We start from the raw sequence: 114,624 nt of genomic DNA on the forward strand, positions 1-114,624 counted from the left end.
GCGCGTGGAGTTGTAGGTCTGGTTCTGCCGGTAGTCGAGGAAGATGTAGCCCCGGCCGTGACCGTCGGTGGAGGCGTACGAGCCGCGCGAGTCGTTGCCCTCGTAGTACGCGAAGTCGGCGCCCGAGGTGCCCGCCTGGAGTCTCACGTTGGACACCGAGCCGTTCCAGATCTGGGTGCTGCGGGCTATCTGCGTGGCGAACGTGGGCGCCCGGGAGGCGTCGTAGACGACGGTGACGGCGGCCGCGCCCGTGGGGTTCGCGGCCCGCTTCTCGGCCGCCGACTTCAGCACCGCCTCGAAGAACGCGCGGTTGGCCGCGGCGTCCTCCGACGAACCGTCGTACGCGGCGAACGAGGCGGCGCCGGCCGGGGCGGGGGCGGCCGTGGCCGGGGCGGGGCCGAGGGCGAGGGCCGTCAGGCCCAGACCGGCGGCGGTGAACACGGACAGGGGCATGCGCATGCGCATCGGTGACTCCTGGTGGTGGGGGTGAGTCAGGTCACCGGTGAGTGTCCGCGCCCGCACGGCGGCTGTGATGATGGCAACCGGTGATAGGTCCGTGCTATCGCCCCGCTCCGGCCACCCGGCGCCCACCGTCCGACTCCGCCTGAACGGACGGCATTTGTGTCTCTGGTGAAAGCTGAACTTCCGCCTTACCCTCCCAGGGCATGGAACTCGAGGTCAGGCACCTCAGGGCGCTGTGCGCGATCGCCGACACCGGCAGTCTGCATCGCGCCGCGCGTCAACTCGGCGTGGCGCAGCCCTCGTTGAGCACGCAACTGCGGCGCATCGAACAGGAGCTGGGCGGGGCGCTGTTCGTCCGCGCGCGCAGCGGCTGCCGCCCCACCCCGCTGGGCCGGCTGGTGCTCAGCCGTGCCCGCCCGCTCGTGGCCGAACTGCGCTCCCTGGTCACCGAGGCCCGCGCCGCCGCCGACGCCCGGCAGCTGCGCATCGGCTCCACCGCCAGCCGGGCGCTGCCGGGCTGGCTGCGCCGGCTGCGCGGGCACTGCCAGGAGCCCGTCCTGCACATGGACGTCTCCGCCGACGCGCTGCTCCGCATGGTCGCCGTCGGCCAGCTCGACGTCGCCTTCGTGCACGAGGTCGAGGGCTGCCCCCTGCGCGTCCCCGAGGGCCTGCGCACCCGGGTGCTCGTCGAGCGCGAGCCGCAGTTCGTCTCCCTGCCGGCCGACCATCCGGCCGCCGCGCGCCCGGTCGTCCGCCTGTCCGACCTGGCCGGTGACCGCTGGATGATCGACCCGACGGTCGACGGCGAGTGGGACGCCGTACGCCGTGTCCTGCACGCCGCCGGCATCAACCCCCGCGTGCTGCACGGCGATTACCACACCGCCGCGTCCCTGGTGGCCACCGGCGAGGTCGTCACCGTCTGCCAGCCGACCTCGCCCTCCCGCCCCGAGACGGCGGTCCGCCGGCTGCACGGCGACCCGCTCGGCGTGCGGCTGCTGCTGGCGGCCCGTACGGACACGGAGCTGGAGGGCGTCTATCCCGCTCTGGCCGACGCGTACCAGGAAGTGGCACGTCAGGCGCCGGCCTACCGGGAGTGGCTGGAACGCGGCGGGTCGGGATCACCCGTTCCGGCCCTCCCGTGACACGGCTGCCGCGGACGCGTCAGACGCCGATGTCCCGGCCGTCCGCGCGCCACACCGCGACCACGGCCGGACGGACGTAGGTGCCCGGCCCGTCGGGCCAGGTGCTGGCCGGCTGGTCCACGGACGCCCCGTCCTCCTCGCCCGGGTGCTGCACGGCGACCACGACGCGCCGGTCCTGGATGATCGGGCCGCAGGTCTCGGCACCGATCGGCACGGTCAGGAACTGCTTCAGCTCGCCGCGCCGGTCGCCGCGCGTGGCGACGCCGAAGAGGCCGTCGTGGGAGCCGAGGGCGCTGCCGTCGGTGGAGATCCACAGGTTGCCGTGGTCGTCGAAGGCGACGTTGTCCGGGCAGGAGATCGGGCTGACGGCGTCCTTCGGGAACCCGGCGAAGTAGGTCGCCGGGTCCTCCGGGTCACCGGCGACCAGGAACAGCGACCAGGCGAACGTCTCGCTCTCCGGCCGGTTCCAGCGCTCGGTCAGCTCCAGCACGTGGCCGTGCTTGTTGGCGTTGCGCGGGTTGGCCTCGTCGGCGGCGGCGTAACCGGCCTTGCCACGGTTGGAGTTGTTGGTGAGGGCGAGGTACACCTTGCCGGTGACCGGGTTGGGCTCGATGTCCTCGGGCCGGTCCATCTTGGTGGCGCCGACCTTGTCGCCGGCGAGGCGCGTGAAGACGAAGACCTCCTCGGCGGTCATGCCCTCGACGTGCGAGACGGCGCCGTCGGCGGTGGCGGTGGCCAGCGGGATCCACCGGCCGCTGCCGTCGAACTCGCCGTCCTCCGGGAGCTTGCCGGTACCGTCGATCTCGATGGCCGGGGAGTCGCCGGTGAGCTTGGCGACGTACAGCGTGCCCTCGTCGAGCAGCGACAGGTTGTGCTCGCGCGCCCAGCGGCTGTTGCCGTGCCGCATCCGCTTGCTGCCGACGAACTTGTAGAAGTAGTCGAAGCGCTCGTCGTCGCCCGAGTACACCACCGGGCGTCCGTCGTGCGTCAGCCGCACCGTCGCGCCCTCGTGCTTGAACCGGCCGAGCGCGGTGTGCTTGCGCGGAACGGAGTCCGGGTCGTACGGGTCGAGTTCGACGACGTAGCCGAACCGGTGCGCCTCGTTGGGCTCCTGGGCGAGGTCGAACCGCTTGTCGAACCGCTCCCACTTGCGCTCGGTGGCGCCGGTGCCGATCCCGTACCGCTTGTCGGTGGCGCCGGAGCCGTTGGCGAAGTACTGGTTGAAGTTCTCCTCGCCGTGCAGGGTGGTGCCCCACGGGGTGGTGCCGCCGGCGCAGTTGTTGAGGGTGCCGAGCACCTTGGTGCCGCTCGGGTCGGCGGAGGTCTTCACCAGGTCGGACCCGGCGGCGGGCCCGGTGAGCCGGAACTCGGAGGTGGCGGTCAGCCGCCGGTTGAGCTGGTGCCGCGTGACCGGCGTCAGCTTCCCGGTCCGCTTCTCCTCCTCCACCGCGACCACCGAGAGGCCGTGCGCGGCCCAGGCGGTCTCCACCTGCTCGCGGGTGGGGTTCGCCGGGTCGTAGTCGCGGAACATGAGGATCTCGTCGGTGTACTCGTGGTTGGCGACGAGCAGCTGCCGGTCGCGCTCGCCGCGCAGCGGCAGCAGCGCGAGGAAGTCGCAGTTGTAGCCGAACTGCCCGGCCTGCGCCTTGGCGCTCTGCTTCTCCGGGTCGAAGGCGGGCGCGCCGCGCAGGATGGGCTCGCCCCAGCGGATGACGACGTTCTGCCCGTAGCCCTCCGGCACGGTGACCGCATCGGCGGTGTTGGGCGCGACGGGCGTGAACCGCAGGCCGCGGGCGCCCTTCGGCTTGTCCTGGTGACCGCCCCTGGCGGCCGGGGCGGCCTGCGCCCCGGGCGCGGCCGCGACACCGGCCGCACCGGCGCCGGCCGCGGCGACGGTCACGACCGCGGCGGCGCGCATCATGGACCGGCGGCTGAGGGCACCGGCGATGACGTCACCGACGTACTCGTTGGAGCTGGTGTTGGGCACCTCGTGGAAGCAGGCGTCACCACACCGGAAACGGCAGGTCATGGCGGACCGGCCGCCGGGGTGGGAACCGGACGGTGTTCCGATCAGCGGCAGCAGCTTTCGCACGTTTTTTCTCCTTGGGTGCCCGTGGTGTCAGCGTGACCGTAGGGGCACATATGTGCGGTAGCCGGGCGTCCGGATGAACGGCGGGTGAACCTGCGGCAGCGTTCGGGAAGGTGCGCCGGGCCGTCGGGACCGGCGCCCGTGGGCCGGATCACCCTCTTGACAGATACGATCCGGCAGACCCAACCCTGCCCAAGATCGTCCTTGAGGGCCGATAACCTTACGTGTCCGTCCTGGCCAGGGATTGACGGGCACCAACTCACGCGAAGGGTTGCGCACATGGGCATTCTCACTCTCCTGCGGAACGCGTTCGGACGGTCACGCAAAGCGAGGTCCGCCGAAGCGGAGGGTGCGGCGGGGGCGCCCGGGACGACCGCGTCCCCGGCGTCACCGGTCCCGGCCGACACGCCGTCGCCCGAGCCGGCCCCGGAGCCCGCCGCGGAGACGCCGGCGGCTCCGAAGGTTCCGTCCCCGTCCCCCGAGCCCACCCCGCCGTCCCGCACGGCCTCCGTCCCGGAACCCCGCGAGGAACACGACCTCGTCTCCGCCGCCTTCGACAAGGTGACGGTCCCGACCCCCACCCGCCCGGAACCCCCGTCGACTCCGGCGGACCCGGCCGACTCGACGGACCCGGTGACCTCGACGGACCCGGTGTCTTCGACGGCTCCGGCGGCTCCGGCCGAGGAGCCTCCGACGGCCACGGAGCCGGCCCCTGAGCCTTCCGCCGAAAAGCCCTCGTCCACCCCGGAGCCGACGCCCGCCCCGGAGGCCGACGTGACGCCGAAGGCGAAGCCCACGCCGGAAGCGGCACCTACCCCGGAAGCCGACGTGACGCCGGAGACCGAGGAGCCCACGCCCGAGGCGAAGCCCACGCCGGAAACCGACGCGACGCCGAAGGCGAAGCCCACGCCGGAAGCGGCACCCACCCCGGAAGCGGGGACCAAGCAGGAGGCGGCACCCGCCCCGGAGGCCGAGGCAACGCCGGAGACCGGCGCCGGCTCCGAGAACGAGGTGTCCCCGCAGGCCGGGACCGCCCCGGAGGCCGAGACCGGCCCCGAGCCCGAGACGGCCCCCGAAACTCAGGCCGCCCCGGAGCCGACGCCCGCCCCGGAGACCGAGGTGGCGTCGCAGGTCGAGGCGGCCCAGGAGACCGGGACGGCCCCGGAACCGGCCTCCGCCCCGGAGACCGAGGCCGCCCCGGCAGCCGAAACGGAGCCCGAGGCGGAGACCGAGACCCCGCATGAGGCAGAGGCCGGGACCGAAGCCGCACCCAAGACCGAGCCGGAACCGGAACCCGAGATCACGGCCGAGGCCGAGCCCGAGGCCGACGTCAAGGCCGAGCCCGACGTCAAGGCCGAGCCCCAGCCCGAGGAGCTGCCCGAGGCAGCCGCCGAAACCCCCGCCGAGGACGCCGACGGCGAGGAAGCCCCGCAGGGGCCACCCGCACCCGACGACGAGACCCGCACGGGTGGTGCGGGTGGGAACGACAACGCGGCCGAAGGCGAAGCCGAGGCCGAGGCCGAACCCACGGCCGCCGCCACGGCCGCCGCACACGTCCCCCCCACCCTCACCACCGCCTACACCGCCGCCGCCACCACCCTCCGGCAGCGCGACCTCACCGGCACCCGCGCCAAGGTCTACCTGGTACTCGACCGCTCCGCGTCCATGCGTCCGTACTACAAGGACGGCTCCGCCCAGGCCCTCGCCGAGCAGACCCTCGCCCTCGCCGCCCACCTCGACACCGAGGCGAGCGTCCACGTCGTCTTCTTCTCCACCGAACTGGACGGCACCGGCGAGCTGACCCTCACCGACCACGAGAACAAGATCGACGAGCTGCACGCCGGCCTCGGCCGCATGGGCCGTACCAGCTACCACGCCGCCGTCGAGGCCGTCCTCGCCCGCCACGGCGAGGAAGCCGCGGGCACCCCCGCCCTGGTCGTCTTCCAGACGGACGGCGCCCCCGACGCGAAGACCCCCGCCACCCAGTCCCTCACCGACGCGGCGAAGAACCACCCCACCGTGTTCTTCTCCTTCGTCGCCTTCGGCGAGCACGACAACAAGGCCTTCGACTACCTCCGCAAGCTGAAGACCGGCAACGCGTCCTTCTTCCACGCGGGCCCCGCCCCCCGCGAGCTCACGGACACGGAGCTGTACGAGGGCGTGCTCGCCACCTGGCGCCCCTAGCCCGGCCCCGGCCGACCGGGGGTGGCGGGCGGGGCCGTACGGACGATCCGTACGGCCCCGCCCGCCCCGAAACGCGGGTGAGTCGATCTCCGCGGGGCCAGTAGGATTTCGCCCATGGCGGCCACTGGAACCGAGAAGCAGGGGGCGAAGGCGTACTACGTCTCGACCCCCATCTACTACGTCAACGACGCTCCTCACCTGGGCCACGCCTACACGACCGTCGCAGGCGACGTGCTCACCCGCTGGCACCGCCAGCGCGGCGAGAAGGTGTGGTACCTCACCGGCACGGACGAGCACGGTCAGAAGATCATGCGCACGGCCGAGGCGAACGGGGTCACCCCGCAGGCCTGGGCCGACAAGCTCGTCACGGAGGCCTGGAAGCCCCTGTGGGAGCACCTCGACATCGCGAACGACGACTTCATCCGCACCACGCAGAAGCGGCACACCGACCGCGTCCAGGAGTTCGTGCAGGACCTGTACGACAAGGGCGAGATCTACAAGGGCGGTTACGAGGGCCCGTACTGCGTGGGCTGCGAGGAGTACAAGCTCCCCGGCGAGCTGCTCGACGGCGAGGGCGAGTGGGCGGGCCAGAAGCTGTGCCCGATCCACAAGAAGCCGGTGGAGATCCTCAGCGAGGAGAACTACTTCTTCAAGCTGAGCGAGTACGGCGAGAAACTGCTCGCCCACTACGAGGCCAACCCGGGCTTCATCCAGCCGGAGTCCGCGCGCAACGAGGTCGTGAACTTCGTCCGCCAGGGCCTGCAGGACCTGTCCATCTCCCGCTCGACGTTCGACTGGGGCGTCCCGGTCCCCTGGGACGACAAGCACGTCATCTACGTGTGGGTGGACGCGCTCCTGAACTACGCCACCGCGGTCGGCTACAACGAGAACCCGGAGAAGTTCGGGTCGACGTTCCCCGCCGACGTCCACCTGGTCGGCAAGGACATCCTCCGCTTCCACGCGATCATCTGGCCGGCCATGCTGATGGCACAGGGTCTCCCCCTCCCCGGGAAGATCGCCGCCAACGGCTGGCTGATGGTCGGCGGCGAGAAGATGAGCAAGTCCAACCTGACCGGCATCAAGCCGCAGGACCTGACCACGCACTTCGGCGTGGACGCGTACCGCTGGTACTTCCTGCGGGCGATCGCCTTCGGCCAGGACGGCTCCTTCTCCTGGGAGGACTTCTCCGCCCGCTACACCAGCGAGCTGGCCAACGACTACGGCAACCTCGCCTCCCGCGTGGCGGCGATGGTCGGCAAGTACTTCGGCGGCGAGCTGCCGGCGGCGACGGCCGACGGCGACGCCGAGCGGGCGGTCCACGACGGCATGGCGAAGGCGGTCGCGGAGGCCGACCGCCGTATCGGCGAGGAACTGGACTTCCAGGGCGGCATCCTGGCCGTCTTCGACTTCGTGAAGCAGGTCAACGGCTACATCACGGAGCAGGAGCCCTGGAAGGTCGCCAAGGACGACTCGCCGGAGGGCAAGGCCCGCCTGGCGACGATCCTCTACACCGCGGCGGAGTCCCTCCGCGCGGTCGCGGTGCTGCTCAACCCGGTCATGCCGGAGACCTCCCGGAAGCTCTGGGACTCCCTCGGCGCGGAGGCCTCCCTCGGCGCCCTCGCCGAGCAGCGGGTCCAGGAGGCCGGCACCTGGGGCCTGCTGCCCGTCGGTTCCACGGTCACCAAGGGCGCGGTCCTCTTCCCGCGTCTCGAGGAGAAGCCGAGCGCGTAACGCCCTGGCTACAGCAGGGGCCCGGGAGAGGACGAGACCTTCTCCCGGGCCCCGCGCTTTGCGAAGATCACGTGAAGGCGGCCGTCCGGCCGCCGCCCGTCACGTGGGGGGGGGGACCACCATGGCACTCTTCGGCAACGCGCACACCGTCGACCCGGCGCAGGCACAGCAGGACTACTCCCGTCTGCTGGGCCACGGCGAGCAGGTGCACGCCGCGTTCCTGCTGATCCGCGACACCATCCTGTTCACCGACCGCCGCCTGATCATGGTCGACAAGCAGGGCATCACCGGCAAGAAGGTGGAGTACCACTCCGTCCCGTACCGCAGCATCACGCACTTCGCGGTGGAGACCGCCGGCACCTTCGACCTCGACGCCGAACTCAAGATCTGGATCTCCGGCACCCCAACCCCCATCCAGAAGACCTTCACCAAGGGCGTCGACATCTACGAGGTCCAGGCCATCCTCACCCAGTTCGTGGCCCGCTGACCCGAAAGGGTGAATGCGCCGCATATGCCAGACGCAGGGGCCATGAGCGCGCCAGTCTTGCGCTCATGGTCACCGCAACACACGAGGCCTCCCACCGGCTCTTCCAGGAGCACCCGGAAGCCCTCGCACCCGTCTTCGAAGCACTGGGTCTGCCGCCGCCGCTGAAGACGGACTTCCACGGGCTGTCCCCCGATGTCACCGAGATCCGCCCGATGGAACGCCGCGCGGACACGGTGCTGAAGTTCGAGCCCGACGTGGGCGAGCACTTCGTCCTGGCCGTGGAGGCCCAGACGAAGAAGGACCCGGACAAGGCGAAGAGCTGGTCGTACTACGTCGCATACCTGCACGCGAAGTACGACCTGCCCGTGCTGCTGGTCGTGGTCTGCCGCGACCGGTCCACCGCGTCCTGGGCGACGGGCCCCTTCGAGTGCACCGTGGATCCCTGGACGACCCAGGTCACCCGCCCGTTCGTGCTCGGCCCGCAGACCGTCCCGGAGGTCACCGACGAGACGGTGGTGGCCCGGCAGCCGGCGCTGGCGGCCCTCTCGGCCATCGTTCACAGCGAAAGCCGGAGGGCAGCCGCCATACTGGAAACGGTCGCCCGCGGGCTCATGTCCTTCGAGCCGGACATCACGAAGTACTGGTTCGAGGTGGTGGAAGTCGGTCTGGAGTCCACGCCGACCAGGAAGAACTGGAGGAAGCTGATGCAGGACGTCGTCACCCACTTCCCGGGACACAGGACGCTCTTCGAGGAGAAGTACCTGAAGGGCGTAGCCGAAGGCAGGGCCGAGAGCAAGGCCGAGGACATCCTGCGCGTCCTGAAGGTACGCGGGCTCACCGTCTCCGACGACGACCGCGAACGCATCACCACCTGCACCGACCTCGACACGCTCACCGCCTGGTTCGACCGCTCGCTGACGACCACCACGGCCGAGGACCTCTTCGCCGAGGAGAAGCCGGCCTCCTGACCGCAACCGAGCCGCCCACGCCGACGCGCCCCGCTCCCGATAACAACCAGAAGCGGGGCGCGTGTTGTTGCCGAGTCAGCGTTCCGAGGCGTAAGCCACGAACTCCGCCCACGCGCCGGGCGCGAGCGTCAGACGGGGGCCGTCGACGTTCTTGGAGTCACGGACGTGCACGGCGCCGGGGGTGAGAGCAAGCTCAACGCAGGAGTTGCCGTCGTTTCCGCCGCTGTAACTGCTCTTGAACCACGCCAGCTCGGAGGCATCCCCGGCAGTGGTCTTGCGGATCATGTCTCTCCCAGCAGTTGTTCGATGAAGGCCAGCGACTCCCGCGGTGAGAGCGCCTGGGCCCGGATGGTGCCATACCGCAGCTCAAGGATGCGCAAGTGTTTGAGTTCGGTGATCGTCCGGCCGTTGAACACGCCGTCCGAGCGCCCCACAGCCGTGCCGTCCGGAAACTTCAGCAGCTCGATCCGACCGTCTAGGCCAGAGTGGGTGTCGCAGTCCATCGGCATCACCTGAAGCACGACATTGTGCAACCGACTTACCTCCAGCAGACGTTCAAGCTGCTGACGCCACACCATTGTGCCCCCGATAGGGCGCCGCAGGACCCCCTCTTCCAGGACGAAGCTGAGCGCCGGCGCGGGCGAGCGTTCGAAGACCGATTGCCGGGCCAGGCGAGCGGCCACCATGCGTTCCACATCGTCTGGCGAGTACGGGGGCTGCGCTGCCCCGATCACCGCTCGCGCGTGCTCCGTCGTCTGCAACAACCCAGGAATGATGTGGCACTCGTACAGAGCGATCTCAACCGCCTTGCCCTCCAACTTCCCCAGTTCCCGAACCTTTTTCGGATACCGGACCTTCTTCACGTCCTCCCAGGCCGCCGCGATGAGCCCGCCCGCGTCCAACACCTCGTCGGCCCTGTCCAGGTACTCCTGCCGGGGAATCCGCTTGCCGCCCTCGACCTTGTAGACGAGGTCGTCCCCGTACCTGACCGCCGCTGCGAAGTCGGCGACCCGCATCCCCACAGCCTCCCGCCGCAGCCTCAGCTGACGCCCCACCGTGGCGAGAACGGCCACACCCCACTCGTCGTCCGGGTCCACCTCCCACCCCGGCTCGTCCTCCCCGGTCCGGAGCCGTACCGCCTCGCCGTCCACCGACATACCGCACTCCTCTTTCGTACCGCCGTGCCGTAACACCCGTACTCATAGGCCCGTTTCCGACGGTTCGGACAGCGGCCGACAAGCTCCGACAGTCACTCTACGTATCGAGTCAGTCACTGTTCACGGTAAGCTCATCCGGCCACGCTCGGTCACGTGAACAGCGAAAAGTCCACCCAGCTTCTGTCGCCCGCCGACCACTTCAGCGTGCTCCTGTCACCCACACCCCGCGGCGCCCGCCTCGCCCGGCTGCTCGCCACGGACTGGATGCGCGACCGGGACCTGCCCCACCGCGCCGCCGAGGCCGCCGAACACCTCGTCGCCGAACTCGCCGCGAACGCCGCCACCCACGGCCGGCTCGCCGGACGCGACTTCCGCCTCGCCCTCCTGGACCGCGACGCGACCCTCCGCATCGAGGTCACGGACACCCGCGGTGACGACCTCCCGAACCGCCGCGTGCCCGCCCCCGACGCCGAGTCCGGACGCGGCCTGCTCCTCGTCGAGGCCCTCGCCGACCGCTGGGGCGTGCGGCTCGGACCGGTCCCCCGCAAGACCGTATGGGCGGAAATCGATCTAACGCCCTCCTGACCAGTGGAAACAGATCCGGCACCGGAACCCGACCGCGTGTGTTCCGGTGCCGTCGGCCGTCTTTCCCAAGGACCGCGGGAGAGAAAGAAACTTCACCAAGCCCCACCCCTCCCGCCCACGGCGCACGCTCACTCGCGCGAGTGGACATCACCGACTGGACTGGATATGTCACGGGTTGTCAGCCCTACGCTCAGCACAGCACACGGCCTCAGACATGCAAACGGCCCCCGCCGGGAGTCTGGAGCCCTTGGTCCGGCCCGCCGCCTTCCTGGCCCACCGCCTGACGGCCAAACTGCCGCTCCTCCCGCCCACCTCGGTCACCGTCCTGCCCAACGACCTCACCGAGACCAGCCCCGTCGAACGCCGCGTGGACACCCTCCTGCGACTGGACACGGAGGACGGTGATCCGCTGCTCCTCGCGGTCGAGGCCCAGGGCCGGAAGGATCCGGACAAGCCCGCCAGCTGGGCGTACTACGCCTCGTACCTCCTCACGAAGTACCGGCTGCAGCCGCTCCTGCTGGTCGTCTGCCAGGACCGCGCCACCGCGGAATGGGCCGCGCGCGAGGTCAGCTTCGGTCCCCGTCAGTGGCCCCTGCTGACCCTGCGGCCTCTGGTCGCGGGACCGCACAACATGCCGGTGATCACCGATCCGGCCGAAGTCCGCAAGGATCTCGCCCTCGCCACGCTGTCCGCGATCACCCACGCCACGCATCCGGACGCCGGGGCCATACTCAAGTCAATGACGAACGTTCTGCGGGACACACCGCAGAACATCGCCGACCCGATCATCGAACTCGTCGCACAAGGCCTGGGCAAGCACCCGGCCGCACAACTGTGGAGGAAACTGGTGGCCGTGGACCTCTCCTTTTACAAGTCCCCCCTCTCCGAGGAAATCCGAGACGAAGGCCGGGCCGAAGGCCGGGCCGAAGGCCGGGCCGAAGGCGAGGCGCGACGCGCCGCCGAGGATGTCCTGGACATCCTGGAAGTGCGCGGCCTCGACGTCCCCGACGCGGTCCGGGAACGCATCACCGGCTGTGGCGACCCGGAGATCCTGCGGCACTGGCACCGGCGTGCCGTCACGGCCCCGACGGCCGTGGAGATCTTCGAAGACGAGTAGTCACGGCTGCCGGAGGGAACTCCCGCGCTGACTGCCGGGGATGCGCGTCATCGGACTGGCCGACGGGAAGGACCGCTCGCCGTCCGAAGAAAGTGCGTCCCCGGCACGCGGATAACCGGAGGTACGACTCCGACCCGCGACAGCCGGCGCGAGCGCAGGCGCGCGCTTTTTCGAGACGACCCCCGCGAGGCCGAGCGCGGGCTACGCGGACCGGCCGCTTCACGGCGAGGGTCATCACAGTGGTGGTCGCTGTCCTGCTTGCGTGCGACAAGGGTCCGGCGACTGGCGATGCCGCAAGACGGACGCCCAGCTCGCCCGGCAGCGTCCGCTGCTGGACAGCCTGGACAGCATCGAGGCCCTGCGCGAGTGGTGCGACCGGGCAGGGGACCGGCAGGACGCCAGGGGATGCGAAGGCGGCTGCGAGATCGGCTCGCTCGCCAGCGAGCTCGCCGACAGCGATCAGTCTGCGCGGGCCGGCCTCGTCGCCGCCTTCGACCGGTGGGAAGGACCCATCAGGTCGGGACTCGCGCGCATGCAGGCACGCGGCGAGCTGCACGAGAGTGCCGATACCGCCGCGCTCGCCACCGCACTGCTGGCCGCCATCCAGGGCGGCATGCTGCTGTCCCAGGTCCGCCGGTCGAGCACCGCCTACCGCCAGGCCGTGTCAGTGGTGATCGACCACATCGAGAGCCATCTCGTCCGGTAGCGGCTCGAGTGCCTCAACTCGCCACTGCTGATCAAGTGCCTCTGTGACGGAGCACAGGATCGGACGGAGGCCGTGTTGCCGTCCCCGGAACACTCGTACGAGGGAGCACGTTCGCGGGTGCCATGCGAGCTCACACCATGAAGAACAAGCTCAGGAAAGCGCGAACGTGGCTTGATGCGGCGCCAGGGCTACTGATCGCCGTCGCTGCGGCCGGGGCCGACGCCGACGAACGCGAAACGCTACTGAACCTGCTTGCCGCCGAACCGGAACTGGTGGCGCCAGGCTCGGACAGACGCTGATCGGCGCCAAGAACCACTCCGGCCGCACCACGAACATGGTCACCCACCGCATCCGGACGCCCGTACCACGCGGCTCCAGACCGCCCGCCACCGCTACTTCCCGCCCTGCCCGCCAGGCGTCGACGGCCCTGTCGATCTCGCCGACGCCTCGGTCTCGTTCGCCGGTTACCTCGCCGGCCAGCCAGCCGGGCATCACGGAGCAAAGCCGCGCCGGCCCCCGTCGAACGGCGCGACCGGCCGGACAGCATCCACCTGGACGACGAGGCCCTCGGCCCCGTCTCCGGCTGCCTTCTCCGCCGGCCGCCGAGCACCTGACGGAGAGCCGATGGAGAAGGCCCGGCGCTACGAAGGGGCCCGGAAGCACAGTGCGCTTCCGGGCCCCTCCCTGCTGCCGGGCCTACTTCGGCTGCGGCTTCCGCACCGTCAGGTGGAGTTCCTTCAGGCGGGACTCGTCCAGCTCGGTCGGGGCGCCCATCATCAGGTCCTGGGCGTTGCCGTTGAGGGGGAAGGCGATGGTCTCGCGGATGTTGGGCTCATCGGCCAGCAGCATGACGATGCGGTCGACGCCGGGCGCGATGCCACCGTGCGGCGGGGCACCGAAGCGGAACGCGCGGAGCATGCCGGCGAACTTCTCCTCCACCGTCTCGCGGTCGTAGCCCGCGATCTCGAACGCCTTGAGCATGATCTCCGGCTCGTGGTTCCGGATCGCTCCGGAGGACAGCTCGACACCGTTGCAGACGATGTCGTACTGCCAGCCCAGGATGTCCAGCGGGTCCTGGGTCTCCAGGGCCTCCAGGCCGCCCTGCGGCATCGAGAAGGGGTTGTGCGAGAAGTCGATCGTGCCGGTCTCCTCGTCCTTCTCGTACATCGGGAAGTCGACGATCCAGCAGAAGCGGAAGACGTTCTCCTCGAAGTGTCCGGCCCGCTTGGCGGCCTCCACCCGCACCGCGCCCATGATCTTCGAGACCTCGTCGAACTCACCCGCACCGAAGAACACCGCGTGGCCGGGGGCCAGCGAGAGGCGCTTGGTCAGCTCCGCGACGTTCTCCTCCGTCAGGAACTTGGCGATCGGGCCGCTCAGCGAGCCGTCCTCGCCGACCCGCACCCACGCCAGACCCTTCGCACCCTGCGCGACCGCGAAGTCACCGAGCTGGTCGAAGAACTTGCGGGGCTGGCCGGAGACGTCCGGCACCGGCAGCGCGCGCACGTGCTTGCCGGCGAACGCCTTGAACTCCGAGCCCTCGAAGACGTCGGTGATGTCGACGAGCTCCAGCCGGGCACGCAGGTCCGGCTTGTCGGAGCCGTACTTCAGCATGGCCTCGCGGAACGGGATCCGCGGGAACGGCGACGTCACATGACGGCCGTTGCCGAACTCCTCGAACAGCTCGGTCATCAGCTTCTCGATCGGCTGGAAGACGTCCTCCTGCTCGACGAAGCTCATCTCCACGTCGAGCTGGTAGAACTCGCCCGGCGAGCGGTCCGCGCGGGCGTCCTCGTCACGGAAGCAGGGCGCGATCTGGAAGTAGCGGTCGAAGCCGGAGATCATCAGCAGCTGCTTGAACTGCTGCGGCGCCTGCGGCAGCGCGTAGAACCTGCCCGGGTTGAGGCGCGAGGGGACCACGAAGTCACGGGCGCCCTCGGGAGAGGTCGCGCTCAGGATCGGCGTCGCCATCTCGTTGAAGCCCAGCGCCGTCATCTTCTGGCGAATCGCCGAGATGACCGACGTGCGCAGCAGGATGTTGCGGTGCATGCGCTCGCGGCGCAGGTCCAGGAAGCGGTACTCCAGACGCCGCTCCTCGTTGACCCCGTCCTCGGTGTTGATCGTGAAGGGGAGCGGGGCGGCGGCGCCCAGCACCTCGACCGCGGAGACCTCGACCTCGACCTCACCGGTCGGCAGCTCGGGGTTGATGTTCTCCGTGCCACGGGAGACGACCTCGCCGTCGACGCGGACCACCGTCTCCTTGGAGAGCTTGTCCAGCGCCTCGTAGGCCTCCGTGCCCGGGCGGGCCACGAGCTGCGTGATGCCGTAGTGATCGCGCAGATCGATGAAGAGGATGCCGCCCAGGTCGCGCCGATTGTGCAGCCAGCCACTCAGCCGGACGCCGGTGCCGACGTCAGAGGCGCGGAGCTCGCCGCAGGTGTGGGACCTGTACCGATGCATCGTCGTTCATCCAGCCTTCGCGGATCGGGGTCTTTGTTTCACGTGAAACTCCCCCCAGCCTACCGGCCACCCCACGATCGCTTCTCCGTCATGACCCATCGAGCGCGCGTCCGACTTGGGTGGCAGTTTTCGGCACCCTCTTCCTAAAGTGGTGCAATGCGTACTGGTGAGCCCCTGCCCGCCCTGGGGGACGTCCTCGCCGGCCTCGACACCGGCCTGTGGCACTGGGACACCGCGGCCGGGCTGGTGACGGTCGACGCCGTGGCGGCACGGCTGATCGGACTGCCCCCCGAGCAGGTCTCCCTCACCGAGGCCCAGGTCCGGGCCCGGCTGCACCCCGTGGACTGGAACGGGATCACCGGTTCGGTCCAGCTCGCCGTCATCGAGGGCACCCTCGCCGAGGTACGCATCCGGATCATGGACGGCCAGGACCGGGTCGTCCGGGTGGTGCGCAGCCGCCTCAAACCGGCCTACGACCGCGTACGCAAGGCGTACGTCCTCACCGGCACCCTCCACGAGGTGACCGAGCCGGCGCCGGGCACGCCCGCCGGGAGCGGCGCGGTCACCGGCGACCGGCGGCGCTCCCGGGAGGCGTTCCTGCTCGACGCGGGCCGGGCGCTGGCGGAGGCGCGGTCGACGCAGGAGGTGCTGCGGGTCGCGGCCAACCTGTCGATGCCCGGCTTCTCCCCGGACGGGCTGGCCGTGTTCGGGGTCGAGGGCGACCGGCTCACGGTCGTCGGCCACCACGGACACGAGCACGGCGCCGACAACCCCTTCTCCATGCCGCTGGACACGGACTACCCGGCCGCCGAGGTGGTGCGCACCGGACGCGCGGTCTACCTCTCCTCCCCGGAGGAGTACGAGGCCCGTTACCCCCTCACCTGGCCGCTCGCCCAGCGCTTCGGGCGTCGGTCCTGGGCGTTCCTGCCGCTGACCGCGTCCGGTCGCACCATGGGCGCCTGGCTGGCGGCCTTCACCCATCCGGTCGCGTTCACCCCCGACGAGCGTTCCGTGCTGACCACGGTGGCGCGGATGCTGGCCCAGGCGCTGTCCCGCGCGGGCACGGCCGAGAACGAGCGGGCGCTGACCGACGGTCTGCAGCGCTCGATGCTGCCGAGACTCGGCCCGCAGCGCATCCCGGGCATGAGCGTCGCCGGCCGTTACGTCCCCACCGGCGGGGGCCTCCAGGTCGGCGGCGACTGGTACGACGTGATCCCGCTGCCGAGCGGGCGGTTCGCGCTGGTCATCGGGGACGTCCAGGGCCATGACGTGCGGGCCGCCGGGCTGATGGGCCAGCTGCGGATAGCGCTGCGGGCGTACGCCTCGGAAGGCCACCGACCCGACGCCGTCCTGTCCCGCGCCTCCCGCTTCCTGCACGGGATCAGTGAGGCGGACCCCGCCGAGACACGCTTCGCCACCTGCCTCTACGTCGAGGTCGATCCCGGCAGCGGGGTGCTGGAGATCGCCCGCGCCGGGCACCCGGATCCGATGATCCGGCTGGCCGACGCCACGGTGCTGACCCGCCCGACGGCCGGCGGACTGCCGCTGGGCATAGACCCGGACGCCGACTACCCCACCACCCGGCTGCCGCTGGAGCCCGGTGAGACCCTGCTGATCTGCACGGACGGGCTGATCGAGACCGGCGGTCACGATCTGGAGACCGGCTGGCAGCGCCTGCGCGGCATCCTCGAGGAACACAAGGGCGACCAGGAGGAACTGGCCGACGCCCTGGTGCAGGGGGTGCACGGCCCCTCCTCGCACCACACCACCGGTCCGCTGGCCGACCGCCGAGAGGACGACATCGCCGTACTGCTGCTGTGCCGGAAGGGCGAGGGATGCGGCTGCGGCGCGGAGTCGGACACGGCACTGCCACCGGTGCGCCGCACGATGCTGACGGTGGCGCAGGCCGAGCCCGAGCGGATCGCGGTGGCCCGGCAGCAACTGCGCGAGCTGCTGCACGACTGGTCCTCGGCGGACCAGGTGGACTCGGCGGTGCTGCTGCTGTCGGAGGTGCTCACCAACGTCCTCGTGCACACCGACACCGATGCCCTGCTGCTCGCCGAGGTGACCGGCGGCGGGAACGGCCGCCGGATACGCGTCGAGGTGACCGACGCCTGCGACGACCTGCCGCACGTCCGCAGCCCTGGCGAGCTGGCGTCCTCCGGACGCGGCCTGCTCATGGTCGAGCTCCTCGCGCACGCCTGGGGCGTCGCCCCGCGCGGCGAGGGCAAGAGCCTCTGGTTCGAGCTGTACGAGACGGAGCGGACCGGGTCCGGCTGAGCCGCCGGGGCGTACACCGGTCCTGACCCCCGGCCGGCCCGTCCCGCGAGTGGATCCCCTGTCCGGGAGCCGCCCGCCCGGCGGCACGTACCGCAGGCCGCTCGCTCACCGGCGCCCTTCCCCCTCACCCACGACCCGGCCGGAACGCCCCGGCCGCGGACGGACGTCGTCGTGTCCGTCCGCGGCCGGGACCACTGCCGGTCCCGGGGCAGTCCTCAGGCGCCGTCGTTGCCGGCGGACGGTCCGCCCTCCGACATCCCGTGCACGGCGGGGACCGTTCCGAGGCGGCCCTTCTGGAAGTCCTCGAAGGCCTGCTGGAGCTCTTCCCTGGTGTTCATCACGAACGGGCCGTAGTGGGCCATCGGCTCGCGGATGGGGCGGCCGCCGAGAAGGACGATCTCCAGGTCCGGCGTGTGCGCGTCCTGCTTCTCGTCCGCGCGGACGGTCAGCGAGGAGCCCGCGCCGAACACGGCGGTCTGGCCCAGGTGGACCGGGCGCCGCTCGGCGCCGACGCTGCCGCGGCCCGCGAGGACGTACGCGAGGGCGTTGAAGTCCTCCCGCCAGGGCAGGGTGATCTCGGCGCCCGGCGCGAGCGTCGCGTGGATCATCGTGATCGGCGTGTGCGTGATGCCCGGGCCCTCGTGCCCGTCCAGCTCACCGGCGATGACGCGCAGCAGGGCGCCACCGTCGGGGGAGGTGAGCAGCTGGACGCTGCCGCTGCGGATGTCCTGGTAGCGCGGGGCCATCATCTTGTCCCGGGCCGGGAGGTTCACCCACAGCTGGAGTCCGTGGAACAGCCCGCCGGACACCACCAGGTGCTCCGGCGGCGCCTCGATGTGCAGCAGGCCCGCGCCGGCCGTCATCCACTGGGTGTCGCCGTTGGTGATGGTGCCGCCACCGCCGTTGGAGTCCTGGTGGTCGAAGATGCCGTCGATGATGTAGGTGACGGTCTCGAAGCCGCGGTGCGGGTGCCAGGGGGTGCCCTTCGGCTCCCCGGGCTGGTACTCCACCTCGCCCATCTGGTCCATCATGATGAACGGGTCGAGATGGCGGTAGTTGATCCCGGCGAACGCCCGTCGCACCGGGAAGCCCTCGCCCTCGAAACCGCTCGGAGCGGTGGTGACGGTGAGCACGGGACGTGCCACGGCATCGGCGGACGCGGTCACACGGGGCAGCGTCAACGGGTTCTCGACGGTCACTGCAGGCATGTCGGTACCTCCTCGGTTACGCCCACTTTAGTTGAGCGTTGAACTTCCTGCCACCCCGAACGCCGAGAGCCCGGAGGGAATTCCCTCCGGGCTCTCGGCGGCAGGCGAGGCGGCCGGGCCCCGCCGTTCGGATCGCGCCGCGGACGCGGGGCCACCGGCGTCGACGAGGCGCCACCGCTCCTCCGCGACCCGGCTCGATCGATCCGGCCCGATCCGGTCCGATCAGATCTGGCCCGATCCGATCAATCCGATCCGATCAATCCGAGCCGAGCCGATCCGATCGACACGCCTAGCCGTACATGCGGCGCATCGCGAACTCGACCATCTGTTCCACGGCCTTCGCGTCGAACACCATCCGGTGCTCGCCCTCCATGTCGAGGACGAAGCCGTAGCCGGTCGGCAGCAGATCGATCACCTCGGCGCCGGTGATCACGAAGTACTTGGACTCCTTGCCCGCGTACCGCCGCAGCTCCTTGAGCGAGGTGAACATCGGGATCACCGGCTGCTGGGTGTTGTGCAGGGCGAGGAATCCGGGGTTGTCGCCGCGCGGGCAGTACACCTTGGACGTGGCGAAGACCTGCTGGAAGTCCTCGGCCGCCATCTGCCCCGTGGTGAACGCGCGCACGGCGTCGGCGAGCGAGGGCGCGGACGGCTCGGGATACAGCGGCGCCTGCTGTCCGTACCCGCCCGGCATCTGCTGCTGCTGCGGCGGGACGTACCCCTGCTGTGCCCCTGTGCTCTGGTCGTAGCCGTACATGCCGCACAGACTACTGACCCCGCGGGAGGGGTGGGTCACAGATGTCCCGTTCGGGGTTGCTTCTTATTACCGACGGGTAGCATCATCGTAGCTACCTGTCGGTACGCGAATCACGTGAATCAGTTGCGAGGAGCCAGTGCCTCGCCGATCCCTCTCTAACGGAGCCGTCGCCATGGGGCACTACAAGTCGAATCTCCGCGACATCGAGTTCAACCTCTTCGAAGTACTCGGGCGCGACAAGCTGTACGGCACGGGCCCCTTCGAGGAGATGGACGTCGACACCGCGAAGAGCGTCCTCGACGAACTGACCCGGCTCGCGGAGAACGAGCTGGCCGCGTCCTTCACCGACGCCGACCGCAACCCGCCGGTCTTCGACCCGGAGACCAACACCGCGCCGGTCCCGGCGTCCTTCAAGAAGAGCTACCAGGCCTTCATGGACTCCGAGTACTGGCGCCTGGGCCTGCCCGAGGAGATCGGCGGAACCACCGCGCCCCGCTCCCTGATCTGGGCCTACGCGGAGCTGATCCTCGGCGCCAACCCGGCCGTGTGGATGTACTCCTCCGGCCCGGCCTTCGCGGGCATCCTCTTCGACGAGGGCAACGAGGTCCAGAAGCACATCGCGCGGATCGCCGTCGAGAAGCAGTGGGGCTCCACCATGGTGCTCACCGAGCCGGACGCCGGCTCGGACGTCGGCGCCGGCCGCACCAAGGCGGTCCGGCAGGAGGACGGCTCCTGGCACATCGAGGGCGTGAAGCGCTTCATCACCTCCGGTGAGCACGACATGTCGGAGAACATCCTCCACTACGTGCTGGCCCGTCCCGAGGGCGCCGGACCCGGCACCAAGGGCCTGTCCCTCTTCCTCGTCCCGAAGTACCTCTTCGACTTCGAGACCGGCGAGCTGGGTGAGCGCAACGGCGTCTACGCCACGAACGTCGAGCACAAGATGGGCCTGAAGGCCTCCAACACCTGCGAGATGACCTTCGGTGACAGGCACCCCGCCAAGGGCTGGCTGATCGGCGACAAGCACGACGGCATCCGCCAGATGTTCCGCATCATCGAGTTCGCCCGCATGATGGTCGGCACGAAGGCGATCTCCACCCTCTCCACGGGCTACCTCAACGCCCTGGAGTACGCCAAGGAGCGCGTCCAGGGCCCCGATCTGGCCGACTTCATGGACAAGACGGCCCCCAAGGTCACCATCACCCACCACCCGGACGTGCGCCGCTCGCTGATGACGCAGAAGGCGTACGCGGAGGGCATGCGCGCGCTGGTGATGTACACCGCGTCGATCCAGGACGAGATCCAGGTCAAGGAGGCGAACGGCGAGGACGCCTCCGCCGAGCACGCCCTCAACGACCTGCTCCTGCCGATCGTCAAGGGCTACGGCTCCGAGAAGGCCTACGAGCTGCTCGCCCAGTCGCTCCAGACCTTCGGCGGCTCCGGCTTCCTCCAGGAGTACCCGATCGAGCAGTACATCCGGGACTCCAAGATCGACACCCTCTACGAGGGCACCACCGCGATCCAGGGCCAGGACTTCTTCTTCCGGAAGATCGTCCGCAACCAGGGCGCCGCGCTGAACTCCCTCGCCGAGGACATCAAGAAGTTCCTCGCGCTCGGCACCGGCGGCGAGGAGCTGGCCGGCGCCCGCGAGCACCTGGCCAAGGCGGCCGTCGAGCTGGAGGCCGTCGTCGGCCTGATGCTCACCGACCTCGCGGCCACCGAGCAGGACGTCAAGAACATCTACAAGGTGGGTCTGAACACCACCCGCCTGCTGATGGCCTCCGGTGACGTGGTCGTCGGCTACCTGCTCCTGAAGGGCGCCGCGATCGCCGCCGAGAAGCTGGAGACGGCCTCCGCCAAGGACCGGGCCTTCTACACCGGCAAGATCGCCGCGGCGAAGTTCTTCGCGGCGAACGTCCTGCCCGGCGTCACCCTGGCCCGCAAGATCGCCGAGGGCGTCGGAACGGACCTGATGGAACTGGACGAGGCGGCGTTCTAGGACCACCCCGCACCGCACGAGGTCACCCGCACGGACCCGCGGGGGCCCGCCCGCACGGATCCCGCAGGGACCCCCCGTCCGGGCCGCACGGGCCTCCTCGTCCGGACGTCCGAGCCCCGAGAGGGCCCGCTCCCCGCACCGGGAAGCGGGCCCTCTCCCTCGTTAAGGTGAACCCATGAGCGAACCTCCCCGCTTCGACCGCGGCCACACCGACGACCTCATGTCCTTCCTCGCGGCCAGTCCCACGCCGTACCACGCCGTGGCGAACGCCGCCGAGCGGCTGGAGAAGGCGGGCTTCCGGCAGGTCGCGGAGACGGACGCCTGGGACGGGGCCGCCGGCGGCAGGTACGTGCTGCGCGGCGGTGCGGTCATCGCCTGGTACGTCCCCGAGGGCGTCGGCACACACACGCCCTTCCGGATCGTCGGTGCCCACACCGACTCCCCCAACCTGCGCGTGAAGCCCCGCCCGGACAGCGGAGCGCACGGCTGGCGCCAGCTGGCCGTGGAGATCTACGGCGGTCCGCTGCTCAACTCCTGGCTCGACCGCGACCTGGGCCTGGCCGGCCGGCTGACCCTGCGCGACGGGTCCACCCGCCTGGTCGACGTCGACCGGCCCCTGCTGCGGATTCCCCAGCTCGCCATCCACCTGGACCGCTCGGTCAACGCCGACGGCCTGAAGCTCGACAAGCAGCGGCACACGCAGCCCGTCTGGGGTCTGGGCGACGACGTGCGCGACGGCGACCTCATCGCCTTCCTGGAGGAGACCGCGGGCCTGGAGTCCGGCGCGGTCGCCGGCTGGGACCTGATGGTGCACTCCGTCGAGCCGCCCGCCTACCTGGGCCGCGACCGCGATCTGGTGGCCGGCCCGCGCATGGACAACCTGCTCTCGGTGCACGCCGGTACGGCCGCGCTCGCCGCCGTGGCCGGACGCGGCTCCGACCTGCCGTACATCCCCGTCCTCGCCGCCTTCGACCACGAGGAGAACGGCTCCCAGTCCGACACCGGGGCGGACGGCCCGCTGCTCGGCAGCGTCCTGGAACGCTCGGTGTTCGCGCGCGGAGGGTCGTACGAGGACCGGGCCCGCGCCTTCGCCGGCACCGTCTGCCTCTCCTCCGACACCGGCCACGCCGTCCACCCCAACTACGCGGAACGGCACGACCCCACCCACCACCCGCGCGTCGACGGCGGCCCGATTCTCAAGGTCAACGTCAACAACCGCTACGCCACCGACGGTTCGGGCCGGGCGGTGTTCGCCGCGGCCTGCGAGAAGGCGGGCGTCCCCTTCCAGTCCTTCGTCTCCAACAACGCGATGCCGTGCGGCACCACCATCGGCCCGATCACCGCGGCCCGGCACGGCATCCGGACCGTCGACATCGGCGTGGCCATCCTGTCGATGCACAGCGCACGCGAACTCTGCGGCGCACAGGACCCGTTCCTGCTGGCCAACGCCCTCGTGGCGTTCCTCGGGGGACAGGCGGAGCAGTCGTCCGCAGCGAGCTGAGGCGGGCACGGGCGGACGCCGCGAGGCGCTCCGCCCCGCGGGTTCCGGCACCGGTCTGTCGGCGTGTCAACTCCCGGACCGCGCATGGGAACCGTCCGCCCGGGTACCCGGAGTCCACCGGAACCACCGGACAGGGAGGCGACACCATGGGCCTCGGCGGATGCATCATCCTCATCGCCGTGGGAGCAATCCTCACGTTCGCGACCGACTGGGACATGCAGGGTGTCAACCTTGACCTCGTCGGCGTCATCTTCATGATCGTCGGTCTGATCGGCGTCGCGACCTTCAGCAGCATCGCCCGGCGCCGGCGGGTCGTCGTACCCCCCGCCGCACCGGTCGTGGACGACCCCACCCGGACCCACCACACCCGCGACGGCTACGGCGACGGATACGGCGTGTGACAGCACGCTCCCCGCTGTGACAGCGTCTCCCCGGCTCAGGACTGCTCCGGACAGGCGAATGCCGTCCGGGGCAGCCGGGGACGGATGCCCGCCGACGTCCCGGGAGCCCACCGGGAGCACAATCCAGGATCCCGTCATTCCCGATGCCCCGGGCGGCTTACCCGGGGCATCGGGGAACGGCTGCCGGGGAAGCGCTCAGGTCATGAGATTCCTCGTGTACGACCGGATCCTCGGGATCGGGGACGACTACTGGATCGAGGACGACCACGGCAACAAGGTCTTCCTCGTCGACGGCAAGGCCATGCGGCTGCGCGACACCTTCGAGCTGAAGGACACCGAGGGCCGTGTCCTCGTCGACATCCGCCAGAAGATGTTCGCCCTGCGCGACACCATGGTGATCGAGCGGGACGGGGAACCGCTGGCGACGATCCGGCGCAAGCGGCTGTCCCTGCTGCGCCACCACTACCGGGTGTCCCTGGCCGACGGCAGCACCGAGCTCGACGTCAGCGGCCGGATCCTCGACCGGGAGTTCGCCGTCGAGTACGACGGCGAGCTGCTCGCCGTGATCTCCCGCCGCCTGCTGCGCGTCCGGGAGACGTACGGCATCGACGTCGTACGGGAGGACGCGGACCCGGCACTGCTGATCGCGGTGGCCGTGTGCGTGATCCACCTGGCGGAGAAGGAGCGGGAGGACCACTAGCGGGGCCGGGAGGCGGCCGGGCGCGCTCCGGCCGGTGGGCCCGCGCGGCCGACCGGGTGCGGGCCGTCCGGGCGGGGCGCCGGACCCGTACGGCAGGGCACCCGGGGCCGCGGGCGCCCCGCGGCGGATGCGGGGGCCTCCACCCGCAGGAGAGGCCCGTGACCCAATACCGGCCCCTAAGTCACCTCGAGGCCTGCGTCCGGCGCGGCACGCGAGGACGTCCCCGCTCCCGGGGTCATCGGCATCGGACTCGCCGCGGTGCTGACGTTCGCGCTCGCCCGGGGCTCGTGGCAGTGGTTCGCCACGTTCATCGGGGTGACGCTCCTCGCGGTGATGTCCGCCTTCCGGCGACGGGCGGGGTGGACGCCGGGACCGGCTTTCGGGACGGGCCCGCCCGGACGGCCGGCGGTGGGAGCTAGCGCTGGGGGCTAGCGGTGGGGGCGGTCCAGGCCCAGGACGCGGTCCTTGAGGGCCGGGAAGCGTTCGCGGGTGCCCGCGACCGTGCCCGGGTCGAACTCCACCGTGAGCACTTCCTCGCCCGCGCCGGCCTCGGCCAGCACCTCGCCCCACGGATCGACCACGATCGAGTGGCCCGCCTGGGGAACCCCCGCGTGCGTCCCTGCCGTCCCACACGCGAGGACGAACGACTGGTTCTCCACCGCCCGCGCCCGCGCCAGCAGCGTCCAGTGGGACCGGCGGCGCTCCGGCCAGCCCGCCGGGACGACGAGGGTCTCGGCGCCGGCGTCGACGAGGCCGCGGAAGAGTTCGGGGAAACGGAGGTCGTAGCAGGTCGCCACACCCAGGACGGTGTGCGGCAGAGGGACTGTCACCAGTGTGTCGCCCGCTCCCATCAGCACGGCTTCGCCCTTGTCGAAGCCGAAGCGGTGGATCTTGCGGTAGGCGGCGACCGGCTCACCGGAGGGGGAGAAGACGAGCGAGGTGTTGTAGAGCGTCCCGTCCGGGTCACGCTCGGGAATGGATCCGGCGTGCAGCCACACGCCCGCGTCGCTCGCGGCCTTGGCCATCGCCTCGCAGGTCGGCCCTTCCAGCGGTTCCGCCTCGTCGGCGAACCGCTCGTAGGCGAAGGCACCCGTGGTCCACAGCTCCGGAAGCACGACGAGGTCGGCACCGGCCTGTTCCCTCACCGAAGCGGCGATCCGGCGCCGGCGGGACGCGACCGATTCGCCCTCGTTCACGGCTACTTGGACCAAAGAGGCGCGCACACTACCACCGTCCTGGCATTCGGCCCGCGCGTACGGGCCTACGATCGTCACACGAAAGCACTGCCGGGGTGCCTCACAGCAGCGTAACTTGGGGGTCCCCCTGTTCGAGCGCAGCCGAGAACCTGGGGGAGTCACAAGACACCCGCCGAGTGCAGCCGCCACCCACTGGCACCGCCGCCACCACCTGCCCGTGAACCGACCGCCGAGGGGTCCCGTTTCCGTGAGTCTGCATCCCACCCTCCAGCCCTACGCCGACGCCTGGACCCACTCCATCGAGGCGATATCCGAGCTGGTGCAGCGGCTCCCGGAGGCCGACTGGAACCGGCGCACACCGTGCCCGGGGTGGTCGGTCCGTGACGTGGTCTCGCACGTCATCGGCCTGGACTCCGAGATGTACGGCGACCCGCGCCCCATCCACACGCTGCCGCGCGACCTGTTCCACGTCATCAACGACCACCAGCGGTACATGGAGATGCAGGTCGACGTGCGCCGCCACCACACGGCGCCGGAGATGACCTCCGAGCTGGAACTCATGATCATCCGCCGCAACCGCCAGCTGCGGAACGACAACCGCGCCCCGGACGCCATGGTGCGCGGCCCGCTCGGCACGGAGCTCACGCTGGAGGAGTCCATGCGCCGGCACGCGTTCGACGTGTGGGCGCACGAGCAGGATCTGCGCACCGCCCTCGGCCACCCCGGCAACCTCGACTCCCCCGGCGCGCACGTCGCCCGTGACGTGCTGCTCGCCGAGCTGCCGCGGGTGGTGGCCGAGCTCGCGCAGGCCCCGCGCAGCTCGGCCGTGGTCATCGACGTGCACGGTCCGGTGGAGTTCCTGCGCACGATCCGCGTCGACATCCAGGGCCGCGGCACGCTGGAGACGGCACCGGCGCTCGGCCCCGCCGCCACCCTCGCCCTGGACTGGGAGACCTACGTCCGCCTGGCCTGCGGCCGGGTGACACCGGAGGCGGTGGCGGACCGCGTGAAGACGGAGGGTGACCCGGACCTGACGGCGGCCATCCTGCGGCACTTCGCGGTGACTCCCTAGCCGCGGGCAGCCGTGCCTCCCCCGTGCCGCGGGCTTGGGAGGCGGCCCCGAGGGCGTCGGGGATCCGCCGCTCGGCCAGGGACTCGGGGGAGGGCGGGCGCCGGGGTCCCCGCGGGAGCGCGGAGCGCTCGGGGGAGGCACGAGGCACCCCGTGAGCGCCGGGCCCCGCCCCACCCGACGCCGGCCCCGGGCCCGGGCCACTACACGGGCACGTGCACCGAAGACACCCGGCTCGCGACCAGCCGTTCCCGCTCCCTGCGCGCCGCCCGCCTCCGCAACCGCAGGATCTGCGCGGCACCCAGCGCCTGGAGCACGAACACCGCCGAGAAGGCGACGCGGTAGTCGTCCCCGGTCGCGTCCAGCAGCACACCGATCGCGAACAGCGTCGTCATGGAGGCCACGAAGCCCCCCATGTTCGTGATTCCGGACGCCGTCCCCTGCCGCTCCGGCGGATTCGCCGGCCGGGCGAAGTCGAACCCGATCATCGACGCAGGCCCGCAGGCCCCCAGCACCGCGCACAGCACCACCAGCAGCCACATCGGCGCCGTATCGGCCGGGTAGGCCAGGGTCGCGGCCCACAGCAGCGCCGTCGCGCCCACCGTCCCGAGCGCCAGCGGCAGCCGCGCCCCGTGGTGCCGGGCGATGATCTGGCCGTAGACGAGTCCGACGGCCATGTTGGACAGCACGACGAGGGTGAGCAGCTCACCGGCGACCGCCCGGGACAGCCCCTGCGCCTCGACCAGGAACGGCATGCCCCACAGCAGCAGGAACACCATCGCCGGGAACTGGGTGGTGAAGTGCACCCACAGCCCGAGCCTGGTGCCCGGCTCCCGCCAGGAGGCGGCGATCTGCCGGCGGACGTACGCGGCCCCCCGGTGCGGGACGGGCTCCGGTTCGTGCTCCTCGGGGTGGTCCTTCAGGAACAGCACCAGCAGCACGAACACCACGGCGCCGGCGAACGCGCTGCCCGCGAACGCCGCCGTCCAGCCGATGCCGTGCAGCAGCCGGGCCAGGACCAGCGTGGAGACGAGGTTGCCCGCCATCCCGACCAGCCCCGCCATCTGCGCGATCAGGGGCCCGCGCCGGGCCGGGAACCAGCGGGTGCCCAGCCGCAGCACGCTGATGAACGTCAGCGCGTCCCCGCAGCCGAGCAGCGCGCGCGAGGCGAGCGCCGTGCCGTACGACGGGGAGAACGCGAACCCCAGCTGTCCCGCCGTGAACAGCACGGCGCCGATGCCCAGCACCTTCTTGGTGCCGAGCCGGTCGACCAGCAGCCCGACGGGTATCTGCATGCCCGCGTAGACCAGCAGCTGGAGGATGGAGAAGGTGGACAGGGCGGAGGCGCCCACCCCGAAGCGGTCGACGGCGTCGAGGCCGGCCACGCCCAGCGAGGTGCGGAAGATGACGGCGACGAAGTAGACCGAGACGCCGACGCCCCACACGAGGAGGGCGCGCCGTCCACCGGGTGGGTCCCCGGGCAGGGTGCCGGGGACCGTACGCGCTGCGCTCACCGCACCTCGCCCCGGGCCAGGTGGGAGAACCAGCCGACGTGCCGGTGGACGACGGCGACGGCCGCCTCCGGATCGCCGGAGCGCATCGCCTCCAGGATCTCCCCGTGCTCGGCGAGGGTCTTGGCGGTGCGGTCGGGGTGGGAGTGCATCACGGCGACACCCATGCGCAGCTGGCGGTCGCGGAGCTGGTCGTAGAGGCGGGAGAGGATCTCGTTGCCGCCGCTGCGGACGATCTCGGCGTGGAAGCACCGGTCGGTGACGGCGGCCGCGGCGAAGTCGCCGGCGGCGGCCTGCTCCCGCTGCCGGGCGAGCAGCCGCTCCAGGCGCTCGATGAGGCCGGGCGGCGCGGGCACGGCCTTGCGGACCGCGTGCTCCTCGACCAGCAGCCGCGTCTCCACGACGTCGGCGATCTCCTGCGCGGAGACCGGCAGGACGAGGGCGCCCTTCTTCGGGTAGAGCTTGATCAGCCCCTCCGCCTGTAGCCGCAGCAGCGCCTCCCGCACGGGAGTGCGCGACACCCCGACGGCCTCGGCCAGCTCCCCCTCGGTGAGCAGCGTCCCGCCCTCGTAGCGGCGGTCCAGGACGCCCTGCTTGACATGGCTGTAGACGCGGTCGGCGGCGGGGGGTTGCCTCACGGCGGCCAGGCTCATACCGACAGGATAGATACAACACGTACGCATGGAAGCCTCCGTCCACGATGCGGACCAGGGGAAGCGGGAAACGATCCCGATCCGCGTACAACCATCCGCGCGCGTCACGGGTCGGACAGGTGCGGCCCCCATGCGGTCGCAGTCCAACACCACCGCACCATTGGGGCATTCAACTCAATCGGGGTATCTCACTTGATGAACGGCATTCAGGCCATCCGTCTCCGCAGAGCCGTCGGCGTCGCCGTGACCACCGGCGCCGTACTCGCGTCCGGAGCCCTCTACGCTGCGCCCGCGCAGGCCGCTTCCGCGCCCACGATCGTCGCCAAGGGCGGCTACGTGATGAACAACGGGAACGGCAAGTCGCTGTACACGAAGAAGGCGGACACGCCTCTCTCGACCGGCTCGACGACGAAGATCATGACCGCGAAGGTCGTGCTCGCGCAGAAGAACCTGAACCTGGACGCCAAGGTCACGATCCAGATGGCGTACAGCGACTACATCGTGAAGCACAACGCCTCGTCGGCGCGCCTGATCGTCGGCGACAAGGTCACCGTGCGCCAGCTGCTCTACGGGCTGATGCTGCCGTCCGGCTGCGACGCGGCGTACGCGCTCGCGGACAAGTTCGGCACGGGCTCGACGCGTTCGGCCCGCGTGAAGTCGTTCATCGGCAAGATGAACTCGGAGGCGAAGAAGCTGGGCCTGGCGAACACCAGCTTCGACTCCTTCGACGGCATCGGCAACGGCAAGAACTACTCCACGCCGCGCGACCTGACGAAGATCGCCAGCAGTGCGATGAAGAGCTCCACGTTCCGCTCGATCGTGAAGACGAAGAAGTACACCGCGAAGACCGTCACCAAGACGGGCGGCACCCGCACGATGGCGCCGTGGAACAACACCAACACGCTGCTCAGCAGTTACAGCGGCACGATCGGCGTGAAGACCGGCTCGGGCCCGGAGGCCAAGTACTGCCTGGTCTTCGCCGCGACGCGGAACGGCAAGACGGTCATCGGCACGGTTCTCGCGTCGACCTCCGCCACCCAGCGCGAGACGGACGCGAAGAGGCTCCTGAGCTACGGCTTCGGCAAGATCTGACAGCGCGCGGAACACGAGAGGGGCCCACAGTCACCCGCGGGCCCCTCTTCCGTGTCCGGCGCCGCCGTCCGCCATACCGGCTCCCGTCAGCCGGTACAGCGGTTTCCATCATCTTCGCTCGCAGTCGTGAACATCCCCGAACCGGCTGGCATATGCCCTCCGCCCCGCTTTACGTTCCCGGCGGAGGTGGTTCATATGAACGAGCCGAGCAGGCGACCGGACCGTGCCGAGCGGCACGAGGCGATCGACGTCAGCGACTTCGTGTACGCGGCGACCGGAGAACGGGTCCGGAGGCTGACCACGCCGGACGGAAACCACTGGTTCCCAGCGGTGGACGTCTGCAAGCGGTTGGGCTACACCACGCCCCGAAAGGCGCTCCTCGACCATGTCCCGGAAGACCATCGAGACAATCTCGAGACAGTGACTGGAAGTCACTGTCTCAGCATTCCCGCAGGTAGGAGCTGGCGACGAGACCTGCAACTCATCGACCTCCAAGGTCTGATCCTGCTTGTCAACGCCTGCACGAAACCGGCCTGCGCGCCCTTCAAGCAGTGGGTGGCCGAGGTGATCGAAACCGTGCAACGGGAGGGTCACTACACCCTGGCGGAGGCCGAGGTGCAATCTCCCGAACCGGGTGCCCCCATCGCCTACGCCATGCCGGAACAGGTCGCCGAGGCCATCGTCCGGCTGGAGGCGCACAACCTTCGACTGGATGAGGAGCTGGCCGGCGGGCAGCGTGAATCGATCGCGTTGCAGAAGGAGACGGTGGCCCTGCAGCGGGAGATGCTGGCGACCCGGCAGGCCACCCTCGCCGTGCAACAGGCCATGGTGCGGGCGGTGGAACGCATCGTGGACCGGTTCGACGCCCTCGTCCTCGAGCGCCGGACGCCCCGTGGCCACGTCACGGCACCGCCCACCACGGAGTCCGTGCTGGCCGACTGGCGGCAACGGCTGTCCGTCACGCAGGACGTGTGGGCGGTGGCCGTGGCCATCGCCCCGGTGCTCGTCGAGAAGGGTGAGCTGCGCGAGCCGCTGGAGTCGGTCGCCGCCCGTACGGGGCTTTCCGTGCGCCGCGTCAACGAATGCCTCCGGCTGCTGCGCAAGCACGCCTGCATCCACTCCCGGGGCGGGAGCGAGGACGGGGCTCCGGTGTACGTGCTCCACCAGGTCTGAGCCCGGCACGGCGGCCCGGCACGGCGGCCCGGCACGGCGGCCCGGTCGGCAGGAGGGGCGTCGCAACTCCAGCTTGCGGCGCCCCTCCTGTGAAGAACCTACTCGGTTCGCGGCCCTCACGCCCAGGTGATCAACCGCTTCGGCTGTTCCAGGACGGCGGCCACGTCCGCCAGGACCTTGGAGCCCAGTTCGCCGTCGACCAGGCGGTGGTCGAAGGACAGGGCGAGCGTGGTGACCTGCCGGGGCTTGACCTTGCCCTTGTGCACCCACGGCTGGAGCTTGATCGCACCGACCGCGAGGATCGCGGACTCACCGGGGTTGAGGATCGGCGTGCCCGTGTCGACACCGAAGACGCCGACGTTGGTGATCGTCACCGTGCCGCCCTGCATCGCCGCCGGGGAGGTCCTGCCCTCCCGGGCCGTCGACACCAGCTCGCCCAGGGACTCGGCGAGCTGCGGCAGCGTCTTGGCGTGGGCGTCCTTGATGTTCGGGACGATCAGGCCGCGCGGGGTGGCCGCCGCGATGCCCAGGTTGACGTAGTGCTTGACCACGATCTCCTGGGCCGTCTCGTCCCAGGAGGCGTTGATGTCGGGGTTCCGTCTGATCGCGACCAGCAGGGCCTTGGCGATCAGCAGCAGGGGGTTCACGCGCAGGCCCGCGAACTCCTTGTCCTGCTTGAGCTCCTCGACCAGCCTCATCGTGCGGGTCACGTCCACCGTCACGAACTCGGTGACGTGCGGCGCGGTGAACGCCGAGCCGACCATCGCCGCCGCCGTGGCCTTGCGGACCCCCTTGACCGGGATACGGGTCTCCCGGGTGGTGTCGTACGACACCGGAGCGGCCGCCGGAGCGGGTGCGGCCGCCGGGGCGGCCGGCTCCTGCGGGGCCGCCACCGCCGCGTGGACGTCCTCGCGGGTGATGACGCCGTCCGGGCCGGTCGGGGTGACCGTGGTCAGGTCGACACCCAGGTCCTTCGCCAGCTTGCGCACCGGGGGCTTGGCCAGCGGGCGCGCCGCCCCGGCGACGGGGGCCGGGGCGGAGGCCTGGGCGGGAACGGCGGTGTGGCCGTTCAGTTCCGCGTGAACGGCCGCCGCCGCCTGCCGGGCCGCGGTGTCCGGGGCCGCCTGCTTGCGCGGGCGGCGGCGCGTGGATGACGTCGCCACGCCGTAGCCGACCAGGACGGGCTGGCGGCCCGCGCCGTGGGCGGTCGGCTCCTCGGCCGCGGGCTGCTCCGCCGCGGGCTCCGGCGCGACGGCCGGTACGGGTGCCTCCGGCGCCGCGCCGCCCGAGACGTCCACCGCGATGATGGACGTGCCCACGTCGACCGTGGTGCCCTCGGGGAAGTGCAGCGCGCGGACCACGCCGTCGTAGGGGATGGGCAGTTCGACGGCCGCCTTCGCCGTCTCGACCTCGCAGACCACCTGGCCGTCGGTGACCGTGTCGCCGGGCTGGACGTACCACTTGAGGATCTCGGCCTCGGTGAGGCCCTCCCCCACGTCCGGCATCTTGAACTCGCGTACGGACGCGTCCGTCATCGTCGTCACGACCCTCTCCTCAGTACGCCAGCGAGCGGTCGACGGCATCGAGCACCCGGTCCAGGTCGGGGAGGTAGGACTCCTCCAGTCGGGCCGGCGGGTACGGGGCGTGGTAGCCGCCCACCCGCAGCACCGGCGCCTCCAGGTGGTAGAAGCAGCGCTCCGTGATCCGCGCGGCGATCTCCGCGCCGGAACCGAAGAACACCGGCGCCTCGTGGACGACGACCAGGCGGCGCGTCCTCTCCACGGACGCCTGGATCGCGTCGAAGTCGATCGGGGAGACCGAGCGCAGGTCGAGCACCTCCAGGGAGCGGCCCTCCTCGGCCGCCGCGTCGGCGACCTCCTGGCAGAGCTTCACCATCGGGCCGTAGGCGACGAGCGTCAGGTCCGCGCCCTCGCGCACCACGCGCGCGGTGTGCAGCGGGCCCGGGATCGCCTCGGTGTCGACCTCGCCCTTGTCCCAGTAGCGCCGCTTGGGCTCGAAGAAGATCACCGGGTCGTCGCTCTGGATGGCCTGCTGCATCATCCAGTACGCGTCCGCCGCGTTGGAGGGGCTGACGATCTTCAGGCCGGCGACGTGCGCGAAGAGCGACTCCGGGGACTCCGAGTGGTGCTCCACCGCGCCGATGCCGCCGCCGTAGGGGATGCGCACGACCACGGGCAGCTTGACCTTGCCCAGCGAGCGGGCGTGCATCTTCGCGAGCTGCGTGACGATCTGGTCGTACGCCGGGAAGACGAAGCCGTCGAACTGGATCTCCACCACCGGGCGGTAGCCGCGCAGGGCCAGGCCGATCGCCGTGCCGACGATGCCCGACTCGGCGAGCGGGGTGTCGATGACGCGGCTCTCGCCGAAGTCCTTCTGCAGCCCGTCCGTCACCCGGAACACGCCGCCGAGCTTGCCCACGTCCTCACCCATGACGAGGACCTTGGGGTCCGTGTCCAGGGCGCGCCGCAGCGACTCGTTGATCGCCTTGGCCAGGGCCATCTTCTCTGCCATCTCACTTACCCCCGTCTGCGTCCGCGAACGACGCCTGGTAGGCGGCGAACTGCGCCCGCTCCTCGTCCACGAGCGCGTGTCCGTCCGCGTACACGTTCTCGAAGATGGCGAAGTGGTCCGGGTCAGGCATGGCGCGGACCGCTTCGCGCACTCGTTTGCCCAACGCCTCGCTCTCGGTCTCCAGTTCCGCGAAGAATCCCTCGTCCGCGTGGTTTGAGGCCTCGAGATAGCGGCGTAGACGCAGGATCGGGTCCTTGGCCTCCCAGGCCAGCCGCTCCTCGTCACCCCGGTACCGGGTCGGGTCGTCGGAGGTGGTGTGCGCGCCCATGCGGTAGGTGAACGCCTCGACCAGCGTCGGGCCCTCACCGGCGCGGGCCCGCTCCAGGGCCCACTTGGTGACGGCCAGGTTCGCCAGCACGTCGTTGCCGTCCACCCGGACGCCGGGGAAGCCGAAGCCCTGCGCGCGCTGGTACAGCGGCACGCGGGACTGCTTCTCGGTCGGCTCGGAGATCGCCCACTGGTTGTTCTGGCAGAAGAACACCACCGGGGCGTTGTAGACCGCGGAGAAGGTGAAGGCCTCGGCCACGTCGCCCTGGCTGGAGGCACCGTCGCCGAAGTAGGCGATGACCGCGCTGTCCGCGCCGTCCTTGGTGATGCCCATCGCGTAGCCCGTGGCGTGCAGCGCCTGCGAGCCGATGACGATCGTGTACAGGTGGAAGTTGTTCCCGTTCGGGTCCCAGCCGCCGTTGTTGACGCCGCGGAACATGCCGAGCAGGTTCGTCGGGTCCACCCCGCGGCACCAGGCCACGCCGTGCTCACGGTAGGTGGGGAAGACGTAGTCGTCGTCGCGCAGCGCCCGGCCGGAGCCGATCTGCGCCGCCTCCTGGCCGAGCAGCGAGGCCCACAGACCCAGCTCGCCCTGACGCTGGAGCGCGGTGGCCTCGGCGTCGAAGCGGCGGGTGAGCACCATGTCGCGGTACAGGCCGCGCAGCTCCTCCGCGGTGACACCGGCGACATACGGGTCGAACTCGGCGTTGCTGACGCGCTTGCCCTCGGGCGTCAGCAGCTGCACGAGGGCGGGCTCGGTGCTCCCGGCCTTCTTCCCGGCGCCTGTGGTCTTCTTGGCGGTGCTGCTGGTGCGCTTGGTGCCGGTGGTGCCGGCCTTCGTTCCGGCGCTGCGTCGCGGTGTGCGCGCGGCAGTGCTCTCCACGGTCACGTGTGCTCCTCCGTCGGTCCGGCCCCCCGGGGTTGCCGATGGGCCTGGGGTCCCCCCTGCTGTTCAGAGCGTGGGGGGAGCGGCTCACCGTTCTCGACCACCGGGTACGGGGTGGGTACCGCTCGGCCGGGAACAGGCGTGACAGCTGCCCCGGCGAGCGCCCTGCAATAGGCACGGTACCCAGTGCTCCACATTTCTGTGAAACCCCATCTGACCTGCGATTTTGCTTGGATTTCCAAGTAAATCGCGGAAGGTGCGGAAGCTGCGCTGGTCACAGCCTCGCAGGAGGCCGGAGCAACGGCACGTTATCCCGGCCACCCCGGGCACGGGAAGGGCCGATTTTCCGGCGTGGCCCACAAACACGTCGGCCCCCCGTCCGGGGGGCCGTACTGCGGGAGGGGGCGGTCAGCCGCCCACGCTGCCCACGGTGGTTCCGGGCTCGCCGGCCGCGCCGCCGGTGTCCGTCCCGCCGGCGTCGGTGCCGCCCGCGTCCGTGCCACCGGCATCCGTGCCGCCCGCGTCCGTGCCACCGGCATCCGTGCCGCCCGCGTCCGTGCCGCCGGTGTCGGTGCCGCCGGTGTCCGTGCCGCCCGTCTCGGTCGGCTGCGTGGCCGGCGGCGGGTCGCTCGGCTCCTCCGTCTCCGGCTGCGACGGCGTCTCGGTGGGCTCGTACGACGGGACCCAGTCACCGTTGCCGCCCGTGCCCGCGCCCGGGTCCGTACCGGGGTCGGCCGTCTCCTCGGTCGCTTCGTCACTCGGGGTCTTGCTGGACTTCTTGTCCTCGGCGCTCTGCGAGACCGACGGGGACGTGGTGGACCTGTCCCCGCCCCCGCCCTCGCCCTTGCCGTCGCCGTTGAGCGCCAGGGCGACGCCCGCCGCGACGGCGATCACCGCGAGGACGGCGAGGACCCACAGCTTGCCGCGTCCGCTGCCCTGGTTGCCGTGGCCCTCGAAGCCGCCGTCGTCCCCGCCGCCGTACCCGGTGGGCAGGATCGGCTGCGGGATGGCCGCCGTGCTGGAGGCGTCCGGGTGCGCCATCGCGGTCGTGCCCGCGAAGCCCGCCCCGGCGGTGTTCCGGCCCTCGTGCAGGTGCACCGGACCGGTGTTCCAGGTGCCGGTGTGACCGCCCTGCTCGTAGAGCATCTGCAGCGCGTACTGGATCAGCCCGCGCATCTCCTCGGCCGTCTGGAAGCGGTCGTCGGGCTCCTTGGCGAGGGAGCGCATGACCAGCCCGTCCAGCTCCGGCGGACAGGCGTCCGAGGCCTCCGACGGAGGCGTGGGGATGTCCTGGACGTGCTGGTAGACCACCGACAGCGGCGTCTCACCGGTGAAGGGGGGCCGCAGCGCCAGCAGCTCGTACATCAGGCAGCCGGTGGCGTACAGGTCGGAGCGGTGGTCGACGGCCTTGCCGAGCGCCTGCTCCGGCGAGAGGTACTGCGGGGTGCCCATGACCATGCCGGTCTGCGTCATCGTCGTGGACGCGCCGTGCAGCGCGCGGGCGATGCCGAAGTCCATCACCTTCACCGCGCCGTTGTGGGTGATGATGACGTTGGCCGGCTTGATGTCGCGGTGCACGATGCCGTGCTGGTGCGAGTAGGCGAGCGCCTCCAGGACACCGGAGACGATGATCAGTGCCTGCTCGGGACCGGGCGCCTCGGCGTTCAGCAGCAGGTCACGGATGGTGCGGCCCTCGACCAGCTCCATCACGATGTACGGCACGGACTGGCCGCCGACCACGTCCTCGCCGGAGTCGTACACGGCGACGATCGCGTGGTGGTTGAGACCGGCCACCGACTGCGCCTCGCGCGTGAAGCGCGCCTTGGACACGGGGTCCTCGGCGAGGTCGGAGCGGAGCAGCTTCACGGCGACGGTGCGCCCGAGGCGTACGTCCTCGGCGGCGAACACCTCGGCCATGCCGCCCCGGCCGAGTCTGTGGGTCAGCCGGTACCGGCCGTCGCCGACAAGCCCGCCGTTGCCCCAGTTGTCCGGCGCGTCCGAGATGCCGCCGCCAGTCGCCTCGGGGTCGGACGGGCCCTGAGCGCGCTGCTGCTGTGCCATCAGTCCTCGCCGTCGTTTCTGCCCGCGGTGCGCGCGGTGTTGTTACGGTCTCCGTCGGCCACGCTACAGCCTCCACGGGGACCTCCGGTCCGAGACGGGAGGCCGGGGCCGGCACAAGACGGACCGGCCATGAAACCCCCACTCCGTGCCGTCGTGCAAATTCCGTGTACCGGCCGCACGACCGCTGTAACGCTTCCGCGACGCTTCCTTCGCGTACGGTCACGGATCGGGCACCGCGCTTGACGTGTCGGTGCCCTCGGGCAGACTTGGCCGGGAATAGCACATTGGATCTACGACGAAGCAGTCACCGACGGCGGCGCCGGAGAGGCTACGGGGGACGCGGAACATGAGCCAGGACGGCGCACAGGGCCAGTACGCGGGGCGGGCGCTCGCCGGTGGCCGTTACCAACTGCGGGACCTGCTCGGCCAGGGCGGCATGGCGTCGGTGCACCTCGCCTACGACAGCGTGCTCGACCGCCAGGTCGCCATCAAGACACTGCACACGGAACTCGGCCGGGAGCAGGCGTTCCGCGAGCGTTTCCGGCGCGAGGCCCAGTCCGTGGCGAAGCTCACGCACACCAACATCGTCTCGGTCTTCGACACCGGTGAGGACGATGTGGACGGCATGACGATGCCGTACATCGTCATGGAGTACGTCGAGGGCCGTCCGCTGGGGTCGGTGCTCGACGAGGACGTGCGGCAGCAGGGCGCGATGCCCGCCGACAAGGCGCTGAAGATCACCGCGGACGTGCTGGCGGCCCTGGAGATCAGCCACGAGATGGGGCTGGTCCACCGGGACATCAAGCCGGGCAACGTGATGATGACCAAGCGCGGCGTGGTCAAGGTGATGGACTTCGGCATCGCCCGCGCCATGCAGTCCGGTGTGACGTCGATGACACAGACCGGCATGGTCGTCGGCACCCCGCAGTACCTCTCGCCGGAGCAGGCGCTCGGCCGCGGCGTCGACGCGCGCTCCGACCTGTACTCGGTCGGCATCATGCTGTTCCAGCTGGTCACCGGGCGGCTGCCGTTCGACGCGGATTCGCCCCTGGCCATCGCGTACGCGCATGTGCAGGAGGAGCCGCCGACCGCGTCCTCGATCAACCGCTCGCTGCCGCCGGCCGTGGACGCGCTGATCACCCGCGCGCTGAAGAAGAACCCCAACGAGCGTTTCCCCAGCGCGGAGGCCATGCGCGGGGAGTGCCTGCGGGTGGCGCAGTCCTTCCACGCGGCCCCGCCGAGCATCGTCCCGGGCGCGCGGGCACAGAGCGGCGCGGGCGTCGGCTCCGCGGTGTTCCCGCCGGTCGACCAGGCGAACCCGGCCCCGACGGGCAACGTGCAGACGCCGTACCAGCCGACGCCGTCACCGCACCAGAACCCGTACGGCACACCGGCGCCGTCCACGCCGTCCCCGGCGTACGGCTATCCGCAGCAGGGCGGCTATCCGACGCCCGGCCCGGCGGCGTACGCGCCGCAGCAGGGTTCGTCGACGCCGCCGCCGTACAACCTCACGCCCCAGGCCCCGGCTTCGGGCGGGTCGGGCGGCGGCCGGAACAAGTCGGTGATCATCGGCTCGGTCGTGGTGTCCCTGGTCGCCGTCGGCGGCCTGGTCACGGCCCTGATGATGAACGGTGGCGAGAAGGACCCGCAGGGCGGCGGAGGCAGCGGCGCCTCGGCGTCGGCGTCGGCCGGCCAGGCGGCGGGCTACCGCGGACCGGACACGACGAAGACGATCGACAAGGAAGAGTGCGAGGAGCCGCAGGAGTCGTACAACGACCCCGACAAGATCCGGCTTCCCAACTTCAAGTTCAAGCACATCTCGTCCGTGAAGGAATGCCTCCAGGCCGCCGGCTGGGGCGACTTCAAGATCGTCAAGGTGGACGAGAACACCTACGGCGAGGGGTCCGTCCGGGAGCAGTTCCCGCCGGCCGGCACGGACGTCGACCCCCAGGACATGCCGGTGATCACCTTCAAGGTCTCGACGGGCAACCCTCCGTCCTGACCCCCGCCCGCACGCGGCGGGACGGCGAAGGGGCCCGGCAGGTGCTGCCGGGCCCCTTCGCGCTGTTCGGCGGGACGGTGGGTCGGGGGACGGGGGACGGTGGGACGCGTGCTACAGGTACGGGCCGCCCGAGCGACCGCCGATGTGGGGTTCCTCCTGGCCGTCGCCGACGCCCGGGGGAAGGGCGCGGCGCATCTGTTCCAGCTGGGCGCGGGCGGCCATCTGCTGGGCGAAGAGCGTGGTCTGGATGCCGTGGAAGAGGCCCTCCAGCCAGCCCACCAGCTGGGCCTGGGCGATCCGCAGTTCGGCGTCGCTCGGGGTGACCTCGTCCGTGAAGGGCAGGGAGAGCCGCTCCAGCTCCTCGACCAGCTCCGGAGCCAGGCCGTCCTCCAGCTCCTTCACCGAACTGGCGTGGATCTCCTTGAGCCGGGCCCGGCTGGCCTCGTCGAGGGGGGCCGCCCGCACCTCCTCCAGCAACTGCTTGATCATGCTGCCGATCCGCATGACCTTCGCCGGCTGCTGGACCTGCTCGGTCACCGAGGTCTCGCGCGAGTCCTCGTCCCCGGCGCCGCCGCTGAGCGCCATGCCGTCCTGGCCGACGACCAGGATCTGCGGATTCTCCGGCGACCGTTCGTTCCTCGGCATCTCCATGCCGCCATTGTCGCGCACGCCCGTGACCGGCTTCGGTGGTGCCCCCGTAAGTGGCCGGAGAGGGGTGCGGGAGCGCATCGGCTCCGGGGGTAGACCTGACGGGTGTATCCGGAATGCCGCGTGTATATGGGAATGCGAGGCTGTTGGGCGTCCATCCGGCCCATCTTGCCGGCGGTGTGAGAAAGCACCGGTCGGCGCGGGAGGTCACGGTCGTGACTCCATGGCTGCGTGTAGTGGGGGCGACGGTTGTTCTGGGAGCGGGGGCGGCGGTGATGCCGTACGGACCCGGGGCGCCGCCCGTCGGTACGGCGGTGGCGTACGAGGTGGAGGGGGTACCGGGGGCGGGCCCGGCGCGGAGCACGGGGGGTGTGGGGAGTGGTGCGGGCGGCGCCGGAAACGGGGCGGGCACAGGCGGTGCGGGTGCCGCGGGGAGCGCCGGTCCGGCGCGGTCGGCGCCCGGCGAGGACCGGTCGTCGGCAGGTGACGGGGGCGGGCCCCGGCCGGCGCGACGGGTCGCGTCCGGACACGGTCCCGGCCCGGTGGCCCGGTTCGCGTCCCGCTCGCCCTCCTCCTCGTCCTCCCCCACGTCGTCGCCCACGTCGTCGCCCACCGCGTTGCCCACCGCGTCGCCCTCCGAGGAGCCGTCCCGGGCCGGGAGCCGGCCGGGCGAGGGCCGGGAACGGCCCGGGCGGCGTGAGGCACCGAGGGAGGAGCGGCGGGATCAGCGGCGGGAGGAGCGACGGGACACCGGGGCACGTGAGCGGGAGGGACGGGGCGAGGCGGGCGACGGGGTCGTGGGGGCCGGCGACGTGACCGAGCGGCCGGACGACCGGACCGGCGCGCCGCGGCCGGGGGACGGGGCCGGCACCGTCCCGGGCACGGCGGCGTCGCAGGAGGCGGCCCCGGTGCCCGCCGCCTCCTCGCGGCCGGCCGCGCCGAACGCCGTCTCGGGCAGCCGGCCCGCCGTCGAGCCCGTCCTGCGGGTCCTGCCGCTCGGCAGCGGTCTGATGCTCATCGGCCTCGGCCTGGGCCTCGCCTTCGTCGCCCTCCGCATGCGCCAGGGCGGCGGCGTGTCCTGAGCCCGGCGGGCGGGCGGTGGGGCCGTGCGCCCCGCAGCCGCGTCAGGGCGGCGTGAAGAGCGCCCGGCCTCGGTGCCCGCCCGGCGCGCCCGCACCACCGGCCACGGGGCCGGGGGCACCGCGGGAGGGCGGCACCGCGGCCTTCGGGTACGGCGGGCGCCCCGCCTCAGCTCGGCGTCACCAGCAGCACCTTGCCGATGTGGCCGCTGTCCTCCACCACCCGGTGGGCACTGGCCGCGTCCGGCATGGGGATCTCACGGTCGACGACGGGGCGGACGTGGCCGCCGGCGACGAGCGGCCAGACGTGTTCGCGTACCGCCGCCACGATCGCGGCCTTCTCCTCCGCCGGCCGCGCGCGCAGCGTGGTCGCGCTGATGGCGGCGCGCTTGCCGAGCAGGGCGCCGATGTTCAGCTCGCCCTTGACACCGCCCTGCATGCCGATGATCGCGAGCCGGCCGTTGACGGCGAGGGCCCGGACGTTGCGGTCGAGGTACTTGGCGCCCATGTTGTCGAGGATGACGTCCGCGCCGACGCCGTCGGTGGCCTGCTTCAGCTCGGCGACGAAGTCCTGCTCGCGGTAGTTGATCAGGATGTCCGCGCCCAGTTCGGCGCAGCGCCGCAGCTTCTCCTCGGTGCCCGCCGTGACGGCGACCCTCGCACCGACGGCCTTGGCGAGCTGGATCGCCATGGTGCCGATGCCGCTGGAGCCGCCGTGCACGAGCAGGGTCTCGCCGGGACGGAGGTGGGCGATCATGAAGACGTTCGACCAGACCGTGCAGACGACTTCCGGCAGCGCCGCCGCCCGGTCGACGGTGAGCCCTTCGGGAACGGGCAGCAGCTGCCCGGCCGGAACGGCGACCTTCTCGGCGTAGCCGCCGCCGGAGAGCAGCGCGCAGACCTCGTCGCCCACCGCCCATCCGCTCACCCCGGGACCTACGTCGGCGATCCGTCCGGAGCACTCGAGACCGGGGTAGGGGGACGTGCCGGGCGGGGGGTCGTAGAAGCCCTGCCGCTGGAGCAGGTCGGCCCGGTTGACGGCACCGGCCACCACCTCGACCAGGACCTCGCCCTCACCGGCCACCGGGTCGGGGACCTCGTCCCACACCAGCGCCTCGGGCCCACCGGGTTCGGGAATCGTGATCGCGTACATGAGGGGACGGTACCCCCGGGGACCCGGGGGACCGCTCGCGCCGGCGGGAATCCGTGTGCGGAACCGATGAGTTTGCGCGACGGTGAAGGTCTCCCCATGCGTAGCCCGAGCACGCGGAAGGACCCGAAGCATGAGCACGCAGACGTCCGGCCTGGCGATCGAGACCGCGGGCCTGGTCAAGACCTTCGGTGAGACACGGGCCGTCGACGGAGTCGATCTCGCCGTTCCCGCCGGCACCGTGTACGGCGTCCTCGGGCCGAACGGCGCCGGCAAGACCACCACCGTGCGGATGCTCGCCACCCTGCTGCGCCCCGACGGCGGCCAGGCCCATGTCTTCGGCCACGACATCGTGCGCGAGGCCGACGAGGTGCGCGGCCGGGTGAGCCTCACCGGCCAGTACGCGTCCGTGGACGAGGACCTCACCGGTACCGAGAACCTGGTCCTGCTGGGCCGGCTCCTCGGTCACCGCAAGCCCGCCGCCCGCACCCGCGCCGCCCAGCTGCTGGAGGCCTTCGGCCTCACGGACGCCGCCGGGAAGCAGGTCAAGCACTACTCGGGCGGCATGCGACGCCGCATCGACATCGCCGCCTCCATCCTCAACACCCCCGACCTGCTGTTCCTCGACGAGCCGACCACCGGCCTGGACCCGCGCAGCCGCAACCAGGTGTGGGACATCGTGCGCGCGGTCGTCGCCCAGGGCACCACGGTGCTGCTGACCACGCAGTACCTGGACGAGGCCGACCAGCTGGCGTCCCGGATCGCCGTCATCGACCGCGGCAAGGTGATCGCCGAGGGCACCAAGGGCGAGCTGAAGGCGTCCGTCGGCGCCGGATCCGTACATCTGCGGCTGCGGGATCCCGGCCAGCGGCCGCTCGCCGCCGACCTGCTGCGCCGCGCCCTCGACGCACGGGTGCAGCTGGAGCCCGACCCGGTGGCGCTGACCGCCCGTCTCGCCGCGGCCGCGAGCCACGACACCGCCGCCGAGCAGGCCGCCCACGCGCTGAACGAACTGGCCCGCGGCGGTGTCACCGTCGACAACTTCTCACTCGGCCAGCCCAGCCTGGACGAGGTGTTCCTGGCCCTCACCGGCCATGACACCCGCCTGTCCGGCGAGAACACCCCCCACGACCCGAAGGACGAGGTGGCGGCATGAGCGTCACGACCACGGCCGGGAGCGGCGGGCTCGCCCCGGTGCGCCCCGACTCCCTCGCCGAACTGCTGGTCGCCAAGGAGCGCCCGCCCCGGCCCAGCGCCTGGTCGGCCTCGCTGACCTTCGGCTGGCGCGCCATCCTGAAGATCAAGCACGTGCCGGAGCAGCTCTTCGACGTCACGGCGTTCCCGATCATGATGGTGGTGATGTACACCTACCTGTTCGGCGGGGCGCTGGCCGGATCGCCGAAGGAGTACATCCAGTTCCTGCTGCCGGGCATCCTGGTGATGTCGGTCGTGATGATCACGATGTACACCGGTGTCTCGGTGAACACGGACATCGAGAAGGGCGTCTTCGACCGGTTCCGCAGCCTGCCGATCTGGCGGCCGTCCACGATGGTCGGCTATCTGCTCGGCGACGCCCTGCGGTACACCATCGCGTCGCTGGTGATACTGACCGTCGGCATGATCCTCGGCTACCGCGCCGACGGCGGGGTCGCCGGTGTGCTCGCCGGGATCGCGCTGCTGGTGCTGTTCTCGTTCGCCTTCTCGTGGATCTGGACGATGTTCGGGCTGATGCTGCGCACCGAGAAGTCGGTGATGGGCGTCAGCATGATGGTGATCTTCCCGCTCACCTTCCTGTCCAACGTCTTCGTCGACCCGCGCACCATGCCGGGCTGGCTCCAGGCGTTCGTCAACAACAGCCCCGTCACCCACCTGGCGTCCGGGGTGCGCGGACTGATGGCGGGTGACTGGCCGGCCGGCGAGATCGCCTGGACGCTGGGCTGGGCGGGCCTGTTCGTGGTGGTCTTCGGGCCGATCACGATGCGGCTGTACAACCGCAAGTAGCCCCGCGGGCGTCAGCCCCGCGGGATGGGGCCCCGCGGGAGGGGGCCCCGCGGGAGGGGGCGAACGTCCGGCGCGACCTGCGTGCCCGGCGTCGCCCGCACGATCGTGATCAAGCGGTCCGTCAGCTCCAGCGTCCCGACGTCCGGATCGTCGTAGCCGAGCACCCGGTGCCCGCGTACGACGCTCACCACCAGGTCGGCGGTCTCGCGCGGCGTCTTGCCCACCTCGGCCTTTATGACCGGCCGTTCCACCATGTCGAGCCCGGAACCCTGCTGGATGAGGTCCTCCATGACCATGCCGGCCGAAGGGCTGAGGACGGAGAGCCCCAGCAGCCGCCCCGCCGCACTGGCGCTGGTGATGACCGCGTCGGCACCCGACTGCTTCAGCAGCGGGGCGTTCTCCTCCTCGCGCACCGCGGCCACGATCTTCGCGCCCCGGTTGAGCTGCCGTGCCGTCAGCGTCACGAGGACGGCCGTGTCGTCGCGCTGCGTCGCGATGATGATCTGCCGCGCCCTCTGCACCTCGGCCCTCTTCAGGACCTCGCTGCGCGTGGCGTCCCCTATCACGCCCGCGTAGCCGTCCGCCGTGGCCGCCTCGATCGCCTTCGCGCTGGGGTCGACCACCACGACCCGCTCCTTCGACAGCCCCGTCGCGCAGACCGTCTTGATCGCGGACCTGCCCTTGGTGCCGAACCCGACGACAACGGTGTGATCACGCAAAGTGGACCTCCAGCGGTTCAGTCGCCACTCCTCCCGGGTGCGTTCGGTGAGGGCCTCGAGGGTGGTGCCGACCAGGATGATCAGGAACAGCACACGCAACGGCGTGACGACGAAGATATTGGTGAACCGGGCGCCGTCGCTGACCGGCGTGATGTCGCCGTACCCGGTGGTGGAGAGGGTGACGGTCGCGTAGTAGAACGCGTCGAGCAGGTCGAGGGACCCGTCGGCGTTGTCGTTGTAGCCGTCGCGGTCGGCGTAGACGATGAACGCCGTCGCCACGAGCACCACCAAGGCCATCGAGAGCCTCTTGGTGACCTGGCGGATCGGATGCTCCACCATCTTCCTCGGGAGTTTCACCCGATGGGTCACCAGATGTTCGTCCGCCTGGCGAGCGATGGCGTCCTGGCCCGGAAGTTTCACGTGAAACACACCCCCATCCCCCCGGACGCCCAGGGCAGGTCCAGCAGTTCCGCCTCCTGACCGGGCCGTGCGCCCCCCGGAGGTACGACGGCGAGCGCGTCGGCCGCCGCGATGCCGCGCAGCATCGCCGGGCCGTTGTAGAGCAAGGGCACCGCCCGGTCCCCCCGCACGGCGACGGGGATCAGCCGCGTGTCGTACGGGTGCCCGCTCACAGCGTCCCGCAACGGCAGCGTGTGCGGCTCCGGGGCCGGGCGGGCCGCGAGGGTGCGCAGCAGGGGCTCGGCGAGCGTGAGCAGGCCGGAGACGGCGGCGAGCGGGTTGCCGGGCAGGCCGACGAGGTACTGACGCTCCTTGGTGCGGGCCAGCAGCATGGGGTGGCCGGGGCGCACCTTGACGCCGTCCACGAGGAGTTCGGCGTCGATGCGGCGCAGCGTGGGGTGGACGTGGTCGACCGGGCCGGCGGCGGTGCCGCCCGTGGTGACGACGACATCCGCGTCGGACGTCGTGATCGCCTCGTACAGCGCCCGCTCGTCGTCACCGACCCGGCGGACGGTGGTGACCTCCGCGCCGAGGGCGCGCAGCCAGGGCGGCAGCAGCGGGCCGAGCGCGTCCCGGATCAGCCCGTCGTGCGGCAGTCCCTCGACCAGCAGCTCGTCACCGAGGACGAACACGTCGGCGCGGGGCCGGGGAACGACGCTGAGCGTGTCGTATCCGGCGGCGGCGGCCATGCCCAGGACGGGCGGGCTCACCGGGGTGCCCACGGGCAGCAACTGGTCGCCGCTGCGGCACTCCTGGCCGCGGGGCCGGATGTCCTGGCCGTGCGTGACGGTGTGGGGCGGCCGGGTGGCGGCGGTGACGTGCAGACGGCCCTTGTCGTCCACGCGGCCGTGTTCACTGCGGAGGACGGCGGTGGTGTCCGGGGGGATCCGGGCGCCGGTGGCGATACGGACCGCCTCGCCGTCGGTGAGTGGCGGGTGTGCGGTGTGCCCGGCGAGAACGCCCTCGTCCCGTACGGCCCAGGGTCCGGGGCCGGAGACCGCCCAGCCGTCCATCGCCGAGGTGTCGAAGGAGGGCAGGTCGGTGAGGGCGGTGAGGGGGGCCGCCAGGGTGAGGCCCAGAGCGGAGGCGAGGGGCACGGACACCGGGGCCAGGTAACCGGCGCGGCCGCGGGTGCCGTGGCGCGGTGCGCGTTCGGCGAGGGAACGGGCCTCGATCCAGGCGGCGGCGTGGTGGTGCCGGTGGGCGCCGGGACACTCGCCCTCGGGAGACCGGTCGTGGGACGGGGGAGCGGGAGTGCGGGCGCCGGGTGTGCGGTCGGGGAGTTCCTTCACGAGGGCGAGCGCCTCCTCGACGTAGAGGTCATCGGCGTCCTCGCCGGCCCGGGTGGCATGCGCGGTCATCCGGCGTCCGGGCGGGTGCCGGGTGTCGCGTCGGGCGTGACATCACCGGACGTGCCGTCGGCCGGCCCGGCGGTGGACGGGGCGCCGCCGGGCCGGCCGGTGGCGGTGGACGTGACGGCCGGGTCGTCCTCGTCCGCCCAGCGGGCGGCGAGCGCCGCGGCCTTGCGGGCCGCCTCGGCGACGGCGTCCGGGTCGCCGCCCGCGCGGGCGGCCGCGTAGCCGACGAGGAAGGTGGTCAGCGGGGCGGCGGGCCTGGCCACGCCGTGGGCGGCATCTCGGGCGAGGTCGAGCAGCACGCCGGTGTCGACGTCCAGATCGATGCCCAGCTCGTCCTTGACTGCGGAGATCCATTCATCCAACACGTGTCCATGCTCCCTGATGCGTGCCCTGGCGGTGGCGATGTCGTCCCAGGTGTCGCAGTCGAAGGACGCCACCGGGCCGGCGAGGCGGGTGAGGTCGAGCGCGCCGGTCAGCCGGCGCAGGGGCAGCCCCGCCAGGTCGCCGTGGCGGTCGGTGAGCGCGGTCAGCCCGCGCCGCAGGGACGCGGTCCGGTACGCGGCCACCAGGGGCTGGTCCCGGCCGTCGGAGTCGGTCAGCAGCACGCCGTCGGCCGTGCCTCGGCGCAGCGACGCCAGCAGCGCCTCGACGGTGGGGCGGCCGAGGAACGGCAGGTCGGCGGAGAGCAGGACGACCCGGCCGGCCGTGGTGTGCCGGAGCCCGGCGTCCAGGGCGGCCAGGGGTCCGCCGCCCGGGGGGTCCTCGCGGGCCCAGACGACGGGCCGTGCGGTGGGCCGGGGGCCGGCGACGACCACCGTGGTCCGGGCGCCGGCGCAGGCCGCGAGCACCCGGTCGAGCAGCGCCCGTCCGCCCACCCGTACCCCGGGCTTGTCCACACCCCCGAGCCGCCGGGCGGCGCCACCGGCGAGCACGACGGCGTCGTACGCGGCGTCGGGGTCCCCGGGCGGAGCGCCCAGGGGATCACCGGGTGGCTGGTACTCGGTCACCCCCCGAGTATGCGTGCCCCCACGATCACGGGGAACGCGGGGGCACGAACACGGCCGGGGAAGCCGGGACTGGCCCGGGGGACCGGTGACACGGCGGGAACACACCGGGGAACGCGGCGGGAACCCGGCGGGAAGCCGCAGCGCGGCCGGCGCGGACCTGAGGCGGACTCGGCGCGGACCGACGCCGGTTCAGCACCGGCTCACAACGTCCGCAGCAGCACCGCCGGTTGCTCCACGCAGTCCGCCACGTACCGCAGGAAGCCGCCTGCCGTGCCGCCGTCGCAGACCCGGTGGTCGAAGGTGAACGAGAGCTGCACGACCTGCCGCACCGCCAGTTCGCCCTCATGCACCCACGGCTTGGGAACGATCCGGCCGACACCGAGCATGGCCGCCTCGGGGTGGTTGATGATCGGTGTGGAGCCGTCGACGCCGAACACACCGTAGTTGTTCAGCGTGAAGGTGCCGCCGGTGAGTTCCGCGGGCGTCAGCGTCCCGGCCCGGGCCGCCTCGGTCAGCCGGGCGAACTCCGCCGTGAGCGACTCGGCGTCCCGCGTGTGCGCGTCCCGGACGACGGGCACGACGAGCCCCCGGTCCGTCTGCGCGGCGAAGCCCAGGTGCACGGCGCCGTACCGGACGACCTCCCTGGCCTCGGTGTCCACCGAGGAGTTCAGCTCGGGGAAGCGGGCCAGTGCGGCCGTGCAGATCCGGGCCAGCAGGGCGAGGACAGAGATCTTCGGCCCCCCGGCCGCGTTCATCGCCGCCCTGGCCCGCATCAGTTCGGTCGCGTCGGCGTCCACCCAGCAGGTCGCGTCCGGTATCTCGGTGCGGCTGCGGGAGAGCTTGTCGGCGACGGCACCCCGGACGCCCTTGAGGGGGACGCGGGTGACGGCCGGGGTACTCGCGGGGGCGGCGGCCGGTGCGGGCGCGCCCGCCGGGGCGGCGTGCGCCCGCGGCTCCTCGGCCGTCCTGCCGCCCGTGCGGCCCTGGGCGGCGGCGGCACGCAGCGCGTACTCCACGTCCGCCCGGAGGATCAGCCCGTCGGGCCCGGACCCGGTCATCTCGCGCAGGTCGAGACCGTTCTCGCGGGCCAGCCTGCGCACCAGCGGGGAGATCACGGGAACGGGGCCGTCCACCGCTCCGGACGTGCGGCCCGGCGCGCCGGCGGCCTCCGCCCCACCGAGGCTCTCCGGCCTGCCCGCGATGCCCGCCGTGGCGTGCGTCGCCGGCGCCCGGAGCGGCTCCGCGGGCCGGGGCCGTCCGTTCGCCGCGGGTGCGGCGGCCCCGGTGGGCCCGGCGGCTCCGGTGGTTCCGGCAGGCGTCGGCCGCATCGGGCGTATCCGGCGGCGGCGGGCCGGTGCCTGTGAGGTGCCGTAGCCGACCAGAACGCTGCCGGAGCCCTCGGCCGCCGGGTCCTCACCGCGCGCGGCCCCGGAGCTCGCGGCGCTCGCACCCGCTGCCGGATCATCCTCGGCAGCCTCTCCCACCGCCACCGTGATCAGCGGAGCGCCGACGGGCAGCTCGGTGCCCTCCGCGCCGAAGCGGGCCGTGACGACACCGCCGTAGGGGCAGGGCACCTCCACCATCGCCTTGGCCGTCTCGACCTCGACGACCGGCTGGTCCACCGCGACGACGTCACCGACCTCGACCAGCCAGCGCACGATCTCGGCCTCGGTGAGCCCCTCACCGAGGTCGGGCAGTCTGAACTCCAGCACCTGTGCCATCAGCTGTCGGCCTCCCACTGCAGACGCCCCACGGCGTCCAGGATCCGGTCCACTCCGGGCAGGTGGTGACGCTCCAGCATCGGCGGCGGATACGGCAGGTCGAACCCGGCCACACGCAGCACCGGCGCCTCCAGGTGGTGGAAGCAGCGCTCCGTGACCCGGGCCGCGATCTCCCCGCCCGGGCCGCCGAAGCCGCCCGACTCGTGGACGACGACCGCACGTCCCGTCCGCCGTACCGAGGCGCACACCGTCTCGTCGTCGAACGGCACCAGGGAGCGCAGATCGACCACTTCGAGGTCCCAGCCCTCGGCCCGGGCCGCCTCGGCCGCCTCCATGCAGACGGGCAGGGACGGCCCGTACGTGATGAGCGTGGCGCTCCGCCCTGAGCGCCTCACCACCGCACGGCCTATCGGTTCAACGGTCGCGGGCTCCTCCGGGTTCCAGGAGTCCTTGGACCAGTACAGCCGCTTGGGCTCCAGGAAGACGACCGGGTCGTCGGAGGCGATGGCGGCGCGCAGCAGCCCGTAGGCGTCCGCGACGGTGGCGGGCGTGACGACGTGGAGCCCCGGCGTCGCCATGTAGTACGCCTCGGAGGAGTCGCTGTGGTGCTCGACGCCGCCGATGCCGCCGCCGTAGGGAATCCGGACGGTGAGCGGCAACGGCATCTTCCCGCGCGTGCGGTTGCGCATCTTCGCGACGTGCGAGACCAGCTGCTCGAACGCCGGGTAGGCGAAGGCGTCGAACTGCATCTCCACGACCGGACGCAGCCCGTACATGGCCATGCCGACGGCCGTGCCCAGGATGCCCGCCTCGGCCAGCGGCGTGTCCGTGCAGCGGTCCTCGCCGAACTCCGCGGCGAGTCCGTCGGTGACCCGGAAGACGCCGCCCAGGGTGCCGACGTCCTCACCCATGACGTGCACGGACGGGTCGGCGGCCATCGCGTCGCGCAGCGCGCGCGTGAGGGCCTGCGCCATGGTGGCCGGCCTGACGGCGACGGTGGTCATCGCTGCGCCCCTTCCGGCTCGGCCTCGGCCGCGAGCTCGGCCCGCAGCTGCTCCCGCTGCTCCAGCAGCTGGGGGGTGGGTTCGGCGTAGACGTGGGCGAAGAGGTCCATGGGGTCGAGCGCGGGGTCCCGGTTCATGTGGGCGCGCAAGGAGGCGGCCATGGTCTCGGCGTCCTGCCGGACGGCTTCGACGGCGCTCCCGTCGAGCAGACCGCGCCCGGTCAGCTCCTGTTCCAGCAGCGCGATCGGGTCGTGCTGCCTCCAGGTCTCCACCTCGGCTTCGCCGCGGTAGCGGGTCGCGTCGTCGGCGTTGGTGTGGGCCTCCACGCGGTACGTGATCGCCTCGACCAGGGTCGGTCCGCCGCCCCCGCGCGCGCGGCGTACGGCGTCGGCCAGGACCGCGTGCACGGCGGCGGCGTCGTTGCCGTCGACCAGGCGGCCGGGCATGCCGTAGCCGACGGCCTTGTGGGCCAGCGACGGCGCCGCGGTCTGCTTGGCGAGCGGTACGGAGATCGCGAAGCCGTTGTTCTGGACGAGGAAGACCACCGGGGCCTGCCAGACGGCGGCGAAGTTCAGCGCCTCGTGGAAGTCGCCCTCGCTGGTGCCGCCGTCGCCGACCATGGCCAGGGCGACCACGTCGTCGCCCTTGAGGCGGGCGGCGTGGGCGAGACCCACGGCGTGCGGCAGCTGGGTGGCCAGCGGGGTGCTCAGGGGCGCGACGCGGTGCTCGTGGGGGTCGTAGCCGGTGTGCCGGTCGCCCCGCAGCAGGGTGAGGGCCTCGACCGGGTCCACACCGCGCGCGACGACCGCGAGCGTGTCGCGGTAGCTCGGGAAGAGCCAGTCGCGCTCCTCGAGCACGAGCGCGGCGGCGACCTCGCAGGCCTCCTGACCGGTGCTGGAGGGGTAGACCGCGAGACGGCCCTGCTTGGTGAGGGCGGTGGCCTGCGCGTTGTAGCGGCGGCCCTTCACCAGCTCCGCGTACAGCCGGCGCAGGAGCTCCGGGTCGGCCTCGGCGGCCGCCTCGGTGCCGAGCACCCGGTACGGCTCCGCGTCGGGCAGCAGCGGCGCGGGGTCGGTGCGGGGCTGCCAGGCGGGCGGCGGGGTCGGCCGGTAGGCCCCCCGCTGCTCCATGACCGTCATGACGGCACCTCCTCGTGGGACGGCTGACGGAGGCGCGGCGTCTGTGACGCGCCTCACCAACCGATTGTTCGGTCGTCGGCGCATTTTGGCTACGGGTGGCACCGGGCTGTGGACAAACGGTTCTCCACAACCTGAGATGGACGCAGTGCGTCCATGACGGAGAGGCGGGGGCGGGTGGCATCTGAACAAATGGCCGAGAGCCCGGAAGGGGGCGGGCCGCTTCCGCCCGCACGGCCGCTGGACGCCATCGACCAGGACATCCTGCGGATGCTCCAGGCGGACGGCCGCGCGTCCGTACGCTCCGTCGCCGAACGGGTCCACGTCTCCCGCGCGAACGCCTACGCACGCATCAACCGGCTCGTCGAGGACGGCGTCATCCGCGGCTTCGGGGCCCGCGTCGACCATGAGCGGGCCGGTCACGGGACGTCCGCGTACGTCACCCTGAAAATCGTCCAGAATTCCTGGCGCACGGTCCGCGAGCAGCTCAGACAGCTCCCCGGCGCCTCGCACATCGCGCTGGTGGGCGGCGACTTCGACGTACTGCTGCTGGTGCACGCGCCCGACAACCGGGCACTGCGCGAGCTGGTGCTCACCCGGCTCCAGGCGATCCCCGAGGTGCTCAGCACGCGCACCCTGCTGGTGTTCGAGGAGGAGGACCTGGAGCCGCAGGGCTGACCCGGGCGTCGCTCAGGACACCTTGCGCAGCCCCCCGAAGGCCAGCTGCGCCACCGCTTCGGCCACCTCGCGCTCGTTCATCCCGCGCCCGCCGGGCCGGTACCACTCGACGATCGAGTTGATCATTCCGAAGACCAGCCGGGTCACCAGGCGCACCTCTATGTCCTCGCGCACGTCCCCGTCGGCCGCCGCGGCCTTCAGCAGCGCGGCCACCCGGTGGTCGAACTCGCGCCGCCGCTCCAGCGCCCACCGCTCGGTGTCGGTGTTGCCGCGCACCCGCAGCAGCAGCGTCACGTACGGCAGCTCCGCGATGAGCACCTCGACCATGCGCCGTACGACGTACTCCAGGCGCTCGGCGGCCCGCCCCACGCGCGCGGGCTCCTCGTCGAGGATCCCGAAGAGCCCGTCCAGCGCCCGGCTCACCGCGCGGCGCAGCAGTTCCTCCTTGCCGGCCACGTGGTGGTAGATCGACGACTTGGAGATGCCCGCGGCCTTGGAGAGGTGCTCCATGGAGGTGCCGTCGTAGCCGCGCTCGTTGAACACCTGGACGGCGACGGACAGCAGCGTCTCCGGGGTGTACGGATCGCGTTTGGCGATGGTCACGGGGTCCCCTCCCCCTTGTCCGAGGCGTAGGCGTGCCGGTAGAGCGCGAGGGAGGGCGCGTAACGGCCCGACGGCTCGCACTCGTGCAGGTTGTCCAGCACGGAGCAGACCCAGCCGCCGCCGAGCCGCCGGCTCCACTCCAGGGGCCCCAGCGGATAGTTCACACCCAGGCGCATCGCGGTGTCGATGTCGTCCTCGGTGGCCACGCCCTTGGCGACGGCCTCGAGCGCGAGGTCGATGATCCGGGCCACCGTCCGCGCGACGATCATCCCGGGGACGTCCCCGATGACGCTGACCTTCTTGCCGAGCGCCTGGAACAGCCCGGTGGCCTCGGCGACCGTCCCCGGGGAGGTGTTCCGGGCGTGGGACAGGGCCACGCGCGTGGCCGTGCGGTAGTCCAGGGCGAGGTCGAAGTAGACGACGTCGCGGAACTCCACGGACGTCTGGCCGTCGGCGAGCACCAGCTGGCCGCCGCCGGGCAGGATCAGCCGGGTGCCGTTGTCCTCGGCCTCCTCGCGCACCTCGATGCCCGCCTCGCGGATCAGGGCGAGCAGCTCCGAGGCCGGCCCCAGATCGCCCTCGGCGACCACGTACGCGGGCGGCTCGGCGGGCTCGGCGGTGTGCGGTTCGGGCCGCTCGGCGCCGCCGCTGTGGTCGTACCAGCCGCGACCGCTCTTGCGGCCGAGGCGGCCGGACTCGACCAGGCGGCGCTGGGCGAGCGAGGGGGTGAAGCGCACGTCCTGGAAGAAGGACTGCCACACCGAGTGGGTGACCGACTCGTTGACGTCCTGCCCGATGAGGTCGGTCAGCTCGAAGGCGCCCATCCGGAAGCCGCCGGACTCGCGCAGGATCGCGTCGATGGTGGCGGGGTCGGCGCCCTGCGCCTCGTACACCGCGAAGGCCTCGGCGTAGAAGGGGCGGGCGATGCGGTTGACGATGAAACCGGGGGTGTCGGCGCAGGCGACCGGCGTCCTGCCCCAGGCGCGTGCCGTCTCGTACGCGCGTGTGGCGTACGTGACGTCGGTGGCGAACCCCGAGACCACCTCGACCAGCGGCAGCAGCGGCGCGGGGTTGAAGAAGTGCAGGCCCACGAAGCGGCCGGGCAGGCGCAGGGCGCCGCCGATCGCGGTGACCGACAGGGAGGAGGTGTTGGTGGCGAGCAGGCAGTCGTCGGAGACGATGTCCTCCAGCGCGCGCATCAGCTCCTGCTTGACGTCGAGGCGCTCCAGGACGGCCTCGACGACCAGGGCGCAGTCGGCCAGGCCGGTGAGCGCGTCGACGGGCCGGAGGCGGGCGCGGGCCGCGTCCCGGTCGGCCGCGGTGAGCCGTTCCTTCTCCACCAGCCGGTCCAGCCGTGCGCCGATCGCGTCGGCCGCTTGACGGGCCCGGCCGGCAGCGGCGTCGTACAGCCGCACGGGGTGGCCCGCGACCAGCGCGACCTGGGCGATTCCCTGGCCCATGGTGCCGGTGCCGACCACGGCCACGGGACTGCTGAGGTCGAGTGCTGTCATGTGCGCGATCCTCCCGCACGGCGTTTTCCACAGATGCGGCGGACCCCCTTGTCCCGACCGATCGTTCGGTTACTCTAGCTCCGACCGCCCGATTCCGACCAGGTTTCCGCACAGGTCCACGAGCTCGAGGAAGAGTTCCCGAGACGAGGAGTTGGTTCAGCATGGCCGCCGAACTCACCGCGCACGAGCTGATCGCCCGGCACCGTCCCACTCTGGACCAGGCGCTGGAAGCGATCCGCACGCGCGCGTACTGGTCCCCGCACCCCGAGCACCCGAAGGCCTACGGGGAGGGTGGCAGCCTGGACATCGCGGCCGGCAAGGCCGCCTTCGACGCCCTGCTCGGCACCCGTCTCGACCTCGGCCAGCCCGGCACGGACGGCTGGGTCGACGGTGAGACCTCCCCGTACGGCGTCGAGCTGGGCGTGAGCTACCCGCACGCGGACCTGGACGAGCTGCTGCCCGCCATGAAGGCCGGGATGCGGGCCTGGCGGGACGCCGGCGCGGAGACCCGCGCGGTGGTCTGTCTGGAGATCCTGAAGCGGATCAGCGACCGGACGGCGGAGTTCGCCCAGGCGGTGATGCACACCTCCGGACAGGCCTTCATGATGGCGTTCCAGGCGGGCGGCCCGCACGCCCAGGACCGCGGCCTGGAGGCGGTGGCCTACGCGTACGCGGAGCAGGTCCGCATCCCCGGCACCGCCCGGTGGACCAAGCCGCAGGGCAAGCGCGACCCGCTCGCGCTCACCAAGCACTTCACGCCGGTACCGCGCGGCGTCGGCCTGGTCATCGGCTGCAACACCTTCCCGACGTGGAACGGCTACCCGGGCCTGTTCGCCTCCCTCGCCACCGGCAACGCGGTCCTGGTCAAGCCCCATCCCCGGGCGGTGCTGCCGCTCGCGCTCACGGTCCGGGTGGCGCGCCGGGTGCTCACCGAGGCCGGCTTCGACGCGAACCTGGTCGCGCTGGCCGCCGAGCACCCCGGCGAGGGCATCGCCAGGACCCTGGCCACCCGCCCGGAGATCCGGATCATCGACTACACCGGTTCGACGGAGTTCGGCGACTGGCTGGAGGCCAACGCCCGCCAGGCGCAGGTCTACACCGAGAAGGCCGGCGTCAACACGGTGATCGTGGAGTCGACCGGCGACTACCGGGGGATGCTGGACAACCTGGCGTTCTCGCTGTCGCTGTACAGCGGCCAGATGTGCACCACCCCGCAGAACCTGCTCATCCCGCGCGAGGGCGTCACCACCGACGAGGGTCCCAAGTCGTTCGACGAGGTCACCGCCGACCTGGGGGCGGCGGTCGGCAAGCTGCTCGGCGACGACGCGCGCGCGAACGCGCTGCTGGGCGCCATCGTCAACCCGGACGTCAAGGCCCGGCTGGAGGCCGCCGCCGGGCTGGGCGAGGTCGCCCTCGCCTCCCGCGAGATCACCCACCCCGAGTTCCCGGGCGCGGTGGTCCGCACACCGGTGATCGTGAAGCTCGACGGCTCCAAGCCGGACGCCGAGGCCGTCTGCATGAGCGAGTGCTTCGGCCCGGTCTCCTTCGCCGTCGCCGTCGACTCGGCCGGCCACGCGGCGGACCTGCTGCGGCGCACCGTCCGTGAGAAGGGCGCGATGACGGTCGGCGCGTACACGACCTCCCCGGAGGTCGAGGAGATGGTGCGCGAGGTCTGCCTGGAGGAGGCCGCCCAGCTCTCCCTGAACCTGACCGGAGGGGTGTACGTCAACCAGACGGCCGCCTTCTCCGACTTCCACGGTTCCGGCGGCAACCCGGCGGCCAACGCCGCTCTGTGCGACGGCGCCTTCGTGGCCAACCGCTTCCGGGTGGTCGAGGTGCGCCGGGAGGCGTAGGCGCGCGTTCAGACGGGTGCGTGCGCCGGGAGGCGTAGGCGCGCGTTCAGGCGGGTGCGCCCCCGGTGGCGCTCCAGTGGTACAGCGTCATGGCCACACTGGTCGCGAGGTTGTAGCTGGAGACCTGGGGGCGCATCGGCAGCGCCACCAGGTGGTCGGCCCGCGCGCGCAGTCCGGCCGACAGTCCGCTGCGCTCGGAGCCGAAGGCGAGCAGCGCGTCGTCCGGAAGTTCCAGCGAGCGGATGTCCTCGCCCTCGGGGTCGAGCGCGAAGACCGGGCCCGGCGGCAGTTCCCCGACGGCCAGCCGCTCCACGGCGGTGGCGAAGTGCAGCCCCGCCCCGCCGCGCACCACCGTGGGGTGCCAGGGGTCGAGCGTGCCGGTGGTGACGACCCCGGTCGCCCCGAAACCGGCGGCCAGCCGGATCACCGCCCCGGCGTTTCCGAGGTTGCGCGGGTGGTCCAGGACCACCACGGGGGCGGTGCGCGGGGTGTGCGCCAGCTTCCGCAGGTTGCCCGCCCGGGAGGGGCGTACGGCCAGGGCGGCCACCGCGGTGGGGTGCGGGCGCGGTACCAGCGCGGCGTACGTCCCGTGGGGCACCTCGGTCAGCAGCGCCGCCAGCGGGTCCCGTACGTCCCGGGCCAGCTCGTCGGCGAGCGCGAGCGCGGCGGCCCGGTCCGCGGTGAGCGCGACCCGCACCTCGGCCCCGAAGCGCACGGCGTGCTTGAGGGCGTGGAACCCGTCGAGCAGGACGGCGTCGCCGGCCAGACGGTGCCAGGCGGACACGACGTCGGCCGCGTTCTGCGGCCGGGCGGGCCCTTCGGATCCGCCGGGTGCCCCGGACCGGGCCGGCGCGTCGGGGGCGGTCGGTCGTGCGGGTCCGGTCGGCCCCTCGGGTCCGGCGGGTCGGTCGACGTCGGTCATGGCGTGCAGCCTACGTGTGCGAGCCGTGCCCTCCGCCGGGTGCGGGGACCGCCTCCACCGGGTCCTCGTCCACGCGGCGGCCGCCCGGACGACGTTGGTCCGGGACGAACGCACCACCGCCGCGCGGGCGCAGCCGTCCACCCGCGCGCGCCACCAGCCCGCCCAGACGGCGCAGGAAGGCCGTCGGCAGGAAGACCGCGTCGGCCGCGATCATCGCCAGCGAGAAGAAGGGCAGCCCGAGCACGACGGCGATCACCGCGTGTTCGAGGATCATGAACGCCAGCAGGGCGTTCTTCACCCGGCGGTTGAACAGCGTGAACGGGAAGGCGACCTGCACGGCGACCGTCGCGTAGGTCACCAGCATGACCATGGTGCCGCTGGCCGACAGCAGGTCCGCGAGGGCCGGCCAGGGGGAGAAGTACTCCAGGTGCAGCGGGTAGTAGACGGCGGTGCCGTCCTGCCAGCGGGTGCCCTGCACCTTGTACCAGCCGGCCGTGGCGTAGATCAGGCACGCCTCGGCCATGATCACGAGCAGCGCTCCGTTGTGCACGATGTTCGTGACCACGTCCAGCAGGATCCGCGGCTGCCGGGTCCCCGCGCGGCGCCCGACCAGCCACCACAGCGCCTGCGCGAGCCACACGGTCCACAGCAGCGCCGGTACGAACCAGTCACCGTCCATCCGTCCGGCGAGCGTCGCCAGGGCCAGCAGGAGCCCCAGCGCACCCCACAGCGCGGGCCCCACCCGGTCGTGCGGCCGCTCCCCGCGCGCGCGCGCCGCCGCCGCGCGCCGCTCCCGCCGCGCGTCGAGGGACCAGACCCGGCCGCAGCGCGTGAACACCAGGTAGACCGACATCAGGTGCAGGACGTTGTCGCCGCCGTCCCCCATGAAGACGCTGCGGTTCTGCAGCGTCAGCACGCCCACCATGAACAGCACCGACATCGTGCGGGTGCGCCAGCCCAGCAGCAGCAGCAGGCTCCACAGCACGGCGAGCGCGTACACGGCCTCGAACCAGCCCCGGCTGTCCGACCAGAGCAGCACGGTGAAGGCGTCGTTGGTCGCGACCAGCTGCTCGGCGAGGCCCCAGGACCAGGGCCCGTCGGGGCCGTACAGCTCGTGGCGGTGGGGGAACTCGCGCAGCAGGAACAGCAGCCAGGTCAGGCTGAAGCCGATCCGGATGACGGCCGTCTGGTACGGGCCGAGCGCGGTGTCGGTGACACGGGCTGTCGCGCGGGAGAGCTCCGGCCGCAGGCGGTTCACCCGACACCTCCCCGGGCCTCGTCCTCGGGCAGTGACCACCAGGACAGCGTGCGGTACACGGGCGTGGCGGAGGCCTGTTCCCCGCTCCATTCGGGCGGCGGCACGTCGGCGGTCCGCGAGCGGATCTGGACGCGCTCGACGACTCCGCCCGGACCGGCCGCGTCCGCCCGGTCGAGGCGCAGCGCGGCTATCCGGCGTATGTACGCCTCGGACAGCGACCCGCGCAGCCCCACCGGGCGGTTGTCGTCGTCGTGCGTCGCGACGAAGAAGTCCCAGGCGCGACGCAGTTCGTTCTGCTGGGTGTGGCTGGGCAGCGGGTTGCCGTCGATGGCCCGGCCGTCCTGCGCGGACAGGTCGTACCAGCCGGTGGTCCGCGCCGTGCCGTCCGCCCCGCGGACCCCGGCGCGCACCTGCACGGAGATGTTCTGCTGCAACGGGTTCGGCGCGAACAGCTTCCAGTTCTGCTCGAACTCCGGGTAGATCCAGTTCTCGATCGTCTCGCCGTGTTCCTTGCTGACCGTGTTCGCCGGCGCGACGTGCAGGAACGTCATGCCGAGGTGCGCACAGACGCCGGCCGCGACGACCGCGAGTGCCGTCACGGCGCCGATCCGGTAGCGCAGGGAGAGGGCGGCCAGCCCGGTGGCGGGCTCGGCGGGCGGGTCCACCGCGGGGGTGCCGGAGGCGGCGGGGGAGCGCGGCCCGGGCGGGCGGTCCGCCGCGGGGGCCGGATCGGGGTCGGGCCCGGGCGGGCGGGACACCGGTGGACCGGCCGGGGCGGCGGGACGGGGCAGGGCGGGACGAGGCTCCGGCCCGTCCCGCCCTGCGGGTCCGTGCCGGGCGTCCGAGCCCTTGTCGTACGCGTTCATTCCGCCCCGATCCCCGATACCGCTGTCGCTGCCCGTGCCCCGCCGCCGGGACGACCGGCCCGCCCCGCACGACCGCTCCGCCGCACGGAACGGTACTCAGCACCTGCCGACGGTACTCAGCACCTGCCGCCCGGGCACAGTCCCGTCCGGACCTTCCGTTCCGTGGCCGTCACCACATCCGCGGTCCCGGACACCGTCCTCCACAGGTGCCCCCGCAGGTTATCCACAGCGGTTGACACCTCGCGGCGCCCGTCTCACCATGGAATCGCACGAACCGAACGATCGGTCGGGAGCCTGCTCCGGAAGAGCGTTGCCGGGAGCGTGCTCCGGGAAGCATCCAGGTCGAGGGGGACCCCATGGCGACAGCAGCCGCCCGCGATACGGCCGGCAGCCACGTGTACGACGAACCGGCCGGCATCGGCGGCACCGCGGACCTCGAGCGCGCCTTCGAGGCGGCCGTCGCCGCCGACGAGCGGATCGAGCCGCGCGACTGGATGCCGGACGCCTACCGGGCCGGCCTCGTCCGGCAGATCGCCCAGCACGCGCACTCCGAGATCATCGGCATGCAGCCCGAGGCCAACTGGATCACACGCGCTCCCTCGCTGCGCCGCAAGGCGATCCTGATGGCCAAGGTGCAGGACGAGGCGGGCCACGGCCTGTACCTCTACAGCGCCGCCGAGACCCTCGGCGTCAACCGCGACGAGCTGCTCGACAAGCTGCACTCCGGCCGCCAGAAGTACTCCTCCATCTTCAACTACCCGACGCTGACCTGGGCGGACGTCGGCGCGATCGGCTGGCTCGTGGACGGCGCCGCGATCACCAACCAGGTCCCCCTGTGCCGCTGCTCCTACGGCCCGTACGCGCGCGCCATGGTCCGCATCTGCAAGGAGGAGTCCTTCCACCAGCGCCAGGGATACGAGCTGCTGCTGGCCCTCAGCCGCGGCACCCCGGAGCAGCACGCGATGGCACAGGACGCCGTGGACCGCTGGTGGTGGCCGTCGCTGATGATGTTCGGCCCGCCCGACGACGAGTCCCAGCACTCCGCCCAGTCGATGGCCTGGAAGATCAAGCGGCACTCCAACGACGAACTGCGTCAGCGCTTCGTCGACATCTGCGTCCCCCAGGCCGAGTCCCTCGGCCTCACCCTCCCCGATCCCGACCTGAAGTGGAACGAGGAGCGCGGCCACCACGACTTCGGTCGGATCGACTGGACGGAGTTCTGGGACGTCCTCAAGGGCAACGGCCCGTGCAACGAACAGCGGCTGACCCGGCGCAGGCGGGCCCACGAGGAGGGCGCCTGGGTCAGGGAGGCGGCGGCGGCCCACGCGGCCAAGCACACCAACGGCGAGACAGGAGCGGCGCGAGCATGACCCACACCGACTGGCCCCTGTGGGAGGTCTTCGTGCGCTCGCGCCGCGGACTGTCCCACACCCACGCCGGCAGCCTGCACGCGCCGGACGCGGAACTCGCCCTGCGCAACGCCCGCGACCTGTACACCCGGCGCGGCGAGGGCGTCTCGATCTGGGTCGTGCCCTCGTCCTCGATCACCGCCTCCTCCCCCGACGAGAAGGACCCGTTCTTCGAACCGGCCGCGGACAAGCCCTACCGGCACCCGACCTTCTACGAGATCCCCGAGGGGGTGCGGCACCTGTGACGACGACACCCGCCGAGGACACCGCCCACACGGCAGCCGCCCTCGCCCTGGGGGACGACGCGCTGGTGCTCTCCCACCGCCTGGGCGAGTGGGCGGGCCACGCCCCCGTACTGGAGGAGGAGGTCGCCCTCGCCAACATCGCGCTGGACCTGCTGGGCCAGGCCCGGGTGCTGCTGTCGATGGCCGGCGACGAGGACGAGCTGGCCTATCTGCGCGAGGAGCGCGCCTTCCGCAACCTGCAGCTGGTGGAGCAGCCGAACGGCGACTTCGCCCACACCATCGTCCGGCAGCTGTACTTCTCCGCCCACCAGCACCTCCTCTACACCGGACTCGCCTCGGCCGGCGGTCCGTTCGCCCCGTTGGCCGGAAAGGCCGTCAAGGAGACCGCCTACCACCTTGACCACGCCGAGCAGTGGACACTGCGACTCGGCGACGGCACGGACGAGAGCCACACGCGGACGCAGCGGGCCGTGGACGCGCTGTGGCGCTACACCGGCGAGATGTTCCAGCCGGTCGACGGCCTCGACGTCGACCGCGCGGCGCTGGAGGCGGCCTGGCTGGAGCGCGTCACCGACGTGCTGGGCCGGGCCACGCTGACCGTGCCCGAGGGCCCGCGCACGGGGGCGTGGGCGGCCGGCGCGGGCCGCCAGGGCCTGCACACCGAGCCCTTCGGCCGCATGCTCGCCGAGATGCAGCACCTGCACCGCAGCCACCCGGGGGCGACGTGGTGACCACCACCCCGCTGGAGGCGGAGCTCCTGGAACTCGCCGGTTCGGTGCCCGACCCCGAGCTGCCCGTGCTGACCCTGCGCGAGCTGGGTGTGGTGCGCGCGGTGCACGTGCGCGGGGCCGCCGCCGTCGAGGTGGAGCTGACCCCGACGTACACCGGCTGCCCGGCCGTCGAGGCGATGAGCCTGGACATAGAGCGGGTGCTGCGCGAACACGGAGTGCGCGAGGTCACCGTGCGCACCGTGCTCGCGCCCGCCTGGTCGACGGACGACATCACGGACGAAGGACGCCGCAAACTGCGCGAGTTCGGCATCGCCCCGCCACGCGTACGGGCGGCCTCCGGGCCGGTCCGGGTGGAGCTGGGGCCGATACGCGCCCGCCGGGCCCCGCAGGAGGACGACCTGGCCCCCGTGCGCTGCCCGCACTGCGGGTCCGCCGAGACCGAACTGCTCAGCCGTTTCTCGTCCACCGCGTGCAAGGCGCTGCGCCGCTGCCTGGCCTGCCGCGAACCGTTCGACCACTTCAAGGAGTTGTGATGGCCCGCTTCCACCGGCTCCGGGTGGCCGCGGTCGACCGCCTCACCGACGACTCCGTCGCCCTCACCCTCGCCGTCCCCCCGGACCTGCGCGAGGAGTACCGGTACGCGCCCGGCCAGCACCTGGCCCTGCGGCGCACCGCCGACGGCAGGGAGATACGGCGCACCTACTCCATCTGCTCCCCCGCCCCCGGCGACGAGGCTCCCAGCGCCCTCCGGGTCGGCGTGCGGCTCGTCGAGGGCGGCGCCTTCTCCACGTACGCGCTCAAGGAGATCGGTCTCGGCGACGAACTGGAGGTGATGACCCCGGCCGGCCGTTTCACGCTCCCTCCCGCGCCCGGCCGGTACGCGGCGATCGTCGGCGGCAGCGGCATCACCCCGGTGCTGTCGATCGTCTCGACCCTCCTCGCCCGCGAACCCCGGGCCCGGTTCTGCCTGATCCGCAGCGACCGGACGACCGCCTCGACGATGTTCCTGGAGGAGGTCGCCGACCTGAAGGACCGCTACCCGGAGCGGTTCCAGCTGGTGACGGTGCTCTCCCGGGAGGAGCAGCAGGCGGGGCTGCCGTCCGGGCGGCTGGACCGGGAGCGGCTGACCGGGCTGCTGCCGGCCCTGCTGCCCGTGGAACAGGTGGACGGCTGGTTCCTGTGCGGGCCGTACGGGCTGGTCGAGGGAGCCGAGGCGGCGCTGCGCGGTCTGGGCGTCGGCCGCGCCCGGATCCATCAGGAGATCTTCCACGTGGACGCCGGCGCGGCGCCCGTCTCCACGGCACCCGCGCCCGCGCACAGCATGGTCACCGCCCTGCTCGACGGACGCGGCGGCAGCTGGCCCGTCCAGGACGGCGAGTCCCTGCTGGACACGGTGTTGCGCAACCGGCCCGACGCGCCCTACGCCTGCAAGGGCGGGGTGTGCGGAACCTGCCGCGCCTTCCTCGTCTCGGGTGAGGTGCGGATGGACCGCAACTTCGCGCTGGAGACGGAGGAGACCCGGGCGGGCTATGTGCTGGCCTGCCAGTCGCATCCGGTGACGGAGCGGGTGGAGCTGGACTTCGACCGGTAGGGGCGGCCCCGGCCGGACCCGCCCGGACCGCTACAGGACGTAACCCGGCTGCCCGTCGTCGGTGACGACGGGGCGGCCGGCGTACTCCCACACCTGCATGCCGCCGTCCACGTTCACCGCGTCGATGCCCTGCTGGGCCAGATACATGGTGACCTGGGCGGACCGTCCGCCGGAACGGCAGATCACATGCACCCGGCCGTCCTGCGGGGCGGCCTCGGTCAGCTCGCCGTAGCGGGCCACGAAGTCACTGAGGGGAATGTGCAGCGCCCCTTCGGCGTGACCGGCCCTCCACTCGTCGTCCTCGCGGACGTCCAGCAGGAAGTCGCCGTCCTTGAGGTCCGTGACCTGGACCGTGGGCACACCAGCTCCAAAACTCATGTCTCCGACGCTACCCGACGGGACGGGCGCCGGTTCAGGCCAGCAGCGCGGCCAGCTCCGCCTCGCGTTCGGTGACCTGGGCCTGCAGCCGGCCGGCGATCTCCTCGAGCAGCCCGTCGGGGTCGTCCGGTGCGAGGCGGAGCATCGAGCCGATGGCGCCCTCCTCGAGCTCCCTGGCGACCAGGGTGAGCATTTCCTTGCGCCGGGAGAGCCATTCGAGACGGGCGTAGAGCTCCTCGCCGGCGCTCGGGGCGCGCTTCAGCTCCGGCCCCGCCGCCCACTCCTCGGCGAGTTCCCGCAGCTCGGCCTCGTTGCCACGGGCGTAGGCGGCGTTGACGCGGGTGATGAACTCCTCGCGGCGGACGCGTTCCGCGTCCTCCTGCGCCAGATCCGGGTGGGCCTTGCGGGCGAGGTCCCGGTAGAGCTTGCGGGCCTCCTCGCTGGGCCGCACCCGCTGCGGGGGCCGGACCGGCCGGTCCGTGAGCATGGCGGCGGCCTCCGGGAAGAGGCCGTCCCCGTCCATCCAGCCGTTCAGCAGCTCCTCGACGCCGGGGATCGGCATCAGCCGGGCGCGCGCCTCGTCGGCCCGGCGCAGATCCTCCGGATCCTCGCTGCGGGCGGCCCTGGCCTCCAGGATCCGGGCGTCCAGCTCCTCGAGCCGGGCGTACATCGGACCGAGCTTCTGTTCGTGCAGCCGGGAGAAGTTCTCGACCTCGACGCGGAAGGTCTCCACGGCGATCTCGAACTCGATCAGCGCCTGCTCGGCCGCACGTACGGCCTGCTCCAGCCGTTCCTCGGGCCGCGCCGCACCACCACCGCCGGGCGTCTGTCCCGCACCGGCGCCGCCACCCTGCTCACCTTCCGAGGTCGTCACCCGGACAGCGTAGGCCACCCGCCCCGGGCCGCACGGCCGCGCACCGGAGGCACGCCCCGGGTCGAGCCGGCGAGACCGGGCCGGGTGCTCGCTCAGGCCTCCGTCTCCGCCGCGATCCGTCCCGACCGCACCGCTGTCACCAGGTCCGCGTGGTCGGCCTCCGTGCGGTCGGCGTAGGCGACGGCGAACGCCGCCACCGCCCCGTCCAGTTCGTCGTTCTTGCCGCAGTAACCGGCGATCAGCCGGGGGTCGGCACTGTGGGAGTGGGCGCGGGCCAGCAGGGCGCCGGTCATCCGGGCGTAGTCGTCGATCTGGTCGGCGGCCAGTGCCGCCGGATCGACGCTGCCCTTGCGGTTGCGGAACTGGCGCACCTGGTAGGGGCGGCCGTCCACCGTGGTCCAGCCCAGCAGGCTGTCGCTCACCACCTGCATCCGCTTCTGCCCGTGGACCACTCGTCTGCCCTCGTGTCCGGCCTCGGGAGCCTCGAAGCCGGCCGTCAGCAGATGCGGCACCAGCGCCGAGGGGCGCGCCTCCTTCACCTGGAGGACCAGGGGCTCGCCCCGGTGGTCCAGGAGCAGCACGACATACGAGCGGGTGCCCACGCTGCCGGTGCCGACGACGCGGAACGCCACGTCGTGCACCGCGTGCCGGGCCAGCAGCGGAAGGCGGTCGGGCGGGAGCGTGCCGAGGTACTGCTCCAGCGAGGCGGCCACCGCGGCGGCCTCGTCGTCCGGTATGCGGCGCAGGACCGGCGGCGCGTCGACGAAACGGCGCCCGCCGTCCTCGTCCGCCTCGGTCGATCTGGCCGCGAAACGGCCGCTGGTGTTGGAGCGGGCCTTCTCGGACACCCGCTCCAGGGTGCCCAGCAGATCGTGGGCGTCGGTGTGGGAGACCAGTTCCTCGTCCGCGATGGCGTTCCACGCGTCCAGCACCGGCAGCTTGGACAGCAGCCGCATCGTGCGGCGGTAGGCGCCCGCCGTGCCGTGGGCCGCCGCACGGCAGGTGTCCTCGTCGGCGCCGGCCTCCCGCCCGGCGAGCACCAGGGAGGTGGCGAGCCGCTTGAGGTCCCACTCCCAGGGGCCGCGCACCGTCTCGTCGAAGTCGTTGAGATCGATGACCAGCCCGCCGCGCGCGTCGCCGTACAGACCGAAGTTGGCCGCGTGGGCGTCACCGCAGATCTGCGCGCCGATCCGCGTCATGGGCGTGCGCGCCAGGTCGTACGCCATGAGGCCCGCTGATCCGCGCAGGAAGGCGAACGGCGTCGCCGCCATCCTGCCCACCCGGAGCGGGGCCAGTTCGGGCAGCCGACCGCGGCTGGACTCCTCGACGGCGCTCATGGCATCGGGGCGGGCGGCGTCCAGGTCGAGGGTGGCGTGTGCGCTGCGCGGAACCCGCCCGCGCAGGGCCTTGCCCTCCTCCTTGGGGCTGCCCGCGGCAGGCCACTCGGCGAACCCGGGCACCCGTGGCAGCCGCCGCGTCCGGCTCCCGGTGTCTGCTCCGGCCTCTTTCCTCGCGCCGGTACCACCGGCCCCGTCTGTCCCGAGCGTCCCGCCCACTTCGGTCACGGCGACCGCCTCCCCCGTCCACCTGCGTGCCGTACACGCGCCGACATCAGTCGTGCCGACCGTACAGCCGGTGGCCGAAACGCGTCAGACCCTGTGGACGACTCCCGCCCTGTGGAAACCCGGGTCGCAGACCGGAGAGGCCGTGGCTCAGAAAGCCGTGGAGCAAGAGGCCGGGCCGCGGAGAGACAGGCCGCGGACGACCGATCCGCGGACGACCGATCCACGGACGACCGATCCGTCCGAACGGCGCCTACCCCGCCTCCGCGACCTCCCCCGTCACCGGCAGCAGCTGTCCCTCGGCGAGCAGCCGCCCGGCGCGGTCCTGCGAGATGTCCAGCCGGGCCAGCACCGCGGGAACGGCGACGCCCGGCAGCATGTGGTGGAACAGCACGGCGGCCCGGTGTTCCAGGTCCTGTCTCTGGCAGCGCAGCTGCGACAGCAGCTGCACGCCGGAGAAGCTCGCGACCAGCAGTTCCGCCGTCTCCGTGACGTCGACGTGCGGCAGCAGCTCGCCCCCCGCCTTCGCCTCGGACAGCGTCCGGGTGGTCTGGTCGATCCACATGCCGAACGCCGGCGTGCGGTCCAGCCCCAACGCGCCCTGGTCCAGGGCCAGTCCCACGCTGGCTCGTACCAGCGGATCGGTCCGCAGCCGCAGGGCCAGCACCAGGCCGGAGTCGACGAGTTCCTGCAGCTTGCTGGACTGGGGCGGCAGGGAGATCGCCAGCTGCTCCTCGAACACGCCGAGCGCCAGCTCCTCCTTGGAGCCGAAGTGGAAGTACAGCGCGCCCTTGGTGACCCCGGCCCGCTCCAGAATCTCCCCGATGGTCGCCGAGGTGTAGCCGCGTTCGTCGAAGACGGCCGCGGCCGCCTCCAGGATCGTTCGCCGGGTGCGGATCGCGCGCTCCTGTCGCGCCATCGGGTGCCTCCTGATCTGGGTGAATCGCGTGGGTTTCGTGGGTCGCGCCATGCAGGCACCGTGAAGCCGCCGTGAAGGCGCCGTGTGGTCCTCGCACCGCGCGGGGCGCGTGGGCTCGTCTCCGGCGATGTGGATCACCCTTGGAAAAAAACCGTCTCGTCCGTATCTTAGTGCGGGCCGACCGGAGCAAGATTGCCGATCCCCGGGGGTTCCTCATGCCGCAGCCGGAGTCCTTGAGCGCACCCACGGAGGATCAGACCGGACATCGGGGCTCACCCGCAAACACCGCCGGTAAGCCCGTCACCCGCACCCGCACCCGTACCCGCGTCACGACGGAACTCGCCCACCGCCCCCGCACGGAGGACGTCTTCCCCCTCGAGTGGGTCCGGCTCTCCGACGTCCGTTTCCGTGTCACCGCCCGCTGGCCCGCCGATCACACCTTCTTCGGCGCCGTCGACGAACGCCACCAGGATCCGATGATCGTCGGTGAAACGTTGCGTCAGACCTCGATGGCCCTCGCCCACGCGGAGTTCGGTGTTCCCGCCGACACCCACTTCGTCATGCGGGACCTGGAGATCTCCGCCGACCCGGACCGCCTCCTGCTGGCGGAGGCGGCCGAGCCGGTCACGGTCGACGTCGTCTGTTCCGAGGTCCGCCGCCGGGGCCGCGGCCTGAACGGCATGCGGACGACGATGGAGTTCCACCGCGCGGGACGGCTCGTCGCCCGGGGTACCGGCAGTACGGGCTGCACCACACCGGCCGCCTACCGCCGCCTGCGAGGGCGGCAGCTGACCGCCCGGGGCGCCCGCATGCCGCTGCCGGCACCCATCCCGCCCGAACTGGTGGGCCGGGACCGCGCGGAGGACGTCGTCCTCGCCCCCGCCGACCGGCCCGGCACCTGGCTGCTGCGCGCGCACACCGGCCACCCGGTGCTCTTCCCCCGGCCCAACGACCACGTCCCCGGCATGGTCCTGTTCGAGGCGGCCCGCCAGGCGGCGACCGCCGCGTCGGGCCGGCGGCCCTTCCTGCCCTCCGACCTGTCCTCCTCCTTCAGCCGCTACGCCGAACTCGACCGGCCCTGCTGGATCGACACCGAGGTGCTCGACAAGGACGACGACGAGGTGTCGGTACGGGTGACCGGGCGCCAGGACGACGAGCCCGTCTTCGCCGCCACCCTCACCTGCCCGCCCGCCGTCCCGGTACGGTCCCTGCCGTGACCGTCGGCCTCCTGGTCACCGGTGCGACGGGCTTCATCGGCAGCCGGGTCGCGGCAGCAGTCCGCGGGCGCACCGGTGTCCGCGTCCGGTCGCTGTCCCGTCGTACGCCGCCCGGCCGGCCGGACGCCGCGACGGTACCCGGTGACCTCGCCGACCCCCGCACCCTGCGCGGCGCCTGCGCCGGCGTCGACGTCCTCGTCCACTGCGCCTCCGGCGTGGGCGGCGACCCGCGGACCGTCGCGGCGGTCAACGACCGCGGCACCGAGGCCCTGGTGGAGGAGGCCGTACGCGGCGGAGTGCGCCGGATCGTGTACGTGAGCACCGCCGCCGTCCACGGACGGGGCCCCTTCCACGGCGTACGGCCCGGCGAGGCCCCGATCGCGCCCGCTTCGGCCACCAGCCGCACCCGCGCGGCGGCCGAACGCCATGTCCTCGACGCGGGCGGCCTGGTGCTGCGGCCCCACCTGGTCCACGGGGAGGGGGACCGCTGGGTGATCCCCGGACTGGTGGGACTGCTGCGGGAGTTGTCCGCGACGGTGACCGGGTGCGCGGCCCTCCACTCGGTGATCGACGTGGAGACCCTGGGCCGGGCGGTCGCCGCGGCGGCACTGTCCCCGCACCTCGGGTCCGGTGCCCACTACGTCGGCCACCCGGACCCCGTTCCCGCCTCGGAGCTGCTCGCGGCCGTGTGCGAGCACGTGGAGCGGCCGGGCGAAGGCGCGGTGGTGGATGTGGCCACCGCCCGCGACCGGGCCGCGGGGTCCCCGCGCGCGCTGCACCACCTCGGCATGCTCACCGTGGACCACTGGTTCGCGGACGACGGCTTCTGGAAGGACCTGGACTGCTCACCGGGTGAGGGCTTCGCCCGTACCTTCGCGCGCTCGGCACCCTGGTACCGGTCGCACCTGACCGCCCGCTGACCCGGGCGACCGCGAAAACCGACCGGTCGGTTCACGCGACACAACGGCCGGCGGAACAGGTCGGCCACCCTCCCCGGCGCACCACCGCCCGGGCCGGCTCACGGCGCGGGAACGCCGTCCACGGGCCCTTCCGCACCCCCTCCCCGGTCCCGCCCACGGCCCCTCTCCGCACGCCGCCGCACGGACCCCTTCGCCCGCTCCGGCAGCCCCTGCGACCACCGCCGCGGGTGAACGTCACGTCATCCCGCGACGAAAAGGATCATGAGATGTTCCTCACACGCCCTTCACGGTCCCGCCCGTTCGGGGCATGCGAAACGGGCGGCATCCGATGGATGCCGCCCGTTCGACGGTGTGCGCGAGGGGGGAGTTGAACCCCCACGCCCTTGCGGGCACTGGAACCTGAATCCAGCGCGTCTGCCTATTCCGCCACCCGCGCATTGGGTGTGTCCTCGGGCCCTGCCCCTGGGGGGTCTTGCGCCTTCCGACACCCAGAACATTAGCACGCTGATCGGGGTGGATTCACATCCCTTTCCCCGCCCCGGCCGGCCCCGCCCCGACCCGCCCGGAACGGCCCCGATCACCCCGGACGGCCTCCCGCGGCCCCGTGCGGCGGCGGCGACCGTTTCACGTATCAACCTCGTACCGGTAGTCCCCGTCTCCCCAGGAGCCGGACGGAGTCCACAGCGGGGTGCGGGACACTGGTCTGCGGCCCCCTCTACGATCCATGGCAGAACGACGCGCACGAGCACGGCCGAAGGAGTTCGAAGGGGAGTCCCGCAGGGAACTTCGTCAGGCGTCGACACCCGTCGACACCCGTCGACCGGGCGGACAGGGGGAACCAGCCGATCGACCGGCGCGTGGATACGATCAGTAAGCAGTACCAGGTAAGCGGTGCACGAAACGGTGCACGGGGCAGTACACAGGACGGCAGCGACGGAGGAGGTGCCCCATGGGAGTCCTGAAGAAGTTCGAGCAGCGTCTCGAAGGTCTGGTCAACGGCACCTTCGCCAAGGTGTTCAAGTCCGAGGTGCAGCCCGTGGAGATCGCGGGAGCGCTCCAGCGGGAATGCGACAACAACGCGACCATCTGGAACCGCGACCGCACGGTCGTACCCAATGACTTCATCGTCGAACTGAGCACCCCGGACTTCGAGCGGCTCAGCCCGTACTCCGGCCAGCTCGGCGACGAGCTCGCCGGCATGGTGCGCGAGTACGCCAAGCAGCAGCGCTACACCTTCATGGGCCCCATCAAGGTGCACCTGGAGAAGGCGGACGACCTCGACACCGGCCTGTACCGGGTGCGCAGCCGTACGCTCGCCTCCTCCACCAGCCAGGCCGATCCCGGAGCAGGCAGCCCCGGCGGCGCCCCGCCGGCCGGCCGGCCCGGTGGTTACGGCTACCCGCCGGCCGCCCCCGCGGGCGCCCCGCCCATGCCCGCCGCGCCGCCACCCGGTCAACGCCCCGGCGGTTACGGCTACCCGCAGCCGGCGGGCGGCCAGCGGCCCCCCGCCGCACCCGCACCCGGTGGGCGCACCCGCTACTGGATCGAGATCAACGGCACCCGCCACCAGATCTCCCGCGCCACCCTGGTGATGGGCCGCAGCACCGAAGCCGACGTACGGATCGACGACCCCGGCGTCTCCCGCCGGCACTGCGAGATCCGGACCGGAACGCCCTCGACGATCCAGGATCTCGGATCCACCAACGGCATCGTGGTGGACGGACAGCACACCACCCGCGCTACGCTCCGCGACGGCTCGCGGATCGTCGTGGGCAGCACCACCGTTATCTATAGGCAAGCCGAAGGGTGAAGCGGGGGCAATGTCAGAGCTGACCCTCACGGTCATGCGGCTGGGGTTCCTGGCCGTACTGTGGCTGTTCGTGATCGTGGCCGTGCAGGTCATCCGGAGTGATCTGTTCGGGACCCGCGTCACCCAGCGCGGATCCCGGCGGGAATCCGGCCGGCCACAACAGGCCGCCCGCCAGGCACCACCGCAGCAGCGCCAGCAGTCCGGCGGCGGACGCCGCGGCCGCAACACCCCGACCAAGCTGGTCGTGACCGAAGGCACCCTCACCGGCACGACCGTCGCGCTTCAGGGCCAGACCATCACTCTGGGCCGGGCGCACGACAGCACGATCGTGCTGGACGACGACTACGCCTCCAGCCGCCATGCCAGGATCTACCCGGACCGCGACGGCCAGTGGATCGTCGAGGACCTGGGCTCCACCAACGGCACCTACCTGGACCGGACCCGGCTGACGACTCCCACGCCGATTTCGCTGGGCGCACCGATCCGCATCGGCAAGACCGTCATCGAGCTGCGGAAGTAGTGCTACACCAATGAATGAGCGCGAGCGGAGCGAGCACGCGATGGGGGTCCCCACCCAGGATCCCGGCGCGCTCCCGACCGGAGGGTGGGCAGTGTGGCTCGACACGACCGGCTGTACCCGGAGCCGACAGGCGAGGTGCGCATGAGTCTGTCCCTGCGCTTCGCCGCCGGATCGCACAAGGGGATGATCCGGGAGGGCAACGAGGACTCCGGTTACGCCGGTCCGCGCCTGCTCGCCATCGCCGACGGCATGGGCGGTGCCGCCGCCGGCGAGGTCGCCTCCTCCGAGGCGATCTCCACCATCGTCGCCCTCGACGACGACGTCCCCGGCTCCGACCTGCTCACCTCGCTCGGCAGCGCCGTCCAGCGGGCCAACGACCAGCTCCGCATGATGGTCGAGGAAGACCCCCAGCTCGAAGGCATGGGCACCACGCTGACCGCCCTGCTGTGGACCGGTCAGCGACTCGGCATGGTGCACGTCGGCGACTCCCGCGCCTACCTCCTGCGCGACGGCGCCCTCACCCAGATCACCCAGGACCACACCTGGGTGCAGCGCCTGGTCGACGAGGGCCGGATCACCGAGGAAGAGGCCACCACCCACCCGCAGCGGTCCCTGCTCATGCGGGCCCTCGGCAGCGGCGAACACGTCGAACCCGACCTGTCCATCCGCGAGGTACGGGCCGGCGACCGGTACCTGATCTGCTCCGACGGCCTGTCCGGCGTCGTCTCCCACCAGACCCTCGAGGACACCCTGGCCAGCTACCAGGGTCCCGAGGAGACGGTGCAGAACCTGATCGAACTCGCCCTGCGCGGCGGCGGCCCCGACAACATCACCGTGATCGTCGCCGACGTCCTGGACCTCGACACCGGTGACACCCTCGCCGGGCAGCTGTCCGACACCCCGGTCGTGGTGGGCGCCGTCGCCGAGAACCAGAACCAGCTCCACGACAACGGCATCATGCAGACCCCGGCCGGACGCGCCTCCGGCCTGGGCCGCCGGCGCCAGGGGGGCGGCGGGGGCGAGTTCGGCCCGCCCGGCAGCGGCGACATCACCGGCTTCATCCCCACCGACGGCTTCGGCTACGCCGACGACGACTTCGTCAAGCCCGGCAAGGACCGCCGGTGGCTCAAGAGGTCCGTGTACAGCCTGCTCGCCCTCGCCGTCATCGGCGGCGGCGTGTACGGCGGCTGGCGCTGGACCCAGACGCAGTACTACGTCGGCACCAAGGACGGCCACGTCGCGCTGTACCGGGGCATCAGCCAGGACCTGGCCTGGGTCTCGCTGTCGAAGGTCGAGAAGGACCACCCCGAGATCGAACTCAAGTACCTGCCCCCCTACCAGCGCAAGCTGGTCGAGGCGACGATCGCCGAAGGCGATCTCTACGGCGCCCGGGCGAAGATCGACGAACTGTCGGTGCAGGCCTCCGCGTGCAAGAAGCAGGCCGACCGGCGCGCCGCCCAGAATGAGCGGAACGCGGCCACCGGCGAGGGCGAGGCCGGGGGCACCACGGGAACCACGCCCGCCTCCTTCGCGTCCAAGGCCTCGCCGTCGCCGAACCCGTCGGGCTCGCCGAAGGCCCCGGAGCAGTCCACGTCCCCGTCCACGACCGCACCCACTCCCAGCCCCGGCCCCAGCCTCTCGGAGGAGGAGCAGAAGGTCGTCTCGCTGTGCGGTAAGCAGTAGGCAAGCCGTGAGAGGCCCTGTCACACGATGAGCAGTACTACCAACCCGTCGCCGCAGCACACGTCCACGATCGGCGCGATCGGCGCACCCAGCCGCCGCAACACCGAGCTCGCGCTCCTGGTGTTCGCCGTCGTCATCCCGGTCTTCGCCTACGCCAACGTGGGGCTGGCCATCGACGGCTCCGTGCCGTCGGGCCTGCTCGCATACGGGCTGGGGCTCGGTCTGCTGGCGGGGGTGGGCCACCTGGTGATGCGGAAGTTCGCCGCCTACGCCGACCCCCTGCTGCTGCCCCTGGCGACCCTGCTGAACGGGCTGGGACTGGTGGTGATCTGGCGGCTGGACCAGTCGCAGCGGCTGCAGCAGCTCGCCGAGCGCCAGTACGGGGAGTTCAGCCCGTCGGCCCCGAACCAGCTCCTGTACTCCGCCGTGGGCGTGGCGCTGTTCGTCGCGGTGCTCGTCTTCCTCAAGGACCACCGCATCCTCCAGCGCTACACCTACATCTCGATGATGGGGGCGCTGGTCCTCCTGCTCCTGCCGCTGGTGCCGGGAGTCGGTGCCGACGTGTTCGGCGCCAAGATCTGGATCAGCGTCGCGGGCTTCTCCATCCAGCCCGGCGAGTTCGCCAAGATCGTCATCGCTATCTTCTTCTCCGGCTACCTGATGGTGAAGCGGGACGCGCTGGCCCTGGCCAGCCGCCGGTTCATGGGGCTCTACCTGCCCCGTGGCCGGGACCTCGGCCCCATCATCACCATCTGGGCCGTCAGCCTGCTCATCCTGATCTTCGAGAACGACCTCGGCACCTCGCTGCTGTTCTTCGGCATGTTCGTGGTCATGCTGTACGTCGCCACGGAACGCACCAGCTGGATCGTGATCGGTCTGCTGATGTCCGCCGCGGGCGCCGTCGGTGTGGCCTCGTTCGCCAGCCACGTCCAGGCCCGTGTCGATGCCTGGCTGGACCCGTTCGGCTGCTACGAGACGTCCGGTGCCTGCGAGCAGATCGGGCAGTCGATCATGTCGTTCGGGTCCGGTGGCGTCATGGGCACCGGCCTCGGCCAGGGCAACTCCGACCTCATCGGCTTCGCCGCGAACTCCGACTTCGTCTTCGCCACCTTCGGCGAGGAACTCGGTCTGGCCGGCGTCATGGCCATCCTGCTGATCTACGGATTGATCATCGAGCGCGGTGTCCGGACCGCACTGGCCGCCCGGGACCCGTTCGGCAAACTGTTCGCGATCGGCCTGTCCGGCGCCTTCGCCCTCCAGATCTTCGTGGTCGCCGGCGGTGTGATGGGCCTCATCCCGCTGACCGGCATGACGATGCCCTTCCTCGCGGCCGGCGGTTCCTCCGTGATCGCCAACTGGGCTCTGGTCGGCATCCTGCTGCGCATCAGCGACACCGCCCGCCGCCCGGCGCCCACGCCCGCTGCCAACCCCGACGCCGAGATGACCCAGGTGGTCCGCCCGTGAACAAGCCCCTGCGCCGGATCGCGATCTTCTGTGGCCTGCTCATCCTCACCCTGCTCATCCGGGACAACTGGCTGCAGTACGTCAAAGCGGACGCGCTCCAGGACAACCCGAAGAACCGCCGTGTCTCCATAGAGCGCTACGCCCAGCCGCGCGGCAACATCATCGTCGACGGGAAGCCGATCACCGGTTCCACCGAGACGTCGGGCAGCGACTACAAGTTCAAGCGCACCTACAAGGACGGCGCCATGTGGGCGCCGGTCACCGGCTTCGTCTCACAGGCCTTCGGCGCCAACCAGCTGGAGTCCATCGAGGACGGCATCCTCACCGGCAACGACGACCGCCTCTTCTTCCGCAACACGCTCGACATGCTCACGGGCAAGAAGAAGGAGGGCGGCAACGTCGTCACCACCCTCGACGGCGCCGCTCAGAAGGCCGCTTACGAGGGTCTGAAGAAGCAGGGGGGCAAGGGCTCCGTCGTCGCGATCGAGCCGTCCACCGGCAAGATCCTCGCACTCGCCTCCTTCCCGTCGTACGACCCGTCCACGATCGCCGGCAACAGCCTCGACACGGACACCAAGGCGTGGGAGAAGCTGCAGAAGAAGAACAACCCGGACGACCCGATGCTGAACCGGGCGTTGCGCGAGGTCTACCCGCCCGGTTCCACCTTCAAGGTGCTCACCGCGGCGGCCGCGCTGGAGAACGGGCTCTACGAGGACGCGGACCAGAAGACCGACTCGCCGCTGCCGTGGACGATGCCCGGAACCACCACCGAACTGCCGAACGAGGGCGACATCCCCTGCGAGAACGCCACCCTGCGCGAGGCGCTGCGGGTGTCCTGCAACACGGTCTTCGGCAAGATCGGATCCGATCTCGGCAACGACAAGATGCTGGAGATGGCCAAGAAGTTCGGCTTCGCCGAGGAGCAGTTCGTCCCGGTCCGCTCCAGCGCCTCGGTCTTCTCCGAGGACATGGCGCCCTCGGAGGTCGCCCTGTCCTCCATCGGCCAGTTCAACACCGCAGCCACCCCGCTGCAGATGGCCATGGTCTCCGCGGCCGTCGCCAACAACGGCACGCTGATGAAGCCGTACATGGTCGACGAGCTCCAGGCCCCGAGCCTCGACACCATCGAGAAGACGGACCCGGAGGAGATGAGCCGGCCGCTGTCCGCGGAGAACGCTCAGATTCTGCAGTCGATGATGGAGACGGTCGTCCAGGACGGCACCGGCAGGAACGCCCAGATCCCCGGCGTCACCGTCGGCGGCAAGACCGGTACCGCCCAGCACGGTGTGGACAACAGCAAGAACCCCTACGCATGGTTCATCTCCTACGCCAAGAACAGCGACGGCAGCTCACCGGTGGCCGTGGCCGTCGTGGTCGAGGACGAGAACGCCGTGCGCGACGACATCTCCGGCGGTGGCCTCGCGGCACCGATCGCCAAGAGCGTCATGGAGGCGGTTGTCAAGGGCAAGCAGTGACTCCGCTCACGTCTGCTGCACATCGGTGCACGTTGCGGTACCGGTCCTGCATCGGCCGGCGCACTTGGCCAGGTCACACAAAGCGAGCCGGGTACGGTAGGCCCGGACGGGAGCCTCCGGCGGCACGAGCGTGCCGCCCGGGACCGACGGAGAGGGCTGGTAGGTAGCTATGGAAGAGCCGCGTCGCCTAGGCGGCCGGTACGAGCTGGGCCCGGTGCTCGGCCGTGGTGGCATGGCGGAGGTTTACCACGCGCATGACACCAGGCTCGGGCGCCAGGTGGCGGTGAAGACGCTGCGCGCCGATCTCGCGCGCGACCCGTCCTTCCAGGCCCGGTTCCGCCGGGAGGCCCAGTCGGCCGCCTCGCTCAACCATCCCGCGATCGTCGCGGTCTACGACACGGGCGAGGACTACATCGACGGGGTCTCCATCCCGTACATCGTGATGGAGTACGTCGACGGCTCCACGCTCCGTGAGCTGCTGCACAGCGGCCGCAAGCTGCTGCCGGAGCGGACGCTGGAGATGACCATCGGCATCCTCCAGGCGCTGGAGTACTCGCACAGAGCCGGCATCGTCCACCGTGACATCAAGCCCGCCAACGTCATGCTGACGCGCAACGGGCAGGTCAAGGTGATGGACTTCGGCATCGCCCGTGCGATGGGCGACTCCGGCATGACGATGACGCAGACCTCGGCCGTCATCGGCACCGCCCAGTACCTCTCCCCGGAACAGGCCAAGGGCGAGCAGGTCGACGCGCGGTCCGACCTCTACTCCACCGGCTGCCTGCTGTACGAGCTGCTGACCGTCCGGCCGCCCTTCGTGGGCGACTCCCCGGTCGCGGTCGCCTACCAGCACGTACGGGAGGAACCGCAGCCGCCGAGCGTCTTCGACCCCGAGATCACGCCCGAGATGGACGCGATCGTGCTGAAGGCGCTGGTCAAGGACCCCGACTACCGGTACCAGTCGGCCGACGAGATGCGCGCCGACATCGAGGCCTGCCTCGACGGCCAGCCCGTCGCGGCGACCGCGGCACTGGGTGCGGTCGGTTACGGCGGCTATCCCGACGACCAGGCGACGACGGCCCTCCGTTCGGACGCCGGCGCCGGGGCGGCGACCTCGATGCTGCCGCCCATGAACCCGGACGACGGCGGCTACGGCTACGACGACCGCCAGAGCCGCCGACGCCAGCCGAAGAAGAACAACACCTCCACGATATTGCTGGTCGTGGCGGGTGTCCTGGTCCTCATCGGCGCCATCATGATCGGCCGCTGGGCCATCAACGGCACCGGTGGCGCGGACAACGACACCGTCACGACCCCGAACTTCATCGGCGAGAGCAGGGCCGACGCCGAGAAACGGGCCGTCAACGGTGACGTGAAGCTCAGCTTCACGGAGAAGCCCTGCGAGGACCAGAGCAAGGGCAACATCTGCAGCCAGGACCCGGAGGCGGGGACCGAGGTCCCGAAGGACTTCACGGTCAACCTGGTGGTCTCCACGGGGGCGCCCAAGGTGGCGGTGCCGAGCGTCGTCGGCGACAGCCTCGAGGACGCCAGGACCGAGCTCGAGGGCGAGAAGTACGAGTTCGCCGTGGAGGTCAAGGAGGAGGTGAACGCCGAGGCACCCGGCACCGTCCTCAAGCAGGACCCGGCTCTCGGCGAGGAGGTGGAGAAGGGCACCACCATCACCCTCACCATCGCCAAGGCGGAGGCCAAGTCCACCGTCCCGGACGTCATCAACAAGACGTGCGACGAGGCCAAGGCGCAGATGACGGCCAACGGACTCATCGGCAACTGCACCGAGGAGGAGACCGGCGACCCGAACCTGGTCGGCAAGGTCATCCGCACCACCCCGGCGGCGAACACCCAGGTCGACAAGAACTCCCAGGTGCAGATCGTCGTCGGCAAGGCCAAGGCGAACGAGAAGGTCGCGGTCCCGAACATCAACGGCCAGACCCTCGATGACGCCAGGAGGATGATCCAGGAGGCCGGACTCGCGGTCGGCAACATCGCCGGGTCGCAGAACGGGAACGCGCGCGTCGTCGCCTCCAACCCCGGCCAGGGCAACCCGGTCGACAAGGGAACGGCGGTCGACCTGGTCACCGTGGACCAGGTCGGGAACAACAACGGCGGTGGCGGCAACGGTGGCATCTTCGGCGGCCTCACCGGGGGCGGCGAGGACGACTGACCCGTAGGACCCCGTACGGCAAGAGCCCCGGTCCCCTCTCTCCGGAGAGAGGGGACCGGGGCTCTTCCGTCGGCGACCGGCCTCCTACGAGGAGGTCGCGGTCAGCGCAGCTCCTTCGGCGGGGTCCGCTCGTCGTCCACCTTCTCCGTGCGGACCAGCTCGCCCCAGACGATGTAGCGGTACGTGCTCGTGTACACCGGCGTGCAGGTGGTCAGCGTGATGTAGTGGCCGGCCTTCTTCCTGCCGGACTCCTCCGGGATCTTCGCCAGGACGTCGACGTTGTACTTCGAGGTCTCGGGAAGGATCGCGTAGGTCTTGTAGACGTACCACTTGTCCTTCGTCTCGAAGACGATCGGGTCGCCCTTCCCGATCTTGTGGATACCGTGGAACTGCGCGCCGTGCCCGTCCCGGTGGGCGGCGAGGGAGAAGTTGCCCTCCTTGCCGGACGTCGGCAGGGTCGCCTTCACGGGGTCGGTGTAGTAGCCGGCGACGCCGTCGTTGAGGACCTTCATCGACGTGCCCTTCTCGACGAGGATCTCCTCACCGCTCATCGCGGGCACGTGCAGGAAGCCGATGCCGTTCCTGCTGTCGTAGGAGGCGGGGCCCCTGTCACCGCGGGGCCCGTCGGCCCAGGAGTCACGGACCTCGTCCGCCTGCCTGTCCGCCGCACGGTCCGCGACGACGTTCGTCCACCACAGCGAGTAGGCGACGAACAGGCCGAGCACCAGGCCCGCGGTGATGAGGAGTTCGCCGAAGAGGCTGACGGCGATCGCCACCGGGCCCAGACGGCGGCGCGTGGCAGGGGGCGGGGACGCGGGAGCGTCGGTGTGCTGTTCGGTGTCCTCGGCGGTCGCTGCCACGTTTCCTCTGCCCTAACTGACGAGCGCATCCGGCTTGCCCCGGCTGCGCGGCCGTTCCTCGGCCATCTTGCCCCAGACGATCAAGCGGTACTTGCTGGTGAACTCCGGTGTGCAGGTGGTCAGCGTGATGTAGCGGCCCGGCCCGGTGAAGCCCGAGTCCCTGGGCACCGGTTCGAGGACGCTCACATTGCTCGGCGACGTCACCGGCAGCATCGACGCCATCTTGTAGACGTAGTACGTGTCCTGCGTCTCCACGACGATCGGATCGCCCGGCTCCAGCCGGTTGATGTACCGGAACGGCTCGCCGTGCGTGTTGCGGTGGCCCGCGAGCCCGAAGTTGCCGGTCTTCTCGTCCGGCATCGCCGTCTTCAGCGCACCCTCCGCGTAGTGACCCACCATGCCCCGGTCGAGCACCCGCTTGCTGCTGATGCCCTCCGCGATCGGCACCACCACGTCCAGCTCGGGAATGTGCAGCAGCGCGAAGCCCTGCCCCGGTTCGAAGGCCCCCGGCTTGCGCTCACCGTTCGCCCAGTCGTCCTGGAGGTCGCTGAGCTCCTTGCCGGCCTGCGCGTGGGCCCGCACGTTCGTCCACCACAGCTGGTAGGTGACGAACAGCAGCATCAGCACACCGGTGGTGATGAACACCTCGCCGATCGCCCGGCTCGCCACGACCGCCGGGCTCGCCTTGCGGGCCCGCGCCTGCCGACGCGCCTCCACCCGGGACAGCGGGGTCCGGGACGCCCCTGCGGACGCCTCTGACGCCCCCTCGGGGCCCTCGGCCACCCCGGAGGCCACAGCGGCCTTGTGAGAGCCTCCACGGCGCCCGTGACGCTTCCTCGCGGCCTTCCTCCGGGCCGCACGGCCACCCGACGCCGTCGCGGAATCCGCCGAGGGACCCGACACCGCCTCCGCCGGGGGCCTCGCGCGCGCCCCCCGCCCCGGCGGCGGCCCGGGAATGCGCAGCGCCACGGTCTCCTCGTCGGCCGGCGGCAGGTACACCGTGCCGGCCGCCCTGCCGTCGTGCCGGCCGTCCCCGTGCGCACCCGGTTCCCCGTACGGCCGCGCACCGTACGAGGTGTCCTGGTCGCCGGCGCCGCCATGGGCGTCCGCGCCGGACCGGCGCTCGGGGCGCAGCGCGGTCACGCCGAGGCCCTGCCCACCACCGGGGTCAGCCCCGCCGACCTCGCCACCGCGCCCTCGTCGCCGCACTCCGCCAGCCAGTTGGCCAGCATCCGGTGCCCGTGCTCGGTCAGCACCGACTCGGGATGGAACTGCACCCCTTCGACCGGCAGCTCACGGTGTCGCAGCCCCATCACGATGCCGTCCCGCGTCCTGGCCGTGACCTCCAGCTCCGCCGGTACGGTGGCCGGCTCGGCGGCGAGCGAGTGGTAGCGGGTCGCCGTGAACGGGGAGGGCAGGCCCGCGAAGACGCCCCTGCCCCCGTGCTCCACCGGCGAGGTCTTGCCGTGCAGCAGCTCGGGCGCGCGGTCCACGACACCGCCGTACGCCACCTGCATCGACTGCATGCCGAGGCAGACGCCGAAGACCGGCACCCCGGTCGACGCGCAGTGCCGCACCATGTCCACGCAGACCCCGGCCTCCTCCGGAGTGCCGGGGCCCGGGGACAGCAGCACCCCGTCGAAACCGTCCTGGGCGTGCGCCGTCGAGACCTCGTCGTTGCGCAGGACCTCGCACTCGGCGCCCAGCTGGTACAGGTACTGGACCAGGTTGAAGACGAAGCTGTCGTAGTTGTCGACGACGAGAATGCGCGCACTCACTGGTTGTCCACCGTCACATCGTTGAAGGGCAGCAGCGGCTCGGCCCACGGAAAGACGTACTGGAAGAGGACGTAGACCACGGCGATGATCAGCACGAGTGAGATGAGTGCCCGCGCCCATCCGTTCCCCGGCAGATGCCGCCAGATCCAGCTGTACATGCCGTCCCTTCCGTCGTACCACGGCACCAGACCCACGCCGTACGCCACCAGACTAACGGCGCAAGGCCTCCGGTTTCCCGGCCTCCACAAGTACGCGGTCCGGGGCCGATCGCCTCGACGGCGGGGTTGTTCCACGTGAAACCACGGCGGAACCCCGGGCGACCGCTGCGGCGCGCCCGGGGCACGGAGCCCCTACTCCACGGGCTTGGCGTGGTGCAGGTCCACGGTGCCCGAGTAGCCGGGCAGCGTCACCGTCCCGTTGTCCTCGACGTCCCAGCCGAGCCCGTAGACATTGACGTACACCATGTAGTTCTGGATCGCCGGCGAGGACGTGAGCGCCTTCTTCAGTTTCCCCGGGTCCCCGACCGCCGTGACCTTGTACGGCGGCGAGTAGACGCGGCCCTGGAGGATCAGGGTGTTGCCCACGCAGCGCACGGCGCTGGTGGAGATCAGCCGCTGGTCCATGACCTTGATGCCCTCGGCACCGCCCTGCCACAGCGCGTTCACCACGGCCTGGAGGTCCTGCTGGTGGATGACCAGGTAGTCGGGCTGTGGCTCGGGGTAGCCGGGGAGCTTGGCGGTGGCGTCCGGCGGGGCGTCGTCGAGGGTGACCGTGATCGCCTCGCCCCTGAGCTTCTGGGTGCCCGCGCGCTGTTCCAGGTCGTCGAGCTTGTCGGCCTCGGCCCTGGTGCTGCCGTTGTCGCGCTCGGCGAGGGTCTCTATGTCGTCGCGCAACGCGCCGTTGGACTCGTCGAGCTCACCGTTCTCGCGGCTGCGCTCGTGGATCAGGTCGGAGAGCTTCAGCAGCGAGTCGTCCGTGCGGATGTTGGTGCCCCTGGCCGTGTCGAAGCTGGTGAAGAAGATGAGTCCCGCGAGAGCGAAGACGCCCGCGGTGAGGATCCGCACGGGCCGGACACGGCGCCGGCGGGCGGGGCTGGATTCCCTCCCGGGGAAGTCGGCAGAATTGCTCAACGTACCCTTATCTCCTTCGGCGCCGCGGAAGCACTACGCTAACGGACGCCCGGGGAAGCGCTCAGAGTCCCCTTGTACGCTGCTCCGAGCCCGACCCAGTTCCCTGCGCGGTCACGCAGCGCATCGACAGGAGAGACCCTCGTGCCGAAGTCACGTATCCGCAAGAAGGCCGACTACACGCCGCCGACGGCGAAGCAGGCGACCACCATCAAGCTGACCAACCGCGCCTGGGTCGCGCCGGTGATGCTGGCGCTGTTCCTCATCGGCCTGGCCTGGATCGTGGTCTTCTACGTCACCAACGGCACGCTGCCCATCGATGCCCTGGGCAACTGGAACATCGTGGTGGGCTTCGGGTTCATCGCCGCCGGATTCGGCGTCTCGACGCAGTGGAAGTAGCGCTCGTCACACGGTGAGCGTTGTCCTGCCCAGAGCTGTCCACCAGCTCTGGGCAGGACTATCCCCTGAGTTATCCACAGCTCTGTCCACATGGGGAAAGCCATGGGGAAAAGGAAAGACTATCTGTGGATAACTCGTCGGAGGTTGACGCCGGTGTGATAGAAACACCGACAGTCGAAAGCCTGTTCACACCCTGCCTGACCTGCGCAAACACACCCCGGTCACCTGGGGCACAGATGTTCCCGCACACCCTGCACAAGATCTGCCACAGACTGTGGACAACCGTCGTGCTCAGGTGAGCTGGGCCGTCCTCAGCAGGATCGTCAGAACAACCCCGGCCAGCACCAGCGCACAGGTGCCGTACTGCACCAGTGCCCGCCGCTCGCGCGGGGCGTGGACCATGGCGTACCCGATCGCGGCACCGGCGACGAGTCCGCCGATATGGGCCTGCCAGGCGATATTGCTCCAGCCGAAGGTGAAGATCAGGTTGATCACCAGCAGGGCGATGATCGGACGCATGTCGTAGCGGAGCCGGCGCATCAGCACCGCGGTGGCACCGAACAGTCCGAAGACGGCACCGGACGCGCCGAGCGAGGCCGTGGTCCCCTCGGCCAGCAGAAACGTCAGCGCGCTTCCCGCCACGCCCGACATCAGGTACAGGGCGAGATAGCGAGTGCGGCCGAGCGCCTGTTCCAGCGGCCCGCCGAGCCACCACAGGCCGAGCATGTTGAAGCCGATGTGCCAGATCTCCTCGTGCGTGAACATCGAGGTGACCAGGCGGTACCACTCGCCCTCCGCCACTCCCTGCGTCGGCAGGTACGGCGCCGGCGGCCACGCACCGATGAGGTACAGCTCGCGCAGCAGTGACGGCCGGATCTGCACGGCGAGGAACACCGCGATGTTGATCCCGAGGAGGATCTTGGTCAGCAGGCGGGGGTCGGCGGCGACGGCGCCACCGGCGATCGTGCGGGGCACGGAGGCCGACGGCGCGTGTCCCGTGCCCGAGCCGCCCCGGACGCACTCCGGGCACTGGAAACCGACCGAGGCGTCGACCATGCACTCGGGGCAGATCGGGCGCTCGCACCGGGTGCAGCGGATGCCGGTCTCGCGGTCCGGGTGGCGATAGCAGCCGGGGACACTCCGGGCGTCCCGCGAGCTGTCGGCAGCCTGGTCGTCCATGGGACCCCCTAGTCGTGCGGGAAAAGCCCCGCCCCGCCCATCCTTACGGATGAGCGGGGCGATTGGTTCCCTTCGGGGGCTTCCGCCCTCCGAGGGACGAGGGATCAGCCCTCGCGGATCTCGACCGACTCGATGACCACGTCGTTCACCGGGCGGTCGGTGCGCGGGTTGGTCTGGATGGCCGCGATGGTGTCGACGACCTTCTGGCTGGCGGCGTCGGCGACCTCACCGAAGATGGTGTGCTTGCGGTTCAGCCACGCCGTCGGGGAGACGGTGATGAAGAACTGCGAGCCGTTGGTACCCGGGCCCGCGTTGGCCATCGCCAGCAGGTAGGGCTTGTCGAAGCGCAGGTCCGGGTGGAACTCGTCCTCGAACTGGTAACCGGGACCGCCGGTGCCGTTGCCCAGCGGGTCACCGCCCTGGATCATGAAGCCACTGATCACCCGGTGGAAGACCGTGCCGTCGTAGAGCTTGTCCGTGGACTTCTCGCCGGTCTGCGGGTGGGTCCACTCCCGCTCGCCCTTGGCGAGCTCGACGAAGTTCTTGACCGTGATGGGCGCGTGGTTCGGGAAGAGCCGGACCTCGATGTCGCCGTGATTGGTCTTCAGGGTGGCGTTGAGCTGCTCAGCCACGATGTGCCTTCCGTTGTCTTTCCGTGACTCCCTGATCCTCGCACGGACGGGGCGTTCAGTCGCCCGGCCTCCTTGCACAGAAGGACGACCGTGCCGTTCCGGTTGCGGAAAAACGGCCGAGCGGCCCCGGGGCGGGGGCGTATGGCGGTGATCCGTGGCATTGTCGACGACAAGTTCCAGTTGTCCCTGGTTCATCCGCTCCCGCACTCGACAACGCAATCGATCAGCCCTGCCGGCACCCGTATGCCCGTCCGCGCATGCCTCAGTGCAAGGCGACAGGCATGATCCGTAAAAGGGTGGAAAGTCGAAATACCGTACGCCACCGAGGAGGAGGAACCGTGACCCGCATCGACAGCGTGCGCGCCGCGACCGGTTCGGCGAAGGACAGCGTGCTGCACGCCGCGGAAGTGGTGGCGCCTTACGCCGACACGGCCAAGGTCAGGGCCGCGCACTATGCACAGGAGGCCCGCGTACGGCTGGCGCCCAAGGTGACGCAGGCAGCAGGTCAGGCCCGCGTCCACTACGGCGCCCATGTCCAGCCCTACCTGGAACAGGCCCGGACCCATGTGCCGCCGAAGGTCGACAAGGCCGCCCATCAAGCCGCCGCCCGCACCCGCCAGGCCGCCCGACAGGCGGCGGACTACTCCCGGCCGAAGATCGAGCAGGCGGTGGCCGCCGCCGGCCCCGCGAAGGAAGAGGCCGCGGCCCGCAGCGCGGCCGCACTGGCGGCGCTTCGCGGCCAGGTTTCGGCCCGGCAGATCGAAAAGCTGATCCGCAAACAGCGGCGGCGGGCCAAGGCCGGCCGTGCCACGAGGGCGGTCCTGATCGTGGGCGCCGTGGCAGGAGGCGCCTACGCCGCCTGGAAGTGGTGGGACAAGCAGGCCAACCCGGACTGGCTGGTGGAGCCGCCGGCCGCGACGGACGTCTCGGGATCGGCACAGCTGACGTCCGTGGACGGCAGCGGCCCGGCCACGCTCGACCCCGAGGTCGAGGCCAAGGAGGCCGAGGAGGAGACCGCCAGGCGCGACGAATCGCCCTGACGCGCACCGACGCCAACGGCGCGGTGGGGCAGGAGACTTGATCGCCTCCTGCCCCACCGCGCCGTTTCACGTGAAACAGAACCCCTCCCACCGCGTTTCCACAGGTGGGAGGGGTTCGGGGGTGGAGCCTAGGGGAGTCGAACCCCTGACATCTGCCATGCAAAGACAGCGCTCTACCAACTGAGCTAAGGCCCCGGAAGGAAAGCGTCCACCTGGGAGAAAGACATCCTGGTGGGCGCTCGGGACCAGAGTACCGGGTTCCCCCGGGGATTCCGCAAAAGGATTGGGGGTCCCCGTGACCGACCACTCTCCGTAAGATGCTCGGCGTGGTTCGCTACAGCGAACCACGGTTCATGGGGAAGCGATGGGGAGACGCAATGGACGCCGCACAGCAGGAAGCCACCGCCAGAGCGCGGGAACTGCAGCGGAACTGGTACGGGGAGCCGTTGGGGGCGCTCTTCCGTAAGCTCATAGACGACCTGGGCCTCAACCAGGCGCGTCTCGCCGGGGTACTGGGGCTGTCCGCGCCGATGCTGTCGCAGCTGATGAGCGGCCAGCGGGCGAAGATCGGCAATCCGGCGGTGGTACAGCGGGTGCAGCTGTTGCAGGACCTGGCGGGGCAGGTCGCGGACGGCAGTGTCAGCGCGGCGGAGGCGACCGAGCGCATGGAGGAGATCAAGAAGTCGCAGGGGGGCTCGGTCCTCAGCACCACCACCCAGACGACCAGCGGTTCGGGCGCGCCCACGGTCAAGCGGGTGGTCCGCGAGATCCAGTCCCTGCTGCGCTCGGTGGCTGCCGCCGGCGACATCATCGAGGCCGCCGACACCCTCGCCCCCACCCATCCGGAGCTGGCGGAGTTCCTCCGGGTCTATGGCGCCGGCCGCACCTCCGACGCGGTCACGCACTACCAGTCCCACCAGAGCTGACACCCGCCCGGCGGCCGAAGGGGGGTCGGCCACCGGTGACGCGCGGGGGACCGGGGGGAACCCGGAGAGTCGTGTCGCCCGGCGTGGGAGAGGGAGGCGCGGGGGACACCGCAGGGGGAGGAGCGACGCACAGCCATGGGTGAAGTCTTCGCCGGCCGGTACGAACTGGTCGATCCGATCGGGCGCGGAGGCGTCGGTGCCGTCTGGCGCGCCTGGGACCACCGGCGCCGCCGTTACGTGGCCGCCAAGGTGCTGCTGCAGAGCGACGCCCACTCCCTGCTCCGTTTCGTCCGCGAGCAGGCCCTGCGGATCGATCACCCCCATGTCCTCGCTCCCACCAGCTGGGCCGCCGACGACGACAAGGTCCTGTTCACCATGGACCTGGTCGCCGGCGGTTCGCTGGTCCACCTCGTCGGTGACTACGGACCCCTGCCGCCGGGCTTCGTCTGTACCCTGCTCGACCAGTTGCTGGCGGGGCTCGCCGCAGTGCACGCGGAGGACGTCGTGCACCGTGACATCAAACCCGCCAACGTGCTCCTGGAGGCGACCGGCACGGGCAGGCCACGGTTGCGCCTGTCCGACTTCGGCATCGCGATGCGCATGGGCGAGCCCCGGCTGACCGAGACCAACCTGGTGGTGGGCACGCCCGGTTATCTCGCGCCGGAGCAGATGATGGGCTCCGAACCGGACTTCCCCGCCGACCTGTTCGCCGTGGGCCTGGTCGCGCTGTATCTGCTGGAGGGCGCCAGACCGGACGCCAAGGCCCTGATCCAGTACTTCGCCGACCACGGGACGCCCGGCGCACCCCGGGGCATTCCCGGGCCGCTGTGGCAGGTCGTGGCCTCCCTGCTCCAGCCGGATCCGCAGGCGAGGTTCCGCACGGCCACGGGGGCGCGCAAGGCACTCGCCGCGGCCGCGGAGCTGCTGCCGGAGCCCGGGCCCGACGACGAGCTGATCGAGATCTTCGACCAACTGGGGCCACTGCCACCCGGGTTCGCCGCGGGCGGTCCGCTGAGGACTGCCTCCGGTGTGCAGCCGGGCGGCGGGGGTGGTCCGGCCCCGCAGGGAACCAGGCCGGAGGCGGAGCGGGGTTTTCCGTCCGATGCCGGGACAGCGGGCCGGCGAGCGGGCCCGGTGCCCGGGCCGGTACCTGGGCCGACCGGATCGGCGGGTCCGGCAGGAGCGGCGGGTCCGACCGGATCGGCGGGTCCGACCGGATCGGCGAGGTCGGCAGGATCGGCTTGGGGAAACGGTGCCGTCTCCGTACCGGGCCGGAGCTCGGGCACCGCAGGCACCGCGCATGCCTTCGCCGGTGCGGGTGAGGGCGGGGGCGTCGTACCCGCCGATCCGCGTGAGGGCACCGTCTCCTCCGTGACGCCGTCCGGTTCCTCCCCCCAGCCACCCGGCATGTCGGACACCGGCAGCTTCCCTCTTCCGCCGCCCCGGGCCACGGCCGCCTCCTCCCCCCTGCCCGTCCCGCCGGCCCCCGCACACTCCCCTCGGACACCGGAGCGGGCCCGGCACGGCGTACCGCGCCAGCCGGCCGACGCCGCCCCCCACGTCTCCCCGCACGGCCCCACTCATCCCCTGCGATCCCCCCTGCCCCCGCCGGCCGTGTGTCCCGACGCCTCCACCGCCGAGTACACCGCCCGGGCCCCGCGGGTTCCGCCGCCGGGTGAGGCGGTACCGGGACGCGGATCACGCCGTCGGTCCCACCGCCGACGCGGTCGCCGACCCGGCCCTCCGGCGAAGGTGACCGTCCCGCTCCTGCTCCTGGCCCTGGCCTGCTACGCCGTGGGCTTCTGGGCCCTCACCCGCATCTGACCCACCACCGGGCCGTTCCCGCCGGGCCGCGCACGTGGTCGGGTCACGCACATGGCCGGGCCGCGCACGTGGTCGGGTCGGCCTCACCTCCGAGCCATCCCACCTCCGGGCCGGCCCGCCGCCTAAGGAAGGGCCCGCCGACGAGCGACCAGCGTCCACACGCCGAGCCCCACCAGAAGTGCGCTGCCGGTGCCGATACCGCCCACCGCGAGGGCCCGGAACACGGCGTCGCCGCCCGCGGCCGCCGCCTGCCTGTCCTGGCCCGTGACCGTGAAGACGTCCGACGGCACGGCCTCCCCCGCGTACCCGGGCCCGTCCTGTGCCGCACCGCTCAGCCGCACCCGCAGGGTCAGCGGCACGGGCGCGTCCCCGAAGCCGTCCGCCACCTCCGCCGAGAGGTGCGCGACGAGGTAGTACGACCCGGCGAACCGCATCGCTCCGACCTGACGGCTGACGGCGTGGCGGTTGACGTGGGCGACCGGCGGCAGGGGAGCGAGGCTCTCCGCCTTCTGGTCGCCGTCGTAACCGATGCCCACGTCCACGACGTGGCCGCGGGCGGGGTTGTAGAGGTCCAGGTCCAGCGCGGCGGCGACATAGCCGCCACCGCCGGCCGAGGCGGAACTGCCCAGTTCGGCGGTGGCGTGGAGCTGCCGGCCCCAGTCCACGGGGACCTTGTAGAAGAGGGTCTGGCCGGGGCGGATGTCGTCCCGCCAGACCCCGTGGCCGACGGGAGCGGCCAGAGCGAAACCCGCTCCGCCCCGGCGCCGTTCGGGTTTCCCCGGGACAGGCTCGGGCGGGGCGGAGTCCCACTCCCGCGGCGCGATCGTCGCGCCGGTCCTCTCGAGCGGCGGCTCCGACACCGCGGTGAGCTCCGTCTCCCAGGGATCGGGGGAGGAGCCCTCCCCGTCCGGGTCGACGCGTTCGACGGCCACGTAGTACGTACCGGCCTCCTTGCAGAGGGATCTGCGGGGGGAGAGCTCCCGCATGGCCCAGGCGGCGACCGGGTGCGGGCTGCCGGCGGCACCGAAGCTCGCCGTGTCCACATCGCAGGAGCGGCCCTCGACGTCCTCCAGGGACACCTTGACCCCGTCGATGACGGATGCGGTGCGGCCGGCCGGGGGGACGGCGGTGACGGAGGCGTAGATGTTCGTGGTGGCGTCGAGTTCCAGGCGGTAGTAGACCTTGCCGGTACCCGGAAGTGTGCTCCGGTAGGTCCGGCCGGGTTCCAGTTCCGCGGCGTCGGCGGTGCTCACGGCCCCGTCGATCCTCCGCGCGTTCCCGGCGAAGGCATAGCCGCCACGGCTCCCGGGCGCGGACCGGAAGGCCCCGGCGGCATTGGCGGGCCCGGCCCCCTCGACGGTGGCGGTCGTCTCGGCGGCATCGACGGCTCCTGCGGGCTCGCCGGCCAGGGCCCCCGACGGCATGCTCCCCAGCCCCAGCGTCACCACGGACGCGAGCGCCACCACACCCGCCCGCCCGGCGCCCGAGGACCGGCCCCTCCCGGCCCGCGCCCCACACCGTCGTGCCCTCACGCGCCACCCCTCGTCGTTGCCGGACCTCGAAGACCTCGCACCGTCGCTCATCCTGCCCCGCGGGCACGGCCCGTCGACAAGGCCCCACCGCACACAAAACCCCGGCCGCGAGGGCGGCCGGGGTCTGTTCAGCGTCGGATGTCGGTACTCACGAACCCGTGGGCACGGAGTCGGTCGCCTCCGTCCACAGATCCTGCTCGGCGCGATCCGCCTGGATCTGGCGGTACACGAGGAGCCCGCCGATGGCGGCCAGTGCGACCAGGAGAAGCTTCTTCACCGCGCGACCTCGTCTTTCCTTGACGTAGGGGACCTCTGCCGCCCGACTATACACACCGGTCGATATCGATCGGTGACCTGTGCCGGCGCCTTCAACTGCCGTCGGACACCGGGCAGCAGAAGCGGGATACGACCATCCGACCGAAGGGTGATCACACCCGCACGGACGGTTACTTTGATCGGTTTCCTCCCACTTTTTCCCCTTTTCGACCACCTTGCACCCACCCGAGTGATGTTCATCTGAACATCCATGCGCCACGGGCGCAGGTCCACCACTTCGAGACCCACATACACATCATGAGGAAAGTACGCAAATCGCCCGACCCGAAAGGAAGGACCATGGCCCGGAACAAGGCAATGAAGCTGTGGACCGCCGTCGTCACCGCCTTCCTGGCGCTGTGCACCGCACTCGGACTCATCACCACGAACGCCTCGGCCGCAGTACCGCAGAGCGAGCCGGTCCGCAACACCGGGAGCCGCCCGAGCACGGCGGAAGCGGCACCGCTCTCCTGGCCCCTCCTCAGCGCCCTGCCGCCGACGATGAAACAGCGCATCCGCGCCGAGGCGCACGGCAAGTCCCCCGGCTGCCGCCACCGGGTGCTTCCCGATCAGGCCGGCGAACCGAATCCCGAGAACTGTTCCGACAGCACCACGGCCCCGACGGAACCGCAGCCCGGCGACACCCCGCTCCGCCGCTGAGCCGAAGGCCCCGGCCCCCGCCCCGTGCCGTAGCCGGCTCCTACAGGTCCAGGCGAACTTGCGTACAGCCCCACGGCGCGCACAGGTCCGGCTCGCTCGAACAGAGCAGCCGGGCCGTCCCCGTGCCCGCCTCGGTCACGTCGCCCGCGAGGACCCCTGCGGTCCATGCGCGTGCGGCCGCCCACCTCGGCCCGCCGGGGACGGCGACGGCCGGCACCCGGCCACGCCCTCTGCCGGCCGTACATGCCGAAGACCCCCAACCGCGAGTGGTTGGGGGTCTTCGTGCTGGTGGGGCTAACAGGATTTGAACCTGTGGCCTCATCCTTATCAGGGATGCGCTCTAACCAACTGAGCTATAGCCCCGTCGCGCTCTGCGGTGTATGTCCCGCGCGCTGACTCCTGAAGATTAGCGCACGACGGGGGCAGTCCCAAAATCGATTGTCGGAGGACCCTCAGCCGCGGCCGGAGAAGCCCTCCGAGCAGCTCACTCGTCCTCGGCCAGCGTCAGCTCGACACCGCCCACGAACCCCGCGGAGAGGTTGTAGATGAAGGCGCCGAGCGTCGCGAGAGCCGTGGCCAGGACGACGTCGATGACCGCGATGATCGACGTGAACATCAGGACGTTGGGCAGCGACAGGAACGACTGGAGGTCGAAGCCGTTCGACTCGTTGGAGCCGGTCGCCTCGGCGATCGTGCCGCCGACCGTCGAGAACACGCCCATGGCGTCCATGACCATCCACAGCACCGCTGCCGCGACGATCGTGCAGATGCCGAGCGCGATGGAGAGCAGGAAGCTGACCTTCATCACCGACCAGGGGTCGGCCTTCGCCACGCGCAGACGTGCCTTGCGCACGCGCGGTGTGGTGCTCGCCCCCGTGCGCGGGCGGCGCACTCCGCCGGTCTGACCCGCTGCCGTGCCGGCCTGCACCGGGTAGGCCTGCGGCGGGTGGTACGGGCCCGCCTGTTGCTGCGGCTGCCGTTCCCCCGGCAGCGGTGAGGCCGTACCGGCGGCGCCTTGTTCCGGCGCTGCCTGCTGCGGGCCTCGGGTGTCCGTCACAGTTCCCCCCTGGGGTCCATGCCTGTCGGGCGAGGACGCGTCCTTGGCGGGCGACCTGATCGCTTTGAGATTGGTCGTGTGCGGATCGGCCGCCCGCGCGGCGGAGCCACGGCCACCGCCGTCCGTTCCCGTGCTGGTACCGGCCGGTCCGGCGCCCGTGGCTCCGCTCACGCTGACTCACTCCTCGTGCTACTCGGCCGAGGGCGCCTCACCCTCGTCCGTGCCGGCGGTCGCGGCCCCGTCGGCGGACTCGTCCACGACCACGTCGCCGTCGACTTCCTCCGCCTCGCGTCCCGCCTCGGCGTTACGGGCGATGCCGACCACGGCATCGCGCTTGCCCAGATTGATCAGTTGGACGCCCATGGTGTCACGGCCGGTTTCCCTGATCTCGTTGACTCGCGTGCGAATCACACCACCCGACAGCGTGATGGCGAGAATCTCGTCGGTCTCCTCGACCACCAGCGCGCCGACGAGGGAGCCGCGGTCCTCGACGATCTTGGCAGCCTTGATGCCGAGGCCGCCGCGACCCTGGACGCGGTACTCGTCGACGGCGGTCCGCTTCGCGTACCCGCCGTCTGTGGCAGTGAACACGAACGTACCGGGTCGAACGACATTCATCGAGAGCAGCTCGTCCCCCGCGCGGAAACTCATGCCCTTGACACCCGAGGTGGCACGGCCCATGGGCCGCAGCGTGTCATCCGTGGCGGTGAACCTGATCGACTGCGCCTTCTTGCTGATCAACAGCAGATCGTCGTCGGATGAGACGAGTTCGGCTCCGATCAGTTCGTCGTCGGACCCGTCCTCCTGCTCACGCAGGTTGATCGCGATGACACCGCCCGAGCGCGGGGAGTCGTAGTCCTTCAGCGGCGTCTTCTTCACCAGGCCCGCCTTGGTGGCCAGGACCAGGTAGGGCACCGCCTCGTAGTCGCGGATCGCGCGGATCTGGGCGATCGTCTCGTCCGGCTGGAAGGCCAGCAGGTTGGCCACGTGCTGCCCGCGCGCGTCCCGGCCGGCGTCGGGCAGCTCGTAGGCCTTCACGCGGTACACGCGGCCCTTGTTCGTGAAGAAGAGCAGCCAGTGGTGGGTGGTGGAGACGAAGAAGTGGTTGACGATGTCGTCTTCCTTGAGCTTCGTGCCCCGTACGCCCTTGCCGCCGCGCTTCTGGGCCCGGTAGTCGTAGGTCTTGGTGCGCTTGATGTAACCGCCGCGCGTGACCGTGACGACGATGTCCTCTTCGGCGATCAGGTCCTCGATGGACATGTCGCCCTCGTACGGGATCAGCTTCGTCTTGCGGTCGTCGCCGTACTTCTCGACGATCGCCGCCAGCTCCTCGCTGACGATGCCGCGCTGACGGACCGGGGAGGCGAGGATGTCGTTGTACTCGCTGATCTTCGCCTGGAGTTCGTCGTGCTCCTGGACGATCTTCTGGCGTTCCAGGGCGGCCAGCCGGCGCAGCTGCATCTCGAGGATGGCGTTCGCCTGGATCTCGTCGATCTCCAGGAGGCCCATCAGGCCCCCGCGCGCGATCTCCGCGGTGTCACTGCGCCGGATCAGCGCGATGACCTCGTCGATGGCGTCCAGGGCCTTCAGCAGGCCGCGCAGGATGTGCGCCCGCTCCTCGGCCTTGCGCAGCCGGAACCGCGTACGGCGGACGATGACCTCGATCTGGTGCGCCACCCAGTGCCGGATGAACGCGTCCAGCGAGAGCGTGCGCGGAACGCCGTCGACCAGCGCCAGCATGTTGGCGCCGAAGTTGGTCTGCAGGTCGGTGTGCTTGTACAGGTTGTTCAGCACGACCTTGGCGACCGCGTCCCGCTTCAGCACGATGACCAGGCGCTGGCCGGTGCGCGAGGAGGTCTCGTCGCGGACGTCCGCGATGCCGCCGATCTTGCCGTCCTTCACCAGGTCGGCGATCTTCTGCGCGAGGTTGTCCGGGTTGGTCTGGTAGGGGAGCTCCGTGACCACCAGGCACTGGCGGTTCTGGATCTCCTCGACCTCGACCACCGCGCGCATGGTGATCGAACCGCGGCCCGTGCGGTACGCCTCCTCGATGCCCTTGCGGCCCACGACGAGCGCGCCGGTGGGGAAGTCGGGGCCCTTGATGCGCTCGATCAGCGCGTCCAGGAGCTCCTCGTGGGAGGCCTCGGGGTTCTCCAGGTACCACTGGGCGCCGGCCGCGACCTCGCGCAGGTTGTGCGGCGGGATGTTGGTCGCCATGCCGACCGCGATACCGGCCGAGCCGTTGATCAGCAGGTTCGGGAAACGGGCCGGCAGGACGGTCGGCTCCTGGGAGCGGCCGTCGTAGTTGTCCGTGAAGTCGACGGTGGCCTCGTCGATGTCGCGGACCATCTCCATCGACAGCGGCGCCATCTTGCACTCGGTGTAGCGCATGGCCGCCGCCGGGTCGTTGCCCGGCGAGCCGAAGTTGCCGTTGGAGTCCACCAGCGGCATCCGCATCGACCACGGCTGCGCCAGGCGGACCAGCGCGTCGTAGATCGAGGAGTCGCCGTGCGGGTGGTAGTTGCCCATGACGTCGCCGACGACGCGGGCGCACTTGTAGAAGCCGCGCTCGGGGCGGTAGCCGCCGTCGTACATGGCGTACAGCACGCGGCGGTGGACGGGCTTGAGGCCGTCACGGACGTCCGGCAGCGCACGCGAGACGATGACGGACATCGCGTAGTCGAGGTAGGAGCGCTGCATCTCCGTCTCGAGCCCGACGGGCTCGACGCGCAGGACGGGGCCGTCCTCTTCGGGCGTGACGGGAGTGTTCTGGTCGGTCATTGCTGGTGAAGGTCCTTCCTGGTGCGGTCAGCTGAGACCGACTCAGATGTCGAGGAAGCGGACGTCCTTGGCGTTGCGCTGGATGAACGCGCGGCGGGCCTCGACGTCCTCGCCCATCAGGACGGAGAACAGGTCGTCGGCCTGGGCGGCGTCGTCCAGGGTGACCTGGCCGAGGACGCGGTGCTCCTGGTCCATCGTGGTGATGCGCAGTTCCTCGGCGTTCATCTCGCCGAGACCCTTGAAGCGCTGGACGGAGTCCTCACGGATGCGCTTGCCGGCGTTGCGGCCCATCTCGATCAGCGCGTCGCGCTCGCGGTCGGAGTACGCGTACTCGAAGTCGTCCCGGCCCCACTTGATCTTGTACAGCGGCGGACGGGACAGGAACACGTGCCCGGCCTCGACCAGCGGCCGCATGAAGCGGAACAGGAAGGTCAGCAGCAGGGTGTTGATGTGCTGTCCGTCGACGTCGGCGTCCGCCATCAGGATGATCTTGTGGTAGCGGAGCTTCTCGATGTCGAAGTCCTCGTGCACGCCCGTACCGAACGCGGAGATCATCGCCTGGATCTCCTGGTTCTGCAGGATCCGGTCGATACGCGCCTTCTCGACGTTGAGGATCTTGCCGCGGATCGGGAGGATCGCCTGGTACTGCGGGTTGCGGCCGGACTTGGCCGAACCGCCGGCGGAGTCACCCTCGACGATGAAGATCTCGCACTTGACGGGGTCGTTCGACTGGCAGTCCGACAGCTTGCCCGGCAGGGACGCCGACTCCAGCAGGCCCTTGCGGCGGGTCAGGTCGCGGGCCTTGCGGGCCGCCACGCGCGCGGTGGCCGCCGCGATGCCCTTGCGGATGATGTCCGCGGCCTCGTTGGGGTTGCGGTCCAGCCAGTCGTTGAGGTGCTCGTAGACGACCTTCTGGACGAAGGTCTTCACCTCGGTGTTGCCCAGCTTGGTCTTGGTCTGGCCCTCGAACTGGGGCTCGCCCAGCTTGACCGAGATGATGGCCGTCAGACCCTCACGGATGTCGTCGCCCGTGAGGTTGTCGTCCTTCTCGCGGAGCAGCTTCTTGTCCCGCGCGTACTTGTTGATGAGCGAGGTCAGCGCCGCGCGGAAGCCCTCTTCGTGCGTACCGCCCTCGTGCGTGTGGATGATGTTGGCGAAGGAGTACACGCCCTCGGTGTAACCGCTGTTCCACTGCATCGCGAGTTCGAGGGACAGGCTCCTGTCCCTGTCCTCCGCCTCGAGATCGATCACGGTGGAGTGCACCACGTCTCCCTTGCGGGAGTTGAGGTACTTCACGAAGTCGACGATGCCGCCCTCGTAGTGGTACGAGACGTGCTTGACCTCGTGCTTCTCGTCCTCGCCCGCCTCGTCCGCGCCGGCGGTGGCCTTCGCCGACTCGCGCTCGTCGGTGAGGTTGATCCTCAGACCCTTGTTGAGGAACGCCATCTCCTGGAAGCGCCGGGAGAGCGTCTCGAAGGAGTAGTCGGTGGTCTCGAAGATGTCCGGGTCGGCCCAGAAGGTGACCGAGGTGCCGTGCTCGTCCGTGGCCTCGTGCTTGGCGAGCGGGGCCGTCGGGACGCCCAGCTTGTAGTCCTGCGTCCAGCGGTGGCCGTCGGTCTTGATCTCGACGGACACCTTGGTCGACAGGGCGTTCACGACGGAGACGCCCACGCCGTGCAGACCGCCGGAGACCGCGTAGCCGCCGCCACCGAACTTTCCGCCCGCGTGCAGGACCGTCAGCACGACCTCGACGGCCGGCTTGCCCTCGGAGGGGACGATGCCGACCGGGATGCCGCGGCCGTTGTCGACGACCCGGACGCCGCCGTCGGCGAGGATCGTCACGTCGATCGTGTCCGCGTGACCGGCCAGCGCCTCGTCGACGGAGTTGTCGACGACCTCCTGCACCAGGTGGTGCAGTCCTCGCTCACCGGTCGAACCGATGTACATGCCGGGTCGCTTGCGGACCGCGTCCAGACCCTCGAGGACGGTGATGGCACTGGCGTCGTACGAGGTGGTGACCTCGCTGCCCGAGGTCGTCGCCTCGGTGCTCACGCCGGTGTCGGTGGACGGGATGTTCTCGTTGGGGTTGCCGGAATCGGCCACGAAGCGCCCTTTCTGGCACAGCACGAGCCGGGCTCGTCGGCGGGTTGCCGGAGCGGCTGCGGCATGTTGCGTTGGTAAGCCCTGATCAGCGTTGCTCAGCTTTTCCCGGACGGTCCCCACGGTCGGGGCGGGATTGTCCTCCAGTCTACCGGTAGCACTGACATCGATGGGGGTTTGCGGGCACCTGAGTCCGCATGTGCCGCCCTCAACCGGTCTCGTCCGACTCCCGATATGCGGGTGGGGGCTTCAGGAGCCCCACGAGGGCACTCAGCGCTTCCGACCGTCAACCCCCGGCTACTTAGGAGTCAGGTCGCGACGCGCGACCGCGCGCGGTCGTCCGGAGAAGCGGGCGGCGACCGCCCGAACACGCCCCTGAGAAGCACTTATGTGATGTCAGTCACGTGACGCTGTCACGGCGAGAATGAGCGAAAAAAGGTGGCCGCCGAGGCGGAGGAGGACACCCGGGTCACCCGTACGTGTCACCGGGCCCGGTGCTGCCGGGAGCGCGCAGGGGCCCGAAGCGCCGGGCGGGACCACCGGGTCCGACGACCTTGATCAGCCGCACGGTGCCGTGGCCGAGATCCTCGTTGAGGCGCGCCACCAGAGTCGGCGCGAGCAGCCGCAGATTGGTCGCCCAGGCCGTGGAGTCGCAGCGCACGACCAGCATCCGCTCGTCCTCGTCGTAACGCTCCGGCTCGCAGTGCTTGGCCACGTCCTCGCCGACGATCTCCGGCCAGCGCCCCATCACCCCGCCCACCGCGGCCGGGGCCTCCCAGCCGCGCTCGGTGAGCAGCCGGTTGATCGCCGCGCCGAGTGCCATCGGGTCGCGCCGGTCGGCGCGCGCACCGGAGCGCAGGCCGCCGCGCCGCGCCTGCTTCCGCTGCTGCGTCGCGTCGCCACGCGCACGTGCCGCCTCCTTGGCCGCGCGCAGCGCCACCCGTGCCAGATCGACACCGGAGGGCTCAGGGGCCTTGCCGGCGCCGCTCCCGGGCGTCCCGGCCTCGCTCATACGCGCTCCACCGTCCCCTCGGCCACGGCGAACCGGTTGCCCGCCAGCACATGGGGGACGTCGTCGTCGACCGCCGCGGTCACCAGGACCTGCTCACCGGGCGCGACCAGCTCGGCCAGACGCTCACGGCGGCGCGTGTCCAGTTCGGCGAAGACGTCGTCGAGCACCAGCACCGGCTCGTTGCCCTCGGCGCGCAGGAGGTCGTAGGAGGCCAGGCGCAGCGCCAGCGCGTACGACCAGGACTCGCCGTGGGAGGCGTAGCCCTTGGCGGGCAGCCGGCCCAGCTTGAGGGACAGGTCGTCGCGGTGCGGTCCGACCAGGGTGACACCCCGCTCGATCTCCTGTTTGCGGGTCTCCGCGAGCGCGGCCATCAGCTGCTCGTACAGGTCCTCACGCGTGTGGGCCTCACCGGGCGCGGTCGACCTGTACTCCAGGCCGACCGGTCCCCCGCCGGGCGCGAGCCGCTCGTACGCCTTGTCGGCCAGCGGCTGCACAGCGGTCACCAGGTCCAGCCGCTGCGCCAGGAGCTCGGCGCCCGCGCGCGCGAGGTGCTGGTCCCAGACGTCGAGGGTGGACAGGTCCAGGGTGCGCCCGCCGTGCCGACGGGCCAGCGCGGCCGACTTCAGCAGGGTGTTGCGCTGCTTGAGCACCCGGTCGTAGTCGGAGCGGACGCCGGCCATGCGCGGGGAGCGCGCGGTGATCAGCTCGTCCAGGAAGCGGCGCCGTTCACCTGGGTCACCCTTGATCAGGGAGAGGTCCTCGGGCGCGAACAGCACGGTCCGTACGATCCCCAGCACGTCCCGGGGCCTGACCTGCGAGGACCTGTTGATGCGGGCGCGGTTGGCTCGGCCCGGGTTCAGTTCCAGCTCGATCAGCTGCTGCCGCTCGCCCTGCCGGACCTGGGCGCGGATGATCGCGCGGTCGGCGCCCATGCGGACCAGGGGCGCGTCGGAGGAGACGCGGTGGCTGCCGAGGGTGGCGAGATAGCCGACCGCCTCGACGAGGTTCGTCTTGCCCTGCCCGTTGGGGCCGACGAAGGCCGTGACCCCCGGGTCGAGCGGGACCTCGACCCGGGGGTAGGAGCGGAAGTCGGCCAGCGACAGATGCGTGACGTGCATGCTCGTTCGCCGACCTCCCCCGGCGTGGTGGACCGCCCCGCGGTCCTGTGGACGCGTGGCGTGCCCTGTGGATTACTTCTTCTCGACCGCGTGGCCGCCGAACTGGTTCCGCAGCGCCGCGATCATCTTCATCTGCGGCGAGTCCTCCTGACGGGAGGCGAACCGCGCGAACAGCGAGGCGGTGATCGCCGGCAGCGGGACCGCGTTGTCGATGGCGGCCTCCACCGTCCAGCGTCCCTCACCGGAGTCCTGCGCATAACCCCGCAGCCCGTCCAGGTGCTCGTCCTCGTCGAGGGCGTTCACCGCCAGGTCGAGCAGCCAGGAGCGGATGACGGTGCCCTCCTGCCAGGAGCGGAACACCTCCCGGACGTCGGTCACCGAGTCGACCTTCTCCAGCAGCTCCCAGCCCTCGGCGTAGGCCTGCATCATGGCGTACTCGATGCCGTTGTGGACCATCTTCGCGAAGTGCCCGGCACCGACCTTGCCCGCGTGCACCGCGCCGAAGTCGCCCTCCGGCTTGAGGGCGTCGAAGACCGGCTGCACCTTCGCGACGTTCTCCTTGTCGCCGCCGTACATCAGCGCGTAGCCGTTCTCCAGGCCCCAGACGCCCCCGGAGACGCCGCAGTCGACGAAGCCGATGCCCTTGGCCGCCAGCTCCTCGGCGTGCTTCTCGTCGTCCGTCCAGCGGGAGTTGCCGCCGTCCACGACGACGTCACCCGGCTCGAGCAGCTCGGCGAGCTCGTCGATGGTGGTCTGGGTGGGCGCGCCCGCCGGGACCATCACCCAGACCACCCGCGGGCCGCTGAGTTTGCCCACGAGTTCCCGCAGGCTGTGGACATCGGCGAGGTCCGGGTTGCGGTCGTATCCGAAGACGGTGTGGCCTGCGCGGCGGATCCGCTCGCGCATGTTGCCGCCCATCTTGCCGAGGCCGACGAGACCGAGCTCCATCAGATGTGTTCCTTAGGTATGCGACGTGGCGTGACGGCACTTTCGTACCGGCGTCCGAGCCTAGACCCGGACGCCCGCGCACATCTGTGGGCACAGGCGCTCATGCGCACGCCCTCACCTGCGGCTTCGAGCCGGCAGGTGCTCAGCCGCTGAGTCGCACCGGCATGATCAGGTACTTGTAGGCCTCGTCCGCCTCCGCGTCCACCGCCGGACGGCCGCTGAGCAGCGCCGGCTTGGTGGAGGTGGTGAAGGACAGCTGGGCGACCGGGGAGTCGATGGCGCTCAGGCCGTCCAGCAGGAACGTCGGGTTGAAGGCGATCGAGATGTCGTCGCCCTCCAGCTGGGCGTCGACCCTTTCCACAGCCTGTGCGTCGTCGCTGGAGCCGGCCTCCAGGATGAGCACGCCCTGCTCGAAGCTCAGCCGCACCGGGGTGTTGCGCTCGGCGACCAGGGCCACACGCTTGACGGCCTCCACGAAGGGCGCGGTCTCGATCACGGCCACGCTGTTGAACTCGGTCGGGAACAGGGTGCGGTACTTCGGGAGGTCGCCCTCCAGCAGCCGCGTGGTGGTACGGCGGCCGGCGCCCTCGAAACCGATCAGGCCCTCGCCCGCACCGGAGCCGGACAGCGCCAGGATCACCTGGTCGCCGCTGGTCAGCGCCTTGGCGGTGTCCAGGAGCGTCTTGGCGGGCACCAGGGCGACCGCGGAGGCGTCCGGGTTCTCCGGCTTCCACAGGAACTCGCGGACCGCGAAGCGGTAACGGTCGGTGGAGGCCAGCGTGACGGTGTCGCCCTCGATCTCGATGCGCACACCGGTGAGCACGGGCAGCGTGTCGTCACGGCCGGCCGCGATGGCGACCTGCTGCACGGCGGAGGCGAAGACCTCGCCGGGGACCGTGCCCGTCGCGTTCGGCATCTGCGGCAGGGCCGGGTATTCCTCCACAGGCAGTGTGTGGAGGGTGAACCGCGAGGAACCGCACACCACCGTGGCCCGTACACCGTCTGTGGAGATCTCCACCGGCCGGTTGGGGAGGGCGCGGGAGATGTCGGCGAGCAGGCGGCCGGAGACCAGGACGGTGCCGCCCTCCTCGACCTCCGCCTCCACCGACACCCGCGCGGAGACCTCGTAGTCGAAGCTGGACAGGCTCAGCTGGCCTTCCTCGGCCTTCAGCAGCAGGCCGGCGAGGACAGGGGCCGGCGGACGGGCCGGGAGGCTGCGCGCCGCCCAGGCCACTGCCTCCGCGAGTACGTCGCGTTCCACCCGGATCTTCACTGTTGCCGCCTCCTGCTGTTGCCGGCGCTTCTCGCCCTGCCTGGCTTTCGTCGTCTGACTCGGTGTCGTCGGCCCCTGCGAGGGGAAGGACTCCGGGGACCAGTCTGACGCACCGCACTGACAGTAGGCGCCCCTCGGGGTCAAGTCGTGACGAGTGGCAGCCGGCGTCGATGCGGCCAGTTGTGCACAGGGCCTCCTTCGAAACGGATTCCTCACTCTCTCTAGTCGGGAGTAGTAGTAGGGGCTGTGGATACCGTGGATAACCCTGTTTTCCCAGCTCAGTGCGGTGATTTTGTCCACGGGCCCTGTGGGCGGAGGCAGTGGACAACCAGGCGTTTCTGTGGAGAACAGAAAGTTCTGCACACTCCGTGCACAGGCAGGGCCGAGTTCTCCCCAGCTCCGTCCCCAGTTTTGCGGGTCTTTCCCACAGCCCCCTCCGGCAACGTGATGTGACGCCTTTCACTCGTCTCGGTGAGCAGGCGCGTCGCGTTGCCGAACAGTGGACAGCGATGTGGAGAAGAGGCCGATCGCTGGGGACAACCGGCTCCAGCCTGTGGGCAGCCCGTGGACAACTTGGTCCACAGGCTGTGGACCGCCATTCTGTCCACAGCCTGTGGAGATCGTCTGTCCACGAATCCACAGCCAGTTGACCTGGCTTGATCGTGCCTCAACCGAGCAGGCTGTGGACAGGATCGGGACAACTTCGCGGTCCCCAGCATGTGGATGGGAAAAAGTCACTGAATCTGTGGAGGACGGCCGTAACCCGGCCGCGAAATCGAACAGCGGGGGTGGCGAGGTGGCCGGTCTGCGGCCGGTGAGCGGCCACCGGGCGGCGGGAAGCGTGGTGGGGAGCGTGGTGGGCTGCGCGGGGTGACAAGGCGCGATGGCCCGTGCGAGGCGGGCCGAGGACGGGCGGTGGCGGCCGCGGTGCGGGCGGTCTGCAGCGGGCTGCGGCGGCCGGCGGCGCGAGGACGGCGGCGGGCGGCGGGCCGCGACGGGCGGCGGCGGCCATGACCGCAGGCGCGGGTGCCGGCGCAGGTGCGGAGCAGGTCCAGTCGCAGGCGCGTACGCGGACGCAGGCGGCTCCGGCCGGGTGAGGGCACGACGAAGGGCGCCTCCGGAGCGATCCGGAGGCGCCCTCGCCCCAGCGCGGCCTGTGGGCCCTCAGCCCGCCTTGATGCGGTTGGTGAGCTCGGTGACCTGGTTGTAGATGGAACGCCGCTCGGCCATCAGATTGCGGATCTTCCGGTCCGCGTGCATCACCGTCGTGTGGTCGCGCCCGCCGAACAGCGCGCCGATCTTCGGCAGCGACAGATCCGTCAGCTCCCGGCACAGGTACATGGCGATCTGCCGCGCCGTCACCAGCGCGCGCCCTCGTGAGGTGCCGCACAGGTCCTCGACCGTGAGCCCGAAGTAGTCGGCCGTCGCGCTCATGATCGCCGTGGAGGTGATCTCGGGGGCGGAGTCGTCGCCCCCGGGCATCAGATCCTTCAGGACGATCTCCGTCAGCCCCAGGTCCACCGGCTGCCGGTTGAGCGAGGCGAACGCCGTCACCCGGATCAGCGCCCCCTCCAGCTCACGGATGTTGCGCGAGATCCGGGAGGCGATGAACTCCAGTACCTCCGGCGGGGCGTTGAGCTGCTCCTGCACCGCCTTCTTGCGCAGGATGGCGATGCGCGTCTCCAGCTCCGGCGGCTGGACGTCGGTGATCAGGCCCCACTCGAAACGGTTCCGCAGCCGGTCCTCCAGCGTGACCAGCTGCTTGGGCGGCCGGTCGCTGGAAAGCACGATCTGCTTGTTGGCGTTGTGGAGCGTGTTGAACGTGTGGAAGAACTCCTCCTGCGTCGACTCCTTGTCCGCCAGGAACTGGATGTCGTCGACGAGCAGGATGTCCATCTCGCGGTAGCGCTTGCGGAAGCTGTCGCCCTTGCCGTCGCGGATGGAGTTGATGAACTCGTTGGTGAACTCCTCGGAACTGACGTACCGCACGCGGGTGCCCGGGTAGAGGCTTCGCGCGTAGTGTCCGATCGCGTGCAGCAGGTGCGTCTTGCCGAGCCCGGACTCCCCGTAGATGAACAGGGGGTTGTACGCCTTCGCCGGCGCCTCGGCGACGGCGACCGCGGCCGCGTGCGCGAAGCGGTTGGACGCGCCGATGACGAACGTGTCGAAGAGGTACTTCGGGTTCAGCCGCGCGGTCGGTTCACCGGGGCCGGTGGCCGGCGCGGGCTGCGCGGCCAGCGGGCCGGGCGCTCCGGTGGTGGGCAGATTGGGGCCCACGGGGCCGCCGCGGTGGACGTGCCCCGAACCGGGGGGTGGTTCGGGCAGCTCGCGGCGCCTGGCGTCCCGCTGGTCGTACTCGCCCCGTGGTGAGTCGTAGTCGGAGCGCTGCTGGTCGTAGGACGGCCGCTCCATCGGCTGCGAGCGGTAGTCCTGCGAGGGTGCGCCGCCGTAGCCGTCCTGGACACCGTAGGAGTCCTGGCCGCCGTAGGTGTCCTGCGGGCCGTAGGCGTCCTGCGACGGTGAGGCGTACGGGTTCCGCTCCGGGAAGCCGAGGCGCTGCTGCTGCCAGCCGTACTCCTCCTGCGTCGGCCGCGGCCAGGCGCCGGGCTCCGGGCGCTGGTACTCGGACGGGTAGGCGGGACGGGCGGTGGGGAGCTGGTCGCCGGCCGGGCCGGACTGCTGTTCTGCCCGGCGGCGGCCGTAGCCGTCGTACCCGTCGTACGTCTCGCGCTCCGGCCGATCCCGGTGGTCGGAGCGGTCGGAGCGGTCGGAGCGGTCCTGGCGGATGGCCGGGAGCTCCGGCTCCTCGTAGCGCGGCTGGGGCCGGGGCGGCGGCGGGGCCGCGGGCTCGCCGGCGGTGTCGTCGACGGTGATCGCGATCCGGATCGGCCGGCCGCACTCGCGGCTCAGGGTCTCGCTGACGACGGGGGCCAGCCGGCCCTCGATCACACCCTTCGCGAACTCGTTCGGCACGGCGAGGAGGGCGGTGTCGGCGACCAGCGCCAGCGGCTGGCAGCGTCGGATCCAGTGCTCGTCCTTGCCCTCGACCCCCTGTCCGCGGCCCTCGCCGAGCAGTTGCTCCAGTACGCGTGGCCACACTGCGGCAAGATCGGCAGGTACGTCAGCCACAGGGCACGCTCTCTCACAGGTCCCCCGATCGTGTGATGCGAGGGACGGGTCGGGATGTAAATCGGGTGGTCGAGGGTCAAGGGAACGAATCGAAGTCCAGTCACGGTAGTCAGGGCGGCCGGTACGGTTCAAGTTGTTGTCCCCAGGCTGTGGACAAGTGTCTCCCGGCGACCGCTGGTTTGACCGAATGGCGCAGCCGCGCGTACCGTAACCAGGTCGAGTTGTCGATGGCTGCTGCCGCCTGCCTCCGATGGGCACAGATCGCGCAAGGTGATCGGTCAGCGGTGCACTGCGGCGTAACGCGAGCTACTCGTGGGCGCACGGTGACAGCCAGGACGGCACCCCGCAAACACCGATTTCTTCTGGAGCCCCCGAGTGAGCAAGCGCACCTTCCAGCCGAACAACCGTCGTCGCGCCAAGACCCACGGCTTCCGGCTGCGTATGCGTACCCGTGCCGGCCGCGCGATTCTCGCGTCTCGCCGTAGCAAGGGTCGCGCCCGTCTGTCCGCCTGATCCCGGTCAGGTCATGACGTCGTGCTGCCCACCGAGAACCGGCTGAGGCGGCGCGAGGACTTCGCGACCGCGGTTCGACGAGGGCGCCGGGCCGGGCGCCGGCATCTCGTCGTCCACCTACGTAGCGGTGCCACGAACCCGCATGCGCCTGGGGAGAGCGCTCCCCTGTCGCGTGCGGGTTTCGTCGTGAGCAAGGCCGTGGGAGGCGCGGTGGTGCGCAACAAGGTGAAGCGCAGGCTTCGCCATCTGATGCGCGAGCGAGTCGACCAGTTGCCCCCCGGTAGCCTGGTAGTCGTACGAGCGCTGCCCGGAGCGGGCGACGCCGACCATGCACAGCTGGCCCAAGACCTGGACGCCGCCCTGCGGCGGCTGCTGGGAGGGGGCGCGCGATGAAGTACCCGCTGCTGGCTCTGATCAAGCTGTATCAGTGGACGATCAGTCCACTGCTGGGGCCGGTGTGCAAGTACTACCCATCGTGCTCCCACTACGGCTACACGGCCATCGACCGGCACGGTGCCGTCAAGGGCACAGCACTCACGGCCTGGCGCATCCTGCGGTGCAATCCGTGGTCGCTGGGCGGTGTGGACCATGTCCCGCCGCGTAAGCGTCCCCGGTGGCACGAAATGCTGCGTAACGCCTGGCGTGCACGCGAGGGCGGGACCTCCGCCGCCGCACCGGCCACCGAAGGACAGACTTCCCCCGCAAGTCCGACGAGTCCTTCGAGCCCGGCCGCAGAGACCTCGTCCCATGCCCAAGGAGCATGATTAGTGGACACGATTGCCAGCCTCTTCAGCTTCATCACGACACCTGTCTCCTGGGTCATCGTCCAGTTCCACAGCGTGTACGGCGCTCTCTTCGGCCCTGACACGGGATGGGCCTGGGGCCTGTCCATCGTGTCCCTGGTGATTCTGATCCGCATCTGCCTGATCCCGCTCTTCGTGAAGCAGATCAAGGCGACACGCGCGATGCAGACGCTCCAGCCGGAGATGAAGAAGATCCAGGAGCGCTACAAGAACGACCGGCAGCGCCAGTCCGAAGAGATGATGAAGCTGTACAAGGAGACGGGTACCAACCCGCTGTCCTCGTGCCTTCCCATCCTGGCGCAGTCGCCGTTCTTCTTCGCCCTCTACCACGTGCTCAACAGCATCGCGTCGAACGACACCGTCGGCGTGATCAACGAGCGTCTGCTGGAGAGTGCGCAGAAGGCGCACATCTTCGGTGCCCCGCTCGCGGCGAAGTTCACGGACAGCTCGGACAAGGTCGAGGCCCTCAACTCCTCCCTGGTCGACGTCCGTGTGGTCACGGCGATCATGATCGTCCTGATGTCGCTGTCGCAGTTCTACACGCAGCGCCAGCTGATGACGAAGAACGTCGACACCACGGTGAAGACGCCGTTCATGCAGCAGCAGAAGATGCTGATGTACGTCTTCCCCGTCATCTTCGCGGTCTTCGGCATCAACTTCCCGGTCGGTGTCCTCGTCTACTGGCTGACCACCAACGTGTGGACCATGGGCCAGCAGATGTACGTGATCCACAACAACCCCACGCCGGGTTCCAAGGCCCAGGCCGCCTACCTCGAGCGCCTCTCCAAGCACGTCACCCGCCACGGCAAGACCCGCAACCGTCGTGAGCGCGCCATCGTGAAGGCGATCGTCGCCAAGGGCCGCGACCGCAACGAGTACGAGCGCAAGTTCATCAACGGCCTGAGCAAGGCCGGGCTCGCGGCCCAGACCGACGGCATGGTGATCAAGAGCGAGAGCACCGTCGTGGAGGCCGAGGACGGTACGCCGACCACGACCGGGGCGGTCCCCAAGCGGCAGCAGCCGAAGCGGCAGAGCAAGTCCCAGCGCCAGTCCGGCACGGCAAAGGCGGCTGGAGAGGCCACCTCGCTGATCAAGTCGGACGAGCCTCAGGACGACACCAAGCCCGCCGTCGCTGCCAGGAAGGGCAACGCCAAGCCCGCCGGCAGCACCCGCAGCAAGGCCCAGTCCGGACAGCGCAAGGGCCCGCAGCGGCCCAAGTCCCCGTCCAAGAAGTAAGAAGGAGTCCATCCCGTGACGGAAGGCACCACCGCCGCCGCTGCCGAGGGCACAGACACCCTGTCCCGCCTGGAGCAGGAGGGCGAGATCGCGGCGGACTACCTGGAGGGTCTGCTCGACATCGCCGACCTCGACGGTGACATCGACATGGACGTCGAGGCGGACCGCGCCTCTGTCTCTATCATCAGCGACACGGACAGCCGCGACCTGCAGAAGCTGGTCGGTCGAGACGGTGAGGTGCTGGAGGCGCTCCAGGAGCTCACGAGGCTGGCCGTGCACCGGGAGACCGGGGACCGCAGCCGTCTCATGCTCGACATCGCCGGGTACCGGGCCAAGAAGCGGACCGAGCTGTCCGAGCTGGGCGCCAAGGCCGCCGCCGAGGCCAAGAGCAGCGGCGTGTCCGTGAAGCTCGACCCGATGACCCCGTTCGAGCGCAAGGTCGTGCACGACGCGGTCAAGGCCGCCGGCCTGCGCAGCGAGTCCGAGGGCGAGGAGCCGCAGCGCTTCGTCGTCGTGCTTCCCGCCTGATCGGCGCTACGTTCCACCGGCCCCGTCTGTTGCGCAGACGGGGCCGAACTTTTTCAGCCTGATGTTTCTGGTTCTGGTGCCGGCACCCCGTGTCGGCACGGTACGGAAGGACGGTCCCCGTGACGGAGGCAGCGGAACTTCCCCCCGCGCCCGAGCAGGCGCGCGAGGTATTCGGTGATCGCTTCGCGGACGCGGTTCGGTACGCGGAACTGCTCGCCGAAGCGGGTGTGCAGCGCGGCCTGATCGGTCCGCGTGAGGTGCCCCGCCTGTGGGAGCGGCATCTGCTGAATTGCGCGGTGCTCTCGGAGGTAGTGCCGGAGGGCGTGACGGTGTGCGATGTCGGTTCAGGGGCCGGCCTGCCGGGCATTCCCCTGGCGTTGGTCCGGGAGGACCTCAAGATCACACTGCTGGAGCCGTTGCTGCGGCGCACCAACTTCCTGACCGAGGTCGTGGAGCTGCTCGGCCTGGACCATGTGACGGTCGTCCGTGGCCGGGCCGAAGAGGTCATGGGGCAGCTGCCTCCGGTGCACGTGGTGACGGCACGCGCCGTGGCACCACTTGATCGCCTCGCCACCTGGGGCATCCCTCTGCTGCGGCCGTACGGGGAGATGCTTGCGCTCAAGGGCGACGCTGCCGAGGAGGAGCTGAAGAGCGCGGCTACGGCGTTGAGCAAGCTCGGTGCCGTGGCGACGTCGATCGTGCATGTGGGTGAGGGCGTCGTGGACCCGACGTCCACGGTCGTGCGCGTCGAGGTCGGGGAGAGCCCGGGAGGCGTGCGGTTCGCGGCGAAGCGTGCCAAGGCCGCGCGTACGGGGCGGGCTCGGCGTCGGCGCGGATAGCGAGCCGGTCTGCTTTCGACAGTGCGCCGCCCCGGCCCGTTTCGAGAAGCGGACGTACTCCACACAAGCTGCCAAACCTCCCATTCCGGAGTGTCGCGGCAGTACCGCCTCGGTAGCTGTGCATCGTGTTTCACGTGAAACGTCGCTCACTGCTGCACGGCATCATCAGTCGGGGCCGCGCCGCGGCCGAACCCCGTGACCGGAAGCCTCTCGGTTCACTCAGAGAGGACCCCGTTCCCGACGAGACACCGGCCTCCCCAAGTGGCATGGAGTTGTCCACAGAGGTGGATTTCTCCACAGAACGTCAGGCCTCACTGGTTCGCGACCCCGAAGGCATGGGAGGCTCTGTTCATTGCGAGCCTGAAGTCGAGGAGAGTGAATCCTTGCGGTCCGACGCCAACATCGCGGGACCGATGACCGATCCGGTCCCCGGTCCCCGTACCGAATCGACGGAGGCGGATGTTTCACGTGAAACACCGCCTCCGATGGACGACACTCCCATCGGTCGTGCTGCCCAATTGGCGGTGGAAGCTCTGGGCCGTGCCGGGGAGGGCCTGCCGCGGCCCGGGCGGACCCGTGTCATGGTGGTCGCCAACCAGAAGGGCGGCGTCGGTAAGACGACGACCACCGTCAATCTTGCCGCGTCGCTCGCTCTGCACGGTGCTCGCGTCCTGGTGATCGATCTTGACCCCCAGGGCAATGCGTCCACAGCCCTGGGTATCGACCACCATGCCGACGTTCCCTCCATCTACGACGTCTTGGTGGAGAGCAAGCCGCTTGCGGGGGTCGTTCAGCCGGTCCCCGATGTCGAGGGACTCTTCTGCGCACCCGCCACGATCGACCTCGCCGGTGCGGAGATCGAGCTCGTGTCCCTGGTGGCGCGCGAAAGTCGGCTGCAGCGGGCGATTCAGGCGTACGAGCAGCCCCTGGATTACATCCTCATCGACTGCCCGCCTTCGCTCGGCCTGCTGACGGTCAACGCCTTGGTGGCGGGCCAGGAGGTCCTGATCCCGATCCAGTGCGAGTACTACGCGCTGGAAGGGCTGGGACAGCTACTGCGCAACGTCGACTTGGTCCGGGGACACCTCAACCCCACCCTGCATGTGTCGACGATCCTGCTCACCATGTACGACGGCCGGACGCGCCTCGCGTCACAGGTCGCGGACGAGGTGCGCACCCACTTCGGCGGCGAGGTACTGCGGACGAGCATCCCCCGCTCCGTCCGTATCTCGGAGGCGCCGAGTTATGGGCAGACGGTGCTGACTTACGATCCTGGATCGAGTGGTGCCCTCTCCTATCTTGAGGCGGCACGAGAGATCGCGCTCAGGGGTGTCGGCGTCAGCTATGACGCCTCACAGGCGCACATCGGCGCACAGCAGAATGATCCGAACATGGTGGAGGGCGTGCAGTGAGCGATCGACGGAGAGGGCTGGGCCGTGGCCTCGGCGCACTGATCCCTGTTGCCCCGACGGAGAAAACAGCGCCGCCGGCCGCGATGGGGGGCACGGCTTCCACATCTCCCGCTGCGGTTCCGGTACTGCCGAACGAGCGCGGGGTGCCTGCTGCGAGGGCGGCCACGCTGTCGGCTGTTTCACGTGAAACAGAGGAGTCCTCGCTCATCGGTAGTGCGGCCATGCCCGCGCCACCCGTGGGGGCTCACTTCGCCGAGATTCCTCTCGGCGCCATCACGCCGAACCCCCGGCAGCCGCGTGAGGTGTTCGATGAGGACGCGCTGTCCGAGCTCATCACCTCCATCAAGGAGGTCGGTCTCCTCCAGCCGGTCGTCGTACGGCAGGTGGGGCCCGGGCGCTATGAGCTCATCATGGGCGAGCGCCGGTGGCGGGCCTGCCATGAGGCGGGGCTGGAGGCCATTCCGGCGATCGTGCGGGCCACGGACGACGAGAAGCTTCTTCTGGACGCTCTGCTGGAGAACCTGCACCGTGCCCAGCTGAATCCGTTGGAAGAGGCCGCTGCCTATGACCAGTTGCTGAAGGACTTCAACTGCACGCACGACCAGCTGGCGGACCGCATCGGCCGGTCCCGTCCGCAGGTGTCCAATACGCTGCGTCTGCTGAAGCTTTCGCCGACCGTCCAGCGCCGGCTCGCCGCCGGTGTGCTGTCCGCCGGCCATGCCCGCGCACTGCTGTCCGTCGAGGACTCCGAAGAGCAGGACCGGCTGGCCCACCGGATCGTGGCCGAGGGGCTGTCGGTACGGGCTGTCGAGGAGATCGTGACCCTGATGGGCTCACGGCCCCAGAAGGCTCAGCGCTCCAAAGGTCCGCGAGCAGGTGCTCTTGTCTCCCCGGCGTTGACGGATCTCGCGACGCGTCTTTCGGACCGCTTCGAGACGCGAGTGAAGGTCGATCTGGGGCAGAAGAAGGGCAAGATCACCGTCGAGTTCGCCTCGATGGAGGACCTCGAGCGCATTCTCGGCACGCTTGCGCCGGGTGAGGGCCCCGTCATGCAGAAGGGGCTGCTGGACGACGACTCCGTGGAGACCGAGTCCTGAACCGTCGGCTGATGAGCCGGACAGGGCGGGCCATATCCGGTGTGCACCGGAACACGGTCCGCCCTTTGCTTTCTGCCGGTATCGAGGGAATCGCTTCATGGATACGATGCGATCGGATACGGCGCAGCCACCCGGCGCTACCTCTGAGAGCAAGGCAGGGGCCATGCGAATGACGAGTCGCACCGGACTGGTGAGCGCGGGGTTGGGGGTGGGCGCCGTCAGCGGCTTCATCGGCAGCCTGCTCAAGGAACGGAGCAATCTGACAGCCGCCCGTGAAGCAGCGGGCGAAGGAAGGGAGGAACAGCCTTGGGCCGTAGGCTCGTACCGCTCACGCTGGACAACCTTCAGGATCTCCCCCAGCGCTGTCACTCGTGCGTCTTCTGGGAGCTCGACCCGGTCAGCGGTGAGGCAGCGGTAAAGGCGGGCACTGCCGCGCTCGAGAAGGAGTCGTGGATCTCAGCCGTTCTCCTGGACTGGGGATCCTGCGGCAGGGTCGTCTACGTCGACGACGTCCCCGTGGGCTTCGTCCTCTACGCTCCGCCCGCCTACGTGCCACGTTCCACGGCGTTTCCCACCAGCCCCGTGTCGCCTGACGCGGTGCAGCTGATGACCGCGTTCATCGTGTCGGGATACCAGGGACAAGGCCTGGGCCGGGTGATGGTGCAGACGGTGGCGAAGGATCTGCTGCGCCGGGGCTTCAAAGCGATCGAAGCCTTCGGCGATGCCCGGTGGAAGGAACCGGCCTGTGTACTGCCTGCTGACCATCTACTGGCCGTGGGATTCAAGACAGTCCGCCAGCACCCCGCCTACCCGCGGCTGCGACTTGAGCTGAGGACGACACTCTCCTGGAAGGAAGATGTCGAGATGGCGCTGGACCGACTGCTCGGAGCGGTACAGAAAGAGCCGGCGCTGCGTCCCCTCTGACCTGCCGCATACGAATGGGCCAGCCCTGGCGGGCTGGCCCATTCGTGTTTCACGTGAAACATCCGCCGACGAGGCGGTCAGTCGTCACTCGGCGATGAACTCCTCGAGGTCGCGAACGATCGCGGCCTTCGGCTTCGCGCCGACGATGGTCTTGGCGACCTCGCCACCCTGGTAGACGTTCAGGGTCGGGATGGACATGACGCCGTACTTGGCGGCCGTTCCCGGGTTCTCGTCGATGTTCAGCTTGACGATCTCGATCTTGTCCCCGTACTCCGAGGCGATTGCCTCGAGGGACGGAGCGATCTGACGGCACGGACCGCACCAGGCGGCCCAGAAGTCCACCAGGACGGGCTTGTCGCTCTTGAGGACGTCCTGCTCGAAGGAATCGTCGGTCACATTCTTCAGGGTGCCGGCCACGAAGGGCTCCTTAACTGGTCGGTGCGTGGAGCGGATGGTAGGGATCAGACTGCGGTCTTCTCGGGCTCGGCCTTCTCCCCGTCGGCGAGGGCCGCGAGGAAGCGCTCGGCGTCGAGGGCGGCGGAACAACCCGTACCAGCGGCGGTGATCGCCTGGCGGTAGGTGTGGTCGACGACATCACCGGCACCGAAGACCCCGGTGATGTTCGTGCGCGTCGAGGGGGCGTCGACCTGCAGGTAGCCCTCTTCGTCCAGCTCGAGCTGGCCCTTGAAGAGCTCGGTGCGCGGGTCGTGGCCGATCGCGATGAACAGACCGGTCACCGCCAGATCCGAAAGCTCGCCGGTCTTGACGTTGCGCAGCTTCAACCCGGAGAGCTTCTGCTCACCCTGGACCTCGGCGACCTCGCTGTCCCAGACGAACGAGATCTTCGGATCGGCGAAGGCACGCTCCTGCATCGCCTTGGAGGCGCGCAAGGTGTCACGGCGGTGGACGATCGTCACGGACTTGGCGAAGCGCGAGAGGAAGGTGGCCTCCTCCATCGCGGTGTCGCCACCGCCGATCACGGCGATGTCCTGGTCCTTGAAGAAGAAGCCGTCACAGGTGGCACACCACGAGACACCGCGGCCCGAGAGGGCGTCCTCGTTCGGGAGACCGAGCTTGCGGTGCTGCGAGCCGGTGGTGATGATGACGGCTTTCGCCTTGTGCACCGTGCCGGCGGTGTCCGTGACGGTCTTGATCTCACCGGTCAGGTCGACGGAGACCACGTCGTCCGGAACGAGCTCGGCACCGAAGCGCTCGGCCTGGGCGCGCATATTGTCCATGAGCTCGGGACCCATGATGCCGTCCTGGAAGCCGGGGAAGTTCTCCACCTCGGTGGTGTTCATCAGGGCACCGCCGGCGGTGACAGCGCCTTCGAACACCAGGGGCTTCAGCGACGCACGGGCGGTGTAAAGAGCCGCCGTGTAGCCGGCCGGCCCCGAGCCGATGATGATCACGTTACGGACATCGCTCACGGCTTGATTCCTTGTCTCTGGTCTGCGTCGGTCGACCGGTGAGATTCCCTTTCGGGACTCTCACCCCACCCAACGGATCCTAAGGGTCGCGCATTCCCGCCGTGTCCGGGCACACGAAGACGGGGCCTGGCGGGCAGGAAGCCGTCCCGCACCGTGCGGGATGACGCGCAGCACGCGGACGGAGCGCCGGGCGTCAGGAGCGCGGATAGGAGTGCTTCAGCAACACCTTCGCCGAGGCGCCCGAGGACGGGTTGTCCACGCAGGACGCCTCGACGACGTACGCGGTCACACGGGTGTCGTCGGAGGCGTCGGGAAGCACGACGAGCAGTGCTTCCTTCCCCTTGTACGTGCCCTCTTCGGTGGCGAGGGCGGCGTCGTTGCGGCCGATGCCGTCGCTGACACAACCGGGAACCGTGGGCTGCTTGAAGACCTTGGGATCGGCGGTGCGTGACTCCGACCCCATCTCCAAAGTGTGGGGAGTGCCGGAGACAGGGCTCTTCTGCTGGCTCCGCGCGAGGAGAGCGGTGACCTGCTTCTCCAGTTTCCCCTCGGAGAAGGTGTCTGCGGCGGTGGTCTGCCGGTCCTCATCCGGCCCCTTGCCGTCGTTCACGGACGACAGCACGACAGAGCCGAGTCCGAGCGCGACGACGGTGAAGACGGTTCCCAGGACAGCCATCCTTCGGCGTCCTCCCCGCACACGGGGCTTCCGGCCCGGCCCGGTCGTGGAGGAACGGGGACTGCCGGTGGGCCGGTCCGAAGGCATCGCTGTTTCACGTGAAACATGCACCGGCTCGTCATCGACGGGCCCGGAGGACGAGCCGAAAGCCTCCTCGGCGTCCGGTGCCGTGGCCTGGAGCAGGGCTTCGGCGGCGAGGGCCGCGTCGATGCGACCGGCCACCTCGGCGGGCATGCGGGGCGGACCCGGCATGGTGCCGAGCAGGCCCCTGATCTCTTCCAGCGAGGCGTGGACGTCCGCGCAGAGCTCGCACTCGTCGAGATGCCGGCGTACTCCAGTGGCGCGGGCCGGAGGAAGGAGACCTTCGGTGAGGTCGGAGATCTCCGTGACGTCCGGGTGCTCCGCCTTGCCTGCCGTCGACGTCACGCTCGCCCACCTCCGCCCTTCGCTGTCGCTGGGTCGCTCGGTCCTGCGCCCTGCGGATCCGCCGGACGTGGTTCTGCTGTGGGTGGGACGGATGCCCTGTGCGTCCGGTTCCGCGCCGCCCCCTGTTTCTTGCCTTCTCCGGTGCCGTCCGGCTTCAGATGCGTGAGCAGGGGAAGAAGCCTGGCTCTCCCCCGAGCGCACCGGCTCTTCACCGTGCCGGTGGGCACGTCGAGGATGCGGGCTGCTTCTGCGACCGGGTAGCCCTGCATGTCCACGAGGACGAGTGCCGCCCGCTGATCGGCAGGGAGGGTGGCCATGGCCTCGATGAGCTGGCGGTGCAGATCATTGCGCTCGGCCGGGGCCGACGCGGACTCGTGCGGCTCCAGCAGCTGCTCCAGGCGTTCCGTGTCGTCGACCGGAGAGGTCTTCCGGGAGGCCGCCTTGCGGGCCCGGTCCAGACAGGCGTTCACCGTGATCCGGTGCAGCCACGTGGTGACGGCCGACTGGCCCCGGAAGGTATGGGCGGCCCGGTAGGCGGAGACGAGAGCGTCCTGGACGGCGTCAGCGGCTTCCTCTCGGTCGCCCAGCGTCCGCAGTGCCACGGCCCAGAGCCGGTCGCGGTGCCGGAGTACGAGCTCACCGAAGGCCTCCGGGTCGCCCTCGACATGGCGGGCGAGCAGGTCCTGGTCACTCACTCCGTCATATGCGGCGCCTTCCGCCATCGGATCCCCTCCCTCGAGGCAGGCGGCCTCAGCTGGTCACCTTGATGTCCGCGACCCTGCCGCGCCACTTGCCGTCGTCTGCCTGCACCGGCAGCTCGGTCAGCCAGACCAACAGGTAGCGGGAATCCAGTTCCTCGGGCTTGAGGGTGACGCTGCTGCCGGACCCTTCGGCCACCTTGGTGTAGGCGTCGAAGGACGTCGGTTGCGTCCCGGTGTCACCGGAAGCGGCGCGGAGCTCGACCGATGTGGCACCCACGAAGCCAAGGGTGACCGTCCCTACCTGCTGGCTCTTGCCGAGGTCGAGAACGACACCCACGCCCTGCTTCAACCGGCCGAAGTCGGCACTCTCGTAATAGTTCGTCTGCCAGTACGTGCCCGGGACGCCGTCGTACACCTTGTCCACGTCTTCCGGGTTCTCGGATCCGTCGGAGCCGAACGGATCGAAGTCACGCGCACCGGTGATGGCGATGGGCTTGCCGCTCACCGGCTTCTTCGAGCCCTTGTCGTCCCCGTCCGTGGTCCGGGTGTTGTTCGTGTCGTCGGACTTGCCGCCCTGCTCCATGAGGGCGTCGGCGAGCTGCCAGCTGCCCAGACCGAGCGCGGCGATCAGCAGTGCCGAGACGGCCCACTTCAGGGCCTTGCCCGTGCGGCTCTGCAGCGGGGGCGGTGGAACCGGTGCGGGCTGGGCGAACCCGGGATGCGCCGCGGGCCGACCGTAGGTGCCCTGCTGGTACGTGGTGCGCTGATAGTCGGGCGGGGTGGTGAACGCGGGCTCCGGCGGACGGATGCGAGGCATCTCGGCGATAGCCTTCACCAGCTCTTCCGGCGTGGTGCAGGCGGACTCGTGCCGGGAGGCGGTGGCCCCGTCGTTGGCGAGCGCCCGCATGGCCAGCTCGGACAGGCCGCGGTGGACCCCCGCCCGTACCTGGTCGGGCGGGA

At 70.9% G+C, this 114,624-nt stretch carries 103 protein-coding genes and 3 tRNA genes (2 of these 106 only partly in view); 50 read left to right on the forward strand and 56 right to left on the reverse strand.

Features of this window, described 5'->3' with window-relative positions:
* On the reverse strand, nt 1–465 hold the 5' portion of the coding sequence (gene snpA / locus ACF07S_RS14485; protein ID WP_391962718.1) for a snapalysin. Its footprint begins 213 nt before the window's first position; 465 of the gene's 678 nt are visible here — the first part of the coding sequence; its start codon is at nt 463–465; its stop codon lies off the left edge, out of view.
* Between the two features lie 200 nt (nt 466–665).
* Here snpA and ACF07S_RS14490 point away from each other — a divergent pair, with 200 nt between their 5' ends.
* Nucleotides 666–1,604 (forward strand): LysR substrate-binding domain-containing protein, encoded by a 939-nt coding sequence (locus ACF07S_RS14490; protein ID WP_391962717.1) that lies wholly within the window; start codon nt 666–668, stop codon nt 1,602–1,604.
* A 19-nt stretch (nt 1,605–1,623) separates the two neighbouring features.
* Here ACF07S_RS14490 and ACF07S_RS14495 read toward each other — a convergent pair whose 3' ends face one another.
* Nucleotides 1,624–3,696, reverse strand: a complete 2,073-nt coding sequence (locus ACF07S_RS14495; protein ID WP_391962716.1) for a PhoX family protein — start codon at nt 3,694–3,696, stop codon at nt 1,624–1,626.
* 825 nt (nt 3,697–4,521) lie between these two features.
* Here ACF07S_RS14495 and ACF07S_RS14500 point away from each other — a divergent pair.
* The 4 genes from ACF07S_RS14500 (at nt 4,522) to ACF07S_RS14515 (ending at nt 9,063) form a co-directional block, all read left to right on the forward strand.
* On the forward strand, nt 4,522–5,877 hold the full coding sequence (locus tag ACF07S_RS14500; protein WP_391974292.1) for a VWA domain-containing protein: 1,356 nt from the start codon (nt 4,522–4,524) through the stop codon (nt 5,875–5,877).
* 114 nt (nt 5,878–5,991) lie between these two features.
* The gene (gene metG / locus ACF07S_RS14505) at nt 5,992–7,608 is read left to right on the forward strand and encodes a methionine--tRNA ligase (protein ID WP_391962714.1); all 1,617 of its coding nucleotides are present in this window, start codon (nt 5,992–5,994) and stop codon (nt 7,606–7,608) included.
* A 121-nt stretch (nt 7,609–7,729) separates the two neighbouring features.
* Complete coding sequence (locus tag ACF07S_RS14510; protein ID WP_391974293.1) at nt 7,730–8,095, forward strand: PH domain-containing protein; 366 nt, start codon at nt 7,730–7,732, stop codon at nt 8,093–8,095.
* Between the two features lie 65 nt (nt 8,096–8,160).
* A complete protein-coding gene (locus ACF07S_RS14515) occupies nt 8,161–9,063 on the forward strand; it encodes a hypothetical protein (RefSeq protein WP_391974294.1) in 903 nt (300 codons plus the stop codon).
* Nucleotides 9,064–9,138: 75 nt separating this feature from the next.
* On the opposite strand, the gene ACF07S_RS14520 is transcribed toward ACF07S_RS14515, so the two are convergent.
* Nucleotides 9,139–9,348, reverse strand: coding sequence for a DUF397 domain-containing protein (locus ACF07S_RS14520; RefSeq protein ID WP_391962711.1), 210 nt, complete (start codon nt 9,346–9,348; stop codon nt 9,139–9,141).
* On the reverse strand, nt 9,345–10,220 hold the full coding sequence (locus ACF07S_RS14525) for a helix-turn-helix domain-containing protein (RefSeq protein WP_391974295.1): 876 nt from the start codon (nt 10,218–10,220) through the stop codon (nt 9,345–9,347). The genes ACF07S_RS14520 and ACF07S_RS14525 overlap by 4 nt, the downstream gene beginning before the upstream one ends.
* Nucleotides 10,221–10,373: 153 nt before the next feature.
* On the opposite strand from ACF07S_RS14525, the gene ACF07S_RS14530 reads away from it, so the two are divergent.
* The 4 genes from ACF07S_RS14530 (at nt 10,374) to ACF07S_RS14545 (ending at nt 12,927) form a co-directional block, all read left to right on the forward strand.
* The gene (locus tag ACF07S_RS14530; RefSeq protein WP_391974296.1) at nt 10,374–10,805 is read left to right on the forward strand and encodes an ATP-binding protein; all 432 of its coding nucleotides are present in this window, start codon (nt 10,374–10,376) and stop codon (nt 10,803–10,805) included.
* Nucleotides 10,806–11,019: 214 nt separating this feature from the next.
* Nucleotides 11,020–11,922: a hypothetical protein gene (locus ACF07S_RS14535; protein ID WP_391974297.1), complete on the forward strand. Its 903-nt coding sequence runs from the start codon at nt 11,020–11,022 to the stop codon at nt 11,920–11,922.
* A 262-nt stretch (nt 11,923–12,184) separates the two neighbouring features.
* Nucleotides 12,185–12,628, forward strand: coding sequence for a TetR family transcriptional regulator C-terminal domain-containing protein (locus ACF07S_RS14540; protein WP_391974298.1), 444 nt, complete (start codon nt 12,185–12,187; stop codon nt 12,626–12,628).
* Between the two features lie 137 nt (nt 12,629–12,765).
* Nucleotides 12,766–12,927, forward strand: a complete 162-nt coding sequence (locus tag ACF07S_RS14545) for a hypothetical protein (protein ID WP_391962706.1) — start codon at nt 12,766–12,768, stop codon at nt 12,925–12,927.
* A gap of 397 nt (nt 12,928–13,324) precedes the next feature.
* Here the strand turns inward: ACF07S_RS14545 and aspS are convergent, their stop codons facing one another.
* Nucleotides 13,325–15,088 carry an aspartate--tRNA ligase gene (gene aspS, locus ACF07S_RS14550; RefSeq protein WP_391962705.1) on the reverse strand — a complete coding sequence of 588 codons (1,764 nt, stop codon included), beginning with the start codon at nt 15,086–15,088 and terminating at the stop codon, nt 13,325–13,327.
* A 156-nt stretch (nt 15,089–15,244) separates the two neighbouring features.
* Here aspS and ACF07S_RS14555 point away from each other — a divergent pair, with 156 nt between their 5' ends.
* Entirely contained in the window at nt 15,245–17,368 is a 2,124-nt protein-coding gene (locus tag ACF07S_RS14555; protein ID WP_391974299.1) for a SpoIIE family protein phosphatase, read from the forward strand.
* Nucleotides 17,369–17,583: 215 nt separating this feature from the next.
* Here the strand turns inward: ACF07S_RS14555 and ACF07S_RS14560 are convergent, their stop codons facing one another.
* The gene (locus ACF07S_RS14560; RefSeq protein WP_391962703.1) at nt 17,584–18,576 is read right to left on the reverse strand and encodes a pirin family protein; all 993 of its coding nucleotides are present in this window, start codon (nt 18,574–18,576) and stop codon (nt 17,584–17,586) included.
* Between the two features lie 289 nt (nt 18,577–18,865).
* A complete protein-coding gene (locus tag ACF07S_RS14565; protein WP_391963046.1) occupies nt 18,866–19,333 on the reverse strand; it encodes an SseB family protein in 468 nt (155 codons plus the stop codon).
* A 172-nt stretch (nt 19,334–19,505) separates the two neighbouring features.
* Between ACF07S_RS14565 and ACF07S_RS14570 the strand changes: the two genes are divergently transcribed.
* The 4 genes from ACF07S_RS14570 to ACF07S_RS14585 all read left to right on the forward strand — a co-directional run bounded on the left by ACF07S_RS14570 (nt 19,506) and on the right by ACF07S_RS14585 (nt 23,934).
* The gene (locus tag ACF07S_RS14570; protein ID WP_391962702.1) at nt 19,506–21,332 is read left to right on the forward strand and encodes an acyl-CoA dehydrogenase; all 1,827 of its coding nucleotides are present in this window, start codon (nt 19,506–19,508) and stop codon (nt 21,330–21,332) included.
* A gap of 175 nt (nt 21,333–21,507) precedes the next feature.
* Nucleotides 21,508–22,833 carry a M18 family aminopeptidase gene (locus ACF07S_RS14575; RefSeq protein ID WP_391974300.1) on the forward strand — a complete coding sequence of 442 codons (1,326 nt, stop codon included), beginning with the start codon at nt 21,508–21,510 and terminating at the stop codon, nt 22,831–22,833.
* Between the two features lie 146 nt (nt 22,834–22,979).
* Nucleotides 22,980–23,234 (forward strand): DUF6458 family protein, encoded by a 255-nt coding sequence (locus ACF07S_RS14580; protein WP_391962700.1) that lies wholly within the window; start codon nt 22,980–22,982, stop codon nt 23,232–23,234.
* A gap of 202 nt (nt 23,235–23,436) precedes the next feature.
* Nucleotides 23,437–23,934 (forward strand): LURP-one-related/scramblase family protein, encoded by a 498-nt coding sequence (locus ACF07S_RS14585; RefSeq protein ID WP_391962699.1) that lies wholly within the window; start codon nt 23,437–23,439, stop codon nt 23,932–23,934.
* 428 nt (nt 23,935–24,362) lie between these two features.
* On the opposite strand, the gene ACF07S_RS14590 is transcribed toward ACF07S_RS14585, so the two are convergent.
* A complete protein-coding gene (locus ACF07S_RS14590) occupies nt 24,363–25,157 on the reverse strand; it encodes a carbon-nitrogen family hydrolase (RefSeq protein WP_391974301.1) in 795 nt (264 codons plus the stop codon).
* 220 nt (nt 25,158–25,377) lie between these two features.
* Between ACF07S_RS14590 and ACF07S_RS14595 the strand changes: the two genes are divergently transcribed.
* Nucleotides 25,378–26,202: a maleylpyruvate isomerase family mycothiol-dependent enzyme gene (locus ACF07S_RS14595; protein ID WP_391962697.1), complete on the forward strand. Its 825-nt coding sequence runs from the start codon at nt 25,378–25,380 to the stop codon at nt 26,200–26,202.
* A 200-nt stretch (nt 26,203–26,402) separates the two neighbouring features.
* Here the strand turns inward: ACF07S_RS14595 and ACF07S_RS14600 are convergent, their stop codons facing one another.
* Together ACF07S_RS14600 and ACF07S_RS14605 are read right to left on the reverse strand one after the other, a co-directional pair.
* On the reverse strand, nt 26,403–27,713 hold the full coding sequence (locus ACF07S_RS14600) for a nitrate/nitrite transporter (RefSeq protein WP_391974302.1): 1,311 nt from the start codon (nt 27,711–27,713) through the stop codon (nt 26,403–26,405).
* A complete protein-coding gene (locus tag ACF07S_RS14605) occupies nt 27,710–28,363 on the reverse strand; it encodes a GntR family transcriptional regulator (RefSeq protein ID WP_391962695.1) in 654 nt (217 codons plus the stop codon). The genes ACF07S_RS14600 and ACF07S_RS14605 overlap by 4 nt, the downstream gene beginning before the upstream one ends.
* Nucleotides 28,364–28,558: 195 nt before the next feature.
* Between ACF07S_RS14605 and ACF07S_RS14610 the strand changes: the two genes are divergently transcribed.
* Both ACF07S_RS14610 and ACF07S_RS14615 read left to right on the forward strand, forming a co-directional pair.
* Complete coding sequence (locus ACF07S_RS14610) at nt 28,559–29,455, forward strand: D-alanyl-D-alanine carboxypeptidase family protein (RefSeq protein ID WP_391962694.1); 897 nt, start codon at nt 28,559–28,561, stop codon at nt 29,453–29,455.
* Nucleotides 29,456–29,650: 195 nt separating this feature from the next.
* Nucleotides 29,651–30,628, forward strand: coding sequence for a Bro-N domain-containing protein (locus ACF07S_RS14615; protein ID WP_391974303.1), 978 nt, complete (start codon nt 29,651–29,653; stop codon nt 30,626–30,628).
* 116 nt (nt 30,629–30,744) lie between these two features.
* Here ACF07S_RS14615 and ACF07S_RS14620 read toward each other — a convergent pair whose 3' ends face one another.
* The 4 genes from ACF07S_RS14620 to ACF07S_RS14635 form a co-directional block, all read right to left on the reverse strand.
* Nucleotides 30,745–32,172 (reverse strand): dihydrolipoamide acetyltransferase family protein, encoded by a 1,428-nt coding sequence (locus ACF07S_RS14620; RefSeq protein WP_391962692.1) that lies wholly within the window; start codon nt 32,170–32,172, stop codon nt 30,745–30,747.
* A 10-nt stretch (nt 32,173–32,182) separates the two neighbouring features.
* Nucleotides 32,183–33,160, reverse strand: coding sequence for an alpha-ketoacid dehydrogenase subunit beta (locus ACF07S_RS14625; RefSeq protein WP_391974304.1), 978 nt, complete (start codon nt 33,158–33,160; stop codon nt 32,183–32,185).
* A 1-nt stretch (nt 33,161) separates the two neighbouring features.
* Nucleotides 33,162–34,376, reverse strand: a complete 1,215-nt coding sequence (pdhA, locus tag ACF07S_RS14630; protein ID WP_391962690.1) for a pyruvate dehydrogenase (acetyl-transferring) E1 component subunit alpha — start codon at nt 34,374–34,376, stop codon at nt 33,162–33,164.
* Nucleotides 34,377–34,781: 405 nt separating this feature from the next.
* Nucleotides 34,782–36,434 carry a protein kinase gene (locus ACF07S_RS14635; RefSeq protein WP_391962689.1) on the reverse strand — a complete coding sequence of 551 codons (1,653 nt, stop codon included), beginning with the start codon at nt 36,432–36,434 and terminating at the stop codon, nt 34,782–34,784.
* A gap of 346 nt (nt 36,435–36,780) precedes the next feature.
* On the opposite strand from ACF07S_RS14635, the gene ACF07S_RS14640 reads away from it, so the two are divergent.
* On the forward strand, nt 36,781–38,436 hold the full coding sequence (locus ACF07S_RS14640; RefSeq protein ID WP_391974305.1) for a protein kinase: 1,656 nt from the start codon (nt 36,781–36,783) through the stop codon (nt 38,434–38,436).
* Nucleotides 38,437–38,547: 111 nt separating this feature from the next.
* Here ACF07S_RS14640 and ACF07S_RS14645 read toward each other — a convergent pair whose 3' ends face one another.
* The gene (locus tag ACF07S_RS14645; protein ID WP_391962687.1) at nt 38,548–39,087 is read right to left on the reverse strand and encodes a bacterial proteasome activator family protein; all 540 of its coding nucleotides are present in this window, start codon (nt 39,085–39,087) and stop codon (nt 38,548–38,550) included.
* An 809-nt stretch (nt 39,088–39,896) separates the two neighbouring features.
* Here ACF07S_RS14645 and ACF07S_RS14650 point away from each other — a divergent pair.
* Nucleotides 39,897–40,166, forward strand: coding sequence for a hypothetical protein (locus ACF07S_RS14650; RefSeq protein ID WP_391962686.1), 270 nt, complete (start codon nt 39,897–39,899; stop codon nt 40,164–40,166).
* A gap of 166 nt (nt 40,167–40,332) precedes the next feature.
* Here the strand turns inward: ACF07S_RS14650 and ACF07S_RS14655 are convergent, their stop codons facing one another.
* Nucleotides 40,333–41,316, reverse strand: a complete 984-nt coding sequence (locus ACF07S_RS14655; protein ID WP_391974306.1) for an NAD(P)H-quinone oxidoreductase — start codon at nt 41,314–41,316, stop codon at nt 40,333–40,335.
* 130 nt (nt 41,317–41,446) lie between these two features.
* On the opposite strand from ACF07S_RS14655, the gene ACF07S_RS14660 reads away from it, so the two are divergent.
* Nucleotides 41,447–42,469, forward strand: a complete 1,023-nt coding sequence (locus ACF07S_RS14660; protein ID WP_391962684.1) for an ATP-binding cassette domain-containing protein — start codon at nt 41,447–41,449, stop codon at nt 42,467–42,469.
* Nucleotides 42,466–43,314, forward strand: coding sequence for an ABC transporter permease (locus ACF07S_RS14665; RefSeq protein ID WP_391962683.1), 849 nt, complete (start codon nt 42,466–42,468; stop codon nt 43,312–43,314). Before ACF07S_RS14660 ends, ACF07S_RS14665 begins: the two co-directional genes overlap by 4 nt.
* Before the next feature lie 11 nt (nt 43,315–43,325).
* Here the strand turns inward: ACF07S_RS14665 and ACF07S_RS14670 are convergent, their stop codons facing one another.
* From ACF07S_RS14670 to pdhA (ACF07S_RS14695), 6 genes are all read right to left on the reverse strand, one after another.
* Nucleotides 43,326–44,453, reverse strand: a complete 1,128-nt coding sequence (locus tag ACF07S_RS14670; RefSeq protein WP_391974307.1) for a potassium channel family protein — start codon at nt 44,451–44,453, stop codon at nt 43,326–43,328.
* Nucleotides 44,450–45,853, reverse strand: coding sequence for a molybdopterin molybdotransferase MoeA (locus ACF07S_RS14675; protein WP_391974308.1), 1,404 nt, complete (start codon nt 45,851–45,853; stop codon nt 44,450–44,452). Before ACF07S_RS14675 ends, ACF07S_RS14670 begins: the two co-directional genes overlap by 4 nt.
* Nucleotides 45,850–46,857, reverse strand: coding sequence for an NTP transferase domain-containing protein (locus tag ACF07S_RS14680; RefSeq protein WP_391974309.1), 1,008 nt, complete (start codon nt 46,855–46,857; stop codon nt 45,850–45,852). The genes ACF07S_RS14675 and ACF07S_RS14680 overlap by 4 nt, the downstream gene beginning before the upstream one ends.
* A gap of 200 nt (nt 46,858–47,057) precedes the next feature.
* Nucleotides 47,058–48,578 carry a dihydrolipoamide acetyltransferase family protein gene (locus ACF07S_RS14685; RefSeq protein ID WP_391974310.1) on the reverse strand — a complete coding sequence of 507 codons (1,521 nt, stop codon included), beginning with the start codon at nt 48,576–48,578 and terminating at the stop codon, nt 47,058–47,060.
* Entirely contained in the window at nt 48,578–49,582 is a 1,005-nt protein-coding gene (locus ACF07S_RS14690; protein WP_391962678.1) for an alpha-ketoacid dehydrogenase subunit beta, read from the reverse strand. The genes ACF07S_RS14685 and ACF07S_RS14690 overlap by 1 nt, the downstream gene beginning before the upstream one ends.
* Nucleotides 49,579–50,721, reverse strand: coding sequence for a pyruvate dehydrogenase (acetyl-transferring) E1 component subunit alpha (gene pdhA / locus ACF07S_RS14695; RefSeq protein WP_391974311.1), 1,143 nt, complete (start codon nt 50,719–50,721; stop codon nt 49,579–49,581). The genes ACF07S_RS14690 and pdhA (ACF07S_RS14695) overlap by 4 nt, the downstream gene beginning before the upstream one ends.
* Before the next feature lie 189 nt (nt 50,722–50,910).
* On the opposite strand from pdhA (ACF07S_RS14695), the gene ACF07S_RS14700 reads away from it, so the two are divergent.
* Nucleotides 50,911–51,396, forward strand: coding sequence for an Lrp/AsnC family transcriptional regulator (locus ACF07S_RS14700; RefSeq protein WP_391963045.1), 486 nt, complete (start codon nt 50,911–50,913; stop codon nt 51,394–51,396).
* A gap of 12 nt (nt 51,397–51,408) precedes the next feature.
* On the opposite strand, the gene ACF07S_RS14705 is transcribed toward ACF07S_RS14700, so the two are convergent.
* Nucleotides 51,409–51,999 carry a TetR/AcrR family transcriptional regulator gene (locus ACF07S_RS14705; RefSeq protein ID WP_391962676.1) on the reverse strand — a complete coding sequence of 197 codons (591 nt, stop codon included), beginning with the start codon at nt 51,997–51,999 and terminating at the stop codon, nt 51,409–51,411.
* A complete protein-coding gene (locus ACF07S_RS14710; protein ID WP_391962675.1) occupies nt 51,996–53,510 on the reverse strand; it encodes a 3-hydroxyacyl-CoA dehydrogenase in 1,515 nt (504 codons plus the stop codon). The genes ACF07S_RS14705 and ACF07S_RS14710 overlap by 4 nt, the downstream gene beginning before the upstream one ends.
* Before the next feature lie 161 nt (nt 53,511–53,671).
* On the opposite strand from ACF07S_RS14710, the gene paaN reads away from it, so the two are divergent.
* On the forward strand, nt 53,672–55,363 hold the full coding sequence (gene paaN / locus ACF07S_RS14715; RefSeq protein WP_391974312.1) for a phenylacetic acid degradation protein PaaN: 1,692 nt from the start codon (nt 53,672–53,674) through the stop codon (nt 55,361–55,363).
* Between the two features lie 46 nt (nt 55,364–55,409).
* Here the strand turns inward: paaN and ACF07S_RS14720 are convergent, their stop codons facing one another.
* Genes ACF07S_RS14720 through ACF07S_RS14730 form a run of 3 tightly spaced genes read right to left on the reverse strand, consistent with a single transcriptional unit; the run spans nt 55,410 to nt 58,409 of the window.
* A complete protein-coding gene (locus ACF07S_RS14720) occupies nt 55,410–56,285 on the reverse strand; it encodes a TrmH family RNA methyltransferase (protein WP_391974313.1) in 876 nt (291 codons plus the stop codon).
* Nucleotides 56,286–56,295: 10 nt separating this feature from the next.
* Entirely contained in the window at nt 56,296–57,543 is a 1,248-nt protein-coding gene (locus ACF07S_RS14725; RefSeq protein WP_391962672.1) for an HTTM domain-containing protein, read from the reverse strand.
* Nucleotides 57,540–58,409: a DUF5819 family protein gene (locus ACF07S_RS14730; RefSeq protein ID WP_391962671.1), complete on the reverse strand. Its 870-nt coding sequence runs from the start codon at nt 58,407–58,409 to the stop codon at nt 57,540–57,542. The genes ACF07S_RS14725 and ACF07S_RS14730 overlap by 4 nt, the downstream gene beginning before the upstream one ends.
* Before the next feature lie 356 nt (nt 58,410–58,765).
* Between ACF07S_RS14730 and paaA the strand changes: the two genes are divergently transcribed.
* Genes paaA through ACF07S_RS14755 form a run of 5 tightly spaced genes read left to right on the forward strand, consistent with a single transcriptional unit; the run spans nt 58,766 to nt 62,385 of the window.
* Nucleotides 58,766–59,779, forward strand: coding sequence for a 1,2-phenylacetyl-CoA epoxidase subunit PaaA (gene paaA, locus ACF07S_RS14735; protein WP_391962670.1), 1,014 nt, complete (start codon nt 58,766–58,768; stop codon nt 59,777–59,779).
* Nucleotides 59,776–60,063: a 1,2-phenylacetyl-CoA epoxidase subunit PaaB gene (gene paaB, locus ACF07S_RS14740; protein ID WP_391962669.1), complete on the forward strand. Its 288-nt coding sequence runs from the start codon at nt 59,776–59,778 to the stop codon at nt 60,061–60,063. Before paaA ends, paaB begins: the two co-directional genes overlap by 4 nt.
* Entirely contained in the window at nt 60,060–60,794 is a 735-nt protein-coding gene (gene paaC / locus ACF07S_RS14745; protein ID WP_391962668.1) for a 1,2-phenylacetyl-CoA epoxidase subunit PaaC, read from the forward strand. Before paaB ends, paaC begins: the two co-directional genes overlap by 4 nt.
* A complete protein-coding gene (gene paaD / locus ACF07S_RS14750) occupies nt 60,788–61,327 on the forward strand; it encodes a 1,2-phenylacetyl-CoA epoxidase subunit PaaD (protein WP_391962667.1) in 540 nt (179 codons plus the stop codon). The genes paaC and paaD overlap by 7 nt, the downstream gene beginning before the upstream one ends.
* Nucleotides 61,327–62,385, forward strand: a complete 1,059-nt coding sequence (locus ACF07S_RS14755) for a 2Fe-2S iron-sulfur cluster-binding protein (RefSeq protein WP_391974314.1) — start codon at nt 61,327–61,329, stop codon at nt 62,383–62,385. Before paaD ends, ACF07S_RS14755 begins: the two co-directional genes overlap by 1 nt.
* 30 nt (nt 62,386–62,415) lie before the next feature.
* On the opposite strand, the gene ACF07S_RS14760 is transcribed toward ACF07S_RS14755, so the two are convergent.
* The 4 genes from ACF07S_RS14760 to ACF07S_RS14775 form a co-directional block, all read right to left on the reverse strand.
* Entirely contained in the window at nt 62,416–62,745 is a 330-nt protein-coding gene (locus tag ACF07S_RS14760) for a rhodanese-like domain-containing protein (RefSeq protein ID WP_391974393.1), read from the reverse strand.
* 52 nt (nt 62,746–62,797) lie between these two features.
* Nucleotides 62,798–63,637 (reverse strand): J domain-containing protein, encoded by an 840-nt coding sequence (locus tag ACF07S_RS14765; protein ID WP_391974315.1) that lies wholly within the window; start codon nt 63,635–63,637, stop codon nt 62,798–62,800.
* 92 nt (nt 63,638–63,729) lie between these two features.
* Complete coding sequence (locus ACF07S_RS14770) at nt 63,730–65,202, reverse strand: DUF2252 domain-containing protein (RefSeq protein WP_391974316.1); 1,473 nt, start codon at nt 65,200–65,202, stop codon at nt 63,730–63,732.
* Nucleotides 65,203–65,452: 250 nt separating this feature from the next.
* Entirely contained in the window at nt 65,453–66,118 is a 666-nt protein-coding gene (locus ACF07S_RS14775) for a ScbR family autoregulator-binding transcription factor (protein WP_391974317.1), read from the reverse strand.
* Nucleotides 66,119–66,351: 233 nt separating this feature from the next.
* On the opposite strand from ACF07S_RS14775, the gene ACF07S_RS14780 reads away from it, so the two are divergent.
* Nucleotides 66,352–67,335, forward strand: coding sequence for a ScbA/BarX family gamma-butyrolactone biosynthesis protein (locus ACF07S_RS14780; RefSeq protein WP_391962662.1), 984 nt, complete (start codon nt 66,352–66,354; stop codon nt 67,333–67,335).
* Complete coding sequence (locus ACF07S_RS14785; RefSeq protein ID WP_391974318.1) at nt 67,332–68,255, forward strand: NAD-dependent epimerase/dehydratase family protein; 924 nt, start codon at nt 67,332–67,334, stop codon at nt 68,253–68,255. Before ACF07S_RS14780 ends, ACF07S_RS14785 begins: the two co-directional genes overlap by 4 nt.
* A 352-nt stretch (nt 68,256–68,607) precedes the next feature.
* On the opposite strand, the gene ACF07S_RS14790 is transcribed toward ACF07S_RS14785, so the two are convergent.
* Nucleotides 68,608–68,691, reverse strand: a tRNA-Leu gene (locus ACF07S_RS14790).
* A 513-nt stretch (nt 68,692–69,204) separates the two neighbouring features.
* Between ACF07S_RS14790 and ACF07S_RS14795 the strand changes: the two genes are divergently transcribed.
* The 6 genes from ACF07S_RS14795 (at nt 69,205) to pknB (ending at nt 77,389) form a co-directional block, all read left to right on the forward strand.
* A complete protein-coding gene (locus ACF07S_RS14795) occupies nt 69,205–70,065 on the forward strand; it encodes an FhaA domain-containing protein (RefSeq protein ID WP_391962660.1) in 861 nt (286 codons plus the stop codon).
* A gap of 10 nt (nt 70,066–70,075) precedes the next feature.
* On the forward strand, nt 70,076–70,585 hold the full coding sequence (locus tag ACF07S_RS14800; protein ID WP_391962659.1) for an FHA domain-containing protein: 510 nt from the start codon (nt 70,076–70,078) through the stop codon (nt 70,583–70,585).
* A gap of 141 nt (nt 70,586–70,726) precedes the next feature.
* Nucleotides 70,727–72,268, forward strand: a complete 1,542-nt coding sequence (locus tag ACF07S_RS14805) for a Stp1/IreP family PP2C-type Ser/Thr phosphatase (protein WP_391963043.1) — start codon at nt 70,727–70,729, stop codon at nt 72,266–72,268.
* Nucleotides 72,269–72,295: 27 nt separating this feature from the next.
* Complete coding sequence (locus ACF07S_RS14810) at nt 72,296–73,732, forward strand: FtsW/RodA/SpoVE family cell cycle protein (protein WP_391962658.1); 1,437 nt, start codon at nt 72,296–72,298, stop codon at nt 73,730–73,732.
* Complete coding sequence (locus ACF07S_RS14815; RefSeq protein WP_391962657.1) at nt 73,729–75,207, forward strand: peptidoglycan D,D-transpeptidase FtsI family protein; 1,479 nt, start codon at nt 73,729–73,731, stop codon at nt 75,205–75,207. The genes ACF07S_RS14810 and ACF07S_RS14815 overlap by 4 nt, the downstream gene beginning before the upstream one ends.
* A gap of 169 nt (nt 75,208–75,376) precedes the next feature.
* Nucleotides 75,377–77,389: a Stk1 family PASTA domain-containing Ser/Thr kinase gene (gene pknB / locus ACF07S_RS14820; protein ID WP_391962656.1), complete on the forward strand. Its 2,013-nt coding sequence runs from the start codon at nt 75,377–75,379 to the stop codon at nt 77,387–77,389.
* Between the two features lie 101 nt (nt 77,390–77,490).
* On the opposite strand, the gene ACF07S_RS14825 is transcribed toward pknB, so the two are convergent.
* The 5 genes from ACF07S_RS14825 to ACF07S_RS14845 all read right to left on the reverse strand — a co-directional run bounded on the left by ACF07S_RS14825 (nt 77,491) and on the right by ACF07S_RS14845 (nt 81,157).
* Nucleotides 77,491–78,249 (reverse strand): class E sortase, encoded by a 759-nt coding sequence (locus ACF07S_RS14825; protein ID WP_391974319.1) that lies wholly within the window; start codon nt 78,247–78,249, stop codon nt 77,491–77,493.
* A gap of 12 nt (nt 78,250–78,261) precedes the next feature.
* The gene (locus ACF07S_RS14830; protein WP_391974320.1) at nt 78,262–79,392 is read right to left on the reverse strand and encodes a class E sortase; all 1,131 of its coding nucleotides are present in this window, start codon (nt 79,390–79,392) and stop codon (nt 78,262–78,264) included.
* Nucleotides 79,389–80,027: an aminodeoxychorismate/anthranilate synthase component II gene (locus tag ACF07S_RS14835; RefSeq protein WP_391962653.1), complete on the reverse strand. Its 639-nt coding sequence runs from the start codon at nt 80,025–80,027 to the stop codon at nt 79,389–79,391. Before ACF07S_RS14835 ends, ACF07S_RS14830 begins: the two co-directional genes overlap by 4 nt.
* Entirely contained in the window at nt 80,024–80,233 is a 210-nt protein-coding gene (locus ACF07S_RS14840; RefSeq protein ID WP_391974321.1) for a hypothetical protein, read from the reverse strand. Before ACF07S_RS14840 ends, ACF07S_RS14835 begins: the two co-directional genes overlap by 4 nt.
* Before the next feature lie 144 nt (nt 80,234–80,377).
* Nucleotides 80,378–81,157 (reverse strand): DUF881 domain-containing protein, encoded by a 780-nt coding sequence (locus ACF07S_RS14845; protein ID WP_391962652.1) that lies wholly within the window; start codon nt 81,155–81,157, stop codon nt 80,378–80,380.
* Between the two features lie 141 nt (nt 81,158–81,298).
* Between ACF07S_RS14845 and crgA the strand changes: the two genes are divergently transcribed.
* Nucleotides 81,299–81,553: a cell division protein CrgA gene (crgA, locus tag ACF07S_RS14850; RefSeq protein WP_391962651.1), complete on the forward strand. Its 255-nt coding sequence runs from the start codon at nt 81,299–81,301 to the stop codon at nt 81,551–81,553.
* 291 nt (nt 81,554–81,844) lie between these two features.
* On the opposite strand, the gene ACF07S_RS14855 is transcribed toward crgA, so the two are convergent.
* Entirely contained in the window at nt 81,845–82,732 is an 888-nt protein-coding gene (locus ACF07S_RS14855) for a rhomboid family intramembrane serine protease (RefSeq protein ID WP_391974322.1), read from the reverse strand.
* Between the two features lie 104 nt (nt 82,733–82,836).
* Nucleotides 82,837–83,364 carry a peptidylprolyl isomerase gene (locus ACF07S_RS14860; RefSeq protein WP_391962649.1) on the reverse strand — a complete coding sequence of 176 codons (528 nt, stop codon included), beginning with the start codon at nt 83,362–83,364 and terminating at the stop codon, nt 82,837–82,839.
* 338 nt (nt 83,365–83,702) lie between these two features.
* On the opposite strand from ACF07S_RS14860, the gene ACF07S_RS14865 reads away from it, so the two are divergent.
* Complete coding sequence (locus ACF07S_RS14865; RefSeq protein WP_391962648.1) at nt 83,703–84,404, forward strand: DUF5324 family protein; 702 nt, start codon at nt 83,703–83,705, stop codon at nt 84,402–84,404.
* Between the two features lie 122 nt (nt 84,405–84,526).
* On the opposite strand, the gene ACF07S_RS14870 is transcribed toward ACF07S_RS14865, so the two are convergent.
* Nucleotides 84,527–84,599, reverse strand: a tRNA-Ala gene (locus ACF07S_RS14870).
* Nucleotides 84,600–84,781: 182 nt separating this feature from the next.
* Here ACF07S_RS14870 and ACF07S_RS14875 point away from each other — a divergent pair.
* Both ACF07S_RS14875 and ACF07S_RS14880 read left to right on the forward strand, forming a co-directional pair.
* Nucleotides 84,782–85,330, forward strand: a complete 549-nt coding sequence (locus ACF07S_RS14875) for a helix-turn-helix domain-containing protein (protein ID WP_391962647.1) — start codon at nt 84,782–84,784, stop codon at nt 85,328–85,330.
* Between the two features lie 135 nt (nt 85,331–85,465).
* Nucleotides 85,466–87,154: a protein kinase gene (locus ACF07S_RS14880; RefSeq protein WP_391974323.1), complete on the forward strand. Its 1,689-nt coding sequence runs from the start codon at nt 85,466–85,468 to the stop codon at nt 87,152–87,154.
* A 122-nt stretch (nt 87,155–87,276) separates the two neighbouring features.
* On the opposite strand, the gene ACF07S_RS14885 is transcribed toward ACF07S_RS14880, so the two are convergent.
* Together ACF07S_RS14885 and ACF07S_RS14890 are read right to left on the reverse strand one after the other, a co-directional pair.
* The gene (locus ACF07S_RS14885; RefSeq protein ID WP_391974324.1) at nt 87,277–88,617 is read right to left on the reverse strand and encodes a hypothetical protein; all 1,341 of its coding nucleotides are present in this window, start codon (nt 88,615–88,617) and stop codon (nt 87,277–87,279) included.
* Between the two features lie 217 nt (nt 88,618–88,834).
* Nucleotides 88,835–88,963 (reverse strand): DLW-39 family protein, encoded by a 129-nt coding sequence (locus ACF07S_RS14890; protein WP_003999697.1) that lies wholly within the window; start codon nt 88,961–88,963, stop codon nt 88,835–88,837.
* A 338-nt stretch (nt 88,964–89,301) separates the two neighbouring features.
* Here ACF07S_RS14890 and ACF07S_RS14895 point away from each other — a divergent pair, with 338 nt between their 5' ends.
* A complete protein-coding gene (locus ACF07S_RS14895) occupies nt 89,302–89,661 on the forward strand; it encodes a DUF6344 domain-containing protein (protein ID WP_391974325.1) in 360 nt (119 codons plus the stop codon).
* Between the two features lie 286 nt (nt 89,662–89,947).
* Here the strand turns inward: ACF07S_RS14895 and ACF07S_RS14900 are convergent.
* The 9 genes from ACF07S_RS14900 to dnaA all read right to left on the reverse strand — a co-directional run bounded on the left by ACF07S_RS14900 (nt 89,948) and on the right by dnaA (nt 103,079).
* Nucleotides 89,948–90,024: transfer RNA gene (locus ACF07S_RS14900), tRNA-Ile, on the reverse strand.
* 121 nt (nt 90,025–90,145) lie between these two features.
* On the reverse strand, nt 90,146–90,889 hold the full coding sequence (locus ACF07S_RS14905; protein WP_391974326.1) for a DUF3566 domain-containing protein: 744 nt from the start codon (nt 90,887–90,889) through the stop codon (nt 90,146–90,148).
* 18 nt (nt 90,890–90,907) lie between these two features.
* Nucleotides 90,908–93,499, reverse strand: a complete 2,592-nt coding sequence (gene gyrA / locus ACF07S_RS14910) for a DNA gyrase subunit A (protein WP_391962642.1) — start codon at nt 93,497–93,499, stop codon at nt 90,908–90,910.
* Between the two features lie 42 nt (nt 93,500–93,541).
* Nucleotides 93,542–95,602 carry a DNA topoisomerase (ATP-hydrolyzing) subunit B gene (gene gyrB / locus ACF07S_RS14915; RefSeq protein ID WP_391962641.1) on the reverse strand — a complete coding sequence of 687 codons (2,061 nt, stop codon included), beginning with the start codon at nt 95,600–95,602 and terminating at the stop codon, nt 93,542–93,544.
* Between the two features lie 466 nt (nt 95,603–96,068).
* Nucleotides 96,069–96,611, reverse strand: a complete 543-nt coding sequence (locus tag ACF07S_RS14920; protein ID WP_391962640.1) for a DUF721 domain-containing protein — start codon at nt 96,609–96,611, stop codon at nt 96,069–96,071.
* Nucleotides 96,608–97,729 carry a DNA replication/repair protein RecF gene (recF, locus tag ACF07S_RS14925; protein WP_391962639.1) on the reverse strand — a complete coding sequence of 374 codons (1,122 nt, stop codon included), beginning with the start codon at nt 97,727–97,729 and terminating at the stop codon, nt 96,608–96,610. Before recF ends, ACF07S_RS14920 begins: the two co-directional genes overlap by 4 nt.
* Nucleotides 97,730–97,801: 72 nt before the next feature.
* Entirely contained in the window at nt 97,802–98,677 is an 876-nt protein-coding gene (gnd, locus tag ACF07S_RS14930) for a phosphogluconate dehydrogenase (NAD(+)-dependent, decarboxylating) (protein ID WP_391962638.1), read from the reverse strand.
* Nucleotides 98,678–98,819: 142 nt separating this feature from the next.
* Nucleotides 98,820–99,950, reverse strand: coding sequence for a DNA polymerase III subunit beta (gene dnaN, locus ACF07S_RS14935; RefSeq protein ID WP_391962637.1), 1,131 nt, complete (start codon nt 99,948–99,950; stop codon nt 98,820–98,822).
* Between the two features lie 1,164 nt (nt 99,951–101,114).
* On the reverse strand, nt 101,115–103,079 hold the full coding sequence (dnaA, locus tag ACF07S_RS14940) for a chromosomal replication initiator protein DnaA (protein WP_391974327.1): 1,965 nt from the start codon (nt 103,077–103,079) through the stop codon (nt 101,115–101,117).
* A gap of 375 nt (nt 103,080–103,454) precedes the next feature.
* On the opposite strand from dnaA, the gene rpmH reads away from it, so the two are divergent.
* The 9 genes from rpmH to ACF07S_RS14985 all read left to right on the forward strand — a co-directional run bounded on the left by rpmH (nt 103,455) and on the right by ACF07S_RS14985 (nt 110,431).
* On the forward strand, nt 103,455–103,592 hold the full coding sequence (gene rpmH, locus ACF07S_RS14945; RefSeq protein WP_003956500.1) for a 50S ribosomal protein L34: 138 nt from the start codon (nt 103,455–103,457) through the stop codon (nt 103,590–103,592).
* Between the two features lie 21 nt (nt 103,593–103,613).
* Nucleotides 103,614–103,985: a ribonuclease P protein component gene (rnpA, locus tag ACF07S_RS14950; protein WP_391962635.1), complete on the forward strand. Its 372-nt coding sequence runs from the start codon at nt 103,614–103,616 to the stop codon at nt 103,983–103,985.
* Entirely contained in the window at nt 103,982–104,356 is a 375-nt protein-coding gene (gene yidD / locus ACF07S_RS14955; RefSeq protein WP_391962634.1) for a membrane protein insertion efficiency factor YidD, read from the forward strand. The genes rnpA and yidD overlap by 4 nt, the downstream gene beginning before the upstream one ends.
* A gap of 3 nt (nt 104,357–104,359) precedes the next feature.
* Complete coding sequence (yidC, locus tag ACF07S_RS14960; protein WP_391962633.1) at nt 104,360–105,631, forward strand: membrane protein insertase YidC; 1,272 nt, start codon at nt 104,360–104,362, stop codon at nt 105,629–105,631.
* A gap of 15 nt (nt 105,632–105,646) precedes the next feature.
* Nucleotides 105,647–106,159 (forward strand): protein jag, encoded by a 513-nt coding sequence (locus tag ACF07S_RS14965; protein WP_391962632.1) that lies wholly within the window; start codon nt 105,647–105,649, stop codon nt 106,157–106,159.
* A 119-nt stretch (nt 106,160–106,278) separates the two neighbouring features.
* A complete protein-coding gene (rsmG, locus tag ACF07S_RS14970; protein WP_391962631.1) occupies nt 106,279–106,998 on the forward strand; it encodes a 16S rRNA (guanine(527)-N(7))-methyltransferase RsmG in 720 nt (239 codons plus the stop codon).
* 335 nt (nt 106,999–107,333) lie between these two features.
* Nucleotides 107,334–108,410 (forward strand): ParA family protein, encoded by a 1,077-nt coding sequence (locus ACF07S_RS14975; protein WP_391963042.1) that lies wholly within the window; start codon nt 107,334–107,336, stop codon nt 108,408–108,410.
* Nucleotides 108,407–109,507: a ParB/RepB/Spo0J family partition protein gene (locus ACF07S_RS14980; protein ID WP_391962630.1), complete on the forward strand. Its 1,101-nt coding sequence runs from the start codon at nt 108,407–108,409 to the stop codon at nt 109,505–109,507. Before ACF07S_RS14975 ends, ACF07S_RS14980 begins: the two co-directional genes overlap by 4 nt.
* Nucleotides 109,508–109,813: 306 nt before the next feature.
* A complete protein-coding gene (locus ACF07S_RS14985; RefSeq protein ID WP_391962629.1) occupies nt 109,814–110,431 on the forward strand; it encodes a GNAT family N-acetyltransferase in 618 nt (205 codons plus the stop codon).
* An 84-nt stretch (nt 110,432–110,515) separates the two neighbouring features.
* Here the strand turns inward: ACF07S_RS14985 and trxA are convergent, their stop codons facing one another.
* The 5 genes from trxA to ACF07S_RS15010 form a co-directional block, all read right to left on the reverse strand.
* Nucleotides 110,516–110,848, reverse strand: coding sequence for a thioredoxin (gene trxA, locus ACF07S_RS14990; protein ID WP_030847066.1), 333 nt, complete (start codon nt 110,846–110,848; stop codon nt 110,516–110,518).
* A gap of 44 nt (nt 110,849–110,892) precedes the next feature.
* Nucleotides 110,893–111,861: a thioredoxin-disulfide reductase gene (gene trxB, locus ACF07S_RS14995; protein WP_391962628.1), complete on the reverse strand. Its 969-nt coding sequence runs from the start codon at nt 111,859–111,861 to the stop codon at nt 110,893–110,895.
* Nucleotides 111,862–112,054: 193 nt separating this feature from the next.
* Complete coding sequence (locus ACF07S_RS15000) at nt 112,055–112,963, reverse strand: anti-sigma factor family protein (protein ID WP_391974328.1); 909 nt, start codon at nt 112,961–112,963, stop codon at nt 112,055–112,057.
* Nucleotides 112,960–113,685 carry an RNA polymerase sigma factor SigM gene (gene sigM / locus ACF07S_RS15005; protein ID WP_391962626.1) on the reverse strand — a complete coding sequence of 242 codons (726 nt, stop codon included), beginning with the start codon at nt 113,683–113,685 and terminating at the stop codon, nt 112,960–112,962. The genes ACF07S_RS15000 and sigM overlap by 4 nt, the downstream gene beginning before the upstream one ends.
* A gap of 28 nt (nt 113,686–113,713) precedes the next feature.
* Nucleotides 113,714–114,624, reverse strand: the 3' portion of a protein-coding gene (locus ACF07S_RS15010; protein WP_391962625.1) for a protein kinase family protein. Its footprint extends 787 nt past the window's final position; the window shows 911 of its 1,698 coding nt (coding positions 788–1,698); its start codon lies off the right edge, out of view — the gene reads right to left on this strand; it ends in the stop codon at nt 113,714–113,716.

It is taken from the genome of Streptomyces sp. NPDC016640, assembly GCF_043076215.1.
Lineage (GTDB): Bacteria > Actinomycetota > Actinomycetes > Streptomycetales > Streptomycetaceae > Streptomyces.

Excerpts from the sequence above, each read along its gene's own strand:
- ACF07S_RS14555 (WP_391974299.1), top strand. The coding sequence starts at position 15,245 with ATGCGTACTGGTGAGCCCCTGCCCGCCCTGGGGGACGTCCTCGCCGGC.
- ACF07S_RS14580 (WP_391962700.1), top strand. The coding sequence starts at position 22,980 with ATGGGCCTCGGCGGATGCATCATCCTCATCGCCGTGGGAGCAATCCTC.
- paaN (WP_391974312.1), top strand. The coding sequence starts at position 53,672 with ATGGCCGCCGAACTCACCGCGCACGAGCTGATCGCCCGGCACCGTCCC.
- ACF07S_RS14560 (WP_391962703.1), bottom strand. The coding sequence starts at position 18,576 with ATGCCTGCAGTGACCGTCGAGAACCCGTTGACGCTGCCCCGTGTGACC.
- pdhA (WP_391974311.1), bottom strand. The coding sequence starts at position 50,721 with ATGACGGTCATGGAGCAGCGGGGGGCCTACCGGCCGACCCCGCCGCCC.
- ACF07S_RS14920 (WP_391962640.1), bottom strand. The coding sequence starts at position 96,611 with ATGAGCGAGGCCGGGACGCCCGGGAGCGGCGCCGGCAAGGCCCCTGAG.
- pknB (WP_391962656.1), top strand. The coding sequence starts at position 75,377 with ATGGAAGAGCCGCGTCGCCTAGGCGGCCGGTACGAGCTGGGCCCGGTG.
- ACF07S_RS14545 (WP_391962706.1), top strand. The coding sequence starts at position 12,766 with ATGAAGAACAAGCTCAGGAAAGCGCGAACGTGGCTTGATGCGGCGCCA.
- ACF07S_RS14570 (WP_391962702.1), top strand. The coding sequence starts at position 19,506 with ATGGGGCACTACAAGTCGAATCTCCGCGACATCGAGTTCAACCTCTTC.
- ACF07S_RS14490 (WP_391962717.1), top strand. The coding sequence starts at position 666 with ATGGAACTCGAGGTCAGGCACCTCAGGGCGCTGTGCGCGATCGCCGAC.
- ACF07S_RS14660 (WP_391962684.1), top strand. The coding sequence starts at position 41,447 with ATGAGCACGCAGACGTCCGGCCTGGCGATCGAGACCGCGGGCCTGGTC.
- ACF07S_RS14655 (WP_391974306.1), bottom strand. The coding sequence starts at position 41,316 with ATGTACGCGATCACGATTCCCGAACCCGGTGGGCCCGAGGCGCTGGTG.
- metG (WP_391962714.1), top strand. The coding sequence starts at position 5,992 with ATGGCGGCCACTGGAACCGAGAAGCAGGGGGCGAAGGCGTACTACGTC.
- ACF07S_RS14665 (WP_391962683.1), top strand. The coding sequence starts at position 42,466 with ATGAGCGTCACGACCACGGCCGGGAGCGGCGGGCTCGCCCCGGTGCGC.
- gyrA (WP_391962642.1), bottom strand. The coding sequence starts at position 93,499 with ATGACCGACCAGAACACTCCCGTCACGCCCGAAGAGGACGGCCCCGTC.
- ACF07S_RS14520 (WP_391962711.1), bottom strand. The coding sequence starts at position 9,348 with ATGATCCGCAAGACCACTGCCGGGGATGCCTCCGAGCTGGCGTGGTTC.
- yidD (WP_391962634.1), top strand. The coding sequence starts at position 103,982 with ATGAAGTACCCGCTGCTGGCTCTGATCAAGCTGTATCAGTGGACGATC.
- ACF07S_RS14895 (WP_391974325.1), top strand. The coding sequence starts at position 89,302 with ATGGCCCGGAACAAGGCAATGAAGCTGTGGACCGCCGTCGTCACCGCC.
- ACF07S_RS14625 (WP_391974304.1), bottom strand. The coding sequence starts at position 33,160 with ATGGCAGAGAAGATGGCCCTGGCCAAGGCGATCAACGAGTCGCTGCGG.
- ACF07S_RS14565 (WP_391963046.1), bottom strand. The coding sequence starts at position 19,333 with ATGTACGGCTACGACCAGAGCACAGGGGCACAGCAGGGGTACGTCCCG.
- ACF07S_RS14685 (WP_391974310.1), bottom strand. The coding sequence starts at position 48,578 with ATGGCACAGGTGCTGGAGTTCAGACTGCCCGACCTCGGTGAGGGGCTC.
- ACF07S_RS14810 (WP_391962658.1), top strand. The coding sequence starts at position 72,296 with ATGAGCAGTACTACCAACCCGTCGCCGCAGCACACGTCCACGATCGGC.
- aspS (WP_391962705.1), bottom strand. The coding sequence starts at position 15,088 with ATGCATCGGTACAGGTCCCACACCTGCGGCGAGCTCCGCGCCTCTGAC.
- paaA (WP_391962670.1), top strand. The coding sequence starts at position 58,766 with ATGGCGACAGCAGCCGCCCGCGATACGGCCGGCAGCCACGTGTACGAC.
- ACF07S_RS14675 (WP_391974308.1), bottom strand. The coding sequence starts at position 45,853 with ATGACCGCGCATGCCACCCGGGCCGGCGAGGACGCCGATGACCTCTAC.
- ACF07S_RS14605 (WP_391962695.1), bottom strand. The coding sequence starts at position 28,363 with ATGAGCCTGGCCGCCGTGAGGCAACCCCCCGCCGCCGACCGCGTCTAC.
- ACF07S_RS14635 (WP_391962689.1), bottom strand. The coding sequence starts at position 36,434 with ATGGCACAGCAGCAGCGCGCTCAGGGCCCGTCCGACCCCGAGGCGACT.
- ACF07S_RS14880 (WP_391974323.1), top strand. The coding sequence starts at position 85,466 with ATGGGTGAAGTCTTCGCCGGCCGGTACGAACTGGTCGATCCGATCGGG.
- ACF07S_RS14730 (WP_391962671.1), bottom strand. The coding sequence starts at position 58,409 with ATGAACGCGTACGACAAGGGCTCGGACGCCCGGCACGGACCCGCAGGG.
- ACF07S_RS14775 (WP_391974317.1), bottom strand. The coding sequence starts at position 66,118 with ATGGCGCGACAGGAGCGCGCGATCCGCACCCGGCGAACGATCCTGGAG.
- ACF07S_RS14575 (WP_391974300.1), top strand. The coding sequence starts at position 21,508 with ATGAGCGAACCTCCCCGCTTCGACCGCGGCCACACCGACGACCTCATG.
- ACF07S_RS14640 (WP_391974305.1), top strand. The coding sequence starts at position 36,781 with ATGAGCCAGGACGGCGCACAGGGCCAGTACGCGGGGCGGGCGCTCGCC.
- ACF07S_RS14645 (WP_391962687.1), bottom strand. The coding sequence starts at position 39,087 with ATGGAGATGCCGAGGAACGAACGGTCGCCGGAGAATCCGCAGATCCTG.
- ACF07S_RS14755 (WP_391974314.1), top strand. The coding sequence starts at position 61,327 with ATGGCCCGCTTCCACCGGCTCCGGGTGGCCGCGGTCGACCGCCTCACC.
- ACF07S_RS14800 (WP_391962659.1), top strand. The coding sequence starts at position 70,076 with ATGTCAGAGCTGACCCTCACGGTCATGCGGCTGGGGTTCCTGGCCGTA.
- ACF07S_RS14710 (WP_391962675.1), bottom strand. The coding sequence starts at position 53,510 with ATGACAGCACTCGACCTCAGCAGTCCCGTGGCCGTGGTCGGCACCGGC.
- ACF07S_RS14805 (WP_391963043.1), top strand. The coding sequence starts at position 70,727 with ATGAGTCTGTCCCTGCGCTTCGCCGCCGGATCGCACAAGGGGATGATC.
- ACF07S_RS14510 (WP_391974293.1), top strand. The coding sequence starts at position 7,730 with ATGGCACTCTTCGGCAACGCGCACACCGTCGACCCGGCGCAGGCACAG.
- ACF07S_RS14525 (WP_391974295.1), bottom strand. The coding sequence starts at position 10,220 with ATGTCGGTGGACGGCGAGGCGGTACGGCTCCGGACCGGGGAGGACGAG.
- ACF07S_RS14615 (WP_391974303.1), top strand. The coding sequence starts at position 29,651 with ATGAACGAGCCGAGCAGGCGACCGGACCGTGCCGAGCGGCACGAGGCG.
- paaB (WP_391962669.1), top strand. The coding sequence starts at position 59,776 with ATGACCCACACCGACTGGCCCCTGTGGGAGGTCTTCGTGCGCTCGCGC.
- ACF07S_RS14795 (WP_391962660.1), top strand. The coding sequence starts at position 69,205 with ATGGGAGTCCTGAAGAAGTTCGAGCAGCGTCTCGAAGGTCTGGTCAAC.
- ACF07S_RS14700 (WP_391963045.1), top strand. The coding sequence starts at position 50,911 with ATGGCCGAGAGCCCGGAAGGGGGCGGGCCGCTTCCGCCCGCACGGCCG.
- ACF07S_RS14585 (WP_391962699.1), top strand. The coding sequence starts at position 23,437 with ATGAGATTCCTCGTGTACGACCGGATCCTCGGGATCGGGGACGACTAC.
- ACF07S_RS14720 (WP_391974313.1), bottom strand. The coding sequence starts at position 56,285 with ATGACCGACGTCGACCGACCCGCCGGACCCGAGGGGCCGACCGGACCC.
- recF (WP_391962639.1), bottom strand. The coding sequence starts at position 97,729 with ATGCACGTCACGCATCTGTCGCTGGCCGACTTCCGCTCCTACCCCCGG.
- ACF07S_RS14515 (WP_391974294.1), top strand. The coding sequence starts at position 8,161 with ATGGTCACCGCAACACACGAGGCCTCCCACCGGCTCTTCCAGGAGCAC.
- ACF07S_RS14975 (WP_391963042.1), top strand. The coding sequence starts at position 107,334 with ATGGGAGGCTCTGTTCATTGCGAGCCTGAAGTCGAGGAGAGTGAATCC.
- ACF07S_RS14855 (WP_391974322.1), bottom strand. The coding sequence starts at position 82,732 with ATGGACGACCAGGCTGCCGACAGCTCGCGGGACGCCCGGAGTGTCCCC.
- sigM (WP_391962626.1), bottom strand. The coding sequence starts at position 113,685 with ATGGCGGAAGGCGCCGCATATGACGGAGTGAGTGACCAGGACCTGCTC.
- ACF07S_RS14610 (WP_391962694.1), top strand. The coding sequence starts at position 28,559 with ATGAACGGCATTCAGGCCATCCGTCTCCGCAGAGCCGTCGGCGTCGCC.
- ACF07S_RS14535 (WP_391974297.1), top strand. The coding sequence starts at position 11,020 with ATGCAAACGGCCCCCGCCGGGAGTCTGGAGCCCTTGGTCCGGCCCGCC.
- ACF07S_RS14875 (WP_391962647.1), top strand. The coding sequence starts at position 84,782 with ATGGACGCCGCACAGCAGGAAGCCACCGCCAGAGCGCGGGAACTGCAG.
- gnd (WP_391962638.1), bottom strand. The coding sequence starts at position 98,677 with ATGGAGCTCGGTCTCGTCGGCCTCGGCAAGATGGGCGGCAACATGCGC.
- ACF07S_RS14690 (WP_391962678.1), bottom strand. The coding sequence starts at position 49,582 with ATGACCACCGTCGCCGTCAGGCCGGCCACCATGGCGCAGGCCCTCACG.